At 71.4% G+C, this 115,343-nt stretch carries 95 protein-coding genes and 4 tRNA genes (2 of these 99 running past the window's edge); 41 read left to right on the forward strand and 58 right to left on the reverse strand.

Annotated features, from left to right (window positions below; translation table 11 throughout):
* Together ACGFIO_RS08330 and ACGFIO_RS08335 are read left to right on the forward strand one after the other, a co-directional pair.
* Positions 1–1,100, forward strand: the 3' portion of a protein-coding gene (locus ACGFIO_RS08330; RefSeq protein ID WP_392823709.1) for a glucose-6-phosphate dehydrogenase. It extends 250 nt beyond the left edge of the window; only the last 1,100 of its 1,350 coding nucleotides appear in the window; the start codon falls outside the window, past its left edge; its stop codon occupies positions 1,098–1,100.
* Positions 1,101–1,319: 219 nt separating this feature from the next.
* The gene (locus ACGFIO_RS08335) at positions 1,320–1,667 is read left to right on the forward strand and encodes a DUF6204 family protein (protein ID WP_392823712.1); all 348 of its coding nucleotides are present in this window, start codon (positions 1,320–1,322) and stop codon (positions 1,665–1,667) included.
* A 195-nt stretch (positions 1,668–1,862) separates the two neighbouring features.
* On the opposite strand, the gene ACGFIO_RS08340 is transcribed toward ACGFIO_RS08335, so the two are convergent.
* Positions 1,863–3,392, reverse strand: a complete 1,530-nt coding sequence (locus tag ACGFIO_RS08340; protein WP_392823714.1) for a hypothetical protein — start codon at positions 3,390–3,392, stop codon at positions 1,863–1,865.
* A gap of 12 nt (positions 3,393–3,404) precedes the next feature.
* Between ACGFIO_RS08340 and ACGFIO_RS08345 the strand changes: the two genes are divergently transcribed.
* Positions 3,405–3,944, forward strand: a complete 540-nt coding sequence (locus ACGFIO_RS08345) for a TetR/AcrR family transcriptional regulator (protein ID WP_392823717.1) — start codon at positions 3,405–3,407, stop codon at positions 3,942–3,944.
* 543 nt (positions 3,945–4,487) lie between these two features.
* Positions 4,488–4,793, forward strand: a complete 306-nt coding sequence (locus ACGFIO_RS08350) for a hypothetical protein (protein ID WP_392823719.1) — start codon at positions 4,488–4,490, stop codon at positions 4,791–4,793.
* A 140-nt stretch (positions 4,794–4,933) separates the two neighbouring features.
* Here ACGFIO_RS08350 and ACGFIO_RS08355 read toward each other — a convergent pair whose 3' ends face one another.
* Genes ACGFIO_RS08355 through ACGFIO_RS08385 form a run of 7 tightly spaced genes read right to left on the reverse strand, consistent with a single transcriptional unit; the run spans position 4,934 to position 11,650 of the window.
* Positions 4,934–6,058, reverse strand: a complete 1,125-nt coding sequence (locus ACGFIO_RS08355) for an ABC transporter substrate-binding protein (RefSeq protein ID WP_392823722.1) — start codon at positions 6,056–6,058, stop codon at positions 4,934–4,936.
* On the reverse strand, positions 6,051–6,803 hold the full coding sequence (locus ACGFIO_RS08360; RefSeq protein ID WP_392823724.1) for an ABC transporter permease: 753 nt from the start codon (positions 6,801–6,803) through the stop codon (positions 6,051–6,053). Before ACGFIO_RS08360 ends, ACGFIO_RS08355 begins: the two co-directional genes overlap by 8 nt.
* The gene (locus ACGFIO_RS08365) at positions 6,800–7,573 is read right to left on the reverse strand and encodes an ABC transporter ATP-binding protein (RefSeq protein ID WP_392823727.1); all 774 of its coding nucleotides are present in this window, start codon (positions 7,571–7,573) and stop codon (positions 6,800–6,802) included. The genes ACGFIO_RS08360 and ACGFIO_RS08365 overlap by 4 nt, the downstream gene beginning before the upstream one ends.
* Positions 7,570–8,412, reverse strand: coding sequence for an ABC transporter permease (locus ACGFIO_RS08370; protein WP_392823729.1), 843 nt, complete (start codon positions 8,410–8,412; stop codon positions 7,570–7,572). Before ACGFIO_RS08370 ends, ACGFIO_RS08365 begins: the two co-directional genes overlap by 4 nt.
* Positions 8,409–9,404 (reverse strand): TIGR03842 family LLM class F420-dependent oxidoreductase, encoded by a 996-nt coding sequence (locus ACGFIO_RS08375; protein WP_392823732.1) that lies wholly within the window; start codon positions 9,402–9,404, stop codon positions 8,409–8,411. The genes ACGFIO_RS08370 and ACGFIO_RS08375 overlap by 4 nt, the downstream gene beginning before the upstream one ends.
* 9 nt (positions 9,405–9,413) lie before the next feature.
* Positions 9,414–10,814 carry a dihydropyrimidinase gene (gene hydA / locus ACGFIO_RS08380; protein ID WP_392823735.1) on the reverse strand — a complete coding sequence of 467 codons (1,401 nt, stop codon included), beginning with the start codon at positions 10,812–10,814 and terminating at the stop codon, positions 9,414–9,416.
* Positions 10,811–11,650, reverse strand: a complete 840-nt coding sequence (locus ACGFIO_RS08385) for a nitrilase-related carbon-nitrogen hydrolase (protein ID WP_392823737.1) — start codon at positions 11,648–11,650, stop codon at positions 10,811–10,813. Before ACGFIO_RS08385 ends, hydA begins: the two co-directional genes overlap by 4 nt.
* A gap of 250 nt (positions 11,651–11,900) precedes the next feature.
* Between ACGFIO_RS08385 and ACGFIO_RS08390 the strand changes: the two genes are divergently transcribed.
* Complete coding sequence (locus ACGFIO_RS08390; RefSeq protein ID WP_392823739.1) at positions 11,901–13,184, forward strand: PLP-dependent aminotransferase family protein; 1,284 nt, start codon at positions 11,901–11,903, stop codon at positions 13,182–13,184.
* A complete protein-coding gene (locus ACGFIO_RS08395; RefSeq protein WP_392823742.1) occupies positions 13,181–14,485 on the forward strand; it encodes an aspartate aminotransferase family protein in 1,305 nt (434 codons plus the stop codon). Before ACGFIO_RS08390 ends, ACGFIO_RS08395 begins: the two co-directional genes overlap by 4 nt.
* On the opposite strand, the gene ACGFIO_RS08400 is transcribed toward ACGFIO_RS08395, so the two are convergent.
* Positions 14,466–17,312, reverse strand: coding sequence for a BTAD domain-containing putative transcriptional regulator (locus tag ACGFIO_RS08400; RefSeq protein ID WP_392823744.1), 2,847 nt, complete (start codon positions 17,310–17,312; stop codon positions 14,466–14,468). The two genes, ACGFIO_RS08395 and ACGFIO_RS08400, sit on opposite strands and share 20 nt — an antisense overlap.
* A 201-nt stretch (positions 17,313–17,513) precedes the next feature.
* Here ACGFIO_RS08400 and ACGFIO_RS08405 point away from each other — a divergent pair, with 201 nt between their 5' ends.
* Positions 17,514–18,704, forward strand: coding sequence for a hypothetical protein (locus ACGFIO_RS08405; RefSeq protein ID WP_392823746.1), 1,191 nt, complete (start codon positions 17,514–17,516; stop codon positions 18,702–18,704).
* Positions 18,705–18,865: 161 nt separating this feature from the next.
* Here ACGFIO_RS08405 and ACGFIO_RS08410 read toward each other — a convergent pair whose 3' ends face one another.
* The 3 genes from ACGFIO_RS08410 to ACGFIO_RS08420 form a co-directional block, all read right to left on the reverse strand.
* Entirely contained in the window at positions 18,866–20,974 is a 2,109-nt protein-coding gene (locus tag ACGFIO_RS08410) for a tetratricopeptide repeat protein (protein WP_392823749.1), read from the reverse strand.
* A gap of 526 nt (positions 20,975–21,500) precedes the next feature.
* Complete coding sequence (locus tag ACGFIO_RS08415; protein ID WP_392823751.1) at positions 21,501–23,186, reverse strand: alpha/beta fold hydrolase; 1,686 nt, start codon at positions 23,184–23,186, stop codon at positions 21,501–21,503.
* Between the two features lie 66 nt (positions 23,187–23,252).
* Complete coding sequence (locus ACGFIO_RS08420) at positions 23,253–24,014, reverse strand: dihydrodipicolinate synthase family protein (protein ID WP_392823753.1); 762 nt, start codon at positions 24,012–24,014, stop codon at positions 23,253–23,255.
* Positions 24,015–24,071: 57 nt separating this feature from the next.
* On the opposite strand from ACGFIO_RS08420, the gene ACGFIO_RS08425 reads away from it, so the two are divergent.
* Complete coding sequence (locus ACGFIO_RS08425; RefSeq protein ID WP_392823756.1) at positions 24,072–25,172, forward strand: hypothetical protein; 1,101 nt, start codon at positions 24,072–24,074, stop codon at positions 25,170–25,172.
* Here the strand turns inward: ACGFIO_RS08425 and ACGFIO_RS08430 are convergent.
* Positions 25,162–27,906 carry an NACHT domain-containing protein gene (locus tag ACGFIO_RS08430; RefSeq protein WP_392823759.1) on the reverse strand — a complete coding sequence of 915 codons (2,745 nt, stop codon included), beginning with the start codon at positions 27,904–27,906 and terminating at the stop codon, positions 25,162–25,164. The two genes, ACGFIO_RS08425 and ACGFIO_RS08430, sit on opposite strands and share 11 nt — an antisense overlap.
* Before the next feature lie 94 nt (positions 27,907–28,000).
* On the opposite strand from ACGFIO_RS08430, the gene ACGFIO_RS08435 reads away from it, so the two are divergent.
* Positions 28,001–29,176, forward strand: a complete 1,176-nt coding sequence (locus ACGFIO_RS08435) for a hypothetical protein (RefSeq protein WP_392823761.1) — start codon at positions 28,001–28,003, stop codon at positions 29,174–29,176.
* A 78-nt stretch (positions 29,177–29,254) separates the two neighbouring features.
* On the opposite strand, the gene ACGFIO_RS08440 is transcribed toward ACGFIO_RS08435, so the two are convergent.
* The 3 genes from ACGFIO_RS08440 to ACGFIO_RS08450 form a co-directional block, all read right to left on the reverse strand.
* A complete protein-coding gene (locus ACGFIO_RS08440) occupies positions 29,255–32,227 on the reverse strand; it encodes a hypothetical protein (RefSeq protein WP_392823764.1) in 2,973 nt (990 codons plus the stop codon).
* Positions 32,224–32,739: an SUKH-4 family immunity protein gene (locus tag ACGFIO_RS08445; RefSeq protein WP_392823766.1), complete on the reverse strand. Its 516-nt coding sequence runs from the start codon at positions 32,737–32,739 to the stop codon at positions 32,224–32,226. Before ACGFIO_RS08445 ends, ACGFIO_RS08440 begins: the two co-directional genes overlap by 4 nt.
* A 139-nt stretch (positions 32,740–32,878) precedes the next feature.
* Complete coding sequence (locus tag ACGFIO_RS08450; RefSeq protein ID WP_392823769.1) at positions 32,879–33,433, reverse strand: hypothetical protein; 555 nt, start codon at positions 33,431–33,433, stop codon at positions 32,879–32,881.
* A 285-nt stretch (positions 33,434–33,718) separates the two neighbouring features.
* Here ACGFIO_RS08450 and ACGFIO_RS08455 point away from each other — a divergent pair, with 285 nt between their 5' ends.
* Positions 33,719–35,371 carry a helix-turn-helix domain-containing protein gene (locus tag ACGFIO_RS08455; protein ID WP_392823771.1) on the forward strand — a complete coding sequence of 551 codons (1,653 nt, stop codon included), beginning with the start codon at positions 33,719–33,721 and terminating at the stop codon, positions 35,369–35,371.
* Positions 35,372–35,387: 16 nt separating this feature from the next.
* Here ACGFIO_RS08455 and ACGFIO_RS08460 read toward each other — a convergent pair whose 3' ends face one another.
* Positions 35,388–35,957 carry a hypothetical protein gene (locus tag ACGFIO_RS08460; protein ID WP_392823773.1) on the reverse strand — a complete coding sequence of 190 codons (570 nt, stop codon included), beginning with the start codon at positions 35,955–35,957 and terminating at the stop codon, positions 35,388–35,390.
* A gap of 220 nt (positions 35,958–36,177) precedes the next feature.
* Between ACGFIO_RS08460 and ligD the strand changes: the two genes are divergently transcribed.
* The 3 genes from ligD (at position 36,178) to ACGFIO_RS08475 (ending at position 41,223) form a co-directional block, all read left to right on the forward strand.
* Entirely contained in the window at positions 36,178–37,140 is a 963-nt protein-coding gene (ligD, locus tag ACGFIO_RS08465; RefSeq protein ID WP_392823775.1) for a non-homologous end-joining DNA ligase, read from the forward strand.
* A 98-nt stretch (positions 37,141–37,238) separates the two neighbouring features.
* Positions 37,239–40,754, forward strand: coding sequence for a S8 family serine peptidase (locus ACGFIO_RS08470; RefSeq protein ID WP_392823777.1), 3,516 nt, complete (start codon positions 37,239–37,241; stop codon positions 40,752–40,754).
* 31 nt (positions 40,755–40,785) lie between these two features.
* Entirely contained in the window at positions 40,786–41,223 is a 438-nt protein-coding gene (locus ACGFIO_RS08475) for a YdeI/OmpD-associated family protein (protein ID WP_392823780.1), read from the forward strand.
* Positions 41,224–41,321: 98 nt separating this feature from the next.
* Here the strand turns inward: ACGFIO_RS08475 and ACGFIO_RS08480 are convergent, their stop codons facing one another.
* The 4 genes from ACGFIO_RS08480 to ACGFIO_RS08495 form a co-directional block, all read right to left on the reverse strand.
* Complete coding sequence (locus tag ACGFIO_RS08480; RefSeq protein WP_392823782.1) at positions 41,322–42,269, reverse strand: helix-turn-helix domain-containing protein; 948 nt, start codon at positions 42,267–42,269, stop codon at positions 41,322–41,324.
* A gap of 150 nt (positions 42,270–42,419) precedes the next feature.
* Entirely contained in the window at positions 42,420–43,055 is a 636-nt protein-coding gene (locus ACGFIO_RS08485; protein WP_392823784.1) for a hypothetical protein, read from the reverse strand.
* Between the two features lie 193 nt (positions 43,056–43,248).
* Positions 43,249–45,030 carry a diguanylate cyclase domain-containing protein gene (locus ACGFIO_RS08490; RefSeq protein WP_392823786.1) on the reverse strand — a complete coding sequence of 594 codons (1,782 nt, stop codon included), beginning with the start codon at positions 45,028–45,030 and terminating at the stop codon, positions 43,249–43,251.
* Between the two features lie 256 nt (positions 45,031–45,286).
* The gene (locus ACGFIO_RS08495) at positions 45,287–46,834 is read right to left on the reverse strand and encodes an alpha/beta hydrolase (RefSeq protein WP_392823789.1); all 1,548 of its coding nucleotides are present in this window, start codon (positions 46,832–46,834) and stop codon (positions 45,287–45,289) included.
* A gap of 88 nt (positions 46,835–46,922) precedes the next feature.
* Here ACGFIO_RS08495 and ACGFIO_RS08500 point away from each other — a divergent pair, with 88 nt between their 5' ends.
* On the forward strand, positions 46,923–47,978 hold the full coding sequence (locus tag ACGFIO_RS08500; protein ID WP_392823792.1) for an oxidoreductase: 1,056 nt from the start codon (positions 46,923–46,925) through the stop codon (positions 47,976–47,978).
* Here ACGFIO_RS08500 and ACGFIO_RS08505 read toward each other — a convergent pair.
* The gene (locus tag ACGFIO_RS08505) at positions 47,968–48,603 is read right to left on the reverse strand and encodes a LuxR C-terminal-related transcriptional regulator (protein ID WP_392823793.1); all 636 of its coding nucleotides are present in this window, start codon (positions 48,601–48,603) and stop codon (positions 47,968–47,970) included. The genes ACGFIO_RS08500 and ACGFIO_RS08505 overlap by 11 nt on opposite strands.
* Positions 48,555–49,859, reverse strand: coding sequence for a sensor histidine kinase (locus ACGFIO_RS08510; protein WP_392823795.1), 1,305 nt, complete (start codon positions 49,857–49,859; stop codon positions 48,555–48,557). The genes ACGFIO_RS08505 and ACGFIO_RS08510 overlap by 49 nt, the downstream gene beginning before the upstream one ends.
* 125 nt (positions 49,860–49,984) lie before the next feature.
* Here ACGFIO_RS08510 and ACGFIO_RS08515 point away from each other — a divergent pair, with 125 nt between their 5' ends.
* The gene (locus tag ACGFIO_RS08515; RefSeq protein WP_392823797.1) at positions 49,985–50,770 is read left to right on the forward strand and encodes an SDR family NAD(P)-dependent oxidoreductase; all 786 of its coding nucleotides are present in this window, start codon (positions 49,985–49,987) and stop codon (positions 50,768–50,770) included.
* 98 nt (positions 50,771–50,868) lie between these two features.
* Here ACGFIO_RS08515 and ACGFIO_RS08520 read toward each other — a convergent pair whose 3' ends face one another.
* Together ACGFIO_RS08520 and ACGFIO_RS08525 are read right to left on the reverse strand one after the other, a co-directional pair.
* Complete coding sequence (locus ACGFIO_RS08520; protein ID WP_392823799.1) at positions 50,869–51,882, reverse strand: NADPH:quinone reductase; 1,014 nt, start codon at positions 51,880–51,882, stop codon at positions 50,869–50,871.
* A 398-nt stretch (positions 51,883–52,280) separates the two neighbouring features.
* Positions 52,281–52,898, reverse strand: coding sequence for a TetR/AcrR family transcriptional regulator (locus ACGFIO_RS08525; RefSeq protein ID WP_392823801.1), 618 nt, complete (start codon positions 52,896–52,898; stop codon positions 52,281–52,283).
* Positions 52,899–52,947: 49 nt separating this feature from the next.
* Here ACGFIO_RS08525 and ACGFIO_RS08530 point away from each other — a divergent pair, with 49 nt between their 5' ends.
* On the forward strand, positions 52,948–53,898 hold the full coding sequence (locus ACGFIO_RS08530; RefSeq protein ID WP_392823802.1) for an NADP-dependent oxidoreductase: 951 nt from the start codon (positions 52,948–52,950) through the stop codon (positions 53,896–53,898).
* 6 nt (positions 53,899–53,904) lie between these two features.
* Here the strand turns inward: ACGFIO_RS08530 and ACGFIO_RS08535 are convergent.
* From ACGFIO_RS08535 to ACGFIO_RS08560, 6 genes are all read right to left on the reverse strand, one after another.
* Positions 53,905–53,987: transfer RNA gene (locus tag ACGFIO_RS08535), tRNA-Tyr, on the reverse strand.
* Between the two features lie 35 nt (positions 53,988–54,022).
* Positions 54,023–54,095 (reverse strand) — tRNA-Ala (locus tag ACGFIO_RS08540).
* Positions 54,096–54,100: 5 nt separating this feature from the next.
* Positions 54,101–54,175 (reverse strand) — tRNA-Leu (locus ACGFIO_RS08545).
* 21 nt (positions 54,176–54,196) lie between these two features.
* A tRNA-Leu gene (locus tag ACGFIO_RS08550) sits at positions 54,197–54,270 on the reverse strand.
* A gap of 690 nt (positions 54,271–54,960) precedes the next feature.
* Positions 54,961–55,980: a TAXI family TRAP transporter solute-binding subunit gene (locus ACGFIO_RS08555; RefSeq protein WP_392823804.1), complete on the reverse strand. Its 1,020-nt coding sequence runs from the start codon at positions 55,978–55,980 to the stop codon at positions 54,961–54,963.
* A 9-nt stretch (positions 55,981–55,989) separates the two neighbouring features.
* Positions 55,990–57,993 (reverse strand): TRAP transporter permease, encoded by a 2,004-nt coding sequence (locus ACGFIO_RS08560; RefSeq protein WP_392823806.1) that lies wholly within the window; start codon positions 57,991–57,993, stop codon positions 55,990–55,992.
* Between the two features lie 149 nt (positions 57,994–58,142).
* Here ACGFIO_RS08560 and ACGFIO_RS08565 point away from each other — a divergent pair, with 149 nt between their 5' ends.
* Positions 58,143–59,804: an AMP-binding protein gene (locus ACGFIO_RS08565; protein WP_392823809.1), complete on the forward strand. Its 1,662-nt coding sequence runs from the start codon at positions 58,143–58,145 to the stop codon at positions 59,802–59,804.
* Here ACGFIO_RS08565 and ACGFIO_RS08570 read toward each other — a convergent pair whose 3' ends face one another.
* Both ACGFIO_RS08570 and ACGFIO_RS08575 read right to left on the reverse strand, forming a co-directional pair.
* Positions 59,805–60,980 carry a glycosyl hydrolase gene (locus tag ACGFIO_RS08570; RefSeq protein ID WP_392823811.1) on the reverse strand — a complete coding sequence of 392 codons (1,176 nt, stop codon included), beginning with the start codon at positions 60,978–60,980 and terminating at the stop codon, positions 59,805–59,807.
* 38 nt (positions 60,981–61,018) lie between these two features.
* Complete coding sequence (locus ACGFIO_RS08575) at positions 61,019–61,888, reverse strand: MurR/RpiR family transcriptional regulator (RefSeq protein WP_392823813.1); 870 nt, start codon at positions 61,886–61,888, stop codon at positions 61,019–61,021.
* A gap of 80 nt (positions 61,889–61,968) precedes the next feature.
* Between ACGFIO_RS08575 and ACGFIO_RS08580 the strand changes: the two genes are divergently transcribed.
* The gene (locus ACGFIO_RS08580) at positions 61,969–62,826 is read left to right on the forward strand and encodes an N-acetylglucosamine kinase (protein WP_392823815.1); all 858 of its coding nucleotides are present in this window, start codon (positions 61,969–61,971) and stop codon (positions 62,824–62,826) included.
* Between the two features lie 54 nt (positions 62,827–62,880).
* Here ACGFIO_RS08580 and ACGFIO_RS08585 read toward each other — a convergent pair whose 3' ends face one another.
* The 5 genes from ACGFIO_RS08585 to ACGFIO_RS08605 all read right to left on the reverse strand — a co-directional run bounded on the left by ACGFIO_RS08585 (position 62,881) and on the right by ACGFIO_RS08605 (position 70,562).
* Positions 62,881–63,564, reverse strand: a complete 684-nt coding sequence (locus tag ACGFIO_RS08585) for an SDR family NAD(P)-dependent oxidoreductase (protein ID WP_392823817.1) — start codon at positions 63,562–63,564, stop codon at positions 62,881–62,883.
* A 77-nt stretch (positions 63,565–63,641) separates the two neighbouring features.
* Positions 63,642–65,225 carry an AMP-binding protein gene (locus ACGFIO_RS08590; RefSeq protein ID WP_392823820.1) on the reverse strand — a complete coding sequence of 528 codons (1,584 nt, stop codon included), beginning with the start codon at positions 65,223–65,225 and terminating at the stop codon, positions 63,642–63,644.
* 58 nt (positions 65,226–65,283) lie between these two features.
* Entirely contained in the window at positions 65,284–66,687 is a 1,404-nt protein-coding gene (locus tag ACGFIO_RS08595; RefSeq protein ID WP_392823822.1) for an FAD-binding oxidoreductase, read from the reverse strand.
* On the reverse strand, positions 66,684–67,142 hold the full coding sequence (locus tag ACGFIO_RS08600; protein WP_392823824.1) for a nitroreductase/quinone reductase family protein: 459 nt from the start codon (positions 67,140–67,142) through the stop codon (positions 66,684–66,686). The genes ACGFIO_RS08595 and ACGFIO_RS08600 overlap by 4 nt, the downstream gene beginning before the upstream one ends.
* A gap of 45 nt (positions 67,143–67,187) precedes the next feature.
* Positions 67,188–70,562, reverse strand: a complete 3,375-nt coding sequence (locus ACGFIO_RS08605) for a BTAD domain-containing putative transcriptional regulator (protein ID WP_392823826.1) — start codon at positions 70,560–70,562, stop codon at positions 67,188–67,190.
* A gap of 136 nt (positions 70,563–70,698) precedes the next feature.
* Between ACGFIO_RS08605 and ACGFIO_RS08610 the strand changes: the two genes are divergently transcribed.
* The 3 genes from ACGFIO_RS08610 to ACGFIO_RS08620 all read left to right on the forward strand — a co-directional run bounded on the left by ACGFIO_RS08610 (position 70,699) and on the right by ACGFIO_RS08620 (position 73,657).
* Positions 70,699–72,345, forward strand: coding sequence for a GMC oxidoreductase (locus ACGFIO_RS08610; protein WP_392823828.1), 1,647 nt, complete (start codon positions 70,699–70,701; stop codon positions 72,343–72,345).
* Between the two features lie 154 nt (positions 72,346–72,499).
* Positions 72,500–72,841, forward strand: a complete 342-nt coding sequence (locus ACGFIO_RS08615; protein WP_392823831.1) for an Lsr2 family protein — start codon at positions 72,500–72,502, stop codon at positions 72,839–72,841.
* An 81-nt stretch (positions 72,842–72,922) separates the two neighbouring features.
* Entirely contained in the window at positions 72,923–73,657 is a 735-nt protein-coding gene (locus ACGFIO_RS08620; RefSeq protein ID WP_392823832.1) for an SDR family NAD(P)-dependent oxidoreductase, read from the forward strand.
* Here the strand turns inward: ACGFIO_RS08620 and ACGFIO_RS08625 are convergent.
* Positions 73,627–76,728: an EAL domain-containing protein gene (locus ACGFIO_RS08625; RefSeq protein ID WP_392823834.1), complete on the reverse strand. Its 3,102-nt coding sequence runs from the start codon at positions 76,726–76,728 to the stop codon at positions 73,627–73,629. The genes ACGFIO_RS08620 and ACGFIO_RS08625 overlap by 31 nt on opposite strands.
* 57 nt (positions 76,729–76,785) lie before the next feature.
* Between ACGFIO_RS08625 and ACGFIO_RS08630 the strand changes: the two genes are divergently transcribed.
* Both ACGFIO_RS08630 and ACGFIO_RS08635 read left to right on the forward strand, forming a co-directional pair.
* On the forward strand, positions 76,786–77,433 hold the full coding sequence (locus ACGFIO_RS08630; protein WP_392824350.1) for a class I SAM-dependent methyltransferase: 648 nt from the start codon (positions 76,786–76,788) through the stop codon (positions 77,431–77,433).
* The gene (locus tag ACGFIO_RS08635) at positions 77,430–78,044 is read left to right on the forward strand and encodes a maleylpyruvate isomerase N-terminal domain-containing protein (protein WP_392823836.1); all 615 of its coding nucleotides are present in this window, start codon (positions 77,430–77,432) and stop codon (positions 78,042–78,044) included. Before ACGFIO_RS08630 ends, ACGFIO_RS08635 begins: the two co-directional genes overlap by 4 nt.
* Here the strand turns inward: ACGFIO_RS08635 and ACGFIO_RS08640 are convergent.
* From ACGFIO_RS08640 to ACGFIO_RS08650, 3 genes are read right to left on the reverse strand one after another with little or no spacing between them, the layout of a single operon-like run.
* Positions 77,943–79,445 carry a hypothetical protein gene (locus tag ACGFIO_RS08640; RefSeq protein ID WP_392823839.1) on the reverse strand — a complete coding sequence of 501 codons (1,503 nt, stop codon included), beginning with the start codon at positions 79,443–79,445 and terminating at the stop codon, positions 77,943–77,945. The genes ACGFIO_RS08635 and ACGFIO_RS08640 overlap by 102 nt on opposite strands.
* A gap of 9 nt (positions 79,446–79,454) precedes the next feature.
* Positions 79,455–80,177 carry an HAD family hydrolase gene (locus tag ACGFIO_RS08645; protein ID WP_392823840.1) on the reverse strand — a complete coding sequence of 241 codons (723 nt, stop codon included), beginning with the start codon at positions 80,175–80,177 and terminating at the stop codon, positions 79,455–79,457.
* A complete protein-coding gene (locus ACGFIO_RS08650) occupies positions 80,174–80,935 on the reverse strand; it encodes an ROK family protein (protein ID WP_392823842.1) in 762 nt (253 codons plus the stop codon). The genes ACGFIO_RS08645 and ACGFIO_RS08650 overlap by 4 nt, the downstream gene beginning before the upstream one ends.
* A 50-nt stretch (positions 80,936–80,985) precedes the next feature.
* Here ACGFIO_RS08650 and ACGFIO_RS08655 point away from each other — a divergent pair, with 50 nt between their 5' ends.
* On the forward strand, positions 80,986–81,828 hold the full coding sequence (locus tag ACGFIO_RS08655) for a TrmH family RNA methyltransferase (protein ID WP_392823845.1): 843 nt from the start codon (positions 80,986–80,988) through the stop codon (positions 81,826–81,828).
* On the opposite strand, the gene ACGFIO_RS08660 is transcribed toward ACGFIO_RS08655, so the two are convergent.
* Both ACGFIO_RS08660 and ACGFIO_RS08665 read right to left on the reverse strand, forming a co-directional pair.
* Entirely contained in the window at positions 81,821–82,441 is a 621-nt protein-coding gene (locus tag ACGFIO_RS08660; RefSeq protein ID WP_392823846.1) for a LuxR C-terminal-related transcriptional regulator, read from the reverse strand. The two genes, ACGFIO_RS08655 and ACGFIO_RS08660, sit on opposite strands and share 8 nt — an antisense overlap.
* Positions 82,442–82,525: 84 nt before the next feature.
* Complete coding sequence (locus tag ACGFIO_RS08665; RefSeq protein ID WP_392823848.1) at positions 82,526–83,095, reverse strand: response regulator transcription factor; 570 nt, start codon at positions 83,093–83,095, stop codon at positions 82,526–82,528.
* A 135-nt stretch (positions 83,096–83,230) separates the two neighbouring features.
* Here ACGFIO_RS08665 and ACGFIO_RS08670 point away from each other — a divergent pair, with 135 nt between their 5' ends.
* The gene (locus ACGFIO_RS08670; protein WP_392823849.1) at positions 83,231–83,728 is read left to right on the forward strand and encodes a globin domain-containing protein; all 498 of its coding nucleotides are present in this window, start codon (positions 83,231–83,233) and stop codon (positions 83,726–83,728) included.
* Here ACGFIO_RS08670 and ACGFIO_RS08675 read toward each other — a convergent pair.
* The 3 genes from ACGFIO_RS08675 to ACGFIO_RS08685 all read right to left on the reverse strand — a co-directional run bounded on the left by ACGFIO_RS08675 (position 83,666) and on the right by ACGFIO_RS08685 (position 88,147).
* A complete protein-coding gene (locus ACGFIO_RS08675) occupies positions 83,666–84,991 on the reverse strand; it encodes a nitric oxide synthase oxygenase (protein ID WP_392823852.1) in 1,326 nt (441 codons plus the stop codon). The genes ACGFIO_RS08670 and ACGFIO_RS08675 overlap by 63 nt on opposite strands.
* Positions 84,992–85,127: 136 nt before the next feature.
* Positions 85,128–85,901 carry a dethiobiotin synthase gene (gene bioD, locus ACGFIO_RS08680; protein WP_392824352.1) on the reverse strand — a complete coding sequence of 258 codons (774 nt, stop codon included), beginning with the start codon at positions 85,899–85,901 and terminating at the stop codon, positions 85,128–85,130.
* Between the two features lie 1,109 nt (positions 85,902–87,010).
* Positions 87,011–88,147 (reverse strand): 8-amino-7-oxononanoate synthase, encoded by a 1,137-nt coding sequence (locus ACGFIO_RS08685; RefSeq protein WP_392823853.1) that lies wholly within the window; start codon positions 88,145–88,147, stop codon positions 87,011–87,013.
* Between the two features lie 100 nt (positions 88,148–88,247).
* Between ACGFIO_RS08685 and bioB the strand changes: the two genes are divergently transcribed.
* The 3 genes from bioB (at position 88,248) to ACGFIO_RS08700 (ending at position 90,051) form a co-directional block, all read left to right on the forward strand.
* Positions 88,248–89,243, forward strand: coding sequence for a biotin synthase BioB (bioB, locus tag ACGFIO_RS08690; protein ID WP_392823856.1), 996 nt, complete (start codon positions 88,248–88,250; stop codon positions 89,241–89,243).
* Positions 89,240–89,434, forward strand: coding sequence for a hypothetical protein (locus tag ACGFIO_RS08695; protein ID WP_392824389.1), 195 nt, complete (start codon positions 89,240–89,242; stop codon positions 89,432–89,434). The genes bioB and ACGFIO_RS08695 overlap by 4 nt, the downstream gene beginning before the upstream one ends.
* A gap of 98 nt (positions 89,435–89,532) precedes the next feature.
* A complete protein-coding gene (locus ACGFIO_RS08700) occupies positions 89,533–90,051 on the forward strand; it encodes a GNAT family N-acetyltransferase (RefSeq protein ID WP_392823859.1) in 519 nt (172 codons plus the stop codon).
* Positions 90,052–90,263: 212 nt separating this feature from the next.
* On the opposite strand, the gene ACGFIO_RS08705 is transcribed toward ACGFIO_RS08700, so the two are convergent.
* From ACGFIO_RS08705 to ACGFIO_RS08715, 3 genes are all read right to left on the reverse strand, one after another.
* Entirely contained in the window at positions 90,264–91,322 is a 1,059-nt protein-coding gene (locus ACGFIO_RS08705; RefSeq protein WP_392823861.1) for a GNAT family N-acetyltransferase, read from the reverse strand.
* A 333-nt stretch (positions 91,323–91,655) separates the two neighbouring features.
* Complete coding sequence (locus ACGFIO_RS08710) at positions 91,656–92,360, reverse strand: amino acid-binding protein (RefSeq protein ID WP_392823863.1); 705 nt, start codon at positions 92,358–92,360, stop codon at positions 91,656–91,658.
* 212 nt (positions 92,361–92,572) lie between these two features.
* The gene (locus tag ACGFIO_RS08715) at positions 92,573–93,583 is read right to left on the reverse strand and encodes a LacI family DNA-binding transcriptional regulator (RefSeq protein ID WP_392823865.1); all 1,011 of its coding nucleotides are present in this window, start codon (positions 93,581–93,583) and stop codon (positions 92,573–92,575) included.
* 221 nt (positions 93,584–93,804) lie between these two features.
* Between ACGFIO_RS08715 and ACGFIO_RS08720 the strand changes: the two genes are divergently transcribed.
* The 8 genes from ACGFIO_RS08720 (at position 93,805) to ACGFIO_RS08755 (ending at position 103,626) form a co-directional block, all read left to right on the forward strand.
* On the forward strand, positions 93,805–94,671 hold the full coding sequence (locus tag ACGFIO_RS08720; RefSeq protein WP_392823868.1) for a dihydrofolate reductase family protein: 867 nt from the start codon (positions 93,805–93,807) through the stop codon (positions 94,669–94,671).
* A gap of 72 nt (positions 94,672–94,743) precedes the next feature.
* A complete protein-coding gene (locus ACGFIO_RS08725; RefSeq protein WP_392823871.1) occupies positions 94,744–96,492 on the forward strand; it encodes an ATP-binding protein in 1,749 nt (582 codons plus the stop codon).
* An 87-nt stretch (positions 96,493–96,579) separates the two neighbouring features.
* Complete coding sequence (locus ACGFIO_RS08730) at positions 96,580–97,707, forward strand: exonuclease SbcCD subunit D (protein WP_392823873.1); 1,128 nt, start codon at positions 96,580–96,582, stop codon at positions 97,705–97,707.
* Positions 97,704–100,190 (forward strand): AAA family ATPase, encoded by a 2,487-nt coding sequence (locus ACGFIO_RS08735; protein WP_392823875.1) that lies wholly within the window; start codon positions 97,704–97,706, stop codon positions 100,188–100,190. The genes ACGFIO_RS08730 and ACGFIO_RS08735 overlap by 4 nt, the downstream gene beginning before the upstream one ends.
* On the forward strand, positions 100,187–101,152 hold the full coding sequence (locus ACGFIO_RS08740; RefSeq protein WP_392823876.1) for a hypothetical protein: 966 nt from the start codon (positions 100,187–100,189) through the stop codon (positions 101,150–101,152). The genes ACGFIO_RS08735 and ACGFIO_RS08740 overlap by 4 nt, the downstream gene beginning before the upstream one ends.
* Positions 101,149–102,429, forward strand: coding sequence for a WXG100 family type VII secretion target (locus ACGFIO_RS08745; RefSeq protein ID WP_392823879.1), 1,281 nt, complete (start codon positions 101,149–101,151; stop codon positions 102,427–102,429). The genes ACGFIO_RS08740 and ACGFIO_RS08745 overlap by 4 nt, the downstream gene beginning before the upstream one ends.
* Positions 102,426–102,812 (forward strand): hypothetical protein, encoded by a 387-nt coding sequence (locus tag ACGFIO_RS08750; protein WP_392823881.1) that lies wholly within the window; start codon positions 102,426–102,428, stop codon positions 102,810–102,812. The genes ACGFIO_RS08745 and ACGFIO_RS08750 overlap by 4 nt, the downstream gene beginning before the upstream one ends.
* A gap of 4 nt (positions 102,813–102,816) precedes the next feature.
* Entirely contained in the window at positions 102,817–103,626 is an 810-nt protein-coding gene (locus tag ACGFIO_RS08755; RefSeq protein ID WP_392823883.1) for a hypothetical protein, read from the forward strand.
* A gap of 104 nt (positions 103,627–103,730) precedes the next feature.
* Here the strand turns inward: ACGFIO_RS08755 and ACGFIO_RS08760 are convergent, their stop codons facing one another.
* Entirely contained in the window at positions 103,731–104,474 is a 744-nt protein-coding gene (locus tag ACGFIO_RS08760; RefSeq protein ID WP_392823886.1) for a helix-turn-helix domain-containing protein, read from the reverse strand.
* Between the two features lie 63 nt (positions 104,475–104,537).
* Here ACGFIO_RS08760 and ACGFIO_RS08765 point away from each other — a divergent pair, with 63 nt between their 5' ends.
* Positions 104,538–105,332: an SDR family NAD(P)-dependent oxidoreductase gene (locus ACGFIO_RS08765; protein ID WP_392823888.1), complete on the forward strand. Its 795-nt coding sequence runs from the start codon at positions 104,538–104,540 to the stop codon at positions 105,330–105,332.
* 35 nt (positions 105,333–105,367) lie between these two features.
* Positions 105,368–105,790 (forward strand): nitroreductase/quinone reductase family protein, encoded by a 423-nt coding sequence (locus tag ACGFIO_RS08770; RefSeq protein ID WP_392823891.1) that lies wholly within the window; start codon positions 105,368–105,370, stop codon positions 105,788–105,790.
* On the opposite strand, the gene ACGFIO_RS08775 is transcribed toward ACGFIO_RS08770, so the two are convergent.
* The 7 genes from ACGFIO_RS08775 to ACGFIO_RS08805 form a co-directional block, all read right to left on the reverse strand.
* Positions 105,744–107,033, reverse strand: a complete 1,290-nt coding sequence (locus ACGFIO_RS08775; RefSeq protein WP_392823894.1) for a hemolysin family protein — start codon at positions 107,031–107,033, stop codon at positions 105,744–105,746. The genes ACGFIO_RS08770 and ACGFIO_RS08775 overlap by 47 nt on opposite strands.
* 66 nt (positions 107,034–107,099) lie before the next feature.
* The gene (locus tag ACGFIO_RS08780; RefSeq protein WP_392824353.1) at positions 107,100–108,002 is read right to left on the reverse strand and encodes a DNA-3-methyladenine glycosylase family protein; all 903 of its coding nucleotides are present in this window, start codon (positions 108,000–108,002) and stop codon (positions 107,100–107,102) included.
* Between the two features lie 364 nt (positions 108,003–108,366).
* On the reverse strand, positions 108,367–109,593 hold the full coding sequence (locus ACGFIO_RS08785) for a Pecanex-like protein 1 (RefSeq protein ID WP_392823896.1): 1,227 nt from the start codon (positions 109,591–109,593) through the stop codon (positions 108,367–108,369).
* Positions 109,594–109,695: 102 nt separating this feature from the next.
* Positions 109,696–110,418 (reverse strand): DUF4142 domain-containing protein, encoded by a 723-nt coding sequence (locus ACGFIO_RS08790; RefSeq protein WP_392823899.1) that lies wholly within the window; start codon positions 110,416–110,418, stop codon positions 109,696–109,698.
* Positions 110,419–110,649: 231 nt separating this feature from the next.
* Complete coding sequence (locus tag ACGFIO_RS08795) at positions 110,650–111,363, reverse strand: hypothetical protein (RefSeq protein ID WP_392823901.1); 714 nt, start codon at positions 111,361–111,363, stop codon at positions 110,650–110,652.
* Between the two features lie 212 nt (positions 111,364–111,575).
* A complete protein-coding gene (locus ACGFIO_RS08800) occupies positions 111,576–112,349 on the reverse strand; it encodes an anti-sigma factor family protein (protein WP_392823903.1) in 774 nt (257 codons plus the stop codon).
* The gene (locus ACGFIO_RS08805) at positions 112,346–113,023 is read right to left on the reverse strand and encodes a sigma-70 family RNA polymerase sigma factor (protein ID WP_392823906.1); all 678 of its coding nucleotides are present in this window, start codon (positions 113,021–113,023) and stop codon (positions 112,346–112,348) included. Before ACGFIO_RS08805 ends, ACGFIO_RS08800 begins: the two co-directional genes overlap by 4 nt.
* Positions 113,024–113,506: 483 nt before the next feature.
* Between ACGFIO_RS08805 and ACGFIO_RS08810 the strand changes: the two genes are divergently transcribed.
* The 3 genes from ACGFIO_RS08810 to ACGFIO_RS08820 all read left to right on the forward strand — a co-directional run.
* Positions 113,507–114,085 (forward strand): GAF domain-containing protein, encoded by a 579-nt coding sequence (locus ACGFIO_RS08810; RefSeq protein ID WP_392823909.1) that lies wholly within the window; start codon positions 113,507–113,509, stop codon positions 114,083–114,085.
* A 249-nt stretch (positions 114,086–114,334) separates the two neighbouring features.
* Complete coding sequence (locus ACGFIO_RS08815; RefSeq protein ID WP_392823912.1) at positions 114,335–115,249, forward strand: diacylglycerol/lipid kinase family protein; 915 nt, start codon at positions 114,335–114,337, stop codon at positions 115,247–115,249.
* Between the two features lie 54 nt (positions 115,250–115,303).
* Positions 115,304–115,343: the 5' portion of a TetR family transcriptional regulator gene (locus tag ACGFIO_RS08820; RefSeq protein WP_392823915.1), read on the forward strand. 620 nt of this gene lie beyond the right edge of the window; only the first 40 of its 660 coding nucleotides appear in the window; it begins with the start codon at positions 115,304–115,306; the stop codon falls past the right edge of the window.

Here is a 115,343-nt window from a genome sequence, read left to right on the forward strand (position 1 = left end):
AGCCGGTCATCGAGGAGGCGCACCGCGAGCTCGGCACCCGGGCCCAGCTCGTGCACTACCTGGCCATCCCGCCGGTCGCGTTTCCCGACACCACGCGGGCGCTGGGTGACCTCGGCCTGGCCGAGGGAGCACGAGTGGTGTACGAGAAACCGTTCGGCACGTCGCCCGACGGCTTCCGCAAACTGGACCGTCTCGTGCACAAGATCCTGGACGAGGATCAGGTCTACCGCATCGACCACTTCCTCGGTAAGGAGGCGACCCAGCAGCTGCACGTGCTGCGCTTCGCCAACGAGATGATCGGCGCCATGTGGGACCGCCAGCACATCGAGAGCGTGCAGATCGACGTGCCCGAGACGCTCGGCGTGGCCGACCGGGCCGGCTTCTACGACGCCACCGGTGCGGTCCTCGACATGCTGGTCACGCACCTGTTCCAGGTGGCCGCCGAGGTCGCCATGGAACCGCCGGCGTCGCTGGCCGCCGAAGACCTGCAAGCCGCGCGAGAGAAGGTCATCCGCGCGTTCCGCCCGCTCGACCCGGCCGAAGTGGTGCTCGGCCAGTTCCAGGGCTACAAGGACATCAAGGGCATCGCGCCGCGGTCGCGCACCGACACGTACGTCGCGGCCCGGCTATGGATCGACAACCCCCGATGGCGCGGCGTGCCGTTCCTGTTGCGCACTGGCAAGCGGCTCGCGCAGAGCGCGCAACAGGTCTCACTGATCTTGCGTACGCCGGACGGCCCGTTCGCCGCGGCCGCCCCCAACGTCCTCACGTTCTCGCTGGCCGGCGACGGCGAGATCGACCTGTCGCTGCAGGCCAAGAAGCCCGGCGTGGCACTCTCCCTCGACCCGGCCTCGGTCCGCCTCTCCTTGGGCCGGCTGCCCGACGCCGAACCCCTTCCCCCTTACGTACGCCTGATCCACGACGTCCTGATCGGCGACCGTTCCCTGTTCACCCGCCCCGACGGCCTGGCCGCCGCGTGGAAGGTGGTCACGCCGCTCCTCGAGTCCCGGCCACGCCTTATTTCGTACCCGCAAAAATCCTGGGGTCCGCCGAAGGCGCAGAAGCTGGCCGCCCCGCATCGCTGGCTCCTCGGCCCCTGATCCCGGCCCCCGCTCATCCCCTGGCGCCGTTTGGCCCGCCGGCCCCCGCCATCTGTCGGCCCCCTTCGCCTCTCGGCCGCCTTCCCCCTCACCTCTGACTCCTGACTCCTGACTCCTCGGTCTCCTTTGTTCCCGGTCTTCTTCGCTGCCGCCCCTCCAGGCGTGGCCCGCGACAAATTCCCTCGTCCTGCCCGGACCGGACCGCTAGCGTCGGCGGTCATGAGCCAGCGCACCATTCGGGTGACCGTCCGCGGCGCCTTCGCCGACCTGACCGGCGACCAGCGTGCCGCCCTGGTCGCCGGCCAGGCCGCCCACGATTTCCTGCACACGGTCTACACCCCCGAGGGCCACCTGACCTACGACCTGTCGGTGCGGCCGAACTTCGCGTTCCGGTTCGCGCTCGAGGCGGCCGAGGAGAAGGACATCCCGACGGCGGCCACCGAGGCCGAACTGGCGGCGATCACCTGGCTCGACGAGCACGGGTACGCGTACAAGGACGTCAAGGTCCAGACGGTCGACATGTCCCAGGTCCCGCTGGGCGCCCGCGGCCGCAAGCGAGACCGCTGAGCACCGATCACGGGCCGCCCGGCCGTGCGCCTCCCCGCGTCACGCCCGGCCGTGCGTCTCTCCCGTCACGCCCGGCCGTGCACCTCTCCCGTCACGCCCGGCCGTGCGCCTCTCCCGTCACGCCCGGCCGTGCACCTCCCGCGTCACGCCCGGCCGTGCACCTCCCGCGTCACGCCCGGCCGTGCACCTCCCGCGTCACGCCCGGTGGTGTGCCCCCCGCGTCACACCCCGGCCATAGCGGTCGGCGATCGTTGCGAAGGCGGCCTTCGGCTCCCACGGCATGTCCGGATAGGTGTCACCCATGCGGTCTTCGTAGACCTTGACCACCCCGGGGCTGGCAATGTCCAGGTCATACCTCGGGTCGCCGTCGGGACGATGCGGATAATTGCCCAGCGCGAAAAGGTGCACGAACGCACTGTCCACGCCCTCTTCGTCGAAGATGGTCAAGAGCTCGCCGATGTACGCGGCCTGCTCCCGCTCGTCGCGCTCGTAGTCGCCCCTCAGCCGCAGCGGCAGTCCGGTGGACGGGTCATGCTCCAGGATGTCCATGCTGTGCTGGGCCACATCTCCGGCGCCGCGCCAGGTGGCCGAGCCGAACCCGGTGATGGCCAGCGGCTTGGCGCTCGCCGCCAGTGTGCGAACCCCCTCGCGATAGCGGTCGGCCACCGCCGCCGAGCGGATCAGCTCGTACGTGATGATGTCGAACGGTTCCCAGTCGACGCCCTCGTACTGGATGGCCGCGTAGGTCACCCGCCCGTGGAACCGCGCGCGAATGCCAGGCAGCGCTTCGCGGAAAAACCCATTCAGCCGGGTACGAACGTCCGCGATGCGATCGGCCCTGGAGCCGGCGTCGCCACCCAGCCGGGCGCCCACGCCGCCACCAGCCCCGGCGCCCTCATCACCACCCAGCCGGGCGCCCACGCCGCGACCAACCTCGGAGCCAGCGTCACCACCCAGCCGACCGCCCACGCCGCCACCAACCCCGGAGCCAGCGTCGCCACGCACCCGACCAACCTCGGAGCCGGCGTCACCACCCAGCCGGGCGCCCACGCCGCCACCAGCCCCATCGCCGCCACCAGCCCCGTCGCCGCCACCAGCCCCGTCGCCGCCACCAGCCCCGTCGCCGTCATCACCACCGAGCCGAGCACGCGCGCGATCGGCACCGGTGGCGGCGCCGCCGAAGAGGTGGGCCAGGCGGTCGGGCAGCGTGTCGCCGGGGATGAAGCCGCGGGCCATCAGGCTCAGCTCGACGCCGGCGACGAAGACGACCTCGGCGCCTGCGGCCCGGAGGCGTTCGGCCTCGTCGGCGCAGGCGTTGAACAGGTCGCGGATCTCGTCGGGGGTGTGGCCGATGGGGTACGGCGAGAACCAGATCTCCAAGCCCAGTTCGGCGGCGAAACGGCCGGCCAGGGCCAACCGCGACGGGTCGGCGCCGATCAGGTGGACGGCGGTGCAGTGCAGGTCTTCGGCGATGATCCGCAGCTCTCGGCGGACCCGGTCGGGATCCAGGTGCTCGATCGAGTTTCGACCGTCGACGACGAAACCGGTGTCGTAGGCGATGCCCTTGGCGCGCATGTCAACCTCCCACAAAAGTGCGTGCACGCATGTTTGCGTGCACGCATCTTTCGTGTCAAGCTGAGGTTTGTGAGCGGGTTGCGGGAACAGAAAAAGCAGGCGACGCGGGCGGCACTGGGCGCGGCGGCGCTGCGACTGGCCCTGGAGCACGGTCCGGACAACGTGCGCGTCGACGACATCGCCGAGGCCGCGGGGGTCTCACCGCGGACGTACAACAACTACTTCTCCAGCCGCGAGCAGGCGATCGTGGCGGCGGTCGTCGCCGACCGGGCGGCCCGCATCGCCGACGCGGTCATCGACCACTCCGATGCCGGCACGCTGGCCGAGGCGGTCATCGAGGCGGTGGTGACGCAGCACGCCGCCCCGGGCGAACACGCGATGGACACCATCCTGATGATCACCAGCAGCCCGGCGTTGCGTTCCTGCTACGTCGACACGGTCGCGTCGATCGAGGGTCCGCTGGCCGAGGCCATCGTGGAGCGTTGCGTTCACCGGGCGCGCAACGGGTCCATGTCCCAGGGCGCCGACCCACTCGTCGCCCAGGTGCTGGCCACCAGTGTCGCGGCGGCGACAAAGGTGGCGCTCCGCCAGTGGTTGCGGCCGTCCGGCGTACCCGGATTGGTCGTGGTCTCCGGCACTCTGCCCGACCTGCTCCGCAAAGCCCTCACCCCGCTGGCCCCGGCCCTCGAAGCCGCCGGATAGGGCACGGGCCGAAGGGAAAGGCGCAGGCCGAAAGGCTCGGCTCGGAAAGCGCAGGCCGAAAGGCACAGGCCGGAAAGCGCAGGCCGAAAGGCACAGGCCGGAAAGCGCAGGCCGAAAGGCACAGGCCGAAAGGCTCGGCTCGAAGAAGCCCGCCGGCCGAAGGGAGAGTCGCCGACCGAGATGAATGCGCAGGCGAAGGCAGACGCGCCGGCAAGGGAGACCTCGCCGGCCGAAAGATGCGCGGCCGCACGACCCCACCGGCTGGCGGGAGGCCGCCGGCCAAGGAGGCGCCGCCGGCAGGAGGGAGGCCGCCGGCCGAAGGGAGAGTCGCCGGCAGGGGGAAGACGCCGGCCGAGGAGGCGCCGCCGGCAGGAGGGAAGCCACCGGCCGAGGAGGCGCCACCGGCAGGAGGGAAGCCACCGGCCGAGGAGGCGCCACCGGCAGGAGGGAAGCTCCGGGTGGAGAGGAGCACCGAATGATCTGTATCTGCCCGGCAAGATCGGCGCTCCTCCCCCTGCGAGTCACTGAGGAGGAGAGAGCGCGATGACTGTGCAGCAGATGGTGCGGGACGCCATGGCGGGGGCGGCGGGAGAGTCGGTCGAGGTCAAGGCGGCCATCGGGGCGGCGGCCGCGGCGAACAGTGTGCCGCCGCCGGCCGCTACCGAGATGGGGACGCTCTGGAAGATTCTTATTCTGGCCTTGTCGGTGGTGCTGGTGATCGCCCTGGCCGGGATCATCTGGACCGTAGTGGACGGCAAGGAGAGCACCAGCCCGGACGTGATCGTGACGGTGTTCTCGTCGGCCCTGTCGGGGATGCTGGGGCTCTTCGTGCGGTCGCCGAACTCCTAGAGATCGCCCGGGAGCTAGACAGCGCCCAGAGCCCGGCTCGGCCCGCCGGCTCGGGTGGCCGGCAGGCTCGGGTGGCCGGCAGGCTCGGGTGGCCGGCAGGCTCGGGCGTCGGCAGGAAAAGGCGGCCGGCAGGAAAAGGCCTACGCGCCGCCGGGTGAGAGGGTCACGGTCTGGGGCTGGAAGGTCGCGCCGTTGACGTCGACGCCGTTGGACTTGGCCTGCTCCACTGCCTGCTTGATGTAGTCGTTGGTGTAGGCCAGACCGGCCGGCTGCTTGGTCAGGACCGTGTCGCCGGTCTGGTTCTTCGTGCTCATCGACAGGTCGACGGTCTGCTTCCAGGCCGCCTCGTCGATCATGCCGATGCCGGTGGTGGACGGCCAGATCAGCTTGCTGGTCTCGTTCATCTGCCACAGCTGGTGGCTCTTGCCCAGCTTCGACCCGCGCGCGACGACCAGGTCGCGGCACTTCTCGGCGTTGTCCCGGCAGAACGCCCAGCCCTTGATCGTGCCGGTCAGAAACTTCACGGTCTGCTGCTGGTACGCCGGGTCGTTCAGCTTGTCGGTGCTGGCCCACACCGCGTCCTGCAGCATCGAGGTGCCGGCCGTCTTCCAGTCGATGATCTGGAACTTGTCGGGCGTGTAGGGCTTGCCGGTGGCCGGGTCGACCGCCTCCAGCAGCTGGGCGTACTCGTTGTAGCTCATCGCCTGGGCCGCGTCGATCTCCTTCTTGAGCAGCGCCTGCATGTCGAACTGCTGCTGGACCAGGGTGACGTCCTGGCCGGGGTCGAGCCCGGCCTTGGTCATGCCGGCGAACAGCTCGAACTCGTTGCCGAAGCCCCAGTTGCCGATCTTCTTGCCCTTGAAGTCGGCGGCCGACGTGATGCCGCTGTCCTTCCAGGCCACCTGGTAGGTGCCGCTGCGGGCGAAGATCTGCCCGACGTCGGTGATGTTGGCGCCCTGCTCGCGGGAGGCGAGGGCCTTGGGCACCCAGGCGACCGCATAGTCGGCCTTGCCCTGGGCGAGCACGGTCTGCGGCACGATGTCCACGCCGCCCTCGAGCAGCTGGACGTCGAGCCCCTGCTCTTTGTAGAAGCCCTGGTCGACCGCGGCGATGTAGCCGGCGAACTGAGCTTGGTAGAACCACTGCAGCTGGAGCTTGACCGGGGCGAGAGCGCCGCCCGAGGCGGTCGGCGTGGCGGGGGTGTCGGCGGTGCCGCAGGCGGCGAGAACCAGAAGGGAGGCCAGGAACAGGCGGGATTTACGCATGGGATCTCCAGGGCATCGCGAGTCGTTCGACGATGAGCGTGGTCAGGTAGAAGACGAGTCCGAGAAGGCAGGCGCCGACCACGAAGGCCCAGGCACGGGGGTACGCGGTGAACGACGCGGCGGAGGTGATCCGCGCGCCGAGCCCGTCCTGCAGTCCGCCGAAGTACTCGGCGACGACCGCGGCGATGACGGCCAGCGACGACGCCTGTCGCAGGCCGGTGAAGACGAAGGGCAGCGCGCCGGGGAGGCGGACCTTGCGGGCGAAGGTCCAGCCGGTGGCGGCATAGCTTTCCATCAATTCCCGGTGTACGGGCCGGACTTCGCGGAGTCCGCGGAGGGTGTTCACGAAGACCGGGAAGAACACGATGATCGCGGCGACGATGCGGCGGGGGAGGCTGCTGGTCGACTCGAACATGTTGTTGAGGATCGGGGCGAGCGCGATGATCGGCAGCGCGTTGAGCACCGCGGCGAACGGCACGCTGGCCTCGCTCAACGCCGCCGACCGGCTGGTCAGCATGGCCGCCAGGACGCCCAGCGCGGCTCCGCAGAACAGGCCGATCAGGGCGTTGGTGCCGCTGGCCAGGGCGGCGTCCCAGATGTTGCCGCGCTGGGCGATCAGCTCACGCCCGATGGCGCTGGGCGCGGGCAGGATGAACGGCGCGACCCGGCCCAGCGTGACGGTCAGCTCCCAGGCGGCCAGCAGCAGGAGGCCGAAGGCGAGAGGCGGGAGCAGGCGGCGGATCATCCGCGGAGCGCCTTGCGTACCGAGGTGATCGTGTCGAAGTAGGTCGCGGACTGCCGGACCGTCTCGTCGCGGTCGGGCAGGGCGACGTCGATGGTGGCGGTGATGCGGCCGGGGCGCGGCGACATCACCACGACCTTGCGTGACAGGAACACCGCCTCGGAGATGGAGTGGGTCACGAAGACCACCGCGGCGCCGGTCTTCGCGCAGATGGACAGCAGCTCGGTCTGGAGGCGTTCGCGGGTCATCTCGTCGAGGGCGCCGAACGGCTCGTCCATCAGCAGCAGCGGCGGTGACACGGCCAGCGCCCGGGCGATCGCCACCCGCTGCTGCATGCCGCCGGACAGCTGGGCCGGATAGTGTTTCGCGAAGTCACCCAGCCCGACCAGGTCGAGCATCTCCCGGGCGCGCGCGTTCCGCGAGGTGCGCGACATGCCGCGGAGTTCGAGTGGCAGCTCGACGTTGCGTTGGACCGTCCGCCATTCGAAGAGACCCGCCTGCTGGAACGCGATCCCGTACTCCTGCTTGCGGCGCGCCGCGGTGGCCGTGTCCCCCGCGACCGAGACCGAGCCGGACGTGGGCGGGATCAGATCGGCGATCAGCCGCAGCAGTGTGCTCTTACCGCAGCCGGACGGGCCGATCAGCGACACGAACTCGCCCGCCCCGACGGTCAGGTCCACGTCGGACAGCGCTGTCACCTCGTCGGGGCGGCCCGCGTTGAACACCTTCGTGACGCCGCTGAGGGAAACGGCCGTCGACGAAACCGTTGTCACAGCGTCGCCACCTCCACCCGCCGTCGGTGCCGCATCAGCGGCAGTTCCAGGAGACTGACCAGGCCGGCGACCACCAGTCCGAGGACGGCGGCGCCGAGCATGGCGGTGTAGACCTTGGCCGGGTCCGAGGTCGCCTCCCGGGCGTACTCGATGACGAGGCGGCCGATTCCTCCGCGCGTACCCGTCGAGATCTCCCCCACCACCGCGCCCACGACGGCGGCCGCGCCGGCCAGCCGCAGCGCGGGGAACAGGTAGGGCAGCGACGCCGGCAGGCGGAGTTTGACCAGTGTGCGCCACCAGCCGGCGGCGTAGCTGCGCATCAGCTCCACGCCGGCCGCCGACGGCGACTGCAGTCCGCGCAGCATGCCCACGGCGACCGGGAAGAAGGCCAGGTAGGCGGCGATCACCGCGACGGTCGCCCAGGCCGGGAGGATGGTGCCGCCCCAGCCCGCGATGAGCGGCGCCAGCGCGACGAGGGGCACGGTCTGCGAGAGGATGACGTACGGAAGGAGCCCGCGTTCCACGATCACGAACCGTTGCATGGCCACGGCCAGCAGCAGACCGATGACCGTGCCGGCGGCGAACCCGGCGGCCGTGATGCCCAGCGTGAACAGGCAGGCCCGCAGCACCACGGTCCACACCGGACTTCCGCCGGTCAGTTCCGGCTGCCCGAGGCGGGAGAGCACGGTCCACACGTGCGGCATGGACAGGTCGTCGGCCCGGGGCAGGACCCGTACCCCGAGCAGCACCGTCCCGTCGGGGTCACCGACGGCCTTGTACCCCTCCCAGAGCAGGACGAAGATGAGCAGTCCACCGATCGCGAAGAGGACCCTCCTCACGAGAACGCCGGTATGACGTCGGATCCGTAGGCGGACAGCGTCTCCTCCTTGGCGTCGTGCTGGAGATAGACGGCGAACTGGTCGACGCCCAGGTCCCGCAGCTCGGTCAGCCGCTTGACGTGGCCGGCGACCGGGCCGAGCACACAGAACCGGTCGACCACCTCGTCCGGCACGAATGTGGTGTGCGTGTTGCCGGCCCGGCCGTGCTCGCTGTAGTCGTACCCCTCGCGGGCTTTGATGTAGTCGGTCAATGCCTTGGGTACGGCCCCGTCGCCGCCGTAGCGGGCCACGATGTCGGCCACGTGGTTGCCGACCATGCCGCCGAACCATCGCGTCTGCTCACGTTGATGGGCCAGGTCGTCGCCGACGTAGGCCGGTGCGGCCACGCAGAATTTGATCGCCGCCGGATCGCGCCCGGAGTCGGCCGCGGCTCGGCGGACCGCCTTGATCATCCACTCCGCGATGTCCGGGTCGGCGAGCTGAAGGATGTAGCCGTCGCCGGCCTCGCCGGTGAGCGCGAGAGCCTTCGGCCCGTAGGCGGCGACCCAGACCTCCAGCCGGCTTGCCGCGGCCCAGTCCAGGCGCAACTCGCGGCCGCGCAGAGAAACCGCCCGGCCGTTGGCGAGATCGCGGATCACCCCGATGCTCTCGCGCAGCTGAGCGAGCGAGTTCGGCGGCTTGCCGATCACCCGCAGCGCCGAGTCGCCCCGGCCGATGCCGCAGATGGTGCGGTTGCCGTACATCTCGTTGAGGGTGGCGAACTGGGCGGCGATCACCGTCCAGTCCCGGGTGCCCGGGTTGGTGACCATGGGGCCGACCACCACTCGTTGCGTGGCGGCAAGAATCGCCGAGTAGATGACGAACGGTTCCTGCCACAGCACGTGCGAGTCGAACGTCCACACGTGGCTGAAACCGAGCGCCTCGGCCTGCTTCGCGTACTCGACGACCTGCCTGGCCGGCGGATCGTTCTGCAACACCACACCGATGTCCATGCGGCCTCCTCAGATCAGGTAGTCGGAGAGTCCGCGCTTGACGTAGTTCCCGCGCCCGGCCCGGCCGAGGTACTCGCCACCCCGGCTGATCACCTCGCCCCGGGACAGCACGGTGTCCACGCCGCCGTCGATCTCCCAGCCCTCCCAGGCCGAGTAGTCCATGTTCATGTGGTGGGTCTCGACGCTGATCCGGGTCCGCACGGCCGGGTCGTAGATGACGATGTCGGCGTCCGATCCCGGTGCGATCACGCCCTTGCGCGGGTAGAGCCCGAACATCCGGGCCGGTGTCGTGGCGATCGTCTCGACCCAGCGGGCCAGCGACAGCTTGCCGTCGACCACGCCCTGGTAGAGCAGGTCGACCCGGTGCTCGACGCTGCCGATCCCGTTCGGGATCTTGGAGAAGTCGCCGACGCCCATCTCCTTCTGGTCCTTCATGCAGAACGGACAGTGGTCGGTCGACACCACCGAGAGGTCGTTGGTACGCAGGCCCTGCCACAGATCGGCCCGGTGGCTCTCCTTGCCGCTGCGCAGCGGGGTCGAGCAGACCCACTTGGCCCCCTCGAAGCCGGGCGCGCCGAGCTGGTCCTCCAGGGTCAGGTACAGGTATTGCGGGCAGGTCTCGGCGAACACGTTGCGGCCCAGGTCCCGGGCCGCCCGGACCTGTTCGAGCGCCTTGGACGCGGAGAGGTGCACGATGTAGAGCGGGCAGTCGGCGGCCACACTGGCCAGCCAGATCGCCCGGCTGGTGGCCTCGGCCTCCAGCTCCTGCGGCCGGGTGATCCCGTGGTAGATCGGGTCGGTCTCGCCGCGTTCCAGCGCCTGCTTCACGAGCACGTCGATGGCCGGCCCGTTCTCCGCGTGCATCATGATCATCGCGCCGTTGGACCGGGCCTTCTGCATCGCCCGCAGGATCTGCCCGTCGTCCGAGTAGAAGACGCCCGGGTAGGCCATGAACAGCTTGAAGCTGGTGATGCCCTCGTCGTTGACCAGCTGGTCCATGGCCTTGAGGGCGTCGTCGTCCACGCCGCCGACGATCATGTGGAAGGCGTAGTCGATGTGACACCGGCCGGCCGTCTTCTGGTGCCACGCGGCCAGACCGTCCTGGACCACCTCGCCGTAGCGCTGGATGGCGAAGTCGATGATCGTGGTGGTGCCGCCGATCGCCGCCGCCCGGGTGCCGGTGTCGAAGGTGTCGCTGGCCTCCGTACCCCCGAACGGCATCTGCATGTGGGTGTGCGCGTCGATGGCCCCCGGGATCACGTACTTGCCGGTGGCGTCGATGACCTCGGGGCCGTCCGGGGCCCGGCCCGGCGCGAAGAGGGCGGCGATCGTCTCACCGTCGACCAGGACGTCGGCGGCGTACGGACCGGTCGGCCCGACGACCGTGCCGCCCTTGATCAGCGTGCTCACGGTGTCACCAGCCCGTCGTAGCTGTCCGGGCGCCGGTCCCGGTAGAACTGCCAGCGGTCGCGGACCGTGTTCAGCAGGCCGAGGTCGAGGTCGCGCACGATCAGCTCGGGGTTGTGGGTGTCGCCGACCGCCCCGACGAACTTGCCCTCCGGGTCGACGAAGTACGACTGGCCGTAGAAGTCGTTGTCGCCCAGGTCCTCGACACCGGTGCGGTTGATCGCGCCGATGAAGTACTCGTTGGCGACCGCGCTGGCCGGTTGTTCCAGCTGCCAGAGGTACGAGGACAGGCCACGACTGGTGGCCGACGGGTTGAAGACGATCTGGGCGCCGTTGAGGCCGAGTGCCCGCCAGCCCTCCGGGAAGTGCCGGTCGTAGCAGATGTAGACGCCGACCTTGCCGACCGCGGTGTCGAAGACCGGGTAGCCGAGGTTGCCGGGCCGGAAGTAGAACTTCTCCCAGAAGCCCTTGACCTGCGGGATGTGGTTCTTGCGGTACTTGCCGAGGTACGTGCCGTCGGCGTCGACGACGGCGGCGGTGTTGTAGAGGACGCCGGGCTGCTCCTGCTCGTACATCGGCAGGACCATGACCAGGCCGAGCTCGCGGGCCAGGGCCTGGAACCGTTCGGTGGTGGGGCCGGGGACGGATTCCGCGTACTCGTAGTAGGCGGCGTCCTGCACCTGGCAGAAATAGGGCCCGTAGAACAGCTCCTGGAAGCAGATCACCTTGGCGCCCTGCGCGGCGGCGTCCCGCGCGTAGTCCTCGTGCGCCTTGATCATCGACTCCTTGTCGCCCGTCCAGTTGGTCTGGACGAGGGCGGCGCGGACGACGTCGGTCATGAGCTCGGCCCCTCTCTGTTGCCGGTGGCGTGTCTGGCCCGCGGGTGATGCGTATCTGTGCTCAGAGCAAGCGGCCTTGCTCTGAGCACAGATACGCATCACCCGGCACCAGAACAGTGTGATCGTCTGACCACCACCTGTCATCGTCCCTGGGACCTTGACATCTGAGGTGGTAGAACGTTACGACACAGATGACGGCGAACAATTGCCTCATCGTTACGCATTGTTTCGGAGAAGTAATTTGCTCGCCTTGATCACCGAGTCTGTCGAGGACCGCAGCGCCCGCGGGCTGGCGGCCGCCGTCAGCCGCCTGATCACGGCCGGCGACCTGCCCAGCGGGGCCCGGCTGCCGACCGTGCGGGTCGTCGCGCGCGAGCTCGGGGTCAGCCCGACGACCGTTTCCGAGGCGTGGCAGAGCCTGCTGCGGGCCGGCGCCATACAGACCCGCGGGCGGTCCGGGACGTTCGTGGCGGCCCTCGACCGGCCACGGCTGCGGTACACGCAGCTGGGCGGGCCGGCGCTGGACCGGGACCTGTCCTCCGGCGTACCCGATCACGATCTGCTGCCAGATCTCACGGACGCCTTGAAGCGGGTCGGGGACGGGCGGCTGACCAGCAGTTATCTCGATGAGCCGGTGCTGCCGGAGCTGGCTTCGGTCCTACGCGAGCGCTGGCCCTACCGGCCGGCGTCGCTGACCGTGGTCGACGGCGCGCTGGACGCCCTGGATCGGATCATCGGCGCGGTCGTTCGCTTCGGAGATCGCGTCGTGGTGGAAAATCCGACCTTCCCGCCGCTGCTGGATCTGCTCGACGCGGCCGGGGCCACTGTCGTTCCCCTTTCCCCGGCCGCTCTGGAAGCCGATCCGGTGGCCGTGTTTCTGCAACCCCGGGCGCACAACCCGACCGGCGCCTCGATGTCGGCCGACGACGTGGCGGCGCTCGCGGCCCGGCTGCCGGCAGATGTGCTGGTGGTGGAGGACGATCACGCCGGGGACATCGCCACCGCTCCCCCGGTCAGCGTCGGCACGCATCTGCCTGACCGCACCGTACACATCGCCGGGTTCTCGAAAAGTCACGGACCGGACCTGCGGCTGGCGGCGGTCGGCGGGCCCGCCCGGCTGATCGACGCGGTGGCGGCGCGGCGGCTGCTCGGGCCCGGCTGGTCGTCGCGGCTGCTGCAGGCCGTACTCCTCGACCTGCTGACCTCTGATCTTGCGCGCGCACAGGTTGCCTCGGCCCGGGCGGAATACGCCCGCCGCCGGACCGGCCTGCTCGCCGCGCTCGACCGGCGGGGCGCCGAGGCCACCGCCGACGACGGCATCAACCTGTGGCTGACCGTCCACGACCAGCAGCAGGCGCTGGTCACGCTGGCCGCGCACGGCATCAGCGTCGCCCCCGGCGCGCCCTTCCTGGTCACGCCGCCGGCCACCGACCACGTGCGGGTGACCGTGGGACTGGTCGCCGACGGCTTCGACGAACTCGCCACGATCCTGGCTTCGGCCGCTCAACGTTCCGATAACCGGAGGCTGCAATGACCAACGACGACCTTCTGGCCCGGCACCACGCGGTCATGCCGGGCTGGATGCCGGTCTACTACGGCGACGAGGCGATCGAGATCGTGTCCGGCTCGGGGCGGCACGTGACCGACGCGGCCGGGCGCACCTACCTGGACTTCTTCGGCGGGGTGCTGACCACGATGATCGGGTACGACGTGCCGGAGATCCGCGACGCCGTCGAACGGCAGCTGCGCACCGGCGTGGTCCACACGTCCACGCTCTACCTGATCCGGCAGCAGGTCGAGCTGGCCGAGAAGATCGCCCGGGTCTCGGGCATCCCCGACGCCCGAGTCTTCTTCACCAACTCGGGCACCGAGGCCAACGAGGCCGCCCTGCTGATGGCCACCAACATCCGCAAGTCCAATCAAATCCTCGCGATCAAGAACAGCTATCACGGCCGCAGCTTCGGCACGATGGCGGTCACCGGGCACCGCAGCTGGTCGGCCAGCTCGCTCAACCCCGTGCAGGTGTCCTGGCTGCCGTCCGGCGACCGGATCCGCGGCCGGATGGCCGGGCTGACCGACGAGGACCAGCTCGACGTGGCCGTCGAGGAGCTGCGCGAGACCCTGGCCACGGTGACCGCGGGCGACGTGGCCGCGCTGATCGCCGAGCCGATCCAGGGCGTCGGTGGTTTCGTGCACGCGCCCGACGGGATGCTCGGCGCCTACCGGAAGGTGCTCGACGAGACCGGCATCCTGCTCATCGCCGACGAGGTGCAGACCGGCTGGGGCCGCACCGGCGAACACTTCTGGGGCTACCAGGCCCACGGCGTCGTACCCGACCTGATCACTTTCGCCAAGGGCATCGGCAACGGTTTCGCCCTGGGCGGCGTGGCCGGCCGCGCCGAGGTGATCAACGCGGTCCCCGCGATCAGCTTCTCCACCTTCGGCGGCAACCCGATCTCGGCGGCGGCCGGCAACGCGGTGCTCGACTACGTGCTCTCGCACGACCTGCAGGCCAACGCCCAGCGGGTCGGCACGATCCTGCTCGACGGCCTCCGGCCGCTGGCCTCCGAGACCGCGATCGTCGCCGAGGTCCGCGGCCGTGGCCTGATGCTGGCGCTGGAGTTCGTCCGCCCCGGCACCACCGACCCCGACCCGGCCGCGACCTTGCGCGTCTTCGACGAGTGCCGCCGCAACGGCCTCCTGGTCGGCAAGGGCGGCCTGTACAACAACGTGATCCGGATGGGGCCGCCGCTGACCTTGACCGAGGATGAGGCCCGCACCGGTCTGGCCGCCCTGACCGAGGCCATCCACACGGTCAACGCCGAGTCCCTCTGAGCAGCCGGGCCATCAACGGTTCCGCGTCGGGGCCGGACAGCTCCGCGGCCGTTCGCAGGGCGCCGGCGCGGACCCGGTCGGCCTCGGCGATCGCTTTGGCGTCGGTCAGGGCATCGGCCAGCACGGCCAACGACCGTACGTTGCGATAGGAGTCGCCCAGATCGGCGCAGGCCGCCACGGCGGCCCGCGCGTGGGCGACCGCCGACCCGGATCCGGCCGTCAGTTCGATGTCGGCGCGGTTGATCAGGGCGTCGCACCGGCCGGCGTCGTCCTGCTCCCGATCGAAGCAGGCCAGAGCCTTGGCGCAGTGCCCGGCGGCAGCGGTCAGGTCTCCGGCGTCCAGGTAGAACTCGCTCAGCCGATGATGGGTCCGGCCCTGGCCACGAACCTCGTCGTGCGTCTCCCGGATGGTCAGAGCCTCGGCATAGGCCGCCAGCGCACGCTCCGGTTGCCGGTCCAGCCGGTACGCGTCGCCCAGCCGGTGCAAGGTACCCGCTTCCCTGAACGCCCGGCCCAGCCGCTGGAAGACCGACCTGACCTGCTCGAGCGTGTCGATGGCACGGGTGGTGTCGCCGATGCTCAGATACGCCACTCCCAGGTTGTGCGCGCAGATGCCCTCGGCGAGCGCATCGCCCACCGCACTGGCGAGGGCCCGGCCGGCGGTCAGGGCGGCGATGCCCCGCTCGTACTGATGGGTGACGCAGTACGCGTAGCCGAGATTGTTCAAGTTGGCGAACTCGCCGAAGACGTGCCCGTCCGACCGGGCGGACTCGGCCGCGAGCCGGTTCAGGTGAATGAGGTCGTCGTATCGACCGCTGTGCGTGTAGATCTCATGGATCGCGGCCGGGATCTGCCAAGCCGGCCGATGCAGGCCGTGCTGAGCGGCCACCCGGGCGACCGCGCCCAGATTGCCACGCTCGGCCGTGCACCACGCCATCGCGACCGCGCTGTCGGCGAACACGAGTGCGTTCGGCGGCGCGACCGGCAGGTCGGGTACCGGATCGAGTTTCGGGGCCAGGACCGTTGCCGCGTTCGCCGCGGAAGAGAGGTACCAGGTGATCAGGGCACGCCGGCACTCGGCGACCACGGCCGGCGGTTCGTCGGCCTCGCAGCAGGCGAGCGCGAACTGCCGGAGAAGGTCGTGGAGCCGGTAATACCGGGCGCTGTCGTGTTCCACCAGGTTGGCCCGGGCCAGCCGATCCAGGGCGAATTCCGCCTCCCGCCGGCTCACCCCGGCCAGCGCCGCGGCGGCATCCCGGCTGACTCTGGCGCCCGGGTGCAACGCGAGCCGCCGGAACATGGTCGCGACCTCAGGTTCCAACTTGCGGTACGACCAGTCGAAGATCGTGCTGAGGTCGCCGCCTCCGGCGTGCGCCCAGAGCAGACGTTCGCCCAGCTCATCAGCCAGCTCGGCGATCCTGGCACGGGACCGTTCCGCCACATGTTCTCCGACGATCCGCACCGCCAGCGGCAGGCCACCCGCAAGCGCGGCCAGCCGGTCGACCGCGGACGGCTCGGCCGCGGCGCGCTGCTCGCCGATCGTCCCTGTCAGCAGCGTTCGGGCCTCGGCGTCAGCCAACGGGTCGCTGACGACGTGATGTACACCCTCCCGGACAGCGAGGCCGGTCAGTCTGTCTCGGCTGGTGATGACCGTCAGGCAGGTCGCGGCGGACGGGATGAGCGGCCGAGCTTGCTCGGCTGTCGCGACATCGTCCAGGACAACCAGAACCCGACGCCCCTCCAACAGGTCGTTGAACCGGTGCCGCCGATCGTCGGCGTCCTCCGGTATCCGGTCCGGCGGGACACCGAGCGCGTGCAGGAACCGGGCGAGCGCCTCCTTGGGATCGACCGGCGACCCGGGCCCGAACGCACCGGCTCTGAGGTAGAGCTGCCCGTCCGGGAAGTGCCCGAGATGCCGCCGGGCCCAGCGAATCGCCAAGGTCGTCTTGCCGATCCCCGGCATGCCGGTGACCACCAGGACGTTGGGGCGGCCGGTCCCGGGCTCGGCGAACCGGTCCATCGCGGCCAGCAACGCCGCCCGGCCGACGAAACCGGGGCTGTCGTACGGGATCTGCCGGGGACGTGCGGTGCCGGGGACGAGACGAACGGCACGGATCTCCTCGATGTCGATGCCCGGATCGGCGTGCATCTCCCGCCGGAAGTTCTTCTGGAACGTCGTCAGGTAGCGGCGGGCGTCGTCCTCCCGGCCGGCCGCGCACAGCGCGCCGATCCACAGCCGGGCCAGCGTCACATCGGTCGGATGCGCCCGATTCAATTCGGGCAGGTCCGCGAGCACCGCGTCGTGACGGCCGACGCGCAGCCAGCCGGCGGCCAGTAGGCGGCGCGCGTCGAGGCGCTCCTCGTCGAGCTCCCGGCGCAGCTGTTCGGCGGACGGACCCCGCAGCTCGGCCACCGCCTCATCGCCACGCCAGAGCCCGACCGCCTGTTCCAGATCGGACACGGCAGCACCGGGCCGGTCGCTGTGCAGCGCCTGCCGGGCCTGCTCCACCAGCATGCGGAATCGGTGCAGGTCCACCATGCGTGGATCGACGTCCAACCGGTACGCGTTGCCCTGCTTCAGGAGATTGGCCGGCACACCATGCCGGTCGAAGACCCCACGCAGTCGGCTCACCAGCGAGTAGACGACCTGCCGCGGGTACTCCGGCCGTCCGGCCGCCCACAGGTGCTCGACCAGAACGTCCATCTTGACCGGTCGTGCGGCGTGCACCAGGAGAATGGCGAGCAGGCCGCGCTGCTTGGCCGCGCCGAGCGGAATCGATCGCTCGTCGTCACACAGCTCTGTCGGACCGAGAACGCCGAACCACACAGCACCCTCCCCTGGGTAGTGGCTCCGCTACTCAGTGTGTTCACGTTGGCGCCCTGATCGCCACTCGGCGAGTTGCGTACTGCGCGAGATCTGACACGCGCTTGCCAGTGACCGTGCAAGCGAGTTGCAAGCTCACGAACCAACCCGCTGACCGGTCCTCTTCGGACGCTTGCCTGACAAGCCGGACAGGGGGGCGGAAACATGGAGATGGAGTGGTTGTCGGTGCCGATCGGCATCGACGCGGAGCGCTGGGTCTCGCGGGACGGATGCCGGAAGGTGCTCGCGATCGTGCACACCATGGTCAGCGGGCAGCGGCTGCTCGACGTGATCGAACTGGTGGAGTCGGACCCGCGGGTACAGGTCGCTTTCACGGTTGCGCCGGACATCTTCAACCCCGGCGTCGAGGACTATCTGCGCGGGCTGGGCGCACTGCTCGTGCCCTGGAAGCAGGCCACGCGCGAGCGCTTCGATCTGGCGCTGGCCGCCGCGTACGACGGGCTCGCCGAGATCCACGCACCGCTGGTCCTCATGCCGCACGGCGCCGGGCACGGCAAGACCGCGCGGCCGTTCGACCGAGGCGGACCACCGGCCGGGCCGGCGCTGGTCTACGGCTTGGAAGCACAGCGGCTGGTTCAGGGCGGCCGGGTGTTGCCGTCCGCGCTGATGCTGGCCCACGAGTCCGAGCGGGAGGTGCTGCGCCGGCAGTGCCCAGCGGCCCTGCCGATCGCCGTGGTGACCGGCGACATCTGCTTCGACAAGTTGGTTCGGAGCCGGGCCGAGCGCGAGGCCTACCGCAGCGCCTGGCGGATCGGTACCGATCAGCGACTGGTGGTGGTGAGTTCCACCTGGGGACGCGACGGAATCTTCGGAACGACACACGACCTGCTGCCCCGCCTGCTTGACGGTCTTTCCCCGGAACGGTTCCGGGTCGCGGCCCTGCTGCACCCGGCCGTCTGGGCCCATGGGCTCCGCCAGGTACGGGCGTGGACCGCGGACTGCCGCCGGGCCGGACTGATCCTCCCCGAGCCCGCCGAGGATTGGCGAGCGCTGATCGCGGCGGCCGACCACGTGATCGGCGACCACGGGTCGGTGACCGCTTACGCGGCAGCGGCCGGGGTGCCGACCATGCGACTGGACCGGGAGTGGTCTTCACAATGCGCGCCCGGCACCGCGCAGGAACTCGTCGGGCAGCAGGCCGCGCGCCTGCACCTCGACGAGCCGCTGGAACGACAGTTGCGGAATGCCCGGCCGATCGACACGGAAGCGGTGGCGGCGCGGCTCACCTCGTACCCGGGGCAGGCCGGCGAACGACTGCGCCGTCATCTCTACCGCCTCCTCGAGCTGCCCCAGCCCGGCCGGCACCGCCGGACCGAACCGGTGGCCGCGCCATGATCGAGCCGCTCATCGTGACCCGCGGTCCCGGCGTCCCCGCTCGCCTGCTGCGGCTGGCGGACGTGATCATCACGGCGCCGGGGTCGCCGGATCAGCTCGCCTCGCTCATCGCCGATCACCCCGGAGTCACTCTGATCCTGGTCGGCGACGGCCCACCGGCATCACTGCGCCGGGCCGCCATCGCCGCCTATCAGGTCTGGATCGGGCAGTTCGGCTCGGAGGATCCGGGCCCGCGAGGAGCCCAGATCGTCGTAGATAACCAGTGCTGACTCGCGGTACCGGCGAGCACCGGACCGATCGCCGCGCATGATCGCCGCGCGTGCCAGCATCTCGACCGCCTGGGCCTGCTCAAATCGCGAGCCCAGGCGGTCCATCCCGGCGGCCGCGACGGTGGCCGTCGCGATCGCGTCATCCAACTCGCCCAAGGCCAGATACGCACCGGCCAGAGCGATCTCGACCCGTTCGCGGTTGTAGGGGTCGACCGCACCGAGCTCACGGAAGAGCTCACGGGCCTCCAGCAGATGCGCCACCGCCTGTGCGGGCTCGCCGACGCGGGACAGCACGGTGCCCAGCCGGATCAGCGTGAGGCCGGCCCGGCGCGGATCACCGGAGGTGCGGTTGGCCGCGAGGATCTGGTCGTACATGGCGATGGCCTCGCGCTCACGGCCGTTGTCCCGATAGACGGAGGCGATCAGCTCCTCCGCGTCGAGGACGCCGAGCCGGTCGTCGGCCGCCGCATAGCACTCGACCGCACGGCGCAGCTCGGCCTCGGCCTCGCCCGGCCGACCGGCCTCCGTGTGCGCCAGGCCCAGGCGCTTGCAGGACTCTGCCTCAGCCCACCGGTTACCCCAACGCCGAGCTGCCGCGGCGCCGCGCTGCTCGATCCCGACACGGTCGCGATAAAGCTTTTCCAGCAAGATCAACGGCCACAACACGTCGCTGAGGTGCCAGGCCAGCTCGTTCCAGCCGTGTTGCAGGGCGGCCGTGCCCGCTTCGATCAGACCGCGGCGCTCCTCGCCCAGCCCGCGCAGCGCTTCGTCGCGGCCGGCGAATGACGGAACCATCTGCGGTTCGGTGACGAATCCGTACGGGAAGGGCCGCCGGCGGTACGGCGTCAGCACGTGGTCGGCTGCGGCCGCCGCGGCCAGGTACCACTCGAGCACGGCCCGCCGGGCCTGATCGCGCTCGTCCGGCAGCTCGTCCGAGTCGAGTCTCTGACGCGCGTTGAGCCAGATCAGATCGTGCTGGCGATACCGGTCGGCGGCCGTCTCCTCCAGCAGGTTCGCTTGGATCAACTGGTCCACGGCGGACTCCGCCCCGGCCACCGAACCGGTCAGTGCAACGATCGGGCCGATGCCGTAATCACGGGCGGGGATCAGCGAAAGCCGGCGGAACACGGCCCGCGCCTCCGTGGGAAGTGCCTGATAGGAAAGATCCAGCGTGCTCAGGACCGAGACCCCTTCCGATGTACGCAGGGTGCGTAGCCGCCCCTTCTCCTCCGCCAGAGCGGCGGCGATCCGGGCCAGCGGCATTCTCGGACGGGCCGCGAGCCGTGCGGCCACCACGGCCAGAGCGAACGGGAGGCCGTCGCACAGCCGGGCGATGCGCGCGGCGTCGGCACGCTCGTGGCGTACCCGATCTGGGCCGAGAACCCGCTCCAGCAACGTCACAGCGTCGGGCAGTTCCCACGGCCGCACCTCGACCGTCACGCCGCCGTCAGCGACCAGGCCGGCGAGACGCTGCCGGCTGGTCACCACGACCAGACTCGGGCCGTCGCCCGGTAGCAGGGCCCGGACCTGGGCGGCCGACAGCGCGTTGTCCAGCACGACGAGGTAGGACCGTCCGGTGGTCAGCGTCCGGTAGCGGGCGCTGAGCTCGCCGGCCCCGGCCGGCAACTGTCCGCCCGCAACGCCGAGGGCGCGCAGAAGATGGCCGAGAGCGTCCGCCGGATCGGTCGCCGTCTCCGGGCTGAAGCCCTGCAGGTCCAGGTAAAGCTGTCCATCCGGGAAACGCGGGCTGATCGCGTGCGCCCAGCGGCGGGCCAAGGTGGTCTTGCCCACCCCGCCCGGCCCGGTCAGGACCACGATGGGCGCCGAAGCGGCGGCCTCGAGGTCGGCGAGCTCACCGGCGCGGCCCACGAAGATCCTCGGTGAAGCGGGAAGCTGGCGAGGCAATTCGGCATCGCGCACGTCCCGCCCCCCAACACTCCTAGAAGGCCAGGCTAAGCAGACACCCTTCCCCGCAGGCAATACCGCCGCCGGATTCGTCACGTCCGGCCTTTGATCCACAAAAGACCGAATACGCTCCGCACACGCATTGAGCTGACTCTTTGCGAACCCGTCGGTAACCGGAGCGCATAGGTTAAGGTCAACTTCGAAAGTTTCGCTCAGCACGAAAGCAGGCACATGTACAAGAACGCTGCTCGTCGAGCGATGAAGGTGTTGGCCGGCATCTCCGCCGCTTTCTGCATGTCACAGCTGGCTGTGGCGACCGTCCATCATGCCTCATCCCTCACGTCGTACCTTTGATGTCTTGTCACACGACTAGCGTAGTCATGAGACAAGCGGTTGGCAACCTTTAGTTACGTCAACAACCGGGAGCGCGCCGGACGGTGAACAGCGCCGCTGCCACCTGACGCTCCGTTAAGAGTGCACCATCCTGGGCGGCCCTCCTCGTCGATTGACGGGGAGGGCCGCCGCCGTACTGTAGGTCAACTACCCGCGCGCGAACGTCGCGACGTCGAATGCCGGTTGGTCCCATGCCGGGCACGAGACCAACCAGCGGACCGCCCGCGGATCAACCGAGGATCGACTTCGGCCTGGGGGTGGCCACCGGCAGTCGTTTCGGAGCGGGCGCACGCTTGGCCGCGACCTCGGACAGAGGCTCGGTGAACGGCTGCTTCGCGTCCGTGCACGTCGCCCCGCGGGCCGGCAAGGTGCCGCGGAGCAGGTACTCGTCGACCGTCGTGGTGGTGCAGGGCGAGGTCAGATAGCCGGTGTGGCCCCAGTTGTTCGCCGACAGGAGGCGGGCGCCGGGCTGGCGGCGAGACGCCGACACCGACGCGTCGTAGTTGGTGGCCGGGTCCCAGAAGCTGCCCAGGTAGAACAGGGGCGCCCTGGTCCGCTTGGTGAACGGGCCCAGATAGGAGTCCTCGTCGTGGACCGTCCACGTGTCGCGGGCGCACGGTGCGGACACCCAGCTCCAGTAGCGGCCGGCGTTCGGGCTGCGGCGCTCGGCGCGAGCCGCGGCGCCCACCCAGGTCCGCGGGTCGGCCGGCACGATGCCGTCGGTGCAAAACACCGATGTGCCGGCCTCAGGGCCGTTGTCGTAGTCGGCGGGGTCGTCGGACCGCGCCTTCACCCGGCTCAGCAGCGCCTTGCCGGCGGCGGCGTCGGACGGGTCCCGCTGGAGCGCCCGCACCTCGGCGGCGAAGCCGGTGACCAGGGCGCCGGCCTCGGTGTCGTACATCATGCCGACCGCGGTGGCCAGGAACATGGCGTACGTGATCGTCACCGGGCCGCCGGGGCCGTCGAACACCACCGGCTCCCGGCGCAGCCGGTCGGTGATCGCCTTCCAGTTGCGGCGCGGATCGCCGGCGGCGAAGGCGCAGTAGTCCTCGCCGGCCGCGTCGCAGCGCCGGAGGATCTCGCCGAGGGCCCGCTCGGCGCCACCGGCCGAGTTCATCCGCTCGTCCAGGACCTGGTAGCGGCCGGTTCGCACGCCGGTCCAGGCCTCGGGGTCGATCACGCCGTCGACGACTATCGCGCGGGTCCGGTCGGGGAACAGGTTGGCGTAGTACTGGCCCAGCGCGGTGCCGTAGCTGAAGCCGAGGTAGGTCAGTGCCGGGTCGCCGACCGCGCGGCGGATGACGTCCATGTCGCGGGCCACCTCGGCGGTGGACATCGAACCGGACAGCGGGCGGCCGGTGGTCGAGCAGGCGCGGCCGAGACGGGCCACGGCGCCGAGGTACGCGCGTTCCTCGGCCGGGCCGACCGGGAAGGCGACCTCCGCACCGCGCAGCGCGGCCTCCTGCTCGGCGGTGGACTTCCAGCACCGCACGTTCTGGCTCATGGCGATGCCGCGCGGGTCGACGCCGACGACATCGAACCGGTCGCGTACCTCGCCGTCGAGGGCGGAGCCGGCGGCCAGGGCCATCGACGTGGCCGAGCCGCCGGGGCCGCCCGGGTTGACGAACAGGCTTCCGATCTTGTGGGCCTGGTCGCGGGCCTTCACCCGCAGCACGGCGAGCTGGGTGGTGGCGCCGTCCGGCTGGTCGTAGTCCAGCGGCACCGTGGCGGTGGCGCACTCGGCGATGTCGAAGCACGGTGTCCAGTCGAGCCGGGCCCGCACCCGGTCGACCCGGCGCGCCTCGAGCGCGCTCGTCCGGTCGTAGGAGGTCGGTTTCGCACTGGCCGGCACAGCACCACCGGCGACGACGAGAATCGATGCGAGTCCGGCCGTGAATTTCGTACGGATCAGCATCGCTCGGATCCTAATCGAACAACGCCTATCGCATTGCCCCGCAAGGAACCGGCGCGACCCGACCGGCTAGCCGAGCCGCCGGGTCGGCGCGGTGCCGTGGACCTCGGCCAGGGCGGCTTTCAGGCCGCCGGGCCGGGCCTTGTAGGCGGCCTCGGCCCGTGCCACCTCACGCTGGGCGCCCGCGTCGCCCGCCCACGCGGCCAGGCATTCGGTGGGTACGAGGTTGCCGGCGGCCACGATCGCGCCGGTGGCGCCGAGCCAGGCGGCGTACCCGAGCAGGGCCGCCGCGCCGGTGTAGACCGCCTTGCCGCCCAGCTCGATCTCCTTGGCCAGCCGGGCCGGCTCGGCCGAACTGTCCTTGATCCCCTGCACCGGCAGCCCGGCGAGGGCGTCCACCGGCACCGGGCCACCGGCCACGCCGGGGTAGTGGTAGGCCAGCACAGGCGCGCCGGCCGCCGCCTCGGCCACCCGGTCGTAGTAGACGGCGAGGTCGCCGCCGAGGCGTGGCGGCGCCACCAGCACCGCGTCGGCGCCGGCCTCGAGCACGGCCGCGGTGCGCTCGACGGCCATGCCGTACCACTCGCCGGAGCTGCCGGCCAGGACCGGCACCCCGGGGCAGGCCGCGCGGACCGCGGCGACCAGCTCGGCCCGCTCCGGGTCGGTCAGCGTCGCCGCCTCGCCGGTGCTTCCGGCCACCACCACCGCCCGCATGCCCGCCGCGACCAGCCGCGCGGCGTGCGCACCGGTCTCGGCCGCGAGCAGCCGCCCCTTCTCGTCGAAGAGGGTCACGACGGCCACCGCGGGCCCGGTCCAGATCGGTTCAGCCATGACACCCATATTCGTACGCGAGCAGCTCCGACGGCCACCGTCACCTACCATCAATTCGTGCGACGAGCCGTGTTTCCGCTGGTGAGCATGCTTCTGCTGAGTTCCTGCGGTACGGCCCGGAGCCCGGTCACCGAGCCACCCCGGGCCGCCTCCAGCGCGCCCGCCGTCCCGTCCGACGAGCCGCCGGCGCCGCCGTCCGCCCCGGTCAAGCGGGCCGCCCCGCGCGCTCTGCCCAAGCCGGGCAACCCGGACGGCCACGCGACGGTCCCGCCGGCGGCGCGGGCGGTCGACACCAGCACCCCGGACCGGGTCGTCGGATCGGGCACGGCCGCCAGCTGCACATCCGACGCGGTCGTGGACGCGGTGGCGGCCGGCGGCGTGATCGCCTTCGACTGCGGCGCCACCCCGGTCACGATCATGATGACGAGTACGGCCACCGTCCGGAACGACCGCGCCCGCGTGGTCCTCGACGGCGGTGGCCGGGTCACCCTGAGCGGCGGCGGCAAGCGGCGCGTCCTCTACCAGAACACCTGCGAGCGGCCGGCCACCGCGCGCTGCCAGGACCAGGACGAGCCCGAGCTCACCCTGCAGAATCTCGTGCTGGCCAACGGCGACAGCACCGGCTCCCCGGACGGCGGCGGGGCGGTGTTCGTCCGCGGCGGCCGGCTCCGCGTGATCGGCTCCCGCTTCACCGGCAACCGCTGCGACCTCACCGGCCCCGACCTGGGCGGCGCGGCCCTGCGGGTGCTCTCGGTGACCGCCCCGGTGTACGTCGTGAACAGCACGTTCACCGGCGGGCGATGCTCGAACGGGGGCGCCCTGAGCAGCATCGGCGTCTCGTGGACGATCCTGAACAGCGTCTTCCGCGACAACCAGGCGGTCGGCCGGGGCGCCAACCCGCCGCGGCCCGGCACCCGCGGCGGCGGCAGCGGTGGCGCCCTCTACCTGGACGGCAACTCCTTCACCGCGACGCTGTCGGGCTCCCTGATCGAGAACAACACCGCGAACGAGGGCGGCGGCGCCGTCTTCTTCGTCAGCAACGACCGCACCGGCACCCTGACCCTGGCCGGCTCCACCCTGCGCACCAACCCGAGCGCCGGCTTCGAGACCCCGGGCTACCCGGGCGTCTTCTTCCTCGGCAAGTCGATCAGGAAGTAGCGCCCAGCACCCGGAACTCCCGCGCGCTCCAGCGCATCAGGAAGTCGGCCACCCGATCGGTGACCCCCTCCACCCGCAACATCGCCCGCAGCGCCCTCGGATCGGGCGGCGGCCAGACCAGAGACCGCGCCACCTCGTTGGCGACGAGGAAGCCGAACGTACCGTCGGCGTCGCGGGCCAGCTCCAGATAGGGCAGCGCGATCACCAGCATCGCTGACCGCAACGGGCCCTCGGCGTCGTCGAATCCCGCGATCTCCCACGGCCGGAAGAAGATCACCGCGTCGTTGTCGAGTTCGGCCAGGTCGGCCCGCCACGACGCGCGGTCGAACCACGGTGGTTCCAGGCCGAGCAGGTGGTCGCCCAGCCGCTCGGTGTCGCCGGGTGCGTCCAGCACGCCCGGCATCGGCGTGAACGAGCTGCTCAAGGCGGTCTGGAATTGGTAGAGATGGGCCAGTGGCCGGCCGGCCAGGTTCTCGCGATCGGTCCGGAACCAGCGCTCCCGCCACGCGCCGTGGGCCTCGGCCACCGGCTCGATCAACGACTCGCGCCAGTCCGTCAGGTCGGCGAGCCGGTCCGCGCTGACCGGGCCGCGGGCCACACTCTCCAGCAACAGGTGTCCCCGCTCGTCGCCGGCCGCGATCCGCCGGGTGATCTCGCGGCCGACGGCGCGCCGGACGAAGACGAAATTGCTCTCCAGGCTCAGATGCAACGCCAGCCGCAGCGGGGTGTCCCGCGCGTCCATCCGCCGCAGGGTCGTCAGGCCGACCAGTGCGCGGAACCGGTCCTCCGCCGGGACCGTGAAGAAGCAGGCCATGGCCTCGGCGACGATGCGTTCGACCTCGGCCGGCGGCAACGCGACATGTTGCAGGGCGATGGCCCCGAACTCGGCCAGATGCGCGCGTTCCTTGATCTCGGACCGGGCCGCCTCGGCCATCGCGGTGCGGACCACGGCCTCCGCTCCGTCGACCGTGTTGCGGTCGACCAGCTGCACCGCCAGCTGGGCGACCACCTCCCACTCGCCGGCGCGGACACGCGGGGCGAGCTGGTGCCAGACCGCCTCCGGGCTGTGCCGGGTGCGTACCAGATGCTCGGCCGCGAAGAACTCGAGGAACGTGCGATGCGAGAAGCCGTAGACCGGCTCCAGGTCGGTCGAGCCCACCTCGGTCAGGACCCAGGCCCGCCCGGCGCAGAATTCCAGCAGCTCGGCCGCCACGGCCTCGGCGTCGTCCTCGTCGAGACCGCGGCTCATCAGATGGTCGGTGAGCAGCCGGACGACCCGGTGCCGGGGCAGCTCGGGCTCGTCGTTGACCAGCTGATGGCAGGCGAGGTGCTGGACCGCCCGGCGTACCCGGCCCTCGAACTCGAGCCGCCGCCCGATGCCCCGCATCGAGTCCCACCGCTCGAAGACCATCAGCGCGCACCGTTCGTAGATCTGGGCGCGCAGCCGTGGGATGTAGCGGTCGACCGCGTACATGGCACAGAGCAGGGCCAGCAGGAGCGGGTTGCTGCGCAGGTCCTCGACCGACTCGCTGTCGCGCAGGAACGACTCGGCCAGCCGCCGCCGGTCGGCCGCCGGGGTGCCGTCGTCCAGGGCGAACCAGTGGCCGGCGTACGCCTCGACCTGCTCCTTCTCGAACGGCATGAGGTCATACACCGGGAACAGGGCCGCGTCCAGGGCCGCCTCGCGGTAGCCGACCCGGCGGGACGTCACCACGATCGGGACCATCGGATACAGCGTCGCGAAGCCGCGGACCAGCTCGGTCAGGCGGCGGCGCAGGCTGACGTCGGTGAGCTCGTCGAGGCCGTCGAGGATGACCACGGCGCGGCCGTTCAGGAGGAGGTAGTCGACGGTCTCGGCCGACATCGTGACGTTGTACGGGTCGCGGGCCACCACCGCCAGATGCTCGGCCAGGGTTCGTTCGCCCCGCTGGAGTGCGGCCGACAGGTGACGCAGGACGACCAGGAACGGGACCTCGGTGCCGGCCGGATCGGCGGCCAGGTCGTAGGCCAGCTTCGTGGCCAGGGTCGACTTGCCGGCGCCGGGGTCGCCCAGGACGACCAGGCGGCGGCCGGCCTGGGCCAGTTCGCGTACCGGGTGCGGCTCGCGGCGCAGGTCGTACGGGCGGGACTCGACGTAGAGCCGGTCCCACCCAACGCTGCGGCTGACACCGGTGTGCGGCATGCGGAGCTCGGCGTGTATGGCCGCGACCTGGGTACGCAGCCGACGCGCCTCGGCCCGGCCGGTCTTCAGATCGGTCAGGCGGCTCAGGAGCTCGCCGTTGCGGGCGGCCGCCGCGACCAGGTGACCGAGCCGCGCGGCCTGGGCCGGGTTGCCGGGGGTGTGCTCGGCCGCGAGCAGGGCGTCGTACACCACGTCGGTGACGCCGAACCGCTTCTCGGCCGGCAGCGTCGTGGCCAGCCGCAGGCCCTGGCGGATCTGGTCGCGGGCGGCGGACAGCAACTCGTCCCGCTGGCCGTCGCGCGGGTGCAGCCGGGCCACCGCGAACTGCAGGGCCACCTGTTCGAAGTCCGGCGCGACCAGGTAGCCGGCGAGCTCACCGGCCTCGGTGGCGTCGAGCTCGCCGAGCAGGGAGTCGGCCACCTCGCGGGCCATCAGCGGACGCGCCGCGTCCCTGGCCTTGCGGAGTTGTGCCTGCTTGCCGACGTGCCCGCCGAGCTGGCGGATGATCTGGCCCGCGGTGCGGGCGATGGCCGTCTCCAGGCCTGTCGCCATGGCGATCTTTCTCGCTCTCCGTAGCGTGCCGGGGCCAGCACGCTACCACCGCGACGCTTGTCGGCCGCCCTTCCCGGTCTGGCACAGTAGGCCGGTGGAGATACCTTTACCGGCGGTTCTGTGGCGGCGGTGGGCGGCATTGGCAACGGCGCTCAGCGCGGTCGGCTTCGACGACGTGTGGACCGTGGGTGAGCGCGGCGCGCACCACGACGACCACGGCGGAAACTGGGCCCACCTCGTGCTGATCGACGGTGGGCGGGCTGTCCTCTACGGGTACGACCACGAGTACAGCGCCACCGTCGACGCCGATCCACCGGTCGACGTGCTCGCCGGGGCGCCGGAGTGGCTGCCCTGGGACGAGCTCGAACAGCAGGCGAGTGAGGACCAGCTCGGCTACGTCCACTGGCACGACGGCACGGCGTGGGGGTGCGCGCCCTACGACGAGGCGGACGGCCTGGCGCAGACCGCCGGCCCGGTCCTCGATCACGCGGCGGCGGCCGGCGAGCTCTACGACTTCGTCGTCCAGTGGGCCGATCTGGAGCCCGCCGACGACGCCGACGAGGCCCGGATCCGGGCGGCGGGCGAGGCGCTGCTGGACGCGGCCGAGCGGCAGTCGGTGGACGAGAGCGTGCTCCGCGCGTACCCCGGCGGCCGTCTGATCGAAGCCGGACTGGCGGTGGCCGCCGCCGGTGGGATCAGCCCGGGTGGCACCCTGCCGGTGATCCTCGCCGGGCAGCGGCCGCCGCGGCGGCGGGTGCGCAGGCTCTCCGACCGCGAGCACCGGCGCCTGGTCTGGGACGCGATGCAGCGGGCGACCGAGCTGGACCGGCCGCTGCCGCCACCCACGCCGGCGATGGACGATCTGGTGCGATGGGTACGCGGCCGCGCGCCCCAGGGCGACGGCCGGTGCTCGCTGCTCTTCTGGGCCAGCGCCTCGGGTGCGTCCGAAGAGGACGGTGAGTTCCCGCCCCGGGTAGGCGAGGACGAGGACTCCCTCACCGTCTTCAGCTCGGCGGTCGATCTGGTCCACGCGGTACGCGCCGACGAGGCCGACCCGCGCGCCGGCGCCTGGCTGTTCCTGCGCGTCGAGACGACGGCGACCGGCGCGGCCATCGACCGGCGTTACGACTCGTGGCCGGACTGGTGGCTGGACAACGGCATCTCCGGGCCGGGCCGCGACGAACTGGCCGAGGAGATGGCCGGCCGGGCCGAGCCGTGGCGACCCCGCTGGACCGCCCTGCTCGACTCCGAGGTGGCGTTCGGCGACTGAGGCGTGTTCGGGACCCGACCAGGGCCGCGGCGTGGCCCAGAGCGCGCCCGACGGCCGGGCCGGGTCATGAAACACGCCTCAGACGCCGATCATGCAGTAGACGAACTCGTTGACCGGTGCGCCGTTGATGGTCAGCCGCTCGAAATAGGCGTACTGGGTCCTTCGGACCGCGTTGCACCGGTCCAGGTCGGACGTGCCCAGGAACGTCTTGATCACCTTGAAGGCGGCGGCTCGGGAACCGCACGACACCGGGGTCAGCTTCTCGTTCAGCGTGGCCAGCGAGCCCTTTGGTTTCTTGCCGGCCAGACAGGTGCCGGCGGTGAAACCGGTCCGCCGTGGCTCCGGCTCCGGCTCCGGCGCTTCGGTCGGTGTCGGCTTCGGCGGCGCGTACTCGCTGGAAACGGTGTGGGGCTGGGTCCCCGGTGAGCGGAGGACGACCGGTTCCGGGATTCGCATGACCGCCACGGGCGCCGGCGGCACGCTGTCGTCGCCGGTCGTGGCCATCACGATGGCTGCGCCCGACACCAGCATGAGCGCCGCCAGGCCGCCGATCGCGAACCTGGGCGACCCCCACCGGCGCCGGCTCGCCACTCGTACTCGCACGAACAGGTCGTCGCGGTCGCCCGGGCCGGCCTTGCCCGGCAGCCGAAGCAGGCTTCCGTCGCGGGCGCCGGGCGGGATGTTCACGGTCAGCCTCGGGTGGCCGGGCACCGAGATGACGGTCCGGACGCCTCGCTCGACCGCAGGCTGGTTGATGATGATCACATGCTCGCCGGTGGCCCGCGGAAAGAGGCGGCGCCGAAACAGGACGAGCAGCACAAGGGCCCCGGCGATCAGGAGAATGCCGGCGGCCGGCCACCGCCGGCCCGTCCAGATCGAGGACCCGGACGGCTCGGTCGTGCGGCCCGGCGGCTTCGCGGCGGACGTGACGGCACCGAGCCAGATCTTGTTCTGGTGATCGGCGGCCGGGCGGGTCATCGCGGTCTGCACCACGGTGCCCAGATCACGCGCACGACCCTGGAAGGCGGTCGCGTCGAGCTCGGTGAAGGTTACGGCGCTGAAGTCGACGCCGCCGTAGAGATAGGTGTCGGTGATGAGGTAGTCGCCGTCGCGGTGCTTATGAGTCACGTGGAACTCGCCTTTGGTGTACGACTTCACGTACTGGTCGAACACCGTGCGCGGCGACCAGGGCCGGCGAGCCGGCCAGGCCGAGACGTCGCCGCGGTCGATCATGTCCCCGAACGAGGTCGCCTGTCGTGCGCTGCGGTTGCGGTACCACTCGGCAGCGACCCGGCTCAGGTAGACCCGCCGCAGCTCCGCGTATTCGGGCGCGGTGTTCACGGCACTCCGGATCTTGGGCAGGATGAGCGAGCGGTAGGCCGCCTCCTGCCTGGTCTGGTCGGCCGGCGGGCACCCGCCCGACTGAGCCGACTTCAGGAACTCCGACTCCAGCTGGACAGTCAGCGGCGCATCGACGATGTAGAGGCCGTCGCCGTCCTCCCGCACGGTCGCCGGAGCCGGAGAGATCCACTGCCGGAAGGAGAGACACGACGTCCGCTCGGATCCGCCGGAGAGCGTGGCCCAGAACTTCTGGCCGAGGGCACTGTCGGGATGGATCAGATTGGCGACCGTCTTCTTCATCCGCAGGTCGGCCTGGAGCAGGATCCGGCCGGCGTCGGTGGTGCCGAGCTGCGGGTCGACGATGCGGTCGGGTTCCTCGGGGTTGAGGTTCACCCAGAACTTGTCCGGCGACAGCTGCAACCAGACGAAGAACGAGTCCGAAGCCTGAACGGCGGCGGCGGGACCGGCATCGACGTTGCGATCCGCCGGGGCCGACGCGGCGCTGAACGCGTAACGGACGCCCTGGTCCTTCCGCGGGCCCGGGTCGGCCAGGTAGCGCAGCTCGAGGGTGGAGAAGTCGATTCCGCCCGGCGTCGGCACGGCGGTCGCGCCCGGGGCGGGCGCGGGTTCGAGCGCGGTGGCGGCGCCGGCCAGCCGCGCGGGCAACGCCTGCCTGGCGACGGCGCTGCTGGGAGCCGGTGGGCGGCCAGGCCGCTCGAGCGGGCGCACACCCGTCAGTTCGACGCGGTCGTCGGGGATCACCTTGGTCTTACGAAACTCCCGCGCCTGCTCCGACAGTTTTCCTTCCAGATCCCGCTCGGATTCTTCGAACGCGTAGGCGACCGCGGTCGCAGCGGGAAACATCACCCGGTTCGCCAGCTGCGGGCGGCAGTTGGGGCACGGAAACCGTTCGGTGGACACCTTCGTGGCCATCTCACGCACGCCCGGCGGTGAGCCCGGCGGCCCCTTCGGGACTGGGAACTGCTGACCGTGCAACGCGGCGAGAGCTCTGATGTGTTCAGCGACATAAGCGGCCAGGGACTCGCCATGGAGCAGACCGTCGCGTTGCTTGGCGCGGATCGTCGCCTCCGCCCCGGGGTTGTCCAGGGAATCCTTCACCACATTCCAGGTGAGGCTCGCCGCTGCCGCCCGTGTCGCCGCAGTTGGCCTCACGCTCCAGTCGACGGGCACCTGCGCCTTGGTCGACGGATCGGTGTAGGTCAGAGGCTGGAGATTCCAGCCGACGAGTTGGAACGGATTCTTCCCCGGTCCCACCGCCGGGTCGAAGAGCAGCAACTGGATCACGGCGGTGTTGGTGTTCTTCTCGAACAGCAGCCGGTTCTGCCGATCGCGGACCTCCTTGGCCTCGCCCTTGTTGATGCTGGCGACCGTGATGCACAGCGTTTTCCCCTCCCAGACGGCGGGGACGAAAGCCGTGGAGACGTTGCGCCCGTAGAGGATGTCGTCCGGGTAGCCGTACGTGCTGTCGTCCTTGCCCGTGGAGTGCCACGTTCGATAGATCAGGTTGGGGATCATGAGGATCCACCGGGAGTCGCCCGGTCTGGTCGGATGGAAGCCCGGCCCGTCGGCGAGCGCCGGCGCCGGCGGCGCGACGAGGAGCAGCGTCAGCAGCGTGGCCAGGGCGGCGGCGACCCGATGCGCGATCGGTGTGTCGCGCGGCCGTGCGGCCGCCCGGGTGGCCGGCCTCATGGCTCCACCTGCTGCCGGAAATTGGCGATCACGAACCGCCAGTAGGCGTCCGGGGCGAGAGCGGCTGGGTCCCGCCTCCGCACGAGCTCCTCGAATCGCTCCAGTGCGGCGTGTTGATCGGTGGCAGGCCGCCAGACGCTCAGGTAGGGCCAGAGGTCGAGGCTGCATTCACCGAGAAGGATCAAGAAGTGCGACAGGGTGGAATTGACGAAATTGGGCGGCTCGGGATAGCCGTGAAAGATCCTGTCGATGTGGCCGTCGGCGAGGCTCAGCCCGTACCGAAAACCGCTGAGATCTTCCGCGACGAACAGATAGCCGCGGCCGAGGTGGTCGAACGGTTTCGCCATGCGCTGGTCACGGACGAAGTCGAGTGCGTACGCCTCCGCCGTGGGCAGACCGGCCGTGGTCAGCAGCTGCCACGCGGCGGGCGGGGCTTCGCCGGAGATGTTGCCGGGCGGAACGGGTTCCAGCCGACCTTTCCAGGCGTTGATGATGTCGGCGTATTGGCCCATCGGAGCTTTCCCTTCGCCGCGACTGTTCACAGGCTATAGTCCAATGTCGAATTGATCTCTTTCTTTGCGGGCATTGACCGATGTCGCTCTGACTTGATCGCAGCGTCGGCCTCGTCGGGCCGCCGGGACACGACCGAGCTCACGGGCGGTCCTGAGGACACCAGGCGCGCCGGGCGGAGTTCTCGTTGTGGACCAGCCGGTGGTCGCGGTAGGCCGAGACTCGGGTCCAGTACTCGCCGCATCCGTTGCGCAGGGCCCGGATCCGCAGGGTGGGAAACCGGTACGCACCCGTGGACCGGTGGCAGTCCAGCGCCATGTTCGATGAGTACGGTATGAGCTGGTCCTCGAACATGATGACCAGGCAGACGTTGTCGTAGTCGCCGAGGTTGGAGTATTCGCCGTCGCCGAGAATGATTCCGCCGACGGCGCGGGTGGCGCCGACGGCGACTGTCGACTCGGCCTGGGGCGGGTTCCGGTCGCCCAGCAGGGCGGGGATCGCGGTCGCGGCCAGAACGGCCACCGCGACGGCGACGGCGACGACACACATTCCGGCGAACCAGCGGCGGCTGGTCCTCGCCGCCGACCGGCGCCGTGGCCAGCCCTTGCCGCCGTGCGCGACGCGGCTGAGGAACCACAGGTAGGCGAGCAGGGCGGGAACGCCGATGGCCAGGGGGCGGAGCAGCGGCCAGTACACAGGGGGCCTCCCGGTCGGGTTCGGGGCATGCTTGATCGCCGGGCCAGGGGGGTGGCTCGGCACGGAAAGGTCGTGGGGTGGTCGGCGATGCCGGCTGACCACATCGAGCTTCGCCGCGCCCGGCGATGCTGGGCAACGAAGTCGGCCCGACCTGGGACGCCCGGGACGCCGCGAAGCTCGTGAGCTGCGGTTGTCCGGTTCACGCGGGACGCCTCGACCGGCGTACGGATCGGCGGCGACGCGCCGGGAACCGTACGATGTGGATGGCCGGGACGAGGTGAGGCAATGCCGGGGAATGCCGCCCGCATTCAGCTGGGAGCCCTGCTCCTACGGTTGAAGAACCGCAGCGGATACAGCTATGCCAAGCTCGGCAAGCTGGTGTACGTGGGTAAGGCCACCATTCACCGCTACTGCACGGGCGAGGCGGTGCCCAAGCACTTCGGCACCGTGCAGGACATCGGGCGGGTCGTCGGCGCCACCCGGGCCGAAATGGCGGAACTCTCCCTCTGGTGGTCGCGCGCCGTCACCGAGGAGGAGGCCGAACGGAACGGCGCCGAGGCCCCGCCGACCGAGAAGCCGTCGGCCCAGACGCCGCCGGACGACCTGACCCAGGAGCCGGCCGGACCCCGGCGCTGGTCCTTCCGCTTCCGGCGCCGGTCCTTCCGCTTCGCCACGGCCGCCGTGGTGCTGCTCGTGGTCCTCTTCGTCCTGAACGGGCCGCCTCCGCCCGAGGACCCGCCCACGGTCGTCGGCCCGACGTGGACGCTTCCCCCCGAACCGGTCCCGCGGCAACTGTTCGGCGTCACCGTCAACAGCGCCACCGGCGACATGCCCACCTTCGACGTCGGCGCGGTGCGGCTGTGGGACAGCGGCACGCTCTGGGCGAGGTTGCAACCGAGCCGCGGCGTCTTCGACTGGTACCTGCTCGACCGGCACATCGCCGGGACGCAAGCGGCCGGCCTGCCGACCCTCTTCACCATCGGTGGCACACCCGGGTGGGCGGCGCCCGACGCGCCGAAGGCGCCCTACCCGGAGGACGCCCGGGCCGCGCCACCGGACGACCTGGCCGACTGGGACGCGTTCATCCGTGCGCTGGCCCAGCGGTACGCCGGCCGGATCGAGGCGTACGAACTGTGGGCGCTCGCCAACGACCACCGGTTCTACAACGGCGACACGGAGACGCTGGTCGAGATGTCCCGCCGCGCGAAAGACATCATCGACGCCGCGGACCCGAGCGCCCTGGTCGTGTGCCCGGGCATGGGCAACCTGTGGACACCGGAGGGCCGGACCCGCCTGCAGAGGTTCGCGGAGCTGGGCGGATACAAGTACTGCGACGTCGCCAGCATCAAGCTGTACCAGCGCAGCGCCGCCGAGCCGCCCGAGACGATGTTCGAGCTCACCGACACGGTGGACCGGATCCTGCACGTCTCCGGCGTGCATCCGCGCGTGTGGAACACCGGCACCACCTACTCGATTCCGCTGGAGGGTCATCTCCCGGAGGCCAGGGCCCGCGATTACGCGGTGCGGTTCTTCCTGGTCGGCATCATGGCGCGGAACACGTTCATCGAGCGCATGTATTTCTACAGCTGGGGCAAGACCACGGTGCCGATCGTGCTGCAGGCCGACGGCAGCCCGCCGACGGCGGCGGCGCGCGGGGTGGAGGCCCTGCAGCGCTGGCTCGCCGGGGCGAAATCGCAGGTTTGCGGTCACGGAGCGGCCCTCGACCTGCCGCCCAACGCCTGGGAGTGCCGGTTCACGAGAAAAGACGGCTCACTGCCCTCATCGTTCACCGTCGCCTGGACCCACCAGGGGCGGGCCACCATCGTCGCCGGTCCGGGCGTCGTCGCGGTCGACCGGCTCGACGGCACATCCACACCGGTGAGGGCCGGCTCCCGCCTCGAACTGGGCGAAGAGCCGGTCCTCATCCGTTACGCGTGACGGCCTCGTCGCGCTGTCAGAGGGTCCAGACGTCGGACGGCAGGCTGTCGACGAAGTTCCGGAGCGCGTTGTCGTCGTCGTTGTCGCCGTACCAGAACTTCATGCAGTCCGGCTCCGGCTCGCCGGAGTGACGCAGGCAAGCCCGGACGTAACGGTGGGCTCCGATCAGCCCCACGATGCGGGCCGAGGTGCCGTCGACCCGCCGTTCGCAGTAGTCCCAGGTCCCGTGCTCCTCGATCCATTTGGTCGGCCGGTAGTCGTGTTCCTTGGTGCTGATCACCGGGAAGTTGGTGACGTCGACGGAAAGGATGTCGCCGGGACTCGCGCCCTCGACCTCGGCCTTGACCCCGGCGTCGCCGTTGTCGGTGAACAGCCGGACGGCCGCGCCGCCCAGAACGGCGACCCCGGGGTCGTCCCCGGCCTCGTTCGAAAGGTCGACCGGCTGGTACAGGCCGAGGCCCGCCATCTCGCGATGGCATGCCGCGGCAGCCTCCGCGGCCGTGCTGGTGATCGCCTGGGCGGTCGCCACCGAACCGCTCGCCACCATCGCGAGAGCGATGGACCGGACCAGCCACTGATGTCTCATCGGAATTCCTCCGTCGGTCGTGGCGTCGTCGAGGCGACGCCGGGTGGGGATTCCGAGACTGGCCGGGCCGGGACGCCCCGGTCAACGAAGTCGGACCGGCCGGGACGCCCGGGACGCGAACCGGCCCGTGAGCTGGGGTTCCGTCGAGCATGTGGGACGAGGAGGAACCTGGATCGTCCGTTCCACCGGGCCGGGTCGCCGGGGGTACTACGTTGGCACCATGGCGACCAAGAGCCCGTCGGTCGAGATCGAGGCCGGGCAGCACACGGTGCGGGTGACCAACCCCGACCGGATCTACTTCGCGGAGCTCGGGCTGACCAAGCTCGATCTGGTCCGGTACTACCTGAGCGTGGGCGACGGCATCGTCCGGGCCCTGCGGGAACGGCCGTGCATGATGCACCGGTTCCCGGACGGGCTGGCCGGCGACAAGGTGCACCAGAAGCGCGTACCCCATGGTGCTCCGCCCTGGCTCGAGACCGTGCGCATCTTCTTCCCGCGGTACAAGCGGACCGCCGATGAGCTGTGCGTGACCAAGGTCGCCGACGTGATCTGGGCCGTGCAGATGTCCACCGTCGAATTCCATCCGTGGAACAGCCGCCGGGCCGACACCGAGAAGCCGGACGAGTGGCGGATCGACCTCGACCCGATGCCGGACTGCCCGTTCGACCGGGTGCGGCGGGTTGCCGGGGTGGCCCACGAGGTGCTCGACGAGCTCGGCATCACCGGCTTTCCGAAGACGTCCGGCGGCCGGGGCCTGCACGTCTACGTGCGGATCGCGCCGGAGTGGGGCTTCTCCGACGTACGCCGGGCCGCGCTCGCCTTCGCCCGCGAGGTGGAACGCCGCGCCCCCGAGGACGTCACCACCACCTGGTGGCGCAAGGACCGCGACCCCGAAGCGCTGTTCGTCGACTACAACCAGAACGCCCGGGACCACACGATCGCCAGCGCGTACTCGGTGCGTGGCAACCAGCGCGGCACCGTGAGCACGCCGATCACCTGGGCCGAGATCGCCGACGTCGAACCGGACGACTTCACCCTGCGAACCGTGCCGGCCCGGTTCGCCGAGCTCGGCGACCTGCACGCGACGATCGACGACACCGCGTACCGGCTGGACACCCTGCTCGAGTGGGCCGGACGGGACGAGAAGGCCGGTCTTGTTACACCGGATGAGCAGGCCGAGTAAACGATCTGTTAATCGACCTGTCCAGATGGCGTCATGTCGGCAACAGGTCGCCGCCGGACGCTATCGACACACGTGGACACGACCCAACAATGCGTGGCATGCGTCGTCCCCTCTCGGCCGTAGCCGCCGCGATCCTGATCGGATCCGGGCTGGCCGCTGTCACGCCAGCCGCCGCGGCGAACGCCGCCGCACCACCCCCTGCCCCCCACGCCGACGTCATCACCCTGATCACCGGTGACGTGGTCACGCTGACCCGGGCCGGTGACCGGACCGCCGCGACCGTCCGGCCCGCGCCCGGACGCGAACGGATCACCTTCCACACCATCGAGGCCGACGGCGGGCTGCGGGTCCTGCCCGAGGACGCGATCCCGCTGATCAGCCGGCAGAAGGTCGACCTCGACCTGTTCGACGTCGAGAAGCTGGTCGCCGACGGGTACGCCGACGCCGCGTCGCCCACCCTCCCGCTGATCGTCACCCAGCCCGCGGGCCTGCGGTCCACCTCTTCCCAATCGCTGCGGAGCCTGGGCGCCACCGCGATGAAGGCGGAGAAGGCGTCGCTCGCGACCTTCTGGACATCCTTCGCGAAAACCGGTCAGGGGCGGACGGCCGCGGCGGTGACCGGCCGGATCTGGCTGGACGGGAAGGTACGGGCCACCCTCGACCGCAGCGCCGCGCAGATCGGGGCGCCGGCCGCGTGGCAGGCCGGCTACGACGGCCGCGGGGTCAAGGTGGCCGTGCTGGACACCGGCATCGACGCCACCCACCCGGACATCAAGGACCGGCACCCGGTGACGAAGAACTTCACCGACAGCCCGGACGCCACCGACCACCACGGGCACGGCACGCACGTCGCGGCCACCGTCGCCGGGTCCGGCAACGGGTCGGCCGGGCTGCGCAAGGGCATCGCGTACGGCGCCGAGCTGCTGGCCGGCAAGGTGCTCAACGACCAGGGCGTCGGCTACGACTCCTGGATCATCGCGGGCATGCAGTGGGCCGCCGACTCGGGCGCCAAGGTGGTCAACATGAGCCTCGGCGGGCCGCCCAGCGACGGCATCGACCCGCTGAGCCAGGCGCTGACCGAGATCACCGACCGCACCGGCACGCTGTTCGTGGTCGCGGCCGGCAACGAGGGCGCGGCGTACACCGTCGGTTCGCCCGGCCTGGCCCCGGAGGCGCTGACCGTCGGCGCGGTCGACCGGAACGAGAAGCTGGCCGAGTTCTCCAGCCGCGGCCCGACCGCCGTCCGCAACACCCTCAAGCCGGAGATCACCGCCCCCGGCGTCGGCATCGTCGCCGCCCGGGCCGCGGGCACCGCGATGGGCGATCCGGTCGACGCGCTCTACACCGCCGCGTCCGGCACCTCGATGGCCACCCCGCACGTGGCCGGCGCGGCCGCGATCCTGGCCCAGGAGCACCCGGACTGGACCGCCCCGCAGCTCAAGGACGCACTGGTCAGCACGGCCCGGACCGCGACCGGCATCGACGTCTACGGCCAGGGCGCGGGCCGGGTCGACCTGGCCCGCGCCACCGCGCAGACGGTCCGGGGCAGCGCCACCGCCGACTTCGCCGACCACAACGTCGGCGAGTCACCCTCGTCGTTCAACCGGACCATCACCTACGCCAACGAGGCGGCCACCCCGGTGACGCTGACCATCGCCGCGCCGGCCGAGGTGGCCGTGTCCAAGAGCGTCACCGTCCCGGCCCACGGCAGCGCGAAGGTGACCGCGAGCATCGACACCGCCACCATGAACGCCGGCCTGCACAGCGGCTGGATCGTCGCCACCGGACCGGCCGGCGAGCGGGTGACCACCGCGTACGGCCTGCGGCTGGGTGCGAAGCACCACCTGCTGACCCTGCGCGCGATCGGCCGGGACGGCAAGCCCGCGTTCGTACCCGCCCTGACCATCTTCGGCGACGACCAGGAGTACGACCGGCTCGGCTACATCGACGGCGAGGTCACCTACGACCTGGGCGAGGACGACTACATCGTCACGGCCAGCCTCAACGCCCGCGAGAACGACCGGGAGAACAGCACCTTCATCGTGCTGCCCGAGCTGCGGCTGGACCGGGACATGGAGGTGGTGCTGGACGCCCGCAAGGGCACCCCGATCCGGATCGAGACGCCGAAGCCGGCCGAGCAGCAGACGGTGCTCAGCTACTACGCGCACCGGGACACGGCCCACGGTCGCGGCATCTCGCACGGCGTCATGCACTTCAGCAACGTCGAGGACATCTATGTCACGCCGACGAAGAAGGTCAAGGGCGGCGACTTCGAGTTCTCGTCACGCTGGCAGCTGGTCGAACCGGCGGCTCAGATGGAGGTTCCGGGGGTCAGCCCGCAGCCGCGGCCGCACCTGGCCAACGACTCGCCCGGCCTGCCGAAGTCCTCGTACGCCCTGGTCCGGACCGGCTCGGGAGACGTGCGGGGCAAGGCCGTGCTGCTGCCGGCCGACCCCGACGTGGACGAGGATGCCCAGGTACGCGCGGCCAGCGCGGCGGGCGCGGCGGTGGCCCTGCTGATCCGGCCGCCGGGCTGGAGCAACTGGACCCGGCCCAACCCCGAGTTGGAGAGGCTGCCGATCCCGGCGGTCGTCCTGACCGCCGCCGACGGTGAGCGCCTGCTGGCCCGGGCGGCGCGGGCCAACCCGAGCATCAGCCTCGAGCTGACCCTGGCCAGCCCGTACCTCTACGACGTCATCCAGGTGTCGAAGCACCGCGTACCGGAGAAGATCGTGCACCGGGTGACACCGGCCAACACGCGGCGGATCACCACCGACTACGCGTACAACGGCGGCTTCGACTGGGTGCTCGAGCAGCGGTTCGGGTGGCGGCCCTGGCAGGAGTACGCGTGGAACGACACGTCCCGCGCGGTGCCGACCCCGTTCCACCGGGTCGAGTGGGTGTCGGCCGGCGACTCGCTGTGGCAGCACCAGGTGCATCCGGCGTACCCGTGGCTCGGCATCGTCTCCGGCGGCTTCCTCGAGGCGGCCGGCCCGGTCAAGGCCGGCACCACGGCCACGGAGAGCTGGGCGACGCCGGTCAACCGCCCGGCCACCCCGGTCGGCTACCAGAACACCCGGGCTGGTGACGTGCTCAAACTGCGCGTGGCCGACGTGGTCGACAGCACCGACCGGCACTGGACGTTCGCCGCCAGCGGCACGGCCACCCTGCGCCGCGACGGGACCGTGGTGGCCGGCCTGCACGACGGGTGGCAGGACGTCACTGTCGATCCGGGCGCCGCCGCCTACGAGCTGACCGTGCGGACCAGCCCCGGCAACGAGGACTGGATCTACGGCACCCGGACCGAGACGACGTGGAAGTTCCGGTCCGAAAAGGAAGGGGTGCTGCCGCTGCTCCAGGCCGGCTACACGGTCAAGCCGCGGCGGGTCGACTTCACCCTGACCACGGCCGGCAAACCCGCACGGGGCACCACTTTCCGGGCGGAGATGTCGGTCGATGACGGAAAAGCCTGGCGGCAGCTGAACAGCACGGGCGGTGGATCGTCTTATACGGCGGGTGTTCCCGCGCACACCGCTCCGGTGTCGCTTCGGATCACCGCCACCGACCGTGACGGCAACGCTGTCACCCAGACGGTCATCCGAGCTTTCGGGTGACACACAGGGCTCCGCCGTTATCCTCACCGCCATGAGGATCACGGCGGAGCTCCTGGCCACAGGCGGTAACACCACCGGTTTCCGGATCCCCGACGAGGTGGTCGGGGAGCTGGGCGGTGGGGGCCGGCCCAAGGTGGTGGCGACGATCAACGGGTACGAGTACCGCGGCTCGATCGCGCGGATGGGCGGCGAGTACTGGCTCGGGGTGAGCGCCGAACGCCGCACCGCCGCCGGGGTGCGGGCGGGCGACGTGGTGGAGCTGGACCTCGTCCTCGACACGCAGGAGCGGACGGTGGACGTACCCGAGGATCTCGCCCTTGCCCTGAAGGCCGAACCCGCGGCGCGGGCGCGCTGGGACAAGCTCTCCTACAGCCACCAGCGGCAGCACGTCGAGGCCATCCTCGGCGCCAAGGCCGCCGAGACCCGCGCCCGCCGCGTCGCCAAGGCGATCGAGAAACTGCTTGGCTAGCGCGGCGCCCCCGCGCCGGCTTCGTCTCGGTCGAGGCACGTCAACGTGGATGCGCCGGTCCAGACCCGAGTGACTCGATCAACCGGTTCGGCGCCGGGTCACAGCCAACCCCTTTTCGCCGCCTGGTACGCCAAACCGGTGCGCGTGTCGACGCCGGCCAGGTCCATCATCCGGTCGAGCCGTCGCTGCACCGTGCGGCGGCTGACGCCCAGATGCGTGGCGATCGACTTGTCCGGCAGGCCCGAGACCAGCAGCGACAGCAGCAGCGTGTCGAGCTGCTCGTCCGGCTTGGCCGCGAGCACCGGCGTGGCCCGCTCCCAGTGGCTCTGGAACAGCGCCAGCAACGCGTCGAGCAGCTCGCTCGGCCGGATCAGCGCCGCGCTCGGCTGTGCGATGCCCCGCGCCTCGTCCGGTACCAGCGGACAGATGGCCAGCTTGCGGTCGGCGATGGCCAGCCGGACCGGCAACGACGGCATCACCCGCGCCTCCTCGCCGAAGCCGATCGCCTCGATGATCCCGGCCAGCTCGCCCGGGTTCTCGACCAGCTCCCGCTCGTAGATCGCGCGGTACTTGACGCCCCGCTTCAGCGCCGGCATCTCCTCGTTGTTGTCCGGCCCCTCCATCGCGATCGGATTGGCCCGGCAGAACCACAGGATCTCCTCCTCGGCCTGCTCCTGCATCTCCTTGAGCCGTTGCCGCAGATGCCGCGCCCCGACCACGATCTCGACCAGATGCTCGGCGCTGTGCCGCCGCGTGTTGGTGCGGTAGTCCTCACTCAGCGCGGCCATCATCTGCCGCGCCACCTGCAGTTCCTGCTGCCGTCGGAGCAGGATCTCACCGAGCGCGACATCCGGCGGCAACGCGTGATAGATCGGCCCCGGCGTCGCCAGACCGATGGTGTACAACGCCTCCAGCGTCTCCGCGGCCTCCTCCACGGAGACTCCGGCACTCTCCGCGAACGTCCCCGCGTCGGTGCCGGACAACCGGACCAGCAATCGATAGGCATGCTGCTGGTCCGGAAGCAGAACTTCGCCCTCCCCTGACATGGCGGTCAGCTTACTGAGGTGCGAAAAGGTTGCTTCGGTACGTAAGAACCGTCACGGGTTCCCGCCGCACGACCGGTTTGCTGCGGGCACGCGAAGACCAGCACCGGTACGCGGTCGGCGTACCGGTGCTGGTCGTTTCGAACTGCGAACTCAGAGCCGGAGGATGGCCAGAATCTGGTTCAGCAGGTCGGCGATGAAGCCCAGCGGCAGGTTGATGCCACCGTTCAACAGGTTCGTGATCGCGCACAGCAGGTTGCCGAGCAGGTTGCCGGCGCCGGACTGCGCGACGACGTCGAGAATGACCCGGTTCAGGTCGACCACCAGGCCGAGCAGGTCCAGGTGCAGCGGGCCCAGGATGAGGTTCAGCACGTCACAGGTGGCGAGGGCGGCGTTCTTGTTGGCCGCCGCCGTCTCCGGGAGCTGGACCGGCAGGGAGACGGTCTTCTGGACCGTACCCAGGTCGGCGCCGAGCGAGTCGGTCAGCGTCGAGGTCAGCGTGCCGGTGGCCAGGATCTGGCCCTGCTTGTTGGCGAACTTCGTCGGGGTGAACGTGCCGGTGACCGAGCCCAGGCCGCCCAGCACGTCGGTGAAGGAACCGGTGACCTCCGAGGTCATCGAGCCGGCGGCCGAGCTGAGCTGCGGTCCGGCCTTGGCGGCGACGGGCGCCGGTGCGGCCGGAGCCGCGGGCGCCGGGGCGGCCTGGGCGGCGGCGCCTCCGGTGGCCGCCGCTGTGGTCAGCGCCAGCGCACCCGCCAGCACCGCCTTCGAGATCAGGCCAAGTCGCATGTGGATCCCCTTCCATCGATGTTTGTCCACGCGCCGCATTGCCCGCCTTTTGGCCCAGGAAACCCCTGCTCCTCCCCTAGTGGATTCATTTGGTGCAATGTCGACCTTGGTGCGTAGTTCTGTTCGGAGGTTTCGATCGGCTGATGTAGGACTGACGGGATGACGAGAACCGCGGTGACCGGCGGGACGGACCCTATGGGGTGGCGCGGTGGCGGCCGGCTCTGCGCGGGGCGGCTACCGCCGGCGCGTCGCCGTGCTTCACGGCGTACATGGCCTGGTCGGCGTCGCGCAGCGCGTCGTCCGGGTCGGAGCCGGGCCGGGCCACGTTCACGCCGACGCTGGCCCCGATGACCACCGGGGTGCCGTTGAGCTCGAACGGGCGGGCGGTCTCGGCGCGGACCCGGTCGGCCATCGCCTGCGCGGCCGCCTCGTCGTCCACGCCCGGCATCAGGATGACGAACTCGTCGCCGCCGACCCGGGACAGCACGTCCTGTTCGCGGACGGCGCCGCTGAGCCGCTTGGCCACCTGGCGCAGGAGGTCGTCGCCGGCGTTGGGGCCGTACGCGTCGTTGACCGGCTTGAAGCCGTTGAGATCGACATACAGCACCGCCACGCCGTCCGACGGCAGCGTCTCGTCCAGGGTGTCGCGCATCCGGCGCCGGTTGGGCAGGCCGGTCAGCGCGTCGTGCCGGGCCTGGTGGGCCAGCCGCTCCTGGAACAACCGCGTCTCGGTCACGTCCCGGGCGTTGATCACGACGCCGGCCAGGGCGGAATTGTGCAGTTGGTTGGAGGCGGTGAACTCGAACCAGCGCGGCCGCCCGTCCGAGGTGATCATCCGGGTCTGCCGGTTCAGCAGCCCGTCGCGCTTGCCGACCAGCTCGGCGAACTGCTCCTGGAGCGGGCCGCGGTCCTGCGGGTGCACCACGTCGAAGAGGCTGCTGCCCGCCAGCGCGCCGGGCTCGTGGCCGAGCACGGTGGCCGCGCTCGGGCTGGAGTAGGCGATCTTTCCCTCGGCGTCGACCACGGCCACCATGTCGGGGGCGTGCTGGAAGAGCGCCCGGAACTTCTCGTCGGCCCGGCGCCGGGTGACCAGCGCGCGGTAGGCGAAGATCGCGATGCCGATGACGCCGGCCAGGAGCATCGCGAGCAGGGCCAGGTCGAGAGTCTGGCCGTGGCGGCGCACGGCGCCGTCGAACGAGGCCAGGGTCTGGGTACGCACGTACGTCCAACCGCCCGGAATCCCCGGCACCACGACCGCGATCATCCGGGTGCCGGTCGGGGTGGCGTACTCGACGAAGCCGGCGCCGCGCATCTCGTGGGCGGCCGCGATCAGCGTCGGGTCGATCGTGGTGCCGATCAGCTTCGGGTCGCTGGTGGCGCCGGCCCGGCCCTCGGCGTCGACGATCGTGGTCAGGTGGGTGCCCCCGCCCAGCCGGGCCACGAACGCCTGAAGTTGCGTGCCCGCAACATTGTTGTAGCCGACCAGTATCGCTTTGCCGTGCACCGGCACGCCCACGGCGGCCAGGGCCACCCCGTCGACCATCAGCACCGAGGAGAAGCCCGGGTTCCCGGCCCGCAGTCCCGCGTGCAGCGTCGCGTAGCCCGGATCGGTCGGCGCGGGCAGGCCCGTGGCCCGGGTCGCGTTGAGCACCTCGCCCTCGAGCGACAGCAGCGCCAGCCCGTACCCGAAGAAGGCGCTCTTGCCCGCGAAGGCGGTCAGCTTGGCCCGGTCGGCGGCGCTGTCCCGGCGCAGCGTCAGACCGGCCGCCTCGGCGAAGTCGTCGAGTTCCTGGGCCGACAGCAGCTGCATCTGCCCGGCGAGCGTCCCGTTGTCGGTGCCGAGGGCCATCGTGTCGGCGCGGTGCACCCGGTCGGCCGTCCGAAGCGCGGACCGGTTCACGGCCACACCGACCACACCGATCGCCACCAGCACCAGCACGCTGACGGCGACGGCGAGCCCGCTGCGCAGCCGCATCGACCATCCCTCCTCGGGAGGAAACTTCGGCCGGAGGGGGGCGAATCTGAAGCGGATCAGGGTCTGCCCTTGCTTGCCGCCCGCGCTGGGCCGAGCCAGGTCGCCGGGCGGCGAAACTGCCGGCCCACCCGGCACGCAGGTCGCCGGGCGGCGAAACGCCGGCCCACCCGGGCCCTACATTCTGCTCTTGATCTTGAAAAGGGAACGACCCGGCGGGCGCCGCGGGTGCGACGATCGCCGGGCCGAAGAGTGCCGGTCAGCAGGCTTTGTCGGCGGCGGGGAAGTCGCCGTTGACCAGGTACGCCTCCAGGGCGCCGATCGCGCACCGGCTCGGGTTCGGGTGGATCAGAACGCCGTGGCCGCCGGCGTTGACGGTGAACAGGGCCGAGTCGGAACCGAGGGCGCGGTGCATGCCCTGGGCGGTACGCAGCGGGGTGGCCGGGTCACGCTCGTTCTGCAGGATCAGCACGTTGCGCCGGCCCAGCTCGGTGATCTTCGGCTCCGGCTGGGACGGGCGGCTGGCCCAGGCCGAGCAAGGGGCGAAGTTGGCGGGGGCGCCGGCGGTCAGCGGGTACTGCTTGCGGTCGACGGCGGTGTTGTGGGCGTACGTCCGCACGTCGCGCGGCCAGGCGGCGTCGCCGCAGCTGAACGCCCAGCCGGCCGAGAGCAGGTTGTCGGTCGGCACGCCGGGGAGGCTGGTGGCCTTCGCGATCAGACCGTTGGCCTGGGCGGCCAGGGCGTCCCGGTCGGCCTGGGTGGCCTTGCCGGCGGCGAGGTTGCGGGCCGCGCCCCAGAACTGGGCCAGCACCGGCACGGGAGCCTCGTCGGTGGCGATCAGTTCACGGTCGTCGTAGGACAGCTGCCAGGTGAACAGCCGCAGGTAGTTGCCGTTGATCGGCGCCTTGGTCTCGGCCAGCTTGACCGGGTGCCGGTCCAGCTTCGCCTCCAGGGCCAGGAAGTTCCGGCGGACCTCACGCTCGGTGCGGCCCAGGTGAACGGTCTTCTCGTTGGCCACGCCGAACTTGGCCAGGTCGGGCCAGCGGTCCTCCATGGCGCCGCTGAACGCGCGGAAGTCGTCGTAGCCCTGCTCGTTCGGGTCGACCGAGCTGTCGATGACCACCCGGTCGACGGTGGCGGGGAACAGCGCGCGGTAGACGGCGCCGACCTTCGTACCCCAGGAGATGCCGTAGTAGGAGACGGTGCGCTCGCCCAGCGCCTGGCGGATCTGGTCCATGTCGCGGGCGACGTTGGCCGTGGTGATGTGCGGGAGCAGGTCACCGGAGTTGGCGGCGCACTGCTTGGCCATCCGCTTGGAGTAGGCGACGTTGGCGTCGATCGAGCCGTCCCCGGCCGGGAACGACAGGGTGGAGAACTGCAGGTCGCGAGTCAGTTCGTCCTTGCCCCGGCCGCAGTTGATGGGGGTGCTGTAGCCGATGCCGCGCGGGTCGAAGGCGACGATGTCGTAGCTGTCCCGGACCGACTGGGGCATGAAGGAGCCGAACGCGGTGGGCACGTCGAGGCTGGGGCCGGGGCCACCACCGTTGGTCAGCAGGACGCCCTTGCGCTTGGCCGGGTCGGCGGCCTTGATCCGGGACACCTCGACGGCGATGTGGCGGCCGTCGGGGTTGGTGTAGTCGAGCGGCACCTGGATGGTCGCGCACTGCTGCTCCGGCGCCGACGTGCCGGTCGGGCAGGTGCCCCAGGTCAGGCTGTCGGTGGACGCGGAGGCCGGCAGCACCCCGGCGACGGCGACCCCGGCGCCGATGGCCGCGACCGCGGCGAGGGAGAGGATGTGTGATCGCATGAGAGAACAGTAGAAATTTCCGGCTACATGATCGATCCAGCAGTCTGGACAGCTTTTGGGTAGCAGGCTGGATGGTAGGTTCCGCCCCATGAGATCGATGCGCGTGCTTGCCGCAGCCGGCCTCGGGCTGGCCATCATGGCCACCACCAGCGGATTCACGTCGTCCGCGGGCCCGTCGTGGCGGCTGACCGACACCGGGGTGACAGTGCGTTTCCGTGGGCTCGCGCCGGTCAGCGGCCAGGTCGCCTGGGCCGCCGGTTCGGCCGGCACCGTTCTGCGCACCGTGGACGGCGGACGGCACTGGGCGAGCGTCGCCCCGGCCGCCGCGGCCGGGCTCGAGTTCCGCGACATCGAGGCGTGGGACGCGCGGCACGCGGTGGCGCTGGCCATCGGCAACGGCGACGCGTCGCGCATCTACACCACCGGCGACGGCGGCCGCACCTGGACCGAGACGTTCCGCAACGACGACGAGGCCGCGTTCTACGACTGTGTCACGTTCATGGATCGGCGCCACGGGCTGGCGCTGTCCGACCCGGTCGGCGGGAAGTTCCGGATCCTGGCCACCGACGACGGCGGCCGGACCTGGGCGGTGCGACCGACCACGGGCATGCCGGACGCGCTGCCGGGCGAGTTCGCCTTCGCGGCCAGCGGCACCTGCCTGGTCAGCGCCGACCATCTGGGTGCCGGGCGGGCCTGGTTCGCGACCGGTGGCGGCGCGACGGCCCGGGTGTTCAGCACCACCAACGGCGGCCGGTTGTGGTCGGTGGTCGACAGCCCGCTGCCCAGCGGCGAGGCGGCCGGGGTGTTCAGCCTCGCGTTCAAGGACCCGTGGCACGGCATCGCGGTCGGGGGCAACTATCCGACCCCGGAGGACGCGCCGGACGGTGCGGCGACGACGCGGGACGGCGGTCGTACCTGGACGGTGGCCCGGACCGTGCCCGGCGAGTACCGCTCTGGGGCCGACTGGCTGGGCGTACTCCCGGTCGCGGTGGCCGTGGGACCGACCGGCAGCGACATCACCTACGACGGCGGCCGCACCTGGAAGCGCTTCGACACCGGAAGCTTCGACTCGGTCTTCTGCACCCCCGACCTGAGCTGCTGGGCCTCCGGGGAGAAGGGGCGGATCGCCAGGCTCAGCCGTTGAGGTAGGCCAGCACCGCGAGGACCCGGCGGTTGTCATCGTCCGACGGCGGCATCCCCAGCTTGGTGAAGATGTTGTTGATGTGCTTGCTCACCGCCTTTTCGGTGACGAAGAGCTTGGCCGCGATGGCCGCGTTGGACCGGCCCTCGGCCATCTCGCCGAGCACCTCGCGCTCGCGGGCGGTGAGCACGGCCAGCGGCTCACGGCGGGCCAGCAGCTGCGACACCACCTCGGGGTCGAGCGCGGTGCCGCCGGCCGCGACCCGGCGTACCGCGTCGACGAACTGGGCCACGTTGGACACCCGGTCCTTGAGCAGGTAGCCGATGCCGCCGGTGCGGTCGGTGAGCAGCTCCCGCGCGTACAACGGCTCGACGTGCTGCGACAGGACCAGAATCGGCAGACCGGGGACTTCGGTACGCGCGGCGATCGCCGCCTGCAGGCCCTCGTCGGTGAACGTGGGCGGCAGCCGCACGTCGACCACCGCCACGTCGGGCCGGTGCTCGACCAGCGTCGGCAGCAGAGCGGGCCCGTTGTCCACGGCCGCCACCACGTTGAACTCGAACGCCTCCAGGATCCGGGTCAGGCCGTCCCGGAGGAGGGCGAGGTCTTCGGCGATGACAACACGCACGGCAGCTCCATGGTCACGACGGTCGGTCCGCCCGGCGGGCTGGACAGCGCCATCGTGCCATCGAACGCGGCCAGGCGGCGGTCAATACCGCGCAGGCCGGTGCCCCGCGCCGGGTCAGCGCCACCACGGCCGTCGTCGCCGACCATCATCACCAGCACGTCGGCCTCGTGCCGCAGGCTGATCCAGGCGCCCGTCGCACCGCTGTGCTTGACCACGTTGGCCAGCGCCTCGGCCACCACGAAGTAGCCGGCCGACTCGACCGGTGTCTCCAGCCGCCCCGGCACCGCACCGTCGACCGCGGTCGGCAGCGGCAGGCTCATGGCCAGGGCCCGGACCGCGCCGTCGAGCCCGCGTTCGGCCAGCACCGGCGGATGGATGCCCCGGACCAGGTGGCGCAGCTCGACCAGCGCGGTGTTGCTGGCGTCGCGGGCCTCGGCCAGCAGTTTGCGGGCGGCGGCGGGGTCGCTGTCCATCAGCTCCTCGGCCAGGCCGATGGTCATGCCCAGCGACGACAGCCGGGCCTGGGCGCCGTCATGCAGGTCGCGTTCGATCCGGCGCAGCTCGGCGGCCTGCGCGTCGACCGTCTCGGCCCGGGTCTCGGTCAGCTCGGCCACCCGCAGGCGCAGCTCGGCAGCGCGGGTCGGGGCCAGGAACAGCCGCGCGAACCGCGCCTCGGCGTGCACCAGCCACGGCGCGGCCAGTAGGCCCAGGCCGAAGATCACGGCGCCCTGGGGCAGCGACAGGAAGCCGTCCGGAACGCTCGCGATGGGCCAGATCGCGCCGTACCCGGAAAAGTCGTTGACCAGGTATTCCCACAGCGGCAGGAGCAGGACGCCGTCCAGCCCGTACAGCGGAATGGCCACCGACAGCCCGCCGAGCACCAGGCCGGCCACGCCGCCCGGAAGCAGCCAGGCGAAGTCCCGCCAGGTCGCCGGGTCCTGCAGGATGGCGCGGAAGCGTCGCCAGCCGCCGGGCCGGCTCTGCGGCGGGGGTGGGGCGTAAGGGCGGGCGATCGGCACGCCCTGGCCGGCCGAGCGGCGGCGGGCCAGGCCGGCGCGGGCCCGGACGAGCCGGGTGGTCAGCGGCAGGACGACCTGGCCGACCCCCGGGATCAGGCACAGCACGAGGGTGGCGATCCAGAGCACGAACAGCGGAAAGTTGAGCAGGGCCAGCAGCAGCGACACCGCCCCCGCGCCGATCCCGCGCGACCCGCGCCTGGCCCACTCGCCCAGCTGCTCGTCCGACACCAGCTCCATGCCCTCGATTCTCGCGCCTCGCGGCACCCCGGTCGGTAGTGATAGCCCTACCACTGGCTCGGAGAGTGGAAGGCAGGAGCGGCGTGCGGGGTCGGATAGCGGTTTGGGCTACCACTATGGGAGGCATGGATCTTCAGCTGAGGGACAAGGTGGCAGTGGTGACCGGCGGCAGCGTCGGCATCGGGCTGGCGGTGGCGCGCGGGCTCGCCGCCGAGGGCGTGCATCTGGTGCTGGCCGCACGCGACGCCGATCGACTTCTTGCGGTGACCGATCAGATCAAAACCGATTTCGGGGTACGCGTCACCAGTGTCGCCGCCGACGTCTCCACGGTCGAAGGCGTCGACCGGATCGCCGGAGCCGTCGACGGCGGCGTGGACATCCTGATCAACAACGCCGGCACCGGGAGCGAGGAGACCATCCTCGAGGCCCCGGACGCGCGCTGGCAGGCGTACTGGGATCTGCATGTGATGGCCGCGGTCCGCCTGGCCCGCGCCCTCGCACCCGGCATGCGGTCCCGCGGCGGCGGGGTGATCCTGCACAACGCCTCGATCTGCGCGACCCAGCCGCTCGGCTACGAGCCCATCTACAACGTGACCAAGGCGGCGCTCGTAATGTTTTCCAAATGCCTGGCCAACGAGCTGATCGGCGACAACATCCGGGTCAACGCGGTCAACCCCGGGCTGGTCCGCACCCCCGACTGGGAGAAGACCGCCCGGCAGCTGACCGCGGGCACCGGGCAGACCGTCGAGGACTACCTGCAGAAGATCGCCGACGACAACGCGCCGATCGGACGGTTCGCCGACCCGGCCGAGATCGCCGACCTGTTCGTCTACCTGTCCTCGCCGCGCGCGTCGTACATCGTCGGCTCGACCACCTACATCGACGGCGGCTGGCTCAACGTCACCACCTGAGCTGTCCTTTGCTCTGAGCACACATACGCATCACCACACCCGCAGCTCTGAGCACACATACGCATCACCACACCCGCAGCTCTGAGCACACATACGCATCAGCCCACGTTGACCAGGACCTTGCCGACCGCGCCGTCTTGCACAGCCCGGTGCGCGTCGGCGGTCCGGTCGAGCGGGAACCGTGTCAGCGGCAGACCGTGCTCCTCCCCCACCGGCAGCGCGCCGTCCCGCACGGCCGCGGCGATGTCCTCGGCGCCGGCCCGCAACGCCGCCGCCCCGACGGTGTAGAGCACCATGAACTGGAAACGCGTGTTCAGCATCATGTTCTGACGCACGTCCAGTTCGACCGGTTTGCCGCCATCATTGGCATAGGTGCAGATCGTTCCGCGGGTACGCAGCACCGCGAGATCGAGCGCGAGATTGGCACCGAGCGCGACCTCGGCGACGATGTCCACCCCGTCCGGTGCGATCCCGCGCACCTGCTCGGCCGCGTCGCCGTCGCGGTAGTTGACCACGTGGTGCGCGCCGGCGGCGGTGGCCAGTGCCGCCTTCTCGGGCCCGCTGATCGTGCTGATCACTGTGGCACCGGACCACCGGGCGAGCTGGATGGCCGCGTGCCCCACGGCGCCCGCCCCGCCCGCGACCAGCACCGCCTTGCCGTCCAGGGCTTTCGGCGCGAGCCGGTCCGGCCCGTCCTCGCTGACGGTCAGCACCCGGTGGGCGGTGAGGGCGGGCACCCCGAGCGACGCGCCCAGCTCGAAACTCGCGTCGCCCAACGGCACCGCGTGCCACTCGTCCACGACGGTGTACTCGGAGGCGGTCCCGGTGTTCCGCCCGAGCGTGGCCATGAACAGCCAGACCCGCTGCCCGACCCGCCCCGGATCCACCCCGGCGCCGACCGCGTCGATCACGCCGGCCCCGTCCAGGTGGGGTGTGACCTCGTCGAACTTCTTCGGGTTGGTGGCGCCCGACCGGGTCTTCCAGTCGGTCGGGTTCACCCCTGACACGGCGACCTTGACGCGCACCTCGCCCGCGCCCGGCTCGGGGACGTCCCGCTCGACCAGCTGGAGGACCCCGGCGTCGCCGACCTCGCTGTAGATGATGGCCTTCATCCCCCGATCATCACCCCGCACGCCCGGTCCCGCAGCCAGCCCGCGCCGGGCTATTCCGCGATCAACTCACAGCGGCCCGAAACACGATCAACGCACGGCGGCTCGAAACGCGGCCTGCGCACGACGCTCGAAACCTGGTCAGCGCACGACGGCCCGGAACGCGGTCAGGCCACGACGCCCCGAAACCTGGCCAGCGCACGACGGCCCGAACGCGGTCAGCCCACGACGCCCCGAAACCCGGTCAACGCGCGGCGCCCCGAAAACACGACCAACGCACGACACCCCGAAACCCGGCCAGCGCACAACGCCCCGGAACGCGGCCAGCCCACGACGCCCCGAAACCCGGTCAACGCGCGGCGCCCCGAAACCCGGCCAGCGCACGACGTCCCGGAACGCGGTCAGCGCGCCGGAAGCGGGAGCCGGACCGGCGGCGGGAGGGGCTCGGCCGACGGGTGCGCGCGGAACGACTGCAGGACCAGTTCGGCGAACCGGCGTGACGCCGCCGCTCGCTGCTCGGCCGACACGGCGCGGATGCCCTCGTTGGCCATCAGCACCAGGAGCGCGTCCTCCAGCACGAAGTCGGCACGCAGGGCGCCCGCCTCCCGGGCCCGGCGGATCAACTGGAGCAGCTGGGTCAGCGTGCGTTCGCGCTCGGCGTCGAGCAGCCCGGCGCCCTCGAGCGCGGAGGTGAATGCCTGGGACAGACCCCGGTTGAGCGCGTGCACCTCGAGCAGGCGCGCGATCACGAAAGCGAACCCGTCCCACGGGTCGGCGGCGGTCAGGCCCTCGGCGACGATGTCCGAGCACAACGTCATCCCGTCCGCGAAGGCGGCGGAGAACAGCGCCTGCTTCGTCGGGAAGTGCCGGTAGACGGTGGCGGGGCCGACGCCGGCGCGGCGGGCGATCTCGCGGATCGGCACCTCCAGCCCGTCGGCCGCGAACGCCGCCCGGGCGACCGCGACGATGCGCTCACGGTTGTCCCGCGCGTCCGAGCGCTCTCTTACTTTGGCCGTCACGACTCTCAGATTAGCTATCCGGACGGGGTGTTCCGTTAGCGTCCGGCCCATGAGAGCAGTCGAATTCTCCGAGTACGGTCCGCCCGGCGTGCTGCGGATCGCCGACGTCGAGGAACCCCGTCCCGGGCCGGGCACGATCCGCGTCGCGGTCCGCACATCGGGTGTCTCGACCGGCGAGGTGCTGATCCGTTCCGGCGGCCTGCCCGACGGCATCCCCGGGGTCTTCCCATGGCGGACCGGTTTCGCCGCGGCCGGCGTGGTGGACGAGCTCGGCGAGGGTGTGACCGGCGTACGCGTCGGGGACGAGGTGTTCGGCTGGACGTCGACGGCTGTCCGGGGCGCGAACGCCGACCGTACGGTGCTGACCGCGTGGGCCCCGAAGCCGCCCACCTGGAGCTGGGCCGAGGCCGGCGGCGCGGCCGGCAGTGTCGAGACGGCCACCCGCGTGCTCGACCGGCTCGGGGTCGCGGCCGGCCACACGGTGGTGATCCACGGCGCGGCGGGCGGTGTCGGCGCGGTCGCCGTGCAGATGGCGGTGGCTCGCGGCGCCACGGTCATCGGCACCGCGAGCGAGCGCAACCACGCGTTCCTGCGGTCTTTCGGGGTGCTGCCGACGACGTACGGGCCGGGGCTGGTGGAGCGGGTCCGGGAGCTGGCGCCGGGTGGGGTCGACGCCGTGTTCGACTGTGCCGGCGGCGCGCTGCCCGATCTGATCGCGGTGGCCGGTGATCCCGCTCTGGTCGTGACGATCGCGGACTTCAATGCCCCGGCGTACGGCGTGCATCTGTCCCACGGCGCGCCGACGCAGGACACCGGGGGTGTCTCGGTTCCCGGGGCCGACCCGATGGCCGTGCACGCCCTCGATCTGGCGGTGCGGCTCGCGGCCGAGGGGCGGCTGCGGGTGCCGGTCGCGGCGACGTTCCCGCTCACCGACGTGGCCGCGGCCCATGAGCTGAGCGAGAGCAGGCACGCCCGCGGGTTGATCGTGCTGGTGCACTGAGAGCGGTGCGGGTGGAGGGATTCGAACCCCCTAGGCACTGAGCAAGCGGTTTACAGCCGCTCCCGACCCTCCCGCGTCGGCGCACCCGCGTGGGACTGGCCGTCCCCCGTGGGACGGCCAGTCGTGGACCCGGCCGGGCTCGAACCGGCCACCTCCTGCTTGCAGAACAGGCGCTCTTCCCGATGAGCTACGAGCCCTCGCGTACCCGGAGCGCGATTCGAACGCGCACTGTCGCCGTTCTGGGCGGCGCGCCTCCTGCCAGTTGGGCTACCCGGGCGTGGTGTGTGGTTGTGGTGCGTACCCTCGGCGCGATTCGAACGCGCAACACCGGCGCTCTCGACGCCGGGCCTCTACCAGTTGGGCTACAAGGGTGCGTGTGTGCGGAGATGGGTGTACGCCCGACCTGGTTCCGTTGGTGGGGTAGGCCAAATGTGCCCCTCCAGCCCGCCCTCGGTGCACTGTCCACCGCGCCGGCCCGGTACCGGTTCTTGTTCGTTCCCATCTCCGCACCCGAGCTTTCACGCTCACTCGGCATGCCGATCTACTTACGATTGTCGGAATAAGGGATTCAAGAATTCGCCGATCCATTCCGAAGCAGGATCGACCCATTCTTCCCACACGGAGGAAAGCACTTCCGCTCGCCTCGGAGAAGATTGCGGATCACCTTGTTTCGAAAACACGCCGCCGAGTGGGGCGGTCCTCGCGAGCGAACTTCCGGGCTTGGCCTGCCGGTGCGATCACTCCGCGTCCGGAGCGTCAGCCCAGCCAGGGCAACAAAAAACCGCCCGACCCGAGTGGGTGGGGGCGGCTCTACCGCGCGGAATCCGCCGCGTTACCCGCCCACTCCGAGGCCCAGAAGTCGATCAGATGCGCCATAGAAGCCGTACAGCGGCACGGCCGAACCACAGCGCAGCGTCAGCCGCCCCATGATCTTGGCTTCGTGCTGGCACATGACGACTCCTCAAGTATGTCGCCGCACCCAACCGGTGCGACTAAGAGGAACAATAATGGAGGCGCGCGAATCAAGCAATAGTTTTCGCGCGCCTTCCACTCTCCACCTTGCTATTGGGGGGCGCCGAGATCGTCCAGGGCCTTGACCGCGCCGCGGTGCAGCGGAACCGGATCGGTCTTGCGGGCCGTGTCCAGGCTGATCTCCTTGGCCGCCGCGGTGGCCTGTTCCAGTTGTGGCTTGCGGTCGAAGAGGGCCTTGGTCAGCACGCAGGCGACGTTCGCGTCGAGGTCGTTGCGGACCAGCAGGACGTTGGGTACGACGATCGCCGGCACGTCGGCGGCCGTCTTGTACGTGGCCGCGGGGATCGTGCCGGCCTCGTACACCGGATTGATCTTCTTCATCTCGGTCAGCAACGGCGTCACGTCGAGGAACTCCACCTGCCCGGCCGCCGACGTGAACAGGTCGGTGATGCCGGGCGTGGGCAGGCCACCGGACCAGAACAGGGCGTCGATGGTGCCGTCCTTCACGCCGTCGACGGTCTTGGTCAGGTCGAGCTTCTGGGCGCTGACGTCCTTGGCCGGGTCGAGTCCGCCGGCCTCGAGGATGCGGTTGGCGATCACCTCGGTGCCGCTCTTGGGCGAGCCGGTGGAGACCCGCTTGCCCTTCAGGCCGGCCACGTCCTTGATGCCGGCGCTCGTGCGGACGATGACGTGCGTGTAGTTGGTGTGGATCCGGGCGATCGCGGCGACCGGCTGCTCGGCGGTGAAGCTGCCGGTGCCGTTGACCGCGTCGGCGGCCGTGTCGGCGAGCGAGAAGGCCAGGCCGAAGCGTCCGGCCACCAGCTGCTGGATGTTCTGCACCGAGGCGCCGGTCTCGCTCGCGGTCGCCTTGACCTTGCCGCCGGTGGCGCCGAGCTGCTCGGCGTAGGCGTTGCCGAGGGCGAAGTAGACGCCGGTCGAGTTGCCGGTGGCGATGCCGATCCGGGTGTCCTGGGCGACCTCGCAGGTGACCTCGCCGCCGGCGTCGGTGCTGGCCGCGTCCTGCCGGCCTCCGCACCCGGCGGCCGCGGTCAGGACGAGGGTGGGTACGAGCAGCAGGGCCGAACCATGGCGGAGTCGGGGGACGGTCATCAGTGCCTCCTATGTGGTGCCGTGGGACTCGGGCGTGGGCGCGGGTTGCTTGCGGCGCCAGGCGGCCAGGGCGGCGGCCAGGGCCAGGGCGATCAGGCCGGCGATGATGGTGGGCGGGGCCAGGTAGAGCAGGAGCAGGCCGGCGGCGGCGCCGAGGACGCGGGCCGGTAGCGGGGCCGGCCCCACGCCGGGCACCCAGGCGCCGGTGGCGACGGCCAGGCCCAGCACGGCCAGCGCGGCGGCCAGCGTGGTCCCGACGATGCCGAGGACCGGGCCGCGGGCCAGCAGGTATTCGCCCGGGCCGGTCAGCACGAAGGCGATCGGGGCCAGGAAGGCCGGCAGCGCGTACTTGAGGGCCTGCCACATGGTCGGGATGGTGCGGCCACCGGTGATCGCGCTCGCGCCGACGGCGGCCAGCGCGGTCGGCGGGGTGACCTCGGACAGCACCGAGTAGTAGAAGACGAACATGGCCGCGGCGGGCGCGGAGACGTCGCGGTCGATCAGGGCCGGCCCGATGATCACCCAGCCGATGATGAAGCTGGCCGTGACCGGGACGGCCAGGCCGAGCACGGCCAGCGCGACCGCGGCGAGCACGACGGTCAGGGCGAGCACCACCGTCGCGTTGTCCGAGACCGCTGTCGCGCCGTCCAGCAGCAGGTCGGCCACATTGGCGCCGAGGCCGGTCTTGGTGACGATCGAGGTGATGATGCCGGCCGCGGCGCAGACGGCGACGACCGGGAGTACGCCGCGGACGCCGGCCGACAGGGACGTGAAGAGGCGGCGCGGGGTGAGCCAGGCCCGCCGGTCCAGGAAGGACAGGGCGGCGGCGAGGATCGTCGCGTACACCACCGATCTGGTCGCGCTGAGACCCAGGGCGAGCAGCACCACGATCAGGATCAGCGACGAGAAGTGGTAGCCGAAACGGGTCAGGAGTCTCCACGCCGACGTCTGCGGCAGCTCGACCGCCTTGACCCCGAAGCGGCGTACGTCGATCTCGACCGCCAGCAGGATGCCGAGGTAGTAGAGGACCGTCGGGATCATCGCCCAGCCGAGGACGGTCAGGTACGAGACGTCGAGATACTCGGCGACGATGAACGCGGCCGCGCCCAGGGTCGGCGGGGACAGGATCGCACCGACCCCGGCGGCGGCCAGCATGCCGCCCGCCTGCTCGGGTGGGTATCCGGCGCGCCGGAGCATCGGCCAGGTCACCGCGCCCACGCTGACCGCGGTGGCCGTACCCGAGCCGGAAACCGTGCCCAGCAGAAAGCCGGCGGCGACCGCGGTCCGGCCGGCCGCGCTGCGCGAGCGCCGGAAGGCGGCGACCGACAGGTCGACGAAGAAGCGGCTGGCGCCGGAGAGATCGAGCACGGCGCCGTAGACGGTGAAGAGCACGATGTACGTGGCCGCGACGTCCAGCGGCGTGCCGTAGAAGCCGCTGCCCGAGTTGTACAGCCCGTCGATGATCTGGTCGAAGTCGAGCCCCGCGTGGGAGATCCGCCAGCCGGTCGGCAGCAGGCCGCCGTAGTAGCCGTAGGCCAGGAAGGCCAGGCACACCACCGGAAGCGCCCACCCGGTGGTGCGGCGGCACGCCTCGACGGTGAGGATCAGCAGGACCGCGCCGAACCCGATGTCGGCCGGCTCGAGCAGGCCCTGGCGGTCGAGGAAGCCGTCGTACCCGCCGCCGAAGGGGCTGATCGGATAGAGGCAGACGACCAGGGTGAGCGCGGCCAGGGCCCAGTCCACTGTCGACGGGCGGTCGCGCGGGGCCGTTCGCCGGCCGGCGTGGTAGCAGAGAAAGACCAGCGGCAGGGTGCCGGCCAGGAAGATGATCAGATAGAACTGGCTGCCCTGGGCCAGCGGCCGGAACACCTGCCACAGCACGAGTAGGGCGACCACGAAGGCGACGACCGCGACCCCCAGCCCGACCCGGCCGCCGAGCTGTCGGGACGGCCGTTCCTCGTCGTCGTACTGGACGGCCGGCGGATCGGCCTCCAAAGATCGAAGCTCGCCCATGTCCGGACATTACCTTGCGATCAAGCCGCCAGAAACGTCGAATTCCGGCGGTTGAGCGGTGATAGTTGCGTCCGCACCTTAACGAACGCTCAGTTGGTTCTTGATGTCGGCCGGGGCGCCAGGCATGCTGGCGGGCGGGAGGCGGGTCAATGACGACAGCGGCATTTCGGGACGCCCGGGACTTTCTGGTGGCGCACGGGGAGGATTACGGCGAGGCCAGCGCACAGTTCCGGTGGCCGGAACTGGACGAGTTCAACTGGGCGCTGGACTGGTTCGACGTCGTGGCGGCGGGTAACGACGCGCCCGCCCTCTGGATCGTCGAGGAGGACGGGTCGGAGCAACGATTCTCGTTCGCCGAGATGTCCGAGCGGTCCAACCGGGTGGCCAACTGGCTGCGGCGGCACGGGGTCCGGCGCGGCGACCGGGTGATCCTCATGCTGGGCAACCAGGTCGAGCTCTGGGACAGCATCCTGGCCCTGATCAAGCTGGGCGCGGTGCTGATCCCGGCCACCCCGCTGCTCGGGCCGGCCGACGCCCGCGACCGTGTCGCCCGGGGCGAGGCCAGACACGTGATCGCGCTGTCCGGCGCGGCCGGGAAGTTCGACGAGGGGGTCACCCGGATCGCGGTCGGCGCGGCCGTCGACGGGTGGCTCAGCCTTTCCGACGCGTACGCCGAAAGCCCGGTCTTCGAACCCGACGGCGTGACCAAGGCGAGTGACACGCTGCTGCTGTACTTCACGTCGGGCACCACCGCGCGCCCGAAGCTGGTCGAGCACACCCACGCCAGCTATCCGGCGGGCCATCTGTCCACGATGTACTGGATCGGGTTGCGACCGGGCGACGTGCACCTCAACATCTCGTCGCCGGGCTGGGCCAAGCACGCGTGGAGCAACGTCTTCGCCCCGTGGAACGCCGAGGCCTGCGTCTTCATCTACAACTACACCCGGTTCGACGCCGCCGGGCTGCTGGCCGAGATGCAACGCTGCGGCGTGACCAGCTTCTGCGCCCCGCCGACGGTGTGGCGGATGCTGATCCAGTCCGACCTGACCGCCCTGCGTACCCCGCCGCGGCTGGTCGTCGGCGCCGGTGAGCCGCTCAACCCGGAGGTGATCGACCGGGTCGAGCAGGCCTGGGGCGTGACCATCCGGGACGGCTTCGGGCAGACCGAGACGACCGTGCAGATCGCCAACACGCCGGGTCAGCCGGTCAAGCCGGGCTCGATGGGCCGGCCGGTGCCGGGCTTCCAGGTGGCGCTGATCGACCCGGTCAGCGGCGAGCCGGCCGAGGAGGGCGAGATCTGCCTGCGGCTGGAGCCCCGCCCGCTCGGGCTGATGGTCGGCTACCACGGCGACGAGGAGCTGACCGCCGAACGGATGGCCGGCGGTTACTACCACACCGGCGACATCGGTTCCCGGGACGCGGACGGCTACATCACCTACGTGGGCCGCACCGACGACGTGTTCAAGGCGTCCGACTACCGGATCTCGCCGTTCGAACTGGAGAGCGTGCTGCTCGAGCACGAGGCGGTGGTCGAGGCGGCGGTGGTGCCGTCGCCGGACGAGCTGCGGCTGGCCGTGCCGAAGGCGTACGTGGTGCTGGCCGAGGGCTGGGCCGCCGACGAGGCCACGGCCAAGGCGATCTTCGCGTACTGCCGCGAGCACATGTCTCCGTTCGCGCGGGTGCGGCGGCTGGAGTTCGCCGACCTGCCGAAGACGATCTCCGGCAAGATCCGGCGGGTGCAGCTGCGCGACGCCGAGCGGGAGAAGCACTCCACGCCCGGCGCCACGCCTTCCGGTGAGTACCGGGACTGATCAGCAGCGGCCGAGGTCGTCCCACTGCTGGGTCCAGCCCGGCTCGGAGCCCTGCGTCCAGTACCGCGCCTTCCACAGGTGGAGGCCGTCGCCGGACTTGGGGCCGTTCGGGTCGCCGTTGCGGCTGCGCTCGTGCTTGACCAGGTTGCCGGCCGTGTAGACGGAACTGAAGGCCCAGGCCGGGGCGTCGTCGCAGCCGGTGGCCGGCGGCTGGTCCGACGGCGGGTCGGTCGGGCCGGTCGGCGGATCGGTCGGCGGGGTCGAGCCGCAGTCGCCGGCGATCGTGTCCTCGAAGGTGCGCCCGGCGCCGCGGTAGGAGTTGACCTTGGCGGTCACCTGGGCCGGGGACAGCACCGCGTTCTTCGCGTGCAGCAGGTAGTCGACCTGCTGCACGTAGGTGGCCCGGCCGCCGCTGTGCGTGGCCAGGTCGATGAACCACTGGTTCCAGTTGATGGTCATCGTCTGGCGCGGGTAGTACTTGCCGGAGTGGTCGCCCACCAGCACGCCGTCGATGAAGTACTTGACGTGCCCGCCCGCCACCTGCACGGCCAGATCGTGCCAGCCGTTGAGGCTGGAACGCTGCTCGGAGTGCACGTTGTCGGCGAACCAGGGCTCGTTGCGGTACGTGTACCAGGTGGTCTGGTAGTTGATCGGCCCGGTCTCACCCCAGCCGCCGTTCGGCAGGTACTCCGACACGTCCATTTCGGAGTAGGTCGGGTCGAGGTCGTAGGCGAGCGGGCTGATCGTGAAGAAGGTCTCGTTGATGTGGTCGCCGTCGGTGCCGCTGGCCGGCGCGTCACTGAACTTGACCCGGCTGGCGTAGGTGCCCTCGAAGTATCGCTTCTGGGCCGAGTACAGCTCGGCGTGCCCGGTGCCACCGGCGGTGCCGTCGGTGTACGAGGTCAGCTGCATCACCTTCTGCCCGTCGGCGGTCGGGAAGGTGATGTTGGCCGGCGACCAGTTGGCCCCGGCCACGCCCGGGCCCCCCTGGTAGCTGCGCGGCACCCAGCCGTGGCTGGTGAGCGCGGAGTCCGATGAGGACGAGTAGGCGAAGTCGTCGAAGATCTGGCCGCAGTCGGCCGCCGCGGCGGGACCGGCGGTGGCCATGGCGAACCCGCCGCCGGCGACGGCGAGCACCGCCACCAACCCTAGTGATCGATACTTGTCGATTTTCATGATCAGTCTGACCTCCGGGGGGATGGGAAGGGGATTTCTCAGTGCCGCCGATGGGCGGCGACCGCGCGCACGGTCAGTTCGAAGGCCTCGGTGGTGCGCTCGTACGTACGCTGCGCCACCGCGACATAGACGAGGTCGAGCACCAGCAGCGCCGAGTGCAGCGCGGAGAGGGCGGCGACCCGGAACGTGGTCTCGTGCACCGACGTCACGAACACGACGTCGGCGATCTCGGCCAGCGGCGACCGCGGGTAGGACGTGACCGCGACGGTGAGCGCACCGTGGGCCGACGCCTCCTCCAGAGTCTCGATGACCTCGCTGGTCCGGCCCGAGTGCGACAGCCCGACGGCCACGTCCCCGGGCATCAGCAGGGCGGCGTTGGTCAGCGCGGTGTGGCTGTCGGCCCGGCTCCACACCGGGATCCGGATCCGTTCCAGCCGGAACGCCATCTCCCGGCCGGCGGCGCCACTGCTGCCCAGCCCGAAGATCTCCACCCGGGACGCGCCGGCGATGGCGGCCGCGACCCGCTCGACGTCGCCCATGTCGAGGCCGGCGGCGGTGGCCTGGATGGCCCGGGTGTCCGCGGTGGCGATCACCTTGAGCACGCTGTCCAGCGAGTCGCCGGGGTGGATGTCACCACTGATGTCGGTCTCCCACCGCGCCTGCTCGGCCCGGCCGGTCTCGGTGGCGATGGCGACGCGCAGGTTCGCGTACCCCTTGAAGCCGAGCGCGCGGGAGAAGCGGGTGACCGTCGCCGTGCTGGTCGCGGTCTGCTCGGCCAGGTCGACGATGCTGGCCTGGGCCGCCGCCTCCGGATCCTCGACGATCGCGGCCGCGATCCGGGCCAGCGCACCGGGCATGGTCGGTCCCTCGATCCGCAACCGCCCCAGCAACCCGCCCGACGAAGACACCGCGTGGACATCCTTTTCATTGATAACTTTGTTTGATGAAAATTACGACCGTCGAGCCCGGTAGTCAATGATGACTTTCCATGAAGCTGGCTCTGGGGGTGGACGCGGGCGGCACCGGTTCCCGCGCGCTCGTACTGGATCAAGCGGGTGTCCAGGTCGGACGGGCTGACGGCGGACCCGGCAATCCGATGGCCGGTCCGGTCGCCGTGCGGGCGATCGGCGCGACGGTTCGCGCCGCGCTGCACGGGCACGACCCGGCCCAGGTGGGTTTCGCGGTGGTGGGCATCGCCGGGCTCAGTTCGATGGCCGACCCGGTGGTACGCGAGGCGTTCGCGGCCGAGTGGCGGGAGATCGGCCTGACCGCCCCCGTACGGATCGTCGGCGACGCGGTGACCGCCTTCGCCGCCGGAGACGCCGGAGCCCGGGGCGCGGTGCTGATCGCCGGCACCGGGGCGGTCGCAGCCCTGGTCGACGGGCTCGACGTGCTGCGCACCGCCGACGGGTACGGATGGCTGCTCGGTGACGAGGGGTCCGGGGTGTGGCTGGGACTACAGGCGGTGCGGTCGGCGCTGCGGCGGACGTCAGCGCTCGGCACGGCCGTCATGACGCACACGGACACGCGTACCCCCGACGAACTGATCGCCTGGGCGACCCACCAGCAGCCGCGGGCCTTCGCCGAGCTCGCGCCCCTGGTCTGCAAGATCGCCGACGACGAGTCGGCCCGGATCGTCGCCGAAGCGGTCGAACGGCTGCTCGCCACCGTCGCCGAGCTGGGCCAGCCGGAAGGTCCGGTGGTGCTGGCCGGCGGGCTGCTCACGGCCGACACCCCGATCCGGCGCGGCGTGCGGGCGGCCCTGGGCGACCGTGCCCGCACGTCCGGCGACCCGGTGTCGGGTGCCGCCCGGTTGGCTCTGAAACGGACGCGGATCCCCGGGTGATGCCTATGTGTGCTCAGAGCAAGAGACGTACCGGCGACCGGCCTGCTCGGGTAGCTACCAGGGCACGATGCCGTCCGGTCCGAGGAACTTCCCGGTCGGACCCTCCGGGCCGGCCTCGACCACCCGCGCGACCGCGGCGCCCGCGTCCGGCAGTGGCTGGCCGACGGCCCGGCCCATCATGTCGCTGCGGGTCAGTCCCGGGTCGACACAGTTGATCCGGAAGGCCGGGTAGGCCTTGGCGTACTGGACGGTGAACATGTTGAGGGCGGCCTTGGCGGCGCGGTAGACGTCGGCCGGGTAGGCGTTGAACTCGTCGTCGGTGTCGGACGCCTTCGTCAGCGAGCCGATGCTGCTGGTCAGGTTGACGACGGCCGGCCGGGGCGCGTCCTTCAGGGCGGGCAGGAACGCGTTGGTCGCGCGTACGGCGCCGAACACGTTGGTGTCGAAGACGTACCGCACCAGGTCGCCCGTGAGCTCGCCGATCGGGGTCGGCGGCTCCAGCACCCCGGCGTTGTTGACCAGCACGTCGAGCGCTCCGACGGTGGCGGCGGCGGCCCGCACGGACGCGTCGTCGGTGACGTCGAGCCGCACGAACCGTCCACCGGCCTCGTCGGCGGCGCGCCGGCCGAGGTCGGCGTCGCGGCAGCCCAGCCACACCGTGTGCCCCGAGGCGACGAGGGCACGAGCGGTCTCGAACCCGATACCGCGGGACGCTCCGGTGACCACCACTGTCGACATGCCGAGCCCTCACTCTCCAAGAACGTGTCCGTCCCCGGAAGTGTCGGCTCGCGCCCAAGTGGCGGCCTTGGAGATTGTCAGGACCGGCTCGGCCCCAGCAGCTCGGCCGCCTGTTCCCGCATCTCGACCTTGCGCACCTTGCCGGTCACGGTCATCGGGAAGCCGTCGACCACGTGCACGTAACGCGGGATCTTGAAGTGGCTCAGCTTCCCGGTGCAGAACTCGCGCACCCGCTCGGCGGTCAGCGGCTCGGCCCCGGGGCGGAGCACGACCCAGGCCATCAGCTCCTCGCCGTACTTCGCGTCCGGCACGCCGATCACCTGCACGTCGGCGATGTCGGGGTGGGTGTAGAGGAACTCCTCGACCTCGCGCGGGTAGACGTTCTCGCCGCCGCGGATGACCAGGTCCTTGATCCGGCCGACGATGTTGACGTACCCGTCGTCGTCCATCGTGGCCAGGTCGCCGGTGTGCATCCAGCGGGCCGCGTCGATCGCCTCGGCGGTGGCCTCCGGCTGGTCCCAGTAGCCCAGCATCACCGAGTAGCCGCGGGTGCACAGCTCGCCCGGTGTGCCTCGGGAAGCCACCAGGCCGGTCGCCGGGTCGATCACCTTGGACTCCAGGTGCGGCATGGTCCGGCCGACCGTCTCGGTGCGCCGGGCCAGGCTGTCGTCGGCCCGGGTCATGGTCGACACCGGCGACGTCTCGGTCATGCCGTAACAGATCGCCACCTCGGTCATGTTCATCTCGGCGATGACCCGCTTCATCACCTCGACCGGGCAGGGTGAGCCGGCCATGATGCCGGTGCGCAGGCTGCTCAGGTCGTACGCGCCGAAGTCGGCCAGCCCGAGCTCGGCGATGAACATGGTGGGTACGCCGTAGAGCGAGGTGCAGCTCTCCCCGGCCACCGCCGCGAGGGTGGCGGCCGGGTCGAACCCCGGTGCCGGCAGCACGATGCAGGCTCCGTGCGAGGTCGCCGCCAGATTGCCCATCACCATGCCGAAGCAGTGATAGAGCGGCACCGGGACGCAGATCCGGTCCTCTTCGGTGTAGTTGACCAGCTCGCCGACGAAGAAGCCGTTGTTGAGGATGTTGTGGTGCGAAAGGGTCGCGCCTTTCGGGAAGCCGGTCGTACCCGAGGTGTATTGGATGTTGATCGGATCGTCGAAGCTCAGATCGGCCTCGATGGGCGCGCCTTTCATCGGCAGCCCGTCCCATTCCGCGCTGCCGATGAAGATGGCGTCGGTGAAGCCGATCTCGGCGATCATCGCGCGGTAGTCGCTGGTCTTGAAACTCTCCGCACTGATCAACAGCCGCAGACCGGATTGTTTCACGACAAAACCCAGTTCATGGGTACGGTACGCCGGATTGACGTTGACCAGGACGGCGCCGATCTTCGCCGTCGCGTACTGCACCAGCACCCATTCGGCGCAGTTGGGCGCCCAGATACCGACCCGGTCGCCCTTGCCGATCCCCCGCGTCCGCAGACCCCGGGCGAGGTCGTCGACGGCCGCGTCGAATTCGGCGTACGTCCACCGGCGGCCGGCCGCCACATCGACGAGCGCCGCGCGGCCGGGAAAACGGGCGACCGTGCGTTCCAGATTGGCGCCGATGGTCTCGCCGAGCATCGGCACGTCCGACGTACCCGCGCTGTAGGCCAACATCCCCGCAGCATGCGCCTCCGCCGCCGGCTTTTCCACCCAGATCGCGGGCCGTGAAACGTCAGGGCGCATCCGACGGATGGGCGGCCGGGACGATCGTGTGGTTGATCCGGAACAGGTTCCGCGGGTCGTGGCGGGCCTTCACCGCCGACAGCTCGTCGTAGAGGTCGGGGCCGTAGAGGGCACGGACCCTCTCGGGCGTCCGCGCCTCGTCGGGGGACAGGAAGTTCGGCATGGACCGCCGGTCGGTCCACGGCTCGACCTGCCGGATCAGGGCGGCCAGGTCGGCCCGGAGCGCCTCGGCCCGCGGCGGACCGCCGACGGCGAAGGCGAACAGCTGGAAGGCCAGCCCGCGGGTCGGCACGGCGTCGGCCACCGCCGGCTCCCGGTCGAGGTGGCCGCCGAGCGCCCGGATCTCGGCGTGGATCACCGACGTGACCGCACCCGGCCCGAGGACGTCGACCAGTGCCTCGACACCGTCCTTGGTCAGCTCGCGCAGGCCGGTGCTGCGGTCGAAGTACGGAATCGGTTGCTGCGGGTCGGCGTGGACGGTGTCGATCTCGGTGAACGGCATCTCCCGCACGCTGTCGAGGATGACCGGAGCCGCGGCCCGCAACGGCGCGAGCAGTTCCTCCGCTGTCGCCGGGTCGCCGAGGTGGGTGAACCGCACGTGCACCACGAAGGCGCCCCGTAGCGGCTCCGGCAGCTCCGGCACCGGTGGCAGCCGCTGCACGGCGACCGAGGAGCTCGCCTCCACCGGCAGCCGCGGAACCCACTCCCGCCAGGCGTGCAGCACCTCGGCCATCCGCTCGCCGGCGAACCAGAGTCCACCACCGACGATCGTGCGTACCTCGAACAGCCGCATCTCCACCGCGGCGACGACACCGAAGTTGCCTTTGCCGCCGCGCAGCGCGAAGAACAGGTCGGGCTGCTCGTCCGGGGTCACCCGGCGCAGCGTTCCGTCGGCGGTGACCACCTCGAACGCGGACACGTGATCGGAGGCGTGACCATGGGCGCGGCCGAGCGCGGGACTCTGCCCGCCGCCCAGGACGAACCCGATGGCGCTGACCGTCAGCGTGGAGCCGACCGGCGGGGCCAGCCCGTACGGCGCCGCCGCCGCCAGCACCTCGCCCCAGGTGGCCGCCCCTTCGACGCGTACCGTCCGCCGGTCCGCGTCGACCGCCACCCGCGACATCCGGCGCAGGCTGATCAGCAGCGCCCCGGCGGCCGGCTTGGCCACCATGTGGGCCTGGCCCCGGACCGCGATGGCCATGTCCCGGCGGGCGGCGAAGCGGACACACGCCTCGATGTCGGCCACGCCGGTGACGCCGACCGCGACCTCGGGCCGCAGCGGGCTCATCAGGTTGTAGGTGGCGCACTCCTCGTCGTAGCCGGCCTGGCCCGGCGTCAGCACCGGACCGGCGACCGCGGCGGCCAGCTCGGCGAACTCCCCGGCCGCGGTCACCGGCGCTCGCCGGTCACCGGGGTGACGTGCAGGATCGGCAGGACCCGGGTGGTCATCGTGCGGTAGTTCTCGAACAGCGGGTTCTGCTCGACCACCGTCGCCCACAGGGCCTCGCGCTCCTCCGGGCGGCACGGCGTCACGTCGGCCTCGAAGGACTCGAAGACGTCGCCGGTCCACAGTTCGACGCTGACCCGCGGGTGGGCCAGCACGTTGTGATACCAGGCGGGGTGCCGGTCGCGTCCGGCCGAGCTGGCGACGGCCAGGAACGCGTCACCGTGCACGAACTTGATCACCGGCCAGGTGTGCGCCCGCCCGGTCCGGGCGCCGGTCGTGGTCATCAGCATGACGGCCGGCCGCGGGAACATGCCGCCGATGACGTCCTTGCCGTCACGCAGGTCGGCGACGACCTCTCGGTTGTGAGCGACTTCGCTGGGTGGGGCTTTGATGTCGGACATGGCGCCGAGTCTCGGCGTACCCGTCAGGACCGGGTTTGGAGAAAGTCAGTGAGCCAGCTTCCCGGCCAGTGACCGGCAGCGGGCCAGCGCGGGGGCACCGGCGCCCCGGTCGGCGACGGCGGTGGCGACGGCCAGCTGGGACCGGGCGGCGTCGTCGTCGCCGAGCAGGTGGTGCAGCCGGGCCACGGCCAGCGCGATCGGGCCGGCCACGCCGACGTGACCGATGGTGGCGATGCGGTGCGACACCGGGCTCAGCCGGTCGATCAGCTCCCGGGTATGGCGGCTGGTCCCCATCTCGGCGATCAGGTGCGCCAGCATGGTCAGCGTGCCGTAGGTCAGCCAGCTGGCGGTCTGTCGGGCGGCCAGGATCTCCCCGATCGTCCGGTCGGCCTCGGCCAACCGGCCCGCGGCGACATGCCCGGCCACCCGCGCCCAGGGCACGCTCGAGTGGTCGACCTCGGCCGGCCCGGCCGCCACCGCCCGCCCCTGGTTCCACTGCCCGGTGAGCGTCGCGATGTCGTAGACGCCGGGGCCGTAGAGCTCGGTCCGCCGGTGCAGCTCGTACGCGTGCCGGTAGGTCGCCCGCGCCTCGGCGAACTGACCGCGCCACAGGGCGATGCTGCCCTCGGCCCAGCGCAGCTGCGCCCGGGCGACCGGCAGCCGCAGCAGCTCGCAGCCCCCGACGCCGAGCCGCAGGTGCTTCTCGGCGGTGTCCACCTCGCCCGCGGTCAGCTCGGCCCAGCACAGCATGTTGTGGCTGAGCACCTCGTCGACACGTTCCTGGGTGTGCCGCACCGTGCTCAGCCGGCGCAGCAGGTCCTTCACCTCGGCCACCCGCGACACCACGCCGCAGAAGACCAGCGCCCGGGCCAGCAGGGCGTCGGCCAGCACGTCGGGATCGCCGGACTCCTCGGCCCGGGCCACGGCCCGCGCGCTGAGCCGGTCGGAGAGCGCGCCGTCGGGGTCGTAGCAGCTGCCCACGGCCAGCGCGGCGAGCACCCGGGCGTGCGCGGCCGGGTCGGCATCGACCAGCGGCTCGATCGACATCAGCCGGGTCAGCAGCGGCTGCGGGTCGGCGGTGTAGCTGACCCAGGGCCAGCCGCCGGCCGTACGCAGCAGCGCGCCGGCCAGTTTGCCCATCGAGGCGACCCGGCCCTCGCGCCCGGCCAGCAGCAGTTCGCCGTCGACCACGTCGAGCACCTTCTGGTCGCGGCCGGCCCGGGCCAGCGCGGCGACGTACGCGTCGAGCAGTTCGTCGCGCTCGGCGTCCGTGCCCGCGTGCACCGGCAGGTGCGGGAACACCTGCAGGGCGGCGTGCCACCAGTGCGCCGCCGCGTCCGAGTCCCACTGCCGTTCGGCCGCGCGGGCGGCGTCCCGGCAGGCCCGGTGCACCGGGGCCGGGTCGAGGTACGGCAGCGCGGCGACCAGATGCCCGGCCCGGCGGTCGACCGGGCCGGCCCCCGGCCCGGCGTCCAGCGCGTCGGCGACCCGGGCGTGCAGCCGGCGCCGGCGGACCGGCGGAATGCCGAGCAGCACCTCCTCGCGCAGCAGGGCGTGCCGGAAGACGTACGCGTCGGAGGCCGGCGAGACGTCGATCAGGCCGGCCTCGATCGCCTCGTCGAGCAGGTCGGCCAGCGGGTCGGGGGCCAGCCGCAGCACCGCGCGCAGCAGGTCGACCTCGAACGGGTCGCCGATGACCGCGGCGGTGCGCAGCAGGTGCAGGACGGCCGGCTCCACGTCGGCCAGCCGGCGGCCGAGCACCGCCCGTACGCTGCCCGGCAGCGCTCCGGCCGCGCGTTCGGCGGCGGGCCGGCGGGCGTACTCGCCGACGAAGAACGGGTTGCCGCCGGTACGCTCGGCCAGCTCGCGCACGTCGGCCTCGCTCAGGGCGTCGCCGCTGACCGAGGCGGCCAGGTCGGCCACCTCCTCCCGGGTCAGCGCCGGCACCTCGATCCGGCCGCCCCCGGCATGCCGGGACACCCCGGCCAGCAGTCGCTGCACGTCCGGCGTGATCTGGTCGTCGCGCAGGGCGAGCACGACCGCGGCCGGGCCGGCGCCGGCCACCGTGGCCAGCTGGGTCAGGAACCGCAGGGAGGCCGAGTCGGCCCACTGCACGTCGTCCACCAGCATCAGCAGCGGCACCGGCCGGGCCGCCTCGGCCAGGATCGCCGAGGCCCGGTCGGCGACGGCGAAGCGCGCCTCGTCGACCTCCAGCCCGCCGGGGACGGTGAGGACAGCGTCCGCGTCGGCGCCGAGCGAGCGCAGCAGCGAGCGGACCGGCCACCATGGCGGCAGGCCGTCGTCCTCGGGGCAGGCGACCCGGATCGCCCGGCCGCCGCCGTCCTGCCAGCGGGCCACCGCCTCCCCGGCCAGCCGGCTCTTGCCGATCCCGGCCGGACCGGTCAGCACCAGCCACCGCGGCCGCCCGGTGAGCGCCTGCTCCACCGCCTCGGCGATCACCGACAACTCATGCTTGCGCCCGATCAGCGGCCGGGCGCCGGCCACCGACCCGGACGACCGCGGCCGGGCATCGGCCATCGGCTCCGACGACCGCGGCCGGGCATCGGCCATCGGCTCCGACGGCCACGGCCGGGCATCGGCCATCGGCTCGGAGGACCGCGGCTGGACCGAGGAGGACACGGCGCCGGGCCAGCCCGCCAGGTCCGGATCCTGGCGGAGGATGGCCGCCTGCAGCTCGCGCAACGCCGGGCCGGGCTCGAGACCGAGCTCCTCGGCCAGCGCCGCGGCATGGTCACGGTAGGCGCCCAGCGCTTCCCCGGACCGCCCGGCCCGGTACAGGGCGATCATCCGCAGCCGGGCCGCCCGCTCGTCGAGGGGTGCGCTCGCGGCCAGCACGCCGGCCTGGCCGACCGCCTCCGGGATCCGGTTCAGCCCGAGCAGCGCCGTGATCAGGTTCTCGGCGCACTCGACGCGCCGCTCGTCCCGGGCCGCCGCCTCCGGCCGCACCCAGTGCTCGTCCCGGAGGTCGCCGAGCAGCGGCCCGCGCCACCGGTCCAGGCCGCGCCGGGCCGCGACGGCGCCGCCGGCCCAGTCCCCGTCGCGCACCGCGTCACGCGCCGCGTCGGCGTCGGCGAGGAACTCGGTCAGGTCCAGCCGGCCGTCAGCCGGCTCCAGGACGTACCCCGGCGCGCGCCGGGTGATCGGCGGTGGCGCGGCGTCGTCGGCGCGGAGGAGCCGGCGCAGATTCGAGAGGTACGCCTGCAGCGTCGCCACCGCGGTCGGCGGCGGATCGTGCTCCCACAGCGCGGCGGCCAGCCGGTCGGTGGACACCACCCGGCCGGCCTCAAGCAGCAGCACGGCCAGCACGGCGCGCTGCTTCGGCCCGCCGAGTTCCACCGCTCGCCCGTCGCGCAGCACTTCGAGGGGCCCGAGGACACGGTAGTGAAGCGGGTGCCGCATGGCGGACATCTCAGCACACTTCGGCCTCCGTCCCGTCCGGCCGGCGTCGATGCTGCCCCGCCGTCACCGCGCTTCTTCCCGCCCGCGCCCCCACCCAAGCTGGCGCGACGCTTTCACCACGCCTAACGTCGGTTCAATGCGGCGATTGACGCACTACGACGTGGTGGTCGTGGGCAGTGGCTTCGGGGGCAGCGTGAGCGCGCTGCGCCTGGCCGAGAAGGGTTACCGAGTCGGCGTGCTCGAGGCGGGGCGGCGGTTCACGCCCGACACCCTGCCCAAGACCTCGTGGGACCTGCGGAACTTCCTCTGGGCCCCGGCCCTCGGGCTACGCGGCATCCAGCGGATCACCCTGCTCAAGGACGTGATCGTGCTGTCCGCGGCGGGCGTGGGGGGTGGTTCCCTGGTGTACGCGAACACGCTCTACCAGCCGCCCGCACCGTTCTTCGACGACCCGCGCTGGTCCCGGATCACCGACTGGGCCACGGAGCTGGAGCCGTACTACAACCAGGCGACCCGGATGCTCGGCGTGACCGTGCAGCCGTCGATGACCCCGTCCGACGTGGTGATCCAGCAGGTGGCGCGGGACATGGGGGTGGGCGGGACTTTCCGGCGTACCCCCGTCGGTGTCTTCTTCGGCGAGCCGGGCAAGACCGTGCCGGACCCGTATTTCGGCGGTGCCGGCCCGGACCGCACGGGCTGCACCGAGTGCGGCAACTGCATGATCGGCTGCCGGGTCGGCGCCAAGAATCGGCTCGACGTCAACTATCTGCACCTGGCCGAAGGCGCGGGCGCGACGATCCACCCGGACACTACGGTGACGAGCCTGCGGCCGATGCCCGACGGGCGCTGGTGGGTCCGGACCAATCACGGCTACTACACCGCCGACGACGTGATCGTGGCCGCCGGGACGCTGGGCACGCAGCGGCTGCTGCACAGGATGAAGGACACCGGCGTGCTGCCGGGACTCTCCGACCGGCTGGGCGCGCTCACCCGCACCAACTCCGAGGCGTTGCTCGGCGCCGAGACCGAACGCGTACCCGACGAGCCGTTCTCGAACGGGGTGGCGATCACGTCGTCGTTCCACCCGGACGCCGACACCCACATCGAGCCGGTGCGGTACGGGCCCGGCAGCAACGCGATGGGCCTGCTCTCCACGATCCTGGTCGACGGTGACGGCCGGATGCCGCGCCCGGTCCGCTTCCTGGGGGCGGCGCTGCGCAATCCGGTGGTGTTCGCCCGGTCGTTGTCCACCCGGCGGTGGAGCGAGCGCACGATCATCGCGCTGGTCATGCAGACCCTGGACAATTCGCTGACGGTACGTAGGACCCGCACCGGCCGGCTGACAACCGGACCGGGCCACGGGCCGGCGAACCCGCGCTGGATCCCGGTCGGGCACGAGGCGGTGCGCCGGATCGCCGACCGGATCGGTGGCTATCCGGGTGGGTCGGTCGGCGACGTCTTCAACATCCCGATGACCGCGCACATCCTCGGCGGCGCCACCATCGGCGAGTCGCCCGAGGCCGGGGTGGTCGACGCGTACCACCGCGTTTTCGGATATCGCGGCCTGCACGTGATCGACGGTTCCGCGGTGCCGGCCAATCTGGGCGTGAACCCGTCGCTGACGATCACCGCGCTGGCCGAACGCGCGGTGGCGCTGTGGCCGAACAAGGGCGAACCCGACGAACGGCCGGCAATGGGCGCGCCCTATCGGTCGATCGCGCCCATCGCACCGAAGCAACCGGCCGTACCGGAACACGCTCCGGCCGCCCTCCGACTGGGTTGACCATTCCTACTGTGCCGGGCAGCACAGCCAGGCAAAGAAATGCGACATGCGGCGGCAGCAATTTGCACACTGATCATCGGCAAGACAGAATGCGTACCGACAGTCCGCATTCCTTGTCTGATGTGAAAATCGCCGTTACAGGAGCAGCCACACCATGGCCAAGCAGGTAATCACCCTTCTCACCGACGACCTCGATGGCGGCGAGGCAGACCGCACGGTTGAGTTCGGACTCGATGGGGTCAACTACACGATCGATCTCTCCGAAAAGAACGCCGGAAAACTGCGCAAGGCGCTCGACCCGTATCTGAACGTAGCGACCCGGGTCGGCCGGGCCGGCACCGACGCTCGCGTCCGCCGCGGATCGGCCAGCACCGGCCGGGCCAGCCGCGACCAGAATCAGGCGATCCGCGAGTGGGCGACCAAGAACGGTTACGAGGTCTCCGAGCGCGGCCGCATCCCGAGCTCCATCGTGGAGGCGTACCACGCCCGGCGATAGATTAATCGCCGATCTGCGACACTGAACGACGCCGCCGGTCCCCGGTGGCGTCGTTCCGCATTCCGCGACAGATGGGAAACCATGACCGTCGTCATCCTGACCGGCGCGTCGAGCGGCATCGGAGAGGCGACCGCGCTGCGACTCGGGCGTCCGGGAATGACCCTGGTGCTGGCCGCCCGGCGGGCACCGGAATTGACCGCGGTGGCCGAGCGGATCGAGGCGAATGGCGGCGCCGCGGTGACCGTACCGACCGATGTGCGCGATCCGGAAGCGGTGGCCGCGCTGATCGAACGGGCCCACGCGGTCACCGGGCGGATCGACGCTCTGGTGAACAACGCGGGCGTCGGAACCAAGCCATCGGTGCTGGCCGAGGAGCACAGCGTCGACCGGGCCATCGACGTCAACCTGCGCGCGCCGATCCGGCTGATGCGCGCCGTCGTCCCGATCATGGAGGCGCAGCGGGCCGGCACGATCGTCAACATCGGCTCGGTGGCCGGCGAGGTCGGCATCGGCGGCGTGTACTCGGCGACCAAGTTCGGGCTGCGGGGCATGACCGATTCCGTACGCCGGGAACTGGCCGGCACGGGGGTGCGGGTGACCCTGATCGAACCCGGCTACATCGCCACCCCGGGCAACGCGCACCGCACCGGACTGCCCGGCCCGGAGATCGTGGCGGCGGCCGTGGAACGTGCGCTGCGCCGGCCCCGGCGGCGGATCATCGTGCCGGTCAAGTACCGGGCGGCGGTGCTGGTCGCCCACGTCTTCCCGGCCATCGCCGACCGTGTCTACGCCGGCAAGGCGGCCACCAGGCGCTGATCGGCCTCTTCGATCGACCTGGTCATCCAGCTGAGCGCCTCGGTCGGGCCGACCGGGCTGGAGAACCAGTAGCCCTGGCCGAGCGGGCAGCCCAACTCGGTCAGCACCGCCCGGTGCTCCTCGGTCTCGATGCCCTCGGCGATCACGGTCAGGTTGAGCGAGTGGGCCAGTCGCACGATGCCGCCGACCAGGGTCACCTGCTGCGGGTCGTGGGTGATGTCGTCGATGAACGTCTTGTCGATCTTGACCACGTCGATCGGGCGCTGCCGGAGGTAGCCGAGCGACGAGTAGCCGGTGCCGAAGTCGTCGATGGCGATGCGTACGCCCATCTCCTGCAGCACCGCCAGATCGGCCCAGATCTGCTCGTCGTCGCCCATCAGCAGCGTCTCGGTGATCTCCAGCATCAGCGCGTTGGCCGGTACGTCGGCCCACTCCAGCGACAGCCGGACCTGCTCGACGAAGCCGGCCTGACGGAACTGCCGGACGCTCACGTTGACGCTGACGTAAGGGCGGCGGGCCCGGGGCAGGATGCGCCGCCACTGCGCCACGGTGTGCAGCGCCTGGTCGAGCACCCACTTGCCGATCGGGACGATCAGCCCGCTCTCCTCGGCCACCTCGATGAACTGGTCCGGGGCGATCACCCCGCGCTGCGGGTGGTGCCAGCGGACCAGCGCCTCGAAGCCGGCCGTGTGACCCGAACCCAGGTCGACGATCGGCTGGTACTGCAGCAGGAAGTGGCCCTCGTTGACGGCGTGGTCCAGGGCCGAGCGCAGCTCCAGCCGCTCGACCATCGCGCTGTGCAGGTGCGACTGATAGCGCCGCCACTGGTTCTTGCCCGCGCCCTTGGCCACGTACAGCGCCAGGTCGGCCTGCCGCAGCAGCTCGGCCGCGGTGTCGGCCTCGGGCGTCGTGGTGATGCCGACGCTGGCGTTGGCCTGCAGCGCGCCGCCGTCGATGAGGATCGGCTCGGCCAGCGCGGCCAGGATCCGGGTGGCCGTCTCCTCCACCGCCCCCGGGTCCTGCACGTTCTCGACCAGCGCGGCGAACTCGTCGCCGCCGAGCCGGGCCGCGGTGTCGTCGGCCCGCAGCGCGCCGGCGATCCGGTCGGCCACCGCCTGCAGCAGCTGGTCGCCGGTGGCGTGGCCGAGCGTGTCGTTGACGATCTTGAAGTCGTCGAGGTCGATGAAGAGCACGCCGACCACCGAGCCGTCCCGGGCGCCACGGGCCAGCGCGTGCTCCAGCCGGTCGGTGAACAGGGTGCGGTTGGCCAGACCGGTCAGCGAGTCGTGGTAGGCCTGGTGGGTCAGCTCGCGCTCGAGGCGGCGGCGGTCGGTCACGTCCCGCATGGTGATCACCAGGCCGGCCACGCTCTGGTCGGCGCGCAGGTCACGGCACTGCAGCTCGACCGTCACCTCGGTGCGTCGCCGGTCCTGGGCCCGGAAGTCCTGCCCGTCGGCCTGGGCCTGGCCGGCCCGCACGGCGGCGAGCAGGTCGGCCAGGCGGCGGCGGTCGACCGGGTGGATCACCGAGTGGATGTCCACGCCCACCGGGTCGTTGCCCAGCACCGGGCCGGCCGACGGGCTCGCGTACCGGACCCGGTCCTCCTCGTCGACGATCAGGATCACGTCCGAGGTGTTCAGCACGAGCGTACGGAAATAGGTCTCGCTGTTGCGCCGGGTCACCTCCTGGCTCAGCGCGATCCGCTCCAGCGCCAGCGCCACCTGGGTGGCCAGCACCTCGAGCGACTGCTGGAGCCCGGTCAGCGCCCAGCGCGGCCCGCCCACGTGCAGCACACCGACCAGCGGGTCACCGGTCGGGCGGTCGGCCAGCACCAGCGGGCAGCGCAGCACGGTGCTGAAGTGGGTCAGCCGGATCGCGACGGCCCAGTCCACCTCCCGGGTGGCGACCAGCCGGGCCGAGGTGCCCGCGGCCCGGTCGTGCGCGGCCTGGGCGGCGGCCGGGCCGGTCAGCGGCTCGTCCGGTTCGGCGATGGCCATGGCCAGGACCACCCCATGGGGTACGTCCGCGGGAAGCAACTGCGCCACCGCGGTACGCACGGCCGCGCCGACCTCGTCCGCGTCCGCCGCCGACACCAGCGCGGCCGACGCCTCGCGCAGCCCACGCTCCCGGGCCACGGCGAGCCGGTAGCTGGTCATGATGCCGGCCATCCGGGCCAGCACCAGCAGGAAGGACACGGCACTGAGCGCACCCAGCACCATCAGGTTGGGTACCTCGCCGCGCCGGCCGACCTCGACGATCAGCACGGTCGGCGCGACCAGCGAGGCCAGCGCGAGCAGGGCCAGCCGCAGCCGGCCCAGATCGCCGTCGCGCACCGCGGCCGGACGGGTCAGCTGGACCATGGACGGGTGCAGGGCCGCCAGCCCGGCCGCGGCGTAGAACGGGATCCGGCCGAACGCGGCCAGGAAACCCAGGTGGTCGCCGGGCACCACGAGGTCGTAGCCGATGTCGGCGACCAGCATCCCGGCCAGGCCGGCGCCGAGCAGGGCCGCGGCGGCGATCCGCCGGTTGGTGGTGGTGAGCAGCCGGGTCAACATGGCCAGACAGAGCAGATCGCCCAGCGGGAACGCGACCGACACCCACTCCGCCGCACGGCTCATGTCGGCCCTGCTCAGGTGCGGGGCGATCGCGTAGGCCCAGGCCAGCAGGGCCGCACCGGACGTGACGGTGAGCGCGTCGAGCACCCCGCCGCGGTCCCGGGCGCCACCCGTACGCGCCCGCACGAACATCAGCAGCACCAGCGCGAACAGTGGATACGCGGCGATCAGCAGGCCCTCGCCGGCGTCCGCCACCCAGGCGAGTGAACCGGTCAGTCCGTCCCGCTCGCCGAACGCCGCGCCGCCCAGGCCGGACAGCGCGATGGTGAGCTGGAGGAGCCGCCACGGCAGGTTCCGGGCGGGCCGGCGGTGGCGTAGCCCCAGCCCCACGGCCACCACCGCGGACGTGGCCGCGACCAGCCGGATCGGCGTCCGCAGGCCCGGCTCGAGCAGGAAGACGCCGGCGAGCACCGCCATCCACGCCCCGAAGAGCGCCGCGGCCCAACGTGCCGGCATGTGCTCCTCCTCGGCCCGGACTTTGTCGGCCCCCTGATCGGTCGCGCCTCCGGCCATCTGAGCGAAACTTGCTCCGTGCACACCGACTTCGTCCGCTCACACACCCGTCCCGCGCCGGCGCCGTTCGTACCCGAGGTGACCCTGCATCAGGCCACCGAGCCGATCAGCCTCTGGGAGAGCACCGAGGCCGGTGGGGCCGGTGAGCAGCCGCCGCCGTTCTGGGCGTTCGCCTGGGCCGGCGGGCAGGCGCTGGCCCGCTACGTGCTCGACCATCCGGCCGAGGTCGCCGGGCGTACCGTCCTCGACCTGGCCACCGGCTCCGGCCTGGTCGCGATCGCGGCCGTGCGGGCCGGAGCGGCCCGGGTCACGGCCAACGACATCGACCCGCTGGCGCTGGCCGCCGCGGCCGCCAATGCCACCGCCAACCAGGTGGATCTGGTGCTGACCGAGGGCGATCTGCTCGACTCGGACCAGCGGTTCGACGTGATCCTGGCCGGCGACGTCTGCTACAGCCGGGAGATGACCGGCCGGGTGCTGCCGTTCCTGCGCCGGGCGGCCGGGCTCGGCGCGCTGGTGTTGCTCGGCGACCCCGGCCGGGCGTACCTGCCGGCCGGGCTGACCGAGCGGGCGGCCTACGACGTGCCGGTGGCCGAGTCGCTGGAGAGCGTGCCGGTCCGGCACACCAAGGTGTGGGAGGTTTCGTGATCGAGGCGTATCTGTCGGCCGCCCGCGCCGTGTCCGGGCTGCTGCACTCGCCCGCGGTGGACGTCATGTGGGAGCAGCCGTCGGCGCTGACCGGCTTCCGGGTCAGCGGCCTGGCCGGCCATCTGGCCCGCGCCGTCTTCACCGTCGAGGGCTACCTGGCCGCCCCGCCGCCCGTGGCCCCCGAGCTGGTCACCGCCGAGATCTACCTCTCGGTCATCGGCGCGCTGACCGACGACGACAACCGGCGGATCGTCGACCGCGGCGAGGCCGACGCCGGCTCCGGCCCCGACGACCTGCGTGAGCGCTACGACGCCGCGCTGGGCCGCCTGGGTATGGTCCTGCCCACCCTGCCGCCGTCGCATCCCATGCCGATGTTCGGCGGCAACGTCCTCCCGCTGCGGGACTGCCTGGTCACCCGCCTGGTCGAGCTCCTCATCCACGCCGACGACCTGGCCGTGAGCCTCAACGTCGCGACACCGGCCTTCGCCGACGAGGCCACCGAGCCGGTCCTAGCCCTGCTGCTCGGCCACGCCCACCGGCGGCACGGCACGGCCGCCCTGCTCCGCGCCTTCACCCGGGCCGAGCGAGCCGCCCCGATCCCGGCCTTCTGAACCCGGACCGAGCGAGCCGCCTTCCGCGCCCGGGCCGCTGAGCCCGCCCTGCGTTTCGCCGGGCCGGCCCCGGCCGTCGTCCGGGCCGCTCTTTTTCCGGCGCGGCAGGTGCCCGGCGGCGCCGCTGGTCCGGCCGCCGCGGCGCAGCAGCAGGGCCGCCGCCCACCCCAGCGCGACCGCCACCGGTATCCACATCGGGTTGACCAGGCGCGGCTCCTGCGAAATCAGCGGATGGGCCACCACCAGCGCGAACCCGCTCAGCCCGACCAGGATCCACAGCACCGCCGCCCGTCGCATCCGCACCGCCAGCACCAGGATCGCCAGCGCGACCGAGGCCATCGCCCCGGGGTCGTGCGCGGTCTCGGAGAGCCAGCGACGCCAGAATTTCACGTTCGCGTGCGCGAGGTAGCCCAGCGGATCAGCGACGTCCGGCTTCTTGAAGTGGATGGTCGCCATGTCCTGGATGGTCTCGTTCAGCGACGGCAGGTGCCAGACCGAGCTGACCACGGCCCAGCCGATCAGTACGACCGCCGCGAGCCCCGCCGTCAGCAGTGGTAGTCCTGGGCGGTATTCGGGCCCCGGATACCGCCCAGGGCTACCACTAAGCCTTTCGGCGCCCGGATACCGCCCGGGCCCACCACTCGGCCCTTCGGGGCCCGGATACCGCCCGGGGCTACCGCTGGGTATTTGGGCAGCGCGCGATGGGCGGCGGGGCGGGACGGCGACCACCAGGCTGGCGGCGAGCAGGGCCAGGGCCACGGCCAGGCCGGAGGCCGACCGGACGGCGAACAGCCAGGCCAGACCGGCGGCGGCCACGGCCAGGCCGAGCCGCCGCCCCCGCCAGGTGAGCATCGCGCCGAGCAGCACCGCGAAACACCCGGCGAGCGTTCCGCCTTCCACCAGCATGCGGGTCATCCAGAAGCCCGACGGCAGCAGCAGCAACGCCGCCGACGCCACCAGGCCGGCCAGGCGCAGGCCGGTGGCCAGCCACACCGCCAGGTAGGCCAGCAGCATCGCGATCAGGGCCAGGACCAGGGTCGCGGCCACCATTCCGGTCCACGCCCCGAGCGCCGCGACGAAGGGCGCGGCGAACAACGGATAACCGGGGCGGGAGTGGAAGATCGCCTGGTAGCGGGGTGAGGCCACGATGGCGTACGTCCGGCAGCCGTCCTTGCCGCCCTGCGCGACCGACGCCCGGTTGATGTCGCGGCAGAGCTCCCGGCCCGCGACCGACGCCGCCGTGGCCGGGTCGACGCCCGCGAAGATCTGAGCCTGACGCATGTACCAGTAGCTGTCGCCGGACGCGACCCGGTCCGGTCCGTCCACCCGCAGGAGGAACACCGGCACCGCGACCAGGACCAGCAGGATCGGCCAGCAGAGCTCGGCAAGGCGGCGTCGCACGGACAAAGGCTAGCCAAGTATGCCGAGGACACCGAGGCCATCGTCGACAATGGCATCGGGTGTCGGCCAGACGGCCGGGTCCTCCCGCGCGGTCCGGCGCGAGCGCATCAGGATCGCCTTCGCCACTTCGGCCCGGCGGGCGCACAGCACGTCTCGTTGGAAGCTGTCGCCGACGAACCAGCAGTCGGTCGCGGCCACGCCCAACTCGCCGGCGGCCAGCCAGATCATCTGCGGGTTGGGCTTCCGGACCCCGACCTCGTCGCTGTAGATCTGCGTCGTGAAGAACTTTCCGACCCCGGCCGAGGCCAGGAAGTCTCGATGCGCCGCGCCGGAGAGGGTGTTGCTCACCACCGCCATCGGGATGCCACGGCCGGCCGCGGCCGAGAGCAGCGCCGGGATGCCGGGCCGCAGGGCCCAGTTGTGGCGCCAGGCCCAGTCGTAGCTGAGGCGCTTCACCGCACCGCGTACCCGGACCTGAGCCGAGCTCGGCCACCCGCCCAGGACGAACCGCTCCCACACCTCGGCCTGCGGCAGCTCGTCCGGATGGTCCTCGTCGCGCCAGCGGGCGTAGGCCGCGGCCGCCTCGGTCAGCCGGCGCTGGATCTCACCCGGCGTGAGCACGCCCCCGGTCAGGTTGTAGACCCGCAGCACCAGCTCGGGCGGCGCGTCCCGGGACGGCGGCGCCTCGGCGAGCACTCCGCCGAAGTCGAGCAGCAGTGCGGCGGGGGTCACCGGTTGCCGTTGACGCCGAGGGTCCAGGCGCGGACGCCGCCGAGGATGCCGGCCGTGTTGGGCACGACCACAACGTCGTCGCCCATCCGGGCCAGCTGCGTCGGCGTGATCAGGCGCGAGTTGCCGCCGCCGAGATAGAGCCGGTCCCAGAGGTAGACCGGGCGCAGACCCTCGACGACGTTGCGGACCCGGCGCGACCAGAGCGCGTCGCCCAGCCGGCGCCGCTCGTGCTCGCCGATGTACGTGTCGTAGCTCATCCCCCAGCGCACCGGCGCCTGGGACATCTCCATGTGCGGGGCCAGCTTGCCGCCGTCGAACAGCGCGCAGCCCAGTCCCGTACCCAGCGTGATCATCAGCTCGCAGCCGGTGCCCGCGACGACTCCGGCGCCGTGCACCTCGGCGTCGTTGAGCACCAGGGTGGGCAGCCCGAACGCCTCGGCCAGGGCGGTCCGCGCGTCGAACCCGTGCCACACGTCGACCAGCTCGGGGTCGACCTTGGTCCGCGGCCCGCTGCGCGTCACATAGTGCGGCGTGGCGACCACGACGCCGTGCCTGAGCATGCCCGGCATGCCGACCGTGACGCGATCGGCCTGCGGCAGACGCGTACCCAGCTCCACCAGGGTCTTCACGAAAAGATCGGGAGGCAGAGGGTACGGCGTGGGCACGCGCAACGGCTGCGCCCGCATCGTGCCGGCGTCGTCGAGGACGGAGCCCTTGATGCCGCCACCACCGCAGTCGATCGTCAGGGTGAATGCCACCTGAACAGTGTCGCCCACCGGCCGGAACGCCGCGAGTAGGGTCGGCGCCGATGAGAATCACCACGCGCAACGCGAGTTTCCAGCAGTGGCAGGCGTTGCTCACGAACCGCACCAAGCGGCAACGATCGGGCACGTTCCTGGTGCAGGGTGTGCGGCCGATCACGCTGGCCGCCTCGTACGGGTGGACGATCGAGACCCTGATCCACTCCGCTTCGTCGGCCCTGTCCACCTGGGCCCGGGAACTGATCGCCGACACCGGGGCGACCGCGGTGGCGATGGCCCCCGAGCTGGTGGCCGAGCTGGCCGAGAAGGACGAGGCGGAGATGGTCGCCGTGGTCCGCCGCCCGCCCGACGACCTGAACCGGATCACCGCCGGCCCGCGCCTGCTCGTGGTCGTCTTCGACCGCCCGTCGACGCCGGGCAACATCGGCACGCTGGTCCGGTCGGCCGACGCGTTCGGCGCCTCGGGCGTGATCGTCACCGGGCACGCGGCCGACCCCTACGACCCTCGGGCGGTACGGGCCAGCACCGGCTCGCTCTTCGCCCTGCCGGTGGTCCGGGCCGATTCGCACCAGCAGGTCCTCGACTGGCTGGCCGGCTTCTCCTCGCCCGACTCCCCCCTTTCCTCGCGCGGGGAGGCGCCGGCGGCCGCGCTCGGCCTGCGGATCGCCGGGACCGACGAGCACGGACCGGTCGACGTGGCCGACTACGACCTGACCGGCCCGCGCGTGCTGCTCATCGGCAACGAGACAACCGGCCTGTCGGCGGGCTGGCGGGAAGCGGCCGACGACATGCTGCGCATTCCGATCACCGGCGCCGCCAGCTCGCTCAACGCCGCCGCCGCGGCCACCGTCGTGCTCTACGAGGCCGCCCGTCAGCGCAAGGTCAGATGAGCCCGCAGCGCATCGCGTACGCCACGACGTGCGACCGGTTCCGCAGCCCGTGCCGCCGCATGATCCCGTAGATCACGTTCTTCACCGTCCGCTCGGAGAAGCACAGCTTCTTCGCGATCTCCTCGGTGACCAGCCCGTCGGCCAGCAGCCGGATGACGTCGATCTCGCGCGCGGTGAGACCCGAGTTGGTGACCACGTTCTGGCTGACCATGTCCCGGCGCATCTGCGCGATGTGCCCGAGCAGGCTGCCGACCATGCTCGGCGGCATCACACCCCCACCCGAGAAAACCACCTCGACGGTACGCATGAGCAGCTCGGCCGTGACCGACCCCTGGTCGAGGACGGCGAAGACCCGGCAGTCGACCGCGGCCAGCAGTTCCGGCTCGGCCAGGTCGGCGCAGACGAGCACCACCGGTGTACCGGCGTCGGCGGCGAAGTGCCGCAGCATGGTGAACGCCACCGCGCTCATGCTCTCCACGGACATGACCAGCACGTCGGCGTCGTGCCGGTCGCCGACCAGCTCGATCTCGTCCGGCGACTCGGCCGACAGCAGGTTGGCCAGGCCGATGCGGCCCAGCGCATCTTCCGCGTGCACCGCGACCCGGACCGTCAACCCCTCCGCCTCCCCGCCCTAGGTAACTACTGCCCTACTAGCGACGGATGGGTGACCCGGATCGTTCAACGGCGGCGGCTACTTTCAGATCAGGCCCGCTCGCAGGGCGTAGGCGACGGCGTGTGAGCGGTTGCGCAGCCGCAGCCGCTGGGTGATGCCGTACAGCACGTTCTTCACGGTCCGCTCGGAGTAGTGCATCTCCCCGGCGATCTCCTTGGTGTCGAAACCCTCGGACACCAGCCGGAGCACGCCGATCTCACGCAGGCTGAGTTCGCCGTCGTCCCACCCACGGTCGATCATCTCGTTGGCCTCGGCCGCGGCCAGGGCCACGCCGCCGGCGGCGGCCACGACGTACTCGCGCAGGATCTCGGGGGAAACAGCCGAGCGGGGCACGACCGCGACCACGCCGTACTCGATGGCCTTGAGCAGCTCCGACTCGGCACAGGCGCCACAGACCAGCACGACCGGGCAGCCGAGGTTGCCGGTCAGCAGCCGCAGGGTCGACGAGATCTCCGGGCTGAGCCGGCCACAGGCGACCACCAGCACATCGAGGTCGGCGCCGTCCAGACTCGACCGGACACTGATACCGTCCGCTGAACGCAGGCAACCGGTGACGCCGGCCCGGCTGATCGGGTCCGAGGCGTGGATGCCCACGCGAACTACGGCAGCGGGGGCCATCGAGTTCCGGTTATGCCTCAAAGGTGCCCCTTCGTCTCTGATACGTGGCTTTAGAGGAAAGAATTGAACGCCGAGTACCTTGTCTTCTACTTAGGAGGCTAACTTGCCTGCATGATCGACTCAGACCGCCTGGGTGTCCACCGCGCACCAGCCCCCAGCGGCGGCCAGCTCCAACGACCCAGCGGACGCCCCGATTCAGAGGCGCTGGCGGTCGTCCAGCGGACCGCGTCGGTGGTCGCCGACCGGCCCGTGGCGCTGGCAGAGGCGTTCTACCAGCACCTTTTCCAGCTCGCCCCGGGAGTCCGGTCGATGTTCCCGGCCGATATGACAGCCCAGAACGACAAGCTGTGCCGGGCCCTTTTCCAGTGCGTACGGGCATTGTCCAGCAACGACCGCGAGGCGACCGACATGGAGATCGCGCTCCGCCGGCTCGGCGCCCAGCACGCCAATCGTTACGCGGTGTTGCCCGAGCACTATCCGTACGTCGGACACGCGCTGGCCCGCGCGGTCCGGGACCTGTCCCAGGACTGGAGCACCACGTGCACGTCATCGTGGATCTGGATCTACACCTGGATGAGCGAGCACATGCTGGCCGGCAGCGAACGCTGACCACGTGCTGGTCGGGGTGTGCGCGACCGGGCAACCGGACTTCGGCGGCCGCGCCTCCTCGGCTGGGGCGCGCGTGACCGGGCAACCGGTTCGCGACAGCTCCCGCGCCTCGTCGTCGAGGTAGAAGTTGGGCCGCTGATCGGCCTCGTGGTAATAGCGGTGGAAGACCGGGGTGGCCGCGCCCGACATCGGCGGCACGATCCACGTCCAGTCGGCCGGAACCTGACGGCCGGCCTTCTCCTCGCGGCGTACGTGCTCCAGGAACCGGGCGGTCTCGGTGTGATGGTCGGTGATCTTCACCCCGGCCTGGGCGAACGAGTGCAGCACGGCCCGGTTCAACTCGACCAGGGCGCGATCGCGCCACAGGGTCGTCTCGGACGAGGTGTCCAGCCCCATCCGGGCGGCCATCAGCGGCAGCAGGTTGAACCGGTCGGCGTCGGCCAGGTTGCGGGCCCCGATCTCGGTGCCCATGTACCAGCCGTTGAACGGGGCGAACGGGTAGTTGATACCACCGATGTTCAGCCGCTGGTTGGCGATCGCCGGCACCGCGTGCCACCGCAGCCCGAAGTCGGCGAACCAGGGGTACTCCGGGTGGGTCAGCCGCACCTCGAGCACGGCGCTGGGCGGCAGGTCGTAGAGGCGTACCCCGAAGCCGGGCACCTCGATGGCCAGCGGCAGCACGTCGAACGGCGTACCCGCGCCCTTCCACCCGAACCGGTTCATCGACGCGGTGAACTCCACCTGCCCCGGATCGCCCAGCACCGAGCCGTCCGCCTGGCGATAGCCGGCGTACCGGATGAGCTGCTCGTTCCACACGCGAGCGATCGGCCGCCCCGGCACCGCCGGCGCGAAGACGCTGATCACCGAGCGGATCGCGCCCCGGCGAGAGTTGTGCCCGTCCAGCCGGACGTCGGTGCCGCCGGCGATCTCCAGGTGCCGGACCAGCGCGGCATAGATCTCATTGGGGGTACGCGCGCGGCGCCGATCGACCACGTGCAGGCTGCGCCAGTAGAGCCGCCCCACACACCGGCTGGCGTTACGCCACGCCATCTTCGCACCGTGTGACAATTCGGTCGCGGTGTGCACATAGGAACCGGTACGGTGGATCTCCTCACGCACCTGATTCAAGCGCGGCGCCACCGGCCCGGCGTCCGGGTTCTCGGCGTGAAACTGCCGGAGGAAGTCCTCGGCCTCGTCGACATCCACGGGCGCTGCCGGGTCCCACTGCTCGGTGGGATGGTCGCGGTAACCGGGCGTACCCATAGTGTCTGCACCCTGTCCTCTGTTCGGTCCCGAGCTGATCGATCTTGACCGCGTAAACAGGAGATTGTCGAAATGTTCCACAATCAATAGACACAGTGGGCACAAGGCTGGCCCGAAAGTACCTCCGCGCCGGAGTTCAGTGAACCTCGTCGGCCCACGTACGCCAGTTGTCGATGACACCGTGCAGGGCCGGGGTCAGCCAGCCCGGCGCCGACCGCCGGAAAACCCCCGGCTCCATCCCGCCGGCCCCGTCCGGCAGGGCGCCGACCAGGTGCGGGACCAGTTCGCTGAGGTTGGCCCAGTGCACCAGCTCGGGCTCGGCGGGCCACGCGCCCAGAACCACCCCCGCGGGTACGCCCCGGCGGGCCAGCGCCTCCAGCGTCAACGCCGTGTGATTGAGCGTGCCCAGTCCCGCCCGCGCCACGACGACGGTACTGACCCCCAGCGTGGTGGCCAGATCGGCGAGGGTCCAGGCCTCCCCCGACGGCCGCACGCCCATCGGCACCAGCAGCCCGCCGGCCCCTTCGACGAGCACCAGATCATGCCGTGCCGCCTCGGCCCGGACCGCGTCCACCACCTCGTACAGTTCCAGCGGCGCCATCTCGGCCACCTTGGCCGCGGCCAGCGGCGCCAGCGGTTCCGGGTAGCTGGCCAGGGTCTTCGCGGTATGCGGCGCGGCCAGACGCTGCACCAGGTCGATATCGGTCGGCCCGCCCAGCGCCGTACCCGTCTGCCCCGGTTTGATCACCGCGACCCGCAGTCCCGCCGCCTCGGCGGCAGCCGCGATCGCCGCCGTGACAATGGTCTTCCCGACGTCGGTGTCGGTGCCGGTGACCAGCACGATCCCGCGCCACTCGGGTCCTTCGGCCGGTTGCGGGCGGGCGGCGGGCTCGGGCGCCTGCGCCTCCAACTCGGCCTCGATCTCTTCGCTGAGCTGCTCGGCCGCCTCCGGCGCGGCCATCTCGCCGCCGCCGTCCCCGGGCGCCGGCGACACCGGCACCACCGGACCCGGCCCTGGTACTCCCGGCCCGGGCTGCTCCGGCCCGGGCACTCCCGGCCGGGGCTCCTCCGTTCCGGGCTCGCCCCACCCAGGTTGGTCTGGCCCGGGCGCTCCCGGCGCGGGCACGACCGGCGCGGGTTGCCCGGGTGTGGGCACGACCGGCGCGGACACCTCGGGCGCCGACGCACCAAGCGCGGACTCCCCGCGCACCACCGCGGCAGGCTCGACGCCTATTTCCCGGCCGGACTCTCCTCGTTCCACCACGGCAGACTCCGGAGACGTTCCCCGCGCCGACTCCCCGCGCGCGGCTGTCGTGGACTCCTCCCCGAGCCGGGTCGCGACCGACTGCGGAGCCTGCTCGGCGTCCGCATCCATCCGTTCTCCCGCGACGACCCGGATCTCGCCACCGTCGGCCGCCGAGCCATCGATCGGGCGCGCATCGGCCGCCACACCCTCCATCGGGCGCACATCGGCCGCCACACCCTCCATCGGGCGCGCGTCGGCCGGCTCGTCCCACCGGCCGGCGGGCGGCGCGAAGTTCGGCTTGGCCACCCCGGGCGCGCTCGGAGTCGGCACCAGGATGGCGGCCGGCTTCCGGCGGGACACGACGGGTTGCGGCACGGTCCACGCCGACCGTCCCACCGACCACGACGTTCGCCGGGAGTCACCCACTCCGAGCTGTCGCGACGCCGTCCCCGGCAACGCGTGCCCCCGCGACGCCGGCCGCGGCGACGCCGGCCTGGTCGACGCCGGCCGTGCCACACCGGACGACGTCGAGCCCGCCCGCGCGGCAACCGAGGAGGATCCCGCCCCCACAGCCGTAGTCCCGGCGGCCGGCGAGGCGGAAGCGCGGGCTCCGGCGGTTTCGGACCCACCCGAGGGCGGCGAATCGGCCGGTGTCACTCCGGTCGGCGAACGCTCAGCGGAACTCACCGCAGCAGGCGCAGACGGAGGTTCCGCGGCAGGCGGCGGCTCGGGGGGCGGCGGCACTGAATCCGGGTCCGGGGGGCGGGTCGGGGTCATGGGGCGCACTCCACGATCACGTCGAGGGCTCGGGTGAAATCCCGGTCGGGGACACCCGCGTTGAGGGTCAGGCGCAGGCGGCTGGAGCCGTCCGGGGTGGACGGTGGGCGGAAGCAGCCCACCGCCACACCGCGGTCACGGCAGTCGGCCGCCCAGCTCAGGGCCACCTCCGGGCCCGGCGCCGGCACCGACAGCACGCCGGCGGCGGGGCGGGTCACGGCGAAGCCGGCCTCGGTGAGGCGGTTCACGGTCAGGTCGGCCCGGGCGGCCAGGAGGGCGCGGCGGTCGTCGGCGGACCGGGCCACGTGCAGGGCCCCGTGAACGCCGGCCACGATCGCCGGCGGGAGCGCCGTGTCGTAGATGAACGTGCGACTGGTGTCGATCAGGTGGCGGATCACCTGGGCGGGGGCGGCGACGACGCCGCCGGCGCCGCCCAGGGACTTGGACAGGGTGGCGGTGACGACCACGTCGGGGAGGCCGGCCAGGCCGGCCGCGACCACACCGCCGGCGCCACCGGGGCCGAGCAGGCCGAGCGCGTGCGCGTCGTCGACCAGCAGCCGGGCGCCACGCGCCGACGTGACCTGGTGCAGGGCGGCCAGCGGGGCCAGGTCGCCGTCGACCGAGAACACCGACTCGGTCACCACCACGGCGTCCCGGCCGGGGTGGGCGTCGAGGATCGCGGCGACCGCGGACGGGTCGGCGTGCGCGGCGACGATCACGTCGGCGCCGGACATCTTGCAACCGTCGATCAGCGAGGCGTGGTTGTACGCGTCCGAGACGATCAGGTCGCCCCGGCCGGCCAGGGCCCGGACGGCGCCCAGGTTGGCCAGATATCCGGAGGAGAACACCAGCGCGCCGCCGGTGCCCAGCCAGGCCGCCAGGTCGTGTTCGAGGGCGGTGTGCGCGGCGGTCGATCCCCGCACCAGACGCGAACCGGTTGCCCCCAGCCCGTACGCGGACAGGGCCTGAGCGGAAGCAGCGACCACCGCGGGATGGACGGCCAGGCCGAGATAGTCGTTGCCGGCCAGATCGACGACGTCGTCGCCGGGCGCGCGCGGCCGCAGCTCGCGGGTGAGCCCGGCCTTGGCACGGCCGCGGGCGAGACGCTCCAGCGCCGCCAACCAGCCCGCCAAAACCAGACCTCGCCTTCGCCGGAGGGAGCCACGTGTAACAGCCCGGATCGGCAAACTATCACTCAGCGGCAGGGGTACCGCCGAGCTGTAGGGTACGGACATGGCAGAGATCCTCGACCGGGCTCGCGCCCAGGTTCTCACGGACGGTGTCGGGCTGGACGAGTCGTCGATCCTCGAGGTGCTGCGGCTGCCCGACGACGACCTGCCCGAGCTGCTGCAGCTGGCCCACGACGTACGCATGAAGTGGTGTGGCCCTGAGGTCGAGGTCGAGGGCATCGTCTCGTTGAAGACCGGCGGCTGCCCCGAGGACTGCCACTTCTGCTCCCAGTCGGGCCTGTTCACCTCACCCGTGCGGGCGGTCTGGCTGGACATTCCGGCCCTGGTCGAGGCGGCCCGGCAGACCGCTGCCACCGGTGCGACCGAGTTCTGCATCGTCGCCGCCGTCCGCGGCCCCGACCAGCGCCTGATGGACCAGATGCGCGAGGGCGTTAAGGCGATCCGCGAGGCGGTCGACATCCAGGTCGCGGCCAGCCTCGGCATGCTGTCCCAGGCGCAGGTCGACGAGCTGGCCGAGATGGGTGTGCACCGCTACAACCACAACCTGGAGACGTGCCGTTCCTTCTTCCCGAACGTGGTGACCACCCATTCGTGGGAGGAGCGGTTCAGCACACTGGAGATGGTGCGGGCGTCCGGCATGGAGGTGTGCTGTGGCGGCATCCTGGGCCTGGGCGAGACCGTCGAGCAGCGGGCCGAGTTCGCGGCCCAGCTGGCCCAGCTCGACCCGCACGAGGTGCCGCTCAACTTCCTCAACCCGCGTCCCGGCACGCCGCTGGGCGACCGCGCGGTGGTCGAGGGCAAGGACGCGCTACGCGCGATCGCGGCGTTCCGCCTGGCCCTGCCGAGAACGATCCTGCGCTACGCCGGCGGCCGCGAGATCACCCTGGGCGACCTGGGCACGCGCGACGGCCTGCTCGGCGGCATCAACGCCGTGATCGTCGGCAACTACCTGACCACGCTGGGCCGCCCCGCGACGGCCGACCTGCAGTTGCTGACCGAGCTGAAGATGCCGGTCAAGGCCCTGTCGGCGACGCTGTGACCGCCCCCGCCGTGACCTTCTGCGACCGCTGCGGCGAAACCCTCACCGCCGGTGACCACTCCGCGTGCACAGCGGCCCGGGCGTTCGAGCCGCCCCGCTACTGCCCGCAGTGCCGCCGCCGCATGAAGGTCCAGGTCGTCCCGACCGGCTGGACCGCCGCCTGCGTCGAACACGGCGAGACCCACTCCTGATGCCGCCCGCGTCGTTCCCCAGCCCCTTTCCGCCACGGCTTCCGGCACGGCTTCCGGCACGGCTTCGACCACGGCTGAGCGCGCGGGGCTGATCTTCGATGGGCTGGTCGAGACTGCGCGGCCGGGCGGTGACGCTGCGTTTCGCCGAGCCGGCCGACGTCCCCGCCCTGGTCCGCATCCGCGAGACCCCCGAGGTGCACTCACGGTGGCGCGGCGAGGACCTGACCGCGGAGATCGGTGCGGCGATCGCCGACCCCGACCTGGGCTTCTATGTCATCGAGCACAACGCCCGGGTGGCCGGCGCCATCCAGTGGTCGGTGGAGAACGACCCCGACTACCACCACGCCAGCATCGACATCTACGTCGACCCGGCCCTGCACGGCCAGGGCGTAGGCACCGACGCCGTCCGTACCCTGGCCACCCACCTGATCGACGACGAAAACATCCATCGCCTGGTCATCGACCCCGCCGCCGACAACGCACCGGCGATCCGGTGTTACGAAAAGGTCGGCTTCCGCCCGGTCGGCATCATGCGCCAATACGAACGCGACGCCACCGGATGGCACGACGGCCTCCTCATGGACCTCCTGGCCGCCGACCTGATCCGCGACCGATGACCAAATTCAAGGTCAAGCGGTCGTAGCTGGGTGGGTGGTTCAGACCGCTGCTCACGCCGAGGGTCGCTTCGCTCCACGTGCGTAATTGGTCACCCTCCCAAACCCGGGTCCCGTCCATTACGTGCGCTCGCCCTCGATGCGCCAGACGGCCTCGATCGCGTGGTGGGTGTCCCAACGCGCCGCGTTCCGAGGTAGTCGCCGCGCGGAGGCGGTCAACCGGCGCGGCCGTGCGGGGTGCGGGAGTCGGGGGCGTCGGCGGTGGCAGTGGCGGGAGCGCCCGGGACCGGAAGGGTGACGGTCAGCATCGAGCCGTCGCGGTCGGTGGGGGCCGCGTTGAGGCGGCGGAGGGTGCGGAGCATGGCTGTGTTGTCGGCCGGCACGTGCACCACCACGGCGGCCAGAGCGCTGCGGCCGGCCCAGGTGAGCAGGCGGCGGAGCAGGGCCGTGCCGACGCCGCGGCGTTGCCAGGCGTCTTCGACGAGGAGCGCGGCCTCGGCCAGGTCGCCCTCGGCCAGCAGGGTGGCAGTGGCGACTGCGTGGTCGTCGTGCACGGCCAGGAGGGTCAGGCCGCCGGTCGGCTCGAGCTGCTGGCGCAAGCGGGTGTCGGAGGGCACGCCGGCGGGGTAGCGGGCCGAGCGGACAGCAGCGGAGCAGCGGGCGTGCAGGCGGCGGACCGCCTCGGTGTCGTCCCGGCCGGCCGGGCGGATCAGCAGCTCGTCGCCGGACGGCAGCAGCAGTGTGGCCTGGGTGTCGGTGGCGCGCAGGAGGGCGCCGCTCAGCTCGAGCAGCGCCTGCGCCCGGGCGAACTCGGCCGGTGTGAAGGCCGGCGCCGACCGCAGCACCTCGAACGCTCCGCCGGCCGGGTCGGCCAGGGTCATCCGGCGCGCGGTGAAGGAGGACGCCGAGCCGGTCGGCCGCCACCGCACCTCGGTCGCGTCGAGCAGCCCGGACAGGGACTCGCCGAGCGCGTCGGGGTCGTGGGCGAGCCGCCCGGCCAGGGCCAACGCCCGGGTCGGCTGGTCGGCCAGCCCCTGCGCCTCGGCCCGGGCGACGAAGGCGTCCCGGCCGCGGCCGCGTTCGACGGCGGCCAGCAGGTCGCGCTCGGACATCGTGTCGGGCGCGTCGACCAGGAAGTCGTCGACCGCACCGGCCTCGGTGGTGTGCACCTGGACGGCCAGGATGTTGACTGACTTGAGCGCCAGGCTCGCGGTCAGCACGGACAGGTAACCCGGGCGGTCGTCAACGGTCGCCCTCACTCGCCACAGCGCCATGTTCGCCTCCTAGGAGAAGCCCCGCGAAAAAGCCACGGACGAGGCTCGCGGGAAACCCACGGCGGGAGACCCGCAGGGAGACCCCAGCAGGAAACCCGCAACGAGCCCCTGGCGGGGAACTCTCGCGGGGGACCCGCAAGGAGACCCCGGGCCGGAAACCCGCAGAGCCCCCGGCCGGAGACCCCGCGGGAGACCCGCAGGGATCCCGCGGGAGACCCGGCAGGGAGACCCGCGGAAATCCGCCGCGGGAAGCCCGCGGAAGAAGCCCCGATCCGAAGCCGAATCTAAGCGTGCCGCGCCGGTGTTACCTCGGCATTGCGCCAGGTCGACGTCTTATGAGGGGTCAGTCACAGCCGATGCGACCGGTGGGACGCCGGCCTGGTCGAGGCGGTCGCCGAGAATCACGGCGGCGGCGCGGACGAGCTGGCCGACCCGGTCGACCTCGGTGGTGTGGAAGGTGCCGGACGCATCGTCCTCACGAGCGATCACGAGCACCAGGCCGGCCCGGCCGAACGGGGCGACCGCGTACTTGGTGCCGTCGGGGCCGGTCATCGGCCGGGGGCGCAGCGGGGTGACCTCGGGCAGCTGCATCGGGGTGGGTGCGCGCCAGCTGGCGTACGCGATGGTCGGCTCGCTCACCGACGGCTGTGACGCCCAGTCGGCCGGCACCACGACGGCCGCCGCCCAGTCGGCCGCGAGCAGCCCGGGCACCGCGTCGATCAGAGTGGCCAGCCCGTCGGCGGGGTTGGCCGCGACCTGGGCCAGCAGCTCGGCGTCGTGGCCGCCGGAGACGGGCGCGCCGATCGCCTTCCACACACCGTCGACCTGGACGCCGGGGATGGCGGCGAGGCCGGCCATCAGCCGGTCGACACGGGCGGCGCCCGGCCAGACCACGGTGAAGTCGTCCACCGCGCGGCCGCCGAGACGCTCCAGCACCACCACCTGCACGATGTCGGCCCCGGCGACGCCCAGCGTGCGGGCCACCTGGCCCAGCGCGCCCGGCCGGTCCGGCAGGGTGACGCGAACCCGCAGCAACATCAAGCTCCCCTCGCGAACGGAAGAAGGCGTCCAGCATCCCAACACGGCGTTTCGCGATGGTTGCGACGCTGTGTCCCCCGAATCAAGATGCCGCTGACCAAATCAGGGCGCACGCAAATCAGAGCGCGCCCAGACCAAGGCGCGCCCGGACCAAGACAGGCCCAGACCGACGCGCGCCCGGACCAAGACAGGCCCGGACCAAGGTGCCACGGTCAGGTCGAGGCCCGACGGACGAGATGGGTGTCGAGCAGGATGTGCGGAACCACGTCGCGCCCGGCGATCAGGTCGATGAGCAGGGCGGCCATCCGGCGCCCGAGGTCCTCGACCGGCTGGTGCACGGTGGTCAGGGGCGGGTCGGTACGCCGGGCCACGTCAGCGTCCTCGAACCCGACCAGCGCCACATCCCGAGGCACCGAGCGCCCGGCCTCGCGCAACGCCCGCAGCGCACCGGCTGCCATCAGGTCGCTGGCCGCGAACACCGCGTCGACGTCCCCGGCCGAGGCCAGCAGTGCGCGCATGGCCGCGTACCCCCCGGTCTCCGTGAAGTCACTCACCTGGACCACCTCGGAAGCATGCGCGGGCAACGCGGCCCGATAGCCCGCGAGCCGGTCCCGGCCGACGGTCATGTCCTGCGGCCCGGCTATCGTGGCGACGCGCCGCGCACCCCGGCTGATCAGGTGCTCGACGGCCTGGCGAGCGCCGGCGACGTTGTCCACGTCGACGAAGGGCGCCGGCAGGGACGGCCGCCCGCCGAGCACGAACGGCATCCGCCGGGACCGGAGCAGCGCCGGCAGCGGGTCGTCGTCGTGCAGCGAGAGCAGCAGTACGCCGTCCACGTGCTGTTCGGTCAGGTGGTGCTCGACCCGCTGCCGCTGCGCCGGTGTGGCCGCCATGGCCAGCCAGAGCTGCAGCGACGTCTCCAGCAAGGTCTCGTTGATGCCGCGCAGCACCCCGGCGAAGAAGGGCTCGCCGAAGACGCGTTCCTGCGATTCCGAGACGACTAGCGCAACCGCATCGGTACGCTGAGTCACCAGCGACCGTGCGGCCCGGTTGGGTACGTAGCCGAGCTGATGGATGGCCGCTTCGACGGCCGCCCGGGCCCGCGGGCTGACCTGCGCCGATCCGTTGACGACGCGGCTGGCCGTGCCCCGGCCGACTCCGGCCAGCGCGGCCACCTCTTCGAGGGTCGGCCGGCCGGCGACCGTTCGTGACTGCCTGCTCACATGGGCATTATGATCTGCCGGGCGACCGAACGGCATAGGCTGGCGTCGTGATCTGCCGAGCCGGCCGGGAGAAGTCGTGATCTGCCGAGCGCGCCGGGAGAAGTCGTGATCTGCCGAGCCTGCCGGGAGAAGCGGCACGACGACTGCCGCGGCGGCTCGTGGTGCGACTGCCAGCACCGGCCGGTCGAGCCGGTTCCGCCGGTGACGGGGCCGCCCGGCTCATGACCGAGGTCCGGCGGCTGTGGCCCGATCAGAGTGGGCCACTCGACGATGACGCGCTGCGTGACTGCTATGCCTATCCTGCTGGGCGGACGCTTCGGGTGAACTTCGTGAGCAGCGTGGACGGCGCGGCCACGGTGGATGGCCGGTCGGGCGGGCTGGGCGGCCCGGGGGACAAACGGATCTTCGATCTGCTGCGGGCCGGATGCGACGCGCTGCTGGTGGGGGCAAATACGCTGCGTACGGAGGGGTACGACGCACTGCGCCCTGATCCGGAGTGGCGGAAGGCGAACGGACTCCCGGCGTACCCCATCATGTCGATCTTGTCTTCCTCTCTTGATCTCGACCCTGACCAGGCGGTCTTCGCCGAAGCGCCACAGCCACCGATCGTGTTCACCGTTCCGCGAGCCGCCGCGCGAACCGCCCCCGACGCCGTCACGCGAACCGCCCCGGAAGCCGCCACGCGAACCGCCCCGGACACCGCCACGCGAGCCCACCCAGCAGCCGCCACGCGAGCCCACCCGGCAGCCGACCCCGGAGCTGCCCCGGCCGACCTGGGCGCCGAGCTGATCGCCGTCAGCGACCTGGCCGGCGCCGTCGCCGCGCTTCGGCAGAGGGGCGCGGCGAACATCCTCTGCGAAGGCGGCCCGAGCTTGTTCGGCCAGCTCATCGCGGCCGACCTGGTCGACGAACTGTGCCTCACCATCTCCCCTCGGCTCGCGGGCGGCAATGCCGGCCGGATCGCGCACGGACCGCCCACCGAAGCGCGCGAGATGGCGCTGCGGCACGTCCTGACCGACGGGAACCAGCTTTTCCTGCGCTACGCACGGGAGCAACCGCTTGTGGACAAAGCTGTGGACGACCACTAGAAGTTGTGGAAAGTCGATGCCAACCGACGTGGGGTCCGTCGATTTGTCGTACGCCTGGTGCACCATGATCCCGTGCTGGACGACGACACCCCCTCAGGCGACCCGGTCGGCCGCGTGCTCGGCACCGCCGACGCGACCCCGCTGGAGTTCTGGACGGCGGTGACCCCGGGGAGCTACCTCCAGCTCGACGACGTGGTGGTGACCCGGCGCGAGCTGCCGGGACGCGAGCCGGTGACGATCGCCGGGGTGGTCACCCAGGTGCGGGCCCGGCACGAGGGCGCCCAGTTCGACTCGGACGTGTTCGCGATCGCCGACGGCACCCTGCCCGCCCTGGTCCAGGAGGCGGCCGAGATCACCACGACCCGGGTCGACCCCGAGTTCTACGTGCCGCCGCAGCCGGGGGCCGTGGTGCACCGGGCCGAGGGCGACGCGCGGGACGCCGCCCTGCACTTCGACCGGATGGAGCGGCGGATCCCGATGGGCACCGGCCGCGACGGCGTGCCGGTCTTCCTGAACGCGGACTTCCTCGACGGCACCCGCGGCGCCCACGTGTCGATCTCCGGCATCTCCGGCGTGGCCACCAAGACCAGCTTCGCGACGTTCCTGCTCTACTCGGTGTTCCGCTCGGGCCAGCTCGGGGCCGACGGCACCAACGCCAAGGCCCTGATCTTCAACGTCAAGGGCGAGGACCTGCTGTTCCTCGATCATCCGAACACGCGTCTGGACGAGCCGACCACGGCGGCGTACAAACTCCTCGACCTGCCGGCGATGGCCTTCCCGGACGTCCGGGTCTATGCCCCGCCGCGGGCCGGCGACTCCACCGGCACGCCCGACGTGACCAGCCGGATCACCGGGGTGGACGCGTTCTACTGGACGCTCGACGAGTTCTGCGCCGGCCGCCTGCTGCCCTACGTGTTCGCCGACGCCGACGACGAGCGCCAGCAATACACCATGGTCGTCCACTCGGTCACCGCCCACCTGCAGCGGCACGCGGTGCCGGCCGAGGGTGGGATCAGCATCGACGGCAAGCGCCTGGGCTCGTACGGCGACCTCGTCGACCACATCGTCGAGCAGCTGACCGACGACGAGACCCGGTCCACCTGGGCCGGCTCGGCGATCAACATGGGTACCGTCAACGCGTTCGCCCGCCGGCTGATCGGCAGCAAGCGCGACCTGGCCCGGCTCATCCGCGGCGACCTGGCCGCACGCCGCCCGCACGCGATCAAGACGGCCGAGAGCGCCCAGGTCACCGTGGTCGACCTGCACAATCTGCCCGACCGGGCGCAGCGCTTCGTGGTCGGTGTGACGCTCAAGACCGAGTTCGACGACAAGGAGAAGTCCGGCACCGGCAAGCCGCTGCTGTTCGTGGTGCTCGACGAGCTCAACAAATACGCGCCCCGCGAGGGCACCTCGCCGATCAAGGAGGTGCTGCTGGACATCGCCGAGCGCGGCCGCTCGCTGGGTGTGATCCTGATCGGCGCCCAGCAGACGGCCAGCGAGGTCGAGCGCCGGATCGTCACCAACTCGGCCATCCGGGTGGTCGGCCGGCTCGACCCGGCCGAGGCGTCCCGCCCGGAATACGGCTTCCTGCCTCCGGCCATGCGCCAGCGCGCGCTGCTGGCCCGGCCGGGCACGATGTTCGTCAACCAGCCCGACATCCCGGTCCCGCTGTGCGTGGAGTTCCCGTTCCCGGCCTGGGCGACCCGCTTCTCCGAGGCCGGCCCGCCGCCGGCCTCGTCGACGCGGTCGATCGTGCAGGGCGCCGACCCGTTCGCGGTGGTGGGCCGCGCCGGTGCCACCGACGACGACATCCCCTTCTAGTGCCCACCCGTTCGCGGTAGTGGGTGGCCGCGCCGGTGCGACCGGCGACGACATCCCCTGCAAGGTTGCTGAGATTAAGGTGGCCCGATGCGCATCCTCCACACGTCCGACTGGCACGTCGGCAAGGTCCTCAAGGGTCAGAACCGCGAGGAGGAGCACAAGCAGGTCCTCGCCGAGGTGATCGCGATCGCCGAGCGCGAGCAGCCCGACCTGGTGCTGGTCTCCGGCGACCTGTACGACACGGCCGCGCCCGCCCCGGCCTCGACCCGGCTGGTCACCCGCGCGCTGTCGGCCCTGCGCCGCACCGGGGCCGAGGTGGTCGCGATCGGCGGCAACCACGACAACGGCCCGGCGCTGGACGCGCTGCGCCCCTGGGCCGAGGCGGCCGGCATCACCGTCCGGGGCAGTGTGTCCGGCAACCCCGAGGATCTGCTGATCAAGGGCGACGGCTGGCAGCTGGTCGCGGTGCCGTTCCTGTCCCAGCGCTACGCGATCCGGGCCGCCGAGATGTACGAGCTGAGCGCGGCCGAGACGCAGCAGACGTACGCCGACCATCTCGCCCGCCTGATCGCCCACCTGAGCGCGTCGTTCGACCAGCCCGGCCTGGTCAACCTGCTGACCGCGCATCTGACCGTGGTCGGCGCGTCGACCGGTGGCGGCGAGCGGGAGGCGCACACCATCATGGGGTACGCCGTCCCGGCCACGATCTTCCCGACCAACGCGCATTACGTCGCCCTGGGCCACCTGCACCGCGCCCAGCAGGTGGTCGGCCCGGCGCCGGTGCGCTACTGCGGCAGCCCTCTGGCCATCGACTTCGGCGAGGAGGAGAACGTCTGCGGCGTCTCGATCGTGGACGTGTCGGCTGACAAGGCCGCCCGGGTCCGCGACGTGCCGGTCACGTCGGCCAAGGTGCTGCGTACGGTCAGAGGAACCTTGGAACAGTTGTCGAAGGTGAACCTTCCCGAGGCCTGGCTCCGTGTCTTCGTGCGCGAGACCCCACGGGCCGGCCTACGAGAGGACGTGCAGGAGTTGCTGCCGAACGCGCTCGAGGTGCGTATCGACCCCGACATGGTCCCCGACCGCAAGAACACGCAGGCCCAGCGGCAGGGCCGCACCCCGCGCCAGCTGTTCGGCGACTACCTGGACAGCCGTGGCACCGGTGAGGACGGCGTCCGCGAGCTGTTCGACGAGATCTACGACGAGGTTTCGTCATGAGGCCCTTGCGGCTCGACATGGCCGGGTTCACCGTGTTCCGCGACGAGACCACCGTCGACTTCACCGACGCCGACTACTTCGCCCTGGTCGGCCCGACCGGCTCGGGCAAGTCGACGGTGCTCGACGGCATCTGCTTCGCGCTGTACGGCACGGTCCCGCGCTGGGGCGGCGCCCGCGGCATCGTCAACGCCCTGTCCCCGTCGGCCACCGAGGCCCGGGTCCGGCTGGTCTTCGAGTCGGCCGGCGACCGCTACGTCGCCACCCGGGTGGTCCGCCGCGACGGCCGGGGCAACGTCAAGACCGCCGGGGCCGGCCTGCAGCTGATGCCGTCCGGCTTCGACGTGACCCGGCTCGACACCGGGATGAGCCTGGACGACCTGGGCGAGGTCCTGGCCGGCACCCCGGCCGAGATGGACAAGGCGGTGATCGACGCCGTCGGCCTGCCCTACGAGCAGTTCACCAGCTGCGTCGTGCTGCCGCAGGGCCAGTTCGCCGACTTCCTGCACGCCAAGCCGGCCACCCGCCAGCAGATCCTGGTCAACCTGCTCGGCCTGCACGTCTACGAGGAGGTGCAGCAGCGGGCGGCCGGGCGGGCGACCACGGCCGAGGCCAAGCTGGGCGCCATCGACCAGATGCTGGAGGGGCTGGTCGACGCCGACGACGAGGCGGTCGCCGCGGCCGAGGCCGAACTGATCCGGATGCGCGAGCTGGCCACGGCGGTCGAGGCCGCGGTGCCCGGCCTGCGCGAGACCCGGCAGCGCGAGGCCACCGCGGCCCAGACCCGGGACGCGCTGCGGGCCGAGGTCGAGATCTTGACCGGGGTACGCACTCCGTCCGGCAGCGCCGAGCTGGTCGCGGCCGTGGCCCAGGCCCGCGAGGCGGCGGCCGTGGCGGCCGACGAGGTGCGCGGGGCCGAGGAACGGGAAGAGAAGATCCGCGGCGAGCTGACCGCGGCCGGCGACCCGGGCTCGCTCAAGCTGCTGCTCGACCGGCACGCCGAGCTCGACCGGCTGGGCGGCCAGGCCGAATGGTTCGCCGGCGAGGTCGAGGTGGCCGAGGTCGAGTACAAGGACGCGGCGGCCGCGGCCGAGCTGGCCCAGCACGCCCACACCGGCGCGACCCAGCTGCTCGAACAGGCCCGGGCCGACTACACCGAGGCCCAGAAACTCGACCGGGCCGTCGCGCTCCGCGCCCATCTGCGGGCCGGCGACCACTGCCCGGTGTGCGAGCAGACGGTGGCCGACGTGCCCGCGATGCCCGAGGGGTCGGCGGTGCAGGCGGCCGAGGCGACCGGCAAGGCGGCCCGGGCCGCGGCCGAGGTGGCCGAGGCGGCGTGGAAGCAACGCGACGCCGTGGCCCGCAAGCTGGAAAGCAACCTGGAACGCAAGCGCGCCCAGCTCGAGCACCACATGACCCGCCTGGCCGAGGTGCGCGCCCTGCTGGCCGACAAGCCCGGTGTGGACGCGGTCGAGCAGCAGCTGGCCGAGCTCAACCGGCTGCAGAAGCACCTGCGGGAGGCGGGTGTGCGGGTCAAGGCCAGCCGGGAGGCGCAGCGCAAGGCGCAGCGGGCGGTCGTCGTGGCCGAGGAGCAGCAGCGGTCGGCGTGGCGCTCGTTCGACGCGACGCGGGACGCGGTGGCCCGGTTCGGACCGCCGCCGGCGGACCGCGACGACCTGGCGGCCGCTTGGTCGGCCCTCGTTGCCTGGGCCTCGACCGAGCGGACAAATCGGACAACGTCCTTGGGCTCGGCCGAGGATGCGGTTTCATCGGCGCGCGACGCTACCCGGTCCGCCTTCGACGCGGTCGCCGCGTTGTTCACGTCGGCCGGCGTTTCTTCTCCGCCGGGTGACGACTCCGTGCTGATCCGGGCCGCCGCCGTCGCCGCCGAGCGGGCCGCCGCCACCTGGCAGCGCCTGGTCGACCGGCGCACGCAGGCCCAAGATCTGACGTCGCAGCGGGCCGGCCTGGCCCTGCAGGTGCGGGTGGCCAAGTCGCTGGCCGGGCACCTGCGGGCCAACAACTTCGAGCGCTGGCTGCTCGAAGAGGCACTCGACCTGCTGGTCGACGGCGCCTCCGGGATCCTGCGCGAGCTGACCGGCGGACAATACGACCTGGTACACGAGAAGGGCGAGTTCTGGGTCGTCGACCACTTCGACGCCGACCTGCGCCGGGGCGTGCGCACGCTGTCCGGCGGCGAGACGTTCCAGGCGTCGCTGGCCCTCGCCCTCGCCCTGTCCGAGCAACTCGCGGGCATGTCGGCCACCGCCGCCAGCCTGGAGTCGATAGTGCTCGACGAGGGGTTCGGCACGCTCGACGCCGCCACCCTCGACGTGGTCGCGGCGACCTTGGAAAACTTGGCCGCGCGAGGCGACCGGATGGTCGGGGTCGTCACCCACGTGCACTCCCTGGCCGAGCGGGTGCCGGTCCGGTTCGAGGTGCACAAGGACGCGCGTACGGCGTACGTCGAAAGGGTCGGCCTTTGACCACGATGTACGTGGACACGTGGGACCCGTCCTACGGCGCCTCGTTCGAGGGCGACGGTGGCGGCGACGGTCCCGCGTCGCCCAGCACAGCCCAGGTCGAGACCCACCACGAGGTCCCCGACGACGAGTGGTCCCCGATCGACGCCGAGCGCGGCGCCCAGCGACCAGACGTCGTGCTGCTGGTCGACGGGGTGCGGCGCAACGACGCCCTGCTCTGGACCCGCGAAGACGACGGCACCTCGTACGCCGGGCTGGCCGCCTCGTACGGCGCCGGCGTGGTCCGCTGCGACCTGGCCAACGGAGTGGCCGAACTGCTGCCCGGCGCCCGGGTCGGCCGCGGCCTGTTCACCGCCAGCCCGTCCGCCACCGACGTCCGGGCCGGCTCGGTCAGCTACACGGTCCGCCGGGTCAGCGGCACCGGCGAGGTCAGCAAGCTCCCCGCGGCCGTCCAGGCGCCGCTGACCGAGCTGGAGATCGAGATCTCCGGCGCCGCCCGCGAGCCGGACGACCTCCTGGTGGTCGACGGGCCGCTCCGCAGCCGCCGCCAGCTCCCCCGCACCATCGGCTACGTCAAAACCCAGCAGCGCCAATACCTGTCGGCCCAGCTCACCGGCGTCGTGACCGCCCTGCGTCCGAGCCAGCGCACTCCCTTGTTCAAGCTCGGCTCGATCTGGGGCGCCTGGAGCTGGTACCTCCGCCTGCCCGGCAGCAGCGGAGCGCCGTGGGCCGGCATCGTCCGCCTCGAGTGCTCCCCCGACCTCACCGTCGAGCAGGCCGTCGACCTGGCCGACGTGTCCGCGGTGACGGTCCCGCGGTTCGCCTCGTCCGCCTACAAAGATCCGCGCGCCCCGCAAAATCTGATCCCGATCGCCGGCCTGGAACGCCGCCTCCGGGGCATGCTCGGCGACGCCCGCGTGCTGCACCGCGCCCTGACCTTGTCCACCGCTCTCACCCGCCGATGACCAACCCGCTGGTCGCGGCCCCATCGTCAACCGGACCGAGCCCCTGGGCGGGCGTCTGGATCGCCGAGGACATCGAGCAGATCGTCCACGGCGTCCAGTCCGGCAGCTGGATCGACGGCACCCTCGGCGCGGTCAGCGCCGGCCTGGACGCGCTGGCGTTCATCTCCGACCCCATCGGCGGCCTCCTGCAGTACGGCATCGCCTGGCTGATCGAACACGTCAGGCCGCTGTCGGAGGCGCTCGACTGGCTGGCCGGCGACCCTGCCCAGATCGCCGCCCACGCCCAGACCTGGCGCAACGTGGCCGGCAGCCTCCGCACCGACGCCGACGACCTCATCCGCGCGGCCCGCTTCCAGGTCAGCGAGTGGACGGGCGCGGCCGCCGACGCCTACCAGACCTGGGCCGACCGCAGGACGCAGACCTTGACCGCCCTGGCCCGCGCGGCCGACGGCATGGCCCTGATCACCGAGGGCGCGGGCCTGCTGATCGGCACCGTCCGGACAATGGTCCGCGACGCCGTCGCCACCGTCGTCTCCCGCCTGATCACCTACGCCGCCGAGCTGCTGGCCACGGCCGGCCTGGCCACTCCGGTGGTAGCCGAGCAGGTCACCACGTTGTGCGCCGCGTGGGGCGCGCGCATCGCCCACTGGCTCAAGTCCCTGATCGCCAGCCTCCGCAAACTCGGCGACGCCATGCACCGCCTCGCCGACAACATCCGCCGCCTCCACCAGTCCCGCGGCATGGACGACATGGGCCGCCGTGCTGATTGGCGCGGGGCCGGGGAACGCCCGCAGCCGCCGACCCGTCCGCCGAACAGCCATCTCGCCGCCGGCGACCCGATCTACCACCGCGAGGGCGCGACAGCGATCGGCTACGACGTCAGCACCATGCGCAATTTCGACGCGGTACGCCCGCTGCCCGGCTACCACGACGTCGTCGTACACGGTGAACCGAACGGGCTCTTCCGGCCGGGCTACACCGGCGCGGACGGGCACCACCACCCGGCCAACTTTACCCACCCCCAGCAGATCGCCGATGCCATCCGAAACGACCCGCATTACGATGGCGGACCAGTGCGGCTCGTGTCCTGCCATACCGGCCGCTCCGACGTCCCCGGCGTGGTACCGGCCGGTCAGCAGGTCGCCGATGCCCTCGGGGTCCCGGTGATGGCACCGACCAACGCTGTCGGTGTGCCGGGCCGTGGCCGGGGCACGTTCGAGCCGACGATTCGGGACGGTGGCACGTGGGTGACGTTCGAGCCGAGGAGCGGGCGATGAGGACAGCCGGGATGTTCGCCGAGCTCGGCCGGGTGAAGCAGGACGAGCCACAGCCGAGCATCACCGACCACGTGCTGGCGTCACCGCTGCCGGACGCGGACCGGGTGGTCGCCTATCTGCGTGCCGGCCATCGCCTGCTCGATTTCATGGATATCAGTGACGACGTCTTCGACCCGAGCCGGCAGGTGCTGGGCGGGCCGAGCGTGCTGACCGACGGCGACTGGATGTGGCGGGACGACCTCGCCTACTACGTCGAGTGGCATCAGGTCACGCCGCCGCCCGAGCTGCTCGAGCTGATCCGCCGCCGCCACTACATCATGCCGATCGTGGCCGACGACGTTCTCGATGCCCTGGTCGAGCCGGCCGTCCGCCTCATGTCCTGAGGCGGTGAGCTCGACGAACGAGATACCACCGGTCAGGGCCTTGGAAGCCGTCGAGGGCGCGTACCTCAAAGCGATCGCCGAGGCGACGCCGGTCGGGGTGCGTGAGCGGCTGGGGATGACGGCCGCCGCGGTCGGTGACGGGACTGTTCTGGCTCTGCGCGACGACGGCCACGCGTTGTTCAACCGGGCGTCGGGGTTCGGGGAGCCGGTCACCGAAGAGGTTCTGGATCGGATCATCGAGGTGTTCCGGGCGGCCGGTGCGTCGAGTGCCACGCTCAAGTTCGCGCCGTCGGTGGTGCCGGCGGGGCTGGGGGCGGCGCGCGGGCTGACGCCGCAACCGGCGACGGTCAAGGTGGTGCGGGCGGCGGGCCGCGTGCCCGGAGCGCCGACGGGTCTGCGCGTCGGCCCGGTCTCGGCCGAGGACGAGGAGCGGTGGCTGCGGGTGGTGCTGGACCCGTTCGACGAACCGCCGCCGCTGCTGGGTGACGTGCTCGGCGCCACCTTCCGGCATCGGGGCAGCCGCCGGTTCGGGGCGTGGGACGGCGACGAGCTGGTCGCCTGCGGGGTGCTGTTCGTGGACGGCCCGACCGGTGTGCTGAAGAGCGGCGCCACGATCGCCTCGCGCCGGTCCCGAGGGGCGCAGTCGGCGTTGATCGCGGCCCGGGTGGCCGCCGCCGCGGAGGCCGGTTGCCGCTGGGTGGTGTCGGAGACGGCCGCGCCGGAGCCGGGCCGGCGGGTCACGTCGCTGGACAATCTGCTCCGGGCCGGGTTCGTCCACGCCTACGACTACGTGAACCTGCGCTGGGAACGCTGACTGGTGGATCAGCCCAATGCGAGGCGAGGCCCCGAAGGGCAGCGCGCCTAAGGCGTGTTTCATGACCCGGCCACGCCGCGGCCTCGGCCGGGTCGTGAAACACACTAGGCGAGGCGGGCCAGGTCGTCGCCCTGGTAGACGATGATCACCTGGTCCTCGGCGCCGGCGGCGGTCAGGGACTGACGGCGCAGGGAGAGGCGGCCGATCACCGGGTGGTCGAATTCCTTGCGTTCGTCGCGGGTCGGGCGCACGTCGTGGCGTTCCCACAGGTGGCGGAAGTCGTCGTTCGGTGAGAGCTCGTCGACCAGCGCCACCACGCGGGGGTCGCGGAGGTCCGCCTCGGCCCGCAGGGCCGCCGCCGTCTGGGCCGCGACCGTCGGCCAGTCGGGGAACAACGTGCGAACCGCCGGGTCGAGGAACATGTCGCGCACCAGGTTGCGCCCGGGCCCGTAGATCGGCGCCAGGGCCATCGCGACCTTGTTGGCGGCCACCACGTCGAAACGGCGGTTCCGCACGTACGCGGCGCTGGCCGGCCACGAGTCGAGCAGCTGCTGCAGGTCGACCGGGGCGACGCCGGCCGGAGCGGAGGGGGGCTCGGCCAGGCGGAAGAGGTGCGCGGTCTCGTCCGGGTCCAGGTGCAGGGCCCGGGCCAGCGCGGCGAGCACCTGCGCCGACGGATTGCGGTCGACGCCCTGTTCCAGCCGGGTCAGGTAGGGCTCACTGAGCCCGGCCAGCCCGGCCAGCTCATCCCGGCGCAGCCCGGTGACCCGTCGCCGGCCACGCGAGCCGGCGTCCGGCGGCTGGACGCGGCCGCGCCGGGCCTTGAGGAAGTCGCCGAGCAGGGTCATCGCCCGAAGGGTAACCCCGCGGGGGTTCTGGTTGCCTCCGGGCGGCGGGCGCACGGTGGAGCCATGAAGACATGGTTCATCACCGGCGCCTCCCGCGGCTTCGGCCGCCTCTGGGCCGAGGCCGCCCGGAAACGCGGCGACCGGGTCGCCGCCACCGCCCGCTCCATCGAGACGCTCCCGGCGCCTTCCGACGACTTTCTGCCGCTGCGGCTGGATGTGACCGACCGGGCGGCGGTCCAGGCGGCCGTCGAGCGGGCCGCCACCCGTTTCGGCGGGCTGGACGTGGTGGTCAACAACGCCGGGTACGGGTTGTTCGGGATGCTCGAGGAGGTCACCGAGGAGCAGGCCCGGGCTCAGCTCGACACCAACTTCTTCGGCGCGCTCTGGGTCACTCAGGCCGCGCTGCCGTTCCTGCGGGCCCGGCCGGGTGGCCACCTGCTTCAGGTGTCGAGCATCGGTGGCCTGGTCGGCTTCCCGACGCTGAGCCTCTACAACGCCTCGAAGTGGGCGCTGGAGGGGATGAGTGAGGCGCTGGCCCAGGAGGTCGGGCCGCTCGGCGTCCGGGTGACGATCGTCGAGCCGGGACCGTACGGCACCGACTGGTCGGGGTCGTCGGCCGTGCACACCGAGCCGATCGCCGCGTACGAGCCGATCCGCGCCGCCCGCCGCGCCGGCGCCACCGCCCGGGCACCGCGTGATCCGGCGCTGACCAGCGACGTCATCCTCGAGCTGGTGGATGCCGAGGAGCCGCCGCTGCGCCTGTTCCTGGGCGATTACCCGTACCCGATCGCCGCGGGGGCCTATCAGGAGCGGCTGCGGACCTGGGACGCCTGGCGCGCCCTGTCGACTCGGGCGTAGGGTAATTCATCACGCGATGAGTTCGGGAGGCGGCGATGGCGGGCGGCGTACGCAAGGTCTGGCTCCAGCTTTTGAAGAACACCCTCAACCGGGGTACGAAGCGGCTGGCCCGGGTCGGGATCGGGCCGTTCTCGCTGGTGCGACACGTGGGGCGCAAAACCGGCCGGGTGTACGAGACGCCACTCATGCTGGCCCGCGCCGGCGACGACTTCGTGGCCGAGCTGACCTACGGCCCCGACGTCTCCTGGTATCGCAACGTGATCGCGGCCGGCGGCTGTGTCGTGGTCGACGGCGGCCGCGAACACGAGATCATCCGGATCGAGGACTATCCCACCGCGGCCGGCATGCGCGCCTTCGGCTATCCGGCCGCGGCCGTGCTCAAGCTGCTCCGGCGTACGGAGTTCCGGCTGCTCAGTCCTCGTCCAGCTCCGGGTCCCGGGGCGTCGGACGCAGCCTGACCTGGGTGATCGCCCGGCCCGTGACCTCGACCACCTCGGCCGTGAACTCCGGCCGGTCGACCACCTCGCCGGGCGCGGTGGGGATGTGGCCGAGCGCCGCCAGCACCAGGCCGGCGATCGTGGTGTAGTCGGCGTCCTCGTGCGACTCGCCCTCGAAACCGAGGTCGGGCAGGTCGTGGATGGGGAACGATCCGGGCATGAGCAGGGCGCCGTCGTCCTCGCGGACCACCGCTTCGACATCGCGGTCGGTCTCGTCGTAGATCTCCCCGACGATCTCCTCGACCAGGTCCTCCATCGTGATGATGCCGTCGATGGCGCCGCGCTCGTCGACCACCATGGCCAGCTGCTGGCGTTCCACCCGGAGCTGGCGCAGCGCGTCGGAGACCCGCAGCGTCTCGGGCAGGAAGAGGCCGGGGCGGGCCAGCTCGTCCACCGGGCCGGTGGCCGCCACCAGGTCGCGCAGGTGCACCACGCCGATCACGTCGTCCAGGCCGGCCGGACCGACCACCGGCGCCCGCGAGTGGCCGCTGTCCATCAGCAGCTTGAGCGCCTCGCCGGCGGGCGAGCCGGTGGGCAGGCTGAGCACGTCGCGGCGGGGCACCAGGATCTCCCGCAGGATCCGGTCGGCGATCTCGAAGGCGCCGCTGATGATGGTCCGCTGCTCGGCCGAGAACTCCTGCTGGGCGGCGACCATGTCGCGGATCTCCTCGGTGCTGACCTCCTCGCGTTTGGCGTTCGGGTCGCCGCCGGCCAGCCGGACCACGACGTCGGTGGTGACACCGAGCAGCCACACGATCGGGCGGGAGATGGCCGACATGACGTCCAGCGGGCGGGCCACCAGCATCGCCCAGCCCTCGGCCCGCTGCATCGCGATCCGTTTCGGCGCCAGCTCGCCGAGCACCAGCGTGACGAAGGTCAGCGCGATGGTGACCAGCACGATCGCGGTCGGCGGGGCGGCCGCGCCGAGGAAGCCGAGCGGCTTGACCAGCGGCTTGGAGAGCGAGACGGCGGCCGCCGCCGACGCCAGGAAGCCGGCCAGCGTGATGCCGATCTGGATGGTGGCCAGGAACCGGTTGGGGTCACGGGAGAGCCGGGCCAGCACCCGGCCGCGCCGGGACTGTTTCTCCAGCCGCTGCACCTGGCTTTCGCGGAGCTGGACGAGCGCCATCTCGCTGCCCGAGAAGGCGGCGTTGACCAGCACCAGAACGAGAACAAGGACGATCTCGCCGCCTGTTCCACCCATGTCAGCAGCACACCCTCAGGCTCGAATGGGAAGGATCACGAAGGGCACACGCTACCGAAAGGTCGGTCAGAAGCGGGCGAAGGACCGCACGGGCATGCGCGGGCCGAACTTCGGGGCGCCGATGCCGCCGGAGGCGAGCAGGTCGCAGACCCGGGCGCGGTGGCCACGGAACGGTTCGAGCAGCTCGATCATCCGTTGGTCGGTGCCGCGGGCCTCACCGGCCAGCGCCCAGGCGACCGTGTTGGGGATGTGGTAGTCGCCGACGCTGACCGCGTCCGCGTCGCCGTAGGTGGTGCGTACCGTCTCGGCCGCGGTCCAGACCCCGATGCCGGGCAGGGCGGTCAGGCGGCGGGTGGCCTCGGCGCTGTCCGCGCACGCTTCCAGCCGCGCGGCGACCGCGGCCACGCGCAGCAGGGCCTGGGTCCGCCGCTGCTCCACGCCGAACGGGTGGAACACCCAGTACGGCGTGGCCGCCACCGCGGCCGGGTCGGGTGGGAGGGTCAGGCCGCCCGGTCCGGGGGCGGGCTCGCCGAAGTGCCGGATCGTCGCCCGGTAGGCCCGGTGCGCCTCCTTGCCGGTGACCTTCTGCTCCAGGACGGCCCGGAGCACCCGGTGGAAGAGCAGGTTGCTGGCGGGCATGCGTACCCCCGCGAAGGTCTTGGCCAGCCGGGCGATAAGCGGGTGCCGCGCCGCCATGGCCGGCCAGTCCTCCACCTCGTCGCGCAGCCCGGCGATCGCGTCGGCGTGGTCGATCAGCCAGGCCGCGCCCGGCCCGTGGCCGGTCGCGACGATCTCGGTGCCGGTGCGGGCCAGGTGCAGGGTCGCGCTTCCTTGGGGGGTACGCGCGGCCAGCCAGAAGTCGTTGCCGTCGAGCCGCGCACACGGGTCACCCTTGGTCGCGATCAGCGACCCCACCGTGCCGGCCAGGTGATAGCGCTCGGGCAGGGCCAGCCGCCGGGTCACCTCCACACTCACCGATCCACTCTCCCACAACCGACGCGCTGCCCGGACATGCCGATGGCCCTGACTGCGCTCCCAGTCAGGGCCATCGGAGGCGACGGCGAACACCCGAGTAGGTCCGCGTCGCCGGTGCCGGAGCTGCGTGCTCGACCCGATCGTGGTCCCGCGCCTCCTTTCGTCAGCCGTTTCCGTGTCCGGGCCGACTGCCGCGGGTGCCGTCCTCAGGGGGGTGGACGGCGGTTTCCGGATTTCCGACGGGGGGTCCCGGCGGCGGTGGGCGGGGCTTGCTCAAGGCCCATGCCCGGCCGCCAGGGTTCGGAGTCCCGGAGTTCGCGACAGCGCTCCGCGTGTTCAGTTGTGACGGGGTACGGCCTCAGCCGCGCCGGCGGCCGTTCTGCTGCTGCTGCTGACCCTGCTGCTGCTGGTCACCGGCCTGCTGGTCCTGGCCGTCCTGCTGGTCGCCACCCTGCTGCTGGTCGCCGGCCTGCTGGCCGCCCTGCTGCTGGTCGCCACCCTGCTGCTGGCCACCTTGCTGCTGGCCACCCTGCTGCTGGTCGCCACCGTTGCCGCCACCGTTGCCGACCTCGAGGCGGAAGGAGTCGAAGCCGGGGGTCTGGTTGGCGCGCTGCATCATCGGGATGCGGTGCGAACCGTCACCGAGCCACGAGGAGCACTGCTGGGTGCCGGCGGTCTTCAGACCCGGGACGTTGATGTCCACGGTGTCCGGGGTCGCGCTGCCCTTGCTGTCCTCGGTCGCCACGAAGAAGTCCGGCGCCGGGGCCGGGTCGGGGGCGGCGTTGGTGCTCTGCAGGACGCGGCACGCGGTGTGGAAGTGACCACGGACGATGCCGTTCTGCAGGATCGAGCTCTCCACGTAGTAGCCACCCTGGCCGGCCGCGAGGAACCGGTCCCGGATGATGTTCCGGGTGCTCACCTTGATGGTGAACGCCTCACCCACGTTGACCTGGTCGGGGTGCTCGGTGATGAGCAGCGTCGGGTTGTTCTGCTCGGTACCGACCTCACCGAACTCGGTGGTGACGCAGCGGTTGCCGTTCTGGAATCCGTCGTGCTCCTGGAGCTGGCTCTTGCTGCAGTCCCGGGCCAGGATGTCGAGGCCGGCCCCGGGGGGCGGGGTCTGTGCGCCGCCGTTGTTCTGACCGCCGCCGGTCTGGCCGCCGCCGGTCTGACCGCCACCGTTCTGGCCGCCACCGGCGTTGGTGTTGCCGCTCTGGCTCGGCTGGGGCTTGCCGCCACCGGTGTTGTTACCGGCGTTCTGCATGACCCACCGACGGCACCGGTCGCGCAGCGTCTGCGTGCTCGGCACGTCGCTGGCGCCGTCGTCGGAGTGCTGGGTCACCTTGCCCTGCTTGTAGGTGCCCTTCTTGGTCTCCGAGGAGAGCTTCGACGAGCGCGGGGCCTGGATCCGGTCACACGCGGCCAGCGCGCGGTCGGTAGACCGCTTGGTTGACGCGTCCGACACCTGTGTGACAGTGACAATCGCACCGAACGCCACGATGGTGGCGGCCGCGGCGATGAGGCGCCGCTTGCCGGTGAGCCACTTCGGGCCCTTGGTTGCGCGCCGGTACTGAGACCTTCGCATCTGAGGAACACCTTTCTTGAACACACGTGGCGGCGGTGGGTGCCGGCCGAGGGGGTGATACGTACGGCCTGGTCGGCTGGCCAGGTCGGTTCGCTGACGCTCCTACCGGGCTCGGAGGATGCGCATCGTGGTGATGACACCGGCGACGAGGGCCGCCGCCAGGACCATGAGGATCACTGAGGTGTTGATGCCGGTGACGCCTCCGGATCCGGACGCGGCCGCCAGCATCTGCTGGTCCACCGGAACCGGGCCCTTCGCTGCCGCCGGCGGAGCCGCCGTCGGCAACGCGCCGTACTGAACGAGCCCGCTGCTCTCCAGCAGGGTCATGTGGGTCATGACGAACTGGTTGGTCTCTTGCGCCAGCTTCCGGACCGAGTCGTTACGCGTGCTCGCCCGGATCGTCGCGATGGCGGGGAAGATCTTCCCGTGGGCCGCCCGCAGGCGGTCGATGTAGATCTGGTCGAACGTGGTGTTGTTCGCCGCCGCCATCTCGTCGATCCAGCCCTGCTGCTCGTCCGAGGGACGGGCCGGCAGCGCCACACCGAGCTGCTTGGCCACCTTGACGTCGGCCTTGTCCAGCGTCACGTGCTGAGCGCCGATGGACTTGCCGACCGCCTGGATCCGTGGGTCCTTGGACTTCGTCTGCGCCATGTTGCTGGCCGGGATCTCCCAGAGCCCGGCCATCCGAACCTTCACCAGGAAGTCCCGGTCGGCCGCCGATACCTCACCATTACCGGTTTCCGGCTGGTTGCTGCTCGACGGGATCGGAACCGGCACGTCCGCGGCCTGTGCCGCGACGGGTACCGACAGTAGCGTCAGAACCATCGCCGAAATGCTTACGAGCCAGCGGGAGAACCGGCGCGGCAAGCGAGCGGCAATCATCTGAAGAAACACCTCCGACAAAGAATCCGGTAAGAACCGTAGAAGCGTTGATCGGTGATTCGCAATGCCGTCGAGCGGAAATGCGGAACACTTAGGAACGGCCTAAAAAAGATTTATGGGAGCGGTGTTGAACCCTCGGGCATCATCCGTTCGGACGATGCCCGATTGTCACGCTCAGTAGCTGTAGTCGGATCCAGCGCCGCCGGCGGCGTCACCCTTGTCGTCCGAGGACGGCGGCGCGACGGGCTTGGAGACGGGCGGGAGGCAGGTCAGGTTCTTCTTGCCGGTCGGCTCGATGACGAACCACTTACCGCCGACGTTCTGGCCCTTCCACTGACCGGCCTTCTTGTCGCCGATGTAGGTGTAGACCGGCCACTTGTCGATCGTGATCTGCTTGCTGCCGTCCTTGCGGGTGACCGTGCCGACCAGCTTGGCGTCGACGCCCTTGAGCTCCGGCTTCCCGTCGGTCAGGGCCGGGGGCCAGACCTTGGCGCAGTCGCCCTCGCAGTTGGTGGCCGCCTCCGGCTTGTTCTTGTCACCGTCGAAGCGGTAGAGAACGAAGCCCTCCTGGTTCACCACGACCTTGCCCATGCGCTTGACCGTGGTCCCGGTCAGCTCGCTGGTGACGTCGTCGCCGCTCAGCTTGCCGGCCTTGTCGGCGGTCGACGTCGGGTCCGCGGTCGGCTCACCCGTCGGTTCGCCCGTGGGCTCACCGGTCGGCTCTCCGGTCGGCTCCGGCGTGGTGTCCACCGCGTTGGCCGCGGGGGCGACGCCACCACTACCGTCGGTGGCCGACGAGTTGTAACCGGCCGGGGCGCAGCCAGGGAGCGTGAGCGCCGCGGTGATCGCAGCGCCGACGACCATCAACTTTCGCTTCTCCGGTGTCACTTCGGGTCCTCCACCGTCTGAGTTTCCGTCTGCCTTTTCCGCGCAGTAGTACGCGGGCAGCGCGCGAGCGGTTGAACGGGAAGCGGCTCAATTTTCCTTGTTTTTTGTTTGAACCGTCCGGCGCCGTGATCCGTATGTATGGGACTCGGCCGGCCGGAAATACGACGAGGCCCGGCCGTGATCACGGCCGGGCCTCGCTGAATCGCTGTGGGTTACGGAGTGGTCACCAGGGTCGGCGAACTGCCGCTGGCGGTCACTTCCTGCACCTGGAGATGCGCGATCTTCTCCTTGGGCAGCGCGGTCACCGCGGACATCACCAGCGGCTCCGGACGCTGGGCGGTACCCCAGCCCTTCTCGCCCACCGTCCAGCTGGAGAGCACCTCGGTGCCGCCGTCGGTCCGGATCGCGACCAGCCGGCACGTCTTCGGCCCCTTGATGTTGGACACCGCGAACTGCACCTGGGTGCCCAGGTCCTTGGTCTCGAGCCCGGCGTCGAGCCGGACGCCGGTCCGGGAGTCGGTGCCGCCGACCCGCTCGCCGGCCAGTTCGGTGCCACCGATACCGGTGCCACTGTTGTTCGGTGGAAGCGGGTCGAGCTGGGTCGGGCCGCCGGCCGCCTGCGGGCTCTGCGGTGACTCCGGCGCCAACCAGCGGGCCCCGGCGAACAGGGCCCCGACCGAGAGCATGGCGAAGATGACCACCGCCGCGGCCAGCGAGTAGAGCCGCCGGCTGTTGGCCCGCCGTCGCTCGCCGCTGACCGTACGGATCATCTTCTTGAGGACGAGGCCGTCCTTGCGGGACTCCTCGGTGGCCACCAGCGCGTCCGCGTCGACATCGGCCAGTATGTCGGCGACCTGGAGAAACGACTCCAGCTCGACGGCGCAGGCCGGGCAGTCGATGAGATGGTCCTCGAACCGGCCGGCGTCGTGCTCGTCGAGGATCCCGAGCGCGTACGCCGCCACATCGAAGTGCTGTTCCTGCGTCATTCCGTCACCCCCCGCTGCTGCAGGGCCGTACGCAGAGCCCGCAGAGCGTAGTACACACGTGACTTGGCCGTACCCAACGGCAGACCAAGCACCTCCGCCGCTTCCGGAACCGTCCGGCCGCGGAAATACGTCTCGACGAGGATCTCCCGATGCGACTGGCTGAGCGTCTTCAGCGCGTCGGTGACCGTCATCAGTTGCAGCACCCGATCGGTGTCGTCCGCGGTGCTGGGAAAACTCTCCAGCTCGCGGTCGTACGTCTCCGGGGGGCGGGCGCTGGTGCTGCGGTGATCGTCGATCGCGATCCGCCGCGCCACCGTGACCAGCCAGGGCCGCAGCGACTGCTGCCCCTGAGCGCCGAGCCGGTGTGCGTTGCGCCAGGCTCGCAGCAGGGTCTCCTGCACGATGTCCTCGGCACGCTGCCGGTCGCCGCCGGTGAGCCGCAGCACGAACATCAGAAGCGGGCCCGCATGCTCCTCGTAGAGCATCTTGACCAGCGTGTCCTCATGATCCGTGCCGGCTGCCGAACCGTGTCGCGGGGCCTGTCGGGGAATCACCGCACCATCATTCTCCGCACCGCCGCCTCCGTCGAGAGCCTGCCACCGACCACCGGAACCTCGTCCCGTCATGCCGTGCACCTCGCCCGGTGCACGTCGCTCCATGACTGACGCATGCATCGATTCCTCCTGCCGGTGCCAACCCCGTCACCCTCATTACGGGTGCGGTGCCCAGCGGGGATCAACGCGGACGCAAGAATTTCTAAAGGTTCCGCAGTAGCGACGAACAACGTTCCTCCGGGGGGCGGAAGTCTGGGCCATGAATGACGACAAATCATCCATCTGCACCGATATGCGCGGTGGGGCAGGCGAATCTTACTCACTTCTGCGCGCCCGGCGTTAGCTGAGTACCTCAGCGTTGCCACGGCGTCGCACTGCGCTGCACCACACCCGGGGCGACGGGAACGGGCGTGCCCGACGGTAGCGGAGCCTCGGCGATCTGCCCACCGCCGGGACCCGCGACAACTCACCCGGTGTGCGACTTTCGGCCGGTCGGAGCCCATCGAGGCCGAATCGGTGAGCCGGGGCCATTGCGGCACGCCCCCGGTCCTTCACTAAGCTCACGGTGATCAGAAGAGATCGTTGCGTGAGGGAGGTGCACCGATGACGAACAGCAGCCCGGTGTCCTCGAGTGCCTACGAGTACCTCGACACCGTCGGGGCCGACGAGCAGGCGCGGCTGGCCGCCGTCCGACGCTACCGCCTGGTCGATCAGCCGGTCGAGGACGCGTACGACCGCATCGCGTTCGTGGCCGGCGCGATCTTCGACACCCCGATCGCCACGGTGTCGCTGGTCGAACAGGACCGGGTCTGGCTGGCGGCGTGCACCGGTCTGGTCGGCGTCCGCCAGGTCGGCAACGAGCCGGGCCTGTGCGCGTCGGTGGTCCAGCGGGACGGCGTCTATGTGATCAACAACGCGGCCGTCGATCCGCGTACGCTCGACCATCCGCTGGTCCGCGGCGAGCTCGGCCTGCGCTTCTACGCCGCCGCGCCGATCAAGACCCACGACGGGTACCGCCTGGGCACGGTCAACGTCATCGACAACCGGCCGCGCGACGCCACCCCGCGGCAGCTGCGCGCCCTCGAGCACCTGGCCCAGATGGTCTCCGACGAGCTCGAACTGCGCCTCATGGTGATCCGCAGCGCCGCCGCCGAGCAGCGCATGCGCCAAACCGTCAACTAGGTCCCGTCACGCGCAACGGCACAACCCGGTGGTAGTCCTGGGCTACCACCGGGCCTTTGAAGCGCGACCGCTCACGCACGCGCAACGAGCGGATGCCGCCCAGGACTACCACTGGGCCTTTGAAGCACGACCGCTCACGCACGTGGAGCGAAGCGACCTCGGCGGGAGCAGCGGTCTGCACCACCCACCCGGCTACGACATGGATCTGCCTTGCGTAGATTTCCGGGGTTGCGGGTAAGCGTCGGTCCCATGCGGACACCACGAAGGGTCGCGGTCGTCGCCCACGCGCGCAAGACGCTCGACGGCGGCCTCGACGAACTGCGCCGGCGGATCACCGATCACGACGTCGACGAACTGCTCTGGTACGAGGTGCCGAAGAGCAAGAAGGCCCCCAAACGGGTACGCGAAGCGCTGAAGAAGAAGCCCGACCTGCTCGTCGTCTGGGGTGGCGACGGCATGGTGCAGCGGACCATCGACGTGGTGGCGGGCTCCTCGACGCCGCTCGCGATCATTCCGGCCGGCACCGGCAACCTGTTCGCCACCAACCTCGGCGTGCCGCCCGACCTGGCCGGCGCGGTCGAGGTCGCGTTCACCGGCGAACGCCGCCGGGTCGACCTGGGCAAACTGAACGGCGAACACTTCGCGGTGATGGCCGGCATCGGCTTCGACGGCGCGATGATCCGGGACGCCGACCGCAACCTGAAGGATCGGCTGGGCAAGCTCGCGTACGTCTGGACCGGCCTGCGCCACGTCAACGGCGAAGCCCCGCGGGCCAAGGTGACAATCGACGGCAACCCGTGGTTCGACGACGAGGCGTCCTGCGTCCTGATCGGCAACGTCGGCACGATCACCGGCGGCATCCACGCCTTCGACGACGCCAAACCGGACGACGGCTGGCTCGACGTCGGCGTGGCGACCGCCCAGGGCGCGCTGGAGTGGGCGCGGGCGCTGGGCACGATGGCGGTCGGCCGCTCCGACTCGTCACCGTTCGTCCGGATGACCCGGGCCCGCAAGGTCGACATCACCCTGGCCGGCAAACTCGAGTACGAGCTGGACGGCGGCGCCCGCGACAAGGCGAAGCACCTGACCGCCAAGGTCGTACCCCACGCCGTGAAGATCTGTGTCCCTGGCCAGCGCGAGCCTCGATCGGCGGAAGCGGGCTGAGGTTGTCGCGGTCGGACGAACCGTGGCCCCGGTCAACGCCCGTAGAGTGACGCGATGAAGCGCGCCGAACAACGCCGCCGCACCGAGGCCCGCA

The organism is Actinoplanes sp. NPDC049265, from assembly GCF_043197135.1.
Taxonomy (GTDB): domain Bacteria; phylum Actinomycetota; class Actinomycetes; order Mycobacteriales; family Micromonosporaceae; genus Actinoplanes.

Coding starts and splice junctions, on each gene's coding strand:
- ACGFIO_RS08500 (WP_392823792.1), top strand. CDS start 46,923: ATGAGATCGATGCGCGTGCTTGCCGCAGCCGGCCTCGGGCTGGCCATC.
- ACGFIO_RS08705 (WP_392823861.1), bottom strand. CDS start 91,322: ATGGCGCTGTGGCGAGTGAGGGCGACCGTTGACGACCGCCCGGGTTAC.
- ACGFIO_RS08610 (WP_392823828.1), top strand. CDS start 70,699: ATGCGGCGATTGACGCACTACGACGTGGTGGTCGTGGGCAGTGGCTTC.
- ACGFIO_RS08440 (WP_392823764.1), bottom strand. CDS start 32,227: ATGAGGCCGGCCACCCGGGCGGCCGCACGGCCGCGCGACACACCGATC.
- ACGFIO_RS08585 (WP_392823817.1), bottom strand. CDS start 63,564: ATGTCGACAGTGGTGGTCACCGGAGCGTCCCGCGGTATCGGGTTCGAG.
- ACGFIO_RS08810 (WP_392823909.1), top strand. CDS start 113,507: ATGACGAACAGCAGCCCGGTGTCCTCGAGTGCCTACGAGTACCTCGAC.
- ACGFIO_RS08700 (WP_392823859.1), top strand. CDS start 89,533: ATGGGCTGGTCGAGACTGCGCGGCCGGGCGGTGACGCTGCGTTTCGCC.
- ACGFIO_RS08805 (WP_392823906.1), bottom strand. CDS start 113,023: ATGCATGCGTCAGTCATGGAGCGACGTGCACCGGGCGAGGTGCACGGC.
- ACGFIO_RS08710 (WP_392823863.1), bottom strand. CDS start 92,360: ATGTTGCTGCGGGTTCGCGTCACCCTGCCGGACCGGCCGGGCGCGCTG.
- ACGFIO_RS08355 (WP_392823722.1), bottom strand. CDS start 6,058: ATGCGTAAATCCCGCCTGTTCCTGGCCTCCCTTCTGGTTCTCGCCGCC.
- ACGFIO_RS08515 (WP_392823797.1), top strand. CDS start 49,985: ATGGATCTTCAGCTGAGGGACAAGGTGGCAGTGGTGACCGGCGGCAGC.
- ACGFIO_RS08335 (WP_392823712.1), top strand. CDS start 1,320: ATGAGCCAGCGCACCATTCGGGTGACCGTCCGCGGCGCCTTCGCCGAC.
- ACGFIO_RS08560 (WP_392823806.1), bottom strand. CDS start 57,993: ATGGGCGAGCTTCGATCTTTGGAGGCCGATCCGCCGGCCGTCCAGTAC.
- ACGFIO_RS08760 (WP_392823886.1), bottom strand. CDS start 104,474: ATGACCCTGCTCGGCGACTTCCTCAAGGCCCGGCGCGGCCGCGTCCAG.
- ACGFIO_RS08445 (WP_392823766.1), bottom strand. CDS start 32,739: ATGGGCCAATACGCCGACATCATCAACGCCTGGAAAGGTCGGCTGGAA.
- ACGFIO_RS08405 (WP_392823746.1), top strand. CDS start 17,514: ATGGAGATGGAGTGGTTGTCGGTGCCGATCGGCATCGACGCGGAGCGC.
- ACGFIO_RS08800 (WP_392823903.1), bottom strand. CDS start 112,349: ATGACGCAGGAACAGCACTTCGATGTGGCGGCGTACGCGCTCGGGATC.
- ACGFIO_RS08620 (WP_392823832.1), top strand. CDS start 72,923: ATGACCGTCGTCATCCTGACCGGCGCGTCGAGCGGCATCGGAGAGGCG.
- ACGFIO_RS08625 (WP_392823834.1), bottom strand. CDS start 76,728: ATGCCGGCACGTTGGGCCGCGGCGCTCTTCGGGGCGTGGATGGCGGTG.
- ACGFIO_RS08385 (WP_392823737.1), bottom strand. CDS start 11,650: ATGACCGACGTCGTCCGCGCCGCCCTCGTCCAGACCAACTGGACGGGC.
- ACGFIO_RS08745 (WP_392823879.1), top strand. CDS start 101,149: ATGACCAACCCGCTGGTCGCGGCCCCATCGTCAACCGGACCGAGCCCC.
- ACGFIO_RS08735 (WP_392823875.1), top strand. CDS start 97,704: ATGAGGCCCTTGCGGCTCGACATGGCCGGGTTCACCGTGTTCCGCGAC.
- ACGFIO_RS08415 (WP_392823751.1), bottom strand. CDS start 23,186: ATGCTGATCCGTACGAAATTCACGGCCGGACTCGCATCGATTCTCGTC.
- ACGFIO_RS08615 (WP_392823831.1), top strand. CDS start 72,500: ATGGCCAAGCAGGTAATCACCCTTCTCACCGACGACCTCGATGGCGGC.
- ACGFIO_RS08350 (WP_392823719.1), top strand. CDS start 4,488: ATGACTGTGCAGCAGATGGTGCGGGACGCCATGGCGGGGGCGGCGGGA.
- ACGFIO_RS08475 (WP_392823780.1), top strand. CDS start 40,786: ATGAGGATCACGGCGGAGCTCCTGGCCACAGGCGGTAACACCACCGGT.
- ACGFIO_RS08520 (WP_392823799.1), bottom strand. CDS start 51,882: ATGAAGGCCATCATCTACAGCGAGGTCGGCGACGCCGGGGTCCTCCAG.
- ACGFIO_RS08675 (WP_392823852.1), bottom strand. CDS start 84,991: ATGGGTACGCCCGGTTACCGCGACCATCCCACCGAGCAGTGGGACCCG.
- ACGFIO_RS08570 (WP_392823811.1), bottom strand. CDS start 60,980: ATGAAAATCGACAAGTATCGATCACTAGGGTTGGTGGCGGTGCTCGCC.
- ACGFIO_RS08430 (WP_392823759.1), bottom strand. CDS start 27,906: ATGGCGACAGGCCTGGAGACGGCCATCGCCCGCACCGCGGGCCAGATC.
- ligD (WP_392823775.1), top strand. CDS start 36,178: ATGGCGACCAAGAGCCCGTCGGTCGAGATCGAGGCCGGGCAGCACACG.
- ACGFIO_RS08485 (WP_392823784.1), bottom strand. CDS start 43,055: ATGCGACTTGGCCTGATCTCGAAGGCGGTGCTGGCGGGTGCGCTGGCG.
- ACGFIO_RS08420 (WP_392823753.1), bottom strand. CDS start 24,014: ATGGCTGAACCGATCTGGACCGGGCCCGCGGTGGCCGTCGTGACCCTC.
- ACGFIO_RS08750 (WP_392823881.1), top strand. CDS start 102,426: ATGAGGACAGCCGGGATGTTCGCCGAGCTCGGCCGGGTGAAGCAGGAC.
- ACGFIO_RS08395 (WP_392823742.1), top strand. CDS start 13,181: ATGACCAACGACGACCTTCTGGCCCGGCACCACGCGGTCATGCCGGGC.
- ACGFIO_RS08765 (WP_392823888.1), top strand. CDS start 104,538: ATGAAGACATGGTTCATCACCGGCGCCTCCCGCGGCTTCGGCCGCCTC.
- ACGFIO_RS08580 (WP_392823815.1), top strand. CDS start 61,969: ATGAAGCTGGCTCTGGGGGTGGACGCGGGCGGCACCGGTTCCCGCGCG.
- ACGFIO_RS08460 (WP_392823773.1), bottom strand. CDS start 35,957: ATGAGACATCAGTGGCTGGTCCGGTCCATCGCTCTCGCGATGGTGGCG.
- ACGFIO_RS08720 (WP_392823868.1), top strand. CDS start 93,805: ATGACCGAGGTCCGGCGGCTGTGGCCCGATCAGAGTGGGCCACTCGAC.
- ACGFIO_RS08590 (WP_392823820.1), bottom strand. CDS start 65,225: ATGTTGGCCTACAGCGCGGGTACGTCGGACGTGCCGATGCTCGGCGAG.
- ACGFIO_RS08555 (WP_392823804.1), bottom strand. CDS start 55,980: ATGACCGTCCCCCGACTCCGCCATGGTTCGGCCCTGCTGCTCGTACCC.
- ACGFIO_RS08470 (WP_392823777.1), top strand. CDS start 37,239: ATGCGTCGTCCCCTCTCGGCCGTAGCCGCCGCGATCCTGATCGGATCC.
- ACGFIO_RS08655 (WP_392823845.1), top strand. CDS start 80,986: ATGAGAATCACCACGCGCAACGCGAGTTTCCAGCAGTGGCAGGCGTTG.
- ACGFIO_RS08775 (WP_392823894.1), bottom strand. CDS start 107,033: ATGGGTGGAACAGGCGGCGAGATCGTCCTTGTTCTCGTTCTGGTGCTG.
- ACGFIO_RS08530 (WP_392823802.1), top strand. CDS start 52,948: ATGAGAGCAGTCGAATTCTCCGAGTACGGTCCGCCCGGCGTGCTGCGG.
- ACGFIO_RS08495 (WP_392823789.1), bottom strand. CDS start 46,834: ATGCGATCACACATCCTCTCCCTCGCCGCGGTCGCGGCCATCGGCGCC.
- ACGFIO_RS08785 (WP_392823896.1), bottom strand. CDS start 109,593: ATGCGAAGGTCTCAGTACCGGCGCGCAACCAAGGGCCCGAAGTGGCTC.
- ACGFIO_RS08360 (WP_392823724.1), bottom strand. CDS start 6,803: ATGATCCGCCGCCTGCTCCCGCCTCTCGCCTTCGGCCTCCTGCTGCTG.
- ACGFIO_RS08770 (WP_392823891.1), top strand. CDS start 105,368: ATGGCGGGCGGCGTACGCAAGGTCTGGCTCCAGCTTTTGAAGAACACC.
- ACGFIO_RS08510 (WP_392823795.1), bottom strand. CDS start 49,859: ATGGAGCTGGTGTCGGACGAGCAGCTGGGCGAGTGGGCCAGGCGCGGG.
- ACGFIO_RS08480 (WP_392823782.1), bottom strand. CDS start 42,269: ATGTCAGGGGAGGGCGAAGTTCTGCTTCCGGACCAGCAGCATGCCTAT.
- ACGFIO_RS08600 (WP_392823824.1), bottom strand. CDS start 67,142: ATGTCCGACATCAAAGCCCCACCCAGCGAAGTCGCTCACAACCGAGAG.
- ACGFIO_RS08790 (WP_392823899.1), bottom strand. CDS start 110,418: ATGGTTCTGACGCTACTGTCGGTACCCGTCGCGGCACAGGCCGCGGAC.
- bioB (WP_392823856.1), top strand. CDS start 88,248: ATGGCAGAGATCCTCGACCGGGCTCGCGCCCAGGTTCTCACGGACGGT.
- ACGFIO_RS08455 (WP_392823771.1), top strand. CDS start 33,719: ATGCCGGGGAATGCCGCCCGCATTCAGCTGGGAGCCCTGCTCCTACGG.
- ACGFIO_RS08490 (WP_392823786.1), bottom strand. CDS start 45,030: ATGCGGCTGCGCAGCGGGCTCGCCGTCGCCGTCAGCGTGCTGGTGCTG.
- ACGFIO_RS08375 (WP_392823732.1), bottom strand. CDS start 9,404: ATGGACATCGGTGTGGTGTTGCAGAACGATCCGCCGGCCAGGCAGGTC.
- ACGFIO_RS08565 (WP_392823809.1), top strand. CDS start 58,143: ATGACGACAGCGGCATTTCGGGACGCCCGGGACTTTCTGGTGGCGCAC.
- ACGFIO_RS08730 (WP_392823873.1), top strand. CDS start 96,580: ATGCGCATCCTCCACACGTCCGACTGGCACGTCGGCAAGGTCCTCAAG.
- ACGFIO_RS08670 (WP_392823849.1), top strand. CDS start 83,231: ATGATCGACTCAGACCGCCTGGGTGTCCACCGCGCACCAGCCCCCAGC.
- ACGFIO_RS08605 (WP_392823826.1), bottom strand. CDS start 70,562: ATGCGGCACCCGCTTCACTACCGTGTCCTCGGGCCCCTCGAAGTGCTG.
- ACGFIO_RS08815 (WP_392823912.1), top strand. CDS start 114,335: ATGCGGACACCACGAAGGGTCGCGGTCGTCGCCCACGCGCGCAAGACG.